This window comes from Selenomonas sp. oral taxon 920, from assembly GCF_001717585.1.
Lineage (GTDB): Bacteria > Bacillota > Negativicutes > Selenomonadales > Selenomonadaceae > Centipeda.
Genome location: NZ_CP017042.1, coordinates 1,700,040 through 1,815,382, shown reverse-complemented (window position 1 = coordinate 1,815,382; position 115,343 = coordinate 1,700,040). Strand labels below are relative to the sequence as shown.

115 protein-coding genes, 1 tRNA gene and 3 pseudogenes (2 of these 119 cut by a window edge) are annotated in these 115,343 nt (G+C 56.7%); 109 read left to right on the top strand and 10 right to left on the bottom strand.

The genetic code is table 11. The annotated features are described in order from the left end of the window. The 4 genes from BCS37_RS08730 to BCS37_RS08715 form a co-directional block, all read left to right on the top strand. Positions 1-14 carry the 3' end of a class I SAM-dependent methyltransferase gene (locus BCS37_RS08730; protein WP_069181086.1) on the top strand. Its footprint begins 796 nt before the window's first position, so the window shows 14 of its 810 coding nt (coding positions 797-810); its start codon lies beyond the left edge, outside the window; its stop codon occupies positions 12-14. Positions 15-104: 90 nt separating this feature from the next. After that, positions 105-482: a TIGR02530 family flagellar biosynthesis protein gene (locus tag BCS37_RS08725; RefSeq protein WP_069181085.1), complete on the top strand. Its 378-nt coding sequence runs from the start codon at positions 105-107 to the stop codon at positions 480-482. Between the two features lie 168 nt (positions 483-650). Next, complete coding sequence (locus BCS37_RS08720) at positions 651-2,693, top strand: flagellar hook-basal body complex protein (protein ID WP_069181084.1); 2,043 nt, start codon at positions 651-653, stop codon at positions 2,691-2,693. A 195-nt stretch (positions 2,694-2,888) separates the two neighbouring features. Beyond that, positions 2,889-4,232, top strand: coding sequence for an anaerobic C4-dicarboxylate transporter (locus tag BCS37_RS08715; RefSeq protein ID WP_069181083.1), 1,344 nt, complete (start codon positions 2,889-2,891; stop codon positions 4,230-4,232). 60 nt (positions 4,233-4,292) lie between these two features. On the opposite strand, the gene BCS37_RS08710 is transcribed toward BCS37_RS08715, so the two are convergent. Continuing rightward, positions 4,293-5,189, bottom strand: a complete 897-nt coding sequence (locus BCS37_RS08710; RefSeq protein WP_069181082.1) for a LysR family transcriptional regulator — start codon at positions 5,187-5,189, stop codon at positions 4,293-4,295. Positions 5,190-5,417: 228 nt separating this feature from the next. Here BCS37_RS08710 and motA point away from each other — a divergent pair, with 228 nt between their 5' ends. From motA to BCS37_RS08480, 46 genes and pseudogenes are all read left to right on the top strand, one after another. Next, entirely contained in the window at positions 5,418-6,209 is a 792-nt protein-coding gene (gene motA, locus BCS37_RS08705; protein ID WP_069181580.1) for a flagellar motor stator protein MotA, read from the top strand. 1 nt (position 6,210) lies between these two features. Further along, on the top strand, positions 6,211-7,131 hold the full coding sequence (locus tag BCS37_RS08700) for a flagellar motor protein MotB (protein WP_069181081.1): 921 nt from the start codon (positions 6,211-6,213) through the stop codon (positions 7,129-7,131). Positions 7,132-7,204: 73 nt separating this feature from the next. Continuing rightward, entirely contained in the window at positions 7,205-7,582 is a 378-nt protein-coding gene (gene acpS / locus BCS37_RS08695; protein WP_069181080.1) for a holo-ACP synthase, read from the top strand. Then, on the top strand, positions 7,579-9,123 hold the full coding sequence (locus tag BCS37_RS08690; RefSeq protein WP_069181079.1) for a bifunctional ADP-dependent NAD(P)H-hydrate dehydratase/NAD(P)H-hydrate epimerase: 1,545 nt from the start codon (positions 7,579-7,581) through the stop codon (positions 9,121-9,123). Before acpS ends, BCS37_RS08690 begins: the two co-directional genes overlap by 4 nt. Before the next feature lie 58 nt (positions 9,124-9,181). Beyond that, the gene (locus BCS37_RS08685; RefSeq protein WP_069181078.1) at positions 9,182-10,207 is read left to right on the top strand and encodes a branched-chain amino acid aminotransferase; all 1,026 of its coding nucleotides are present in this window, start codon (positions 9,182-9,184) and stop codon (positions 10,205-10,207) included. 213 nt (positions 10,208-10,420) lie between these two features. Continuing rightward, positions 10,421-11,260, top strand: coding sequence for a diadenylate cyclase CdaA (gene cdaA, locus BCS37_RS08680; protein ID WP_069181077.1), 840 nt, complete (start codon positions 10,421-10,423; stop codon positions 11,258-11,260). Then, a complete protein-coding gene (locus BCS37_RS08675; protein WP_069181076.1) occupies positions 11,257-12,189 on the top strand; it encodes a CdaR family protein in 933 nt (310 codons plus the stop codon). The genes cdaA and BCS37_RS08675 overlap by 4 nt, the downstream gene beginning before the upstream one ends. Continuing rightward, positions 12,186-13,781: an NAD(P)/FAD-dependent oxidoreductase gene (locus BCS37_RS08670; RefSeq protein WP_069181075.1), complete on the top strand. Its 1,596-nt coding sequence runs from the start codon at positions 12,186-12,188 to the stop codon at positions 13,779-13,781. Before BCS37_RS08675 ends, BCS37_RS08670 begins: the two co-directional genes overlap by 4 nt. A 41-nt stretch (positions 13,782-13,822) precedes the next feature. Next, complete coding sequence (glmM, locus tag BCS37_RS08665; protein WP_069181074.1) at positions 13,823-15,178, top strand: phosphoglucosamine mutase; 1,356 nt, start codon at positions 13,823-13,825, stop codon at positions 15,176-15,178. Continuing rightward, positions 15,178-16,083 carry a DMT family transporter gene (locus BCS37_RS08660; RefSeq protein ID WP_069181073.1) on the top strand — a complete coding sequence of 302 codons (906 nt, stop codon included), beginning with the start codon at positions 15,178-15,180 and terminating at the stop codon, positions 16,081-16,083. The genes glmM and BCS37_RS08660 overlap by 1 nt, the downstream gene beginning before the upstream one ends. Further along, on the top strand, positions 16,080-16,709 hold the full coding sequence (locus tag BCS37_RS08655) for a peptidase C39 (protein ID WP_069181072.1): 630 nt from the start codon (positions 16,080-16,082) through the stop codon (positions 16,707-16,709). Before BCS37_RS08660 ends, BCS37_RS08655 begins: the two co-directional genes overlap by 4 nt. Positions 16,710-16,723: 14 nt before the next feature. Continuing rightward, positions 16,724-17,704, top strand: a complete 981-nt coding sequence (locus tag BCS37_RS08650; protein ID WP_069181071.1) for a PhoH family protein — start codon at positions 16,724-16,726, stop codon at positions 17,702-17,704. Beyond that, positions 17,694-18,155 carry an rRNA maturation RNase YbeY gene (ybeY, locus tag BCS37_RS08645; protein ID WP_069181070.1) on the top strand — a complete coding sequence of 154 codons (462 nt, stop codon included), beginning with the start codon at positions 17,694-17,696 and terminating at the stop codon, positions 18,153-18,155. The genes BCS37_RS08650 and ybeY overlap by 11 nt, the downstream gene beginning before the upstream one ends. Beyond that, complete coding sequence (era, locus tag BCS37_RS08640; RefSeq protein WP_069181069.1) at positions 18,152-19,048, top strand: GTPase Era; 897 nt, start codon at positions 18,152-18,154, stop codon at positions 19,046-19,048. The genes ybeY and era overlap by 4 nt, the downstream gene beginning before the upstream one ends. 13 nt (positions 19,049-19,061) lie before the next feature. Beyond that, complete coding sequence (locus BCS37_RS08635; protein WP_069181579.1) at positions 19,062-19,739, top strand: DUF502 domain-containing protein; 678 nt, start codon at positions 19,062-19,064, stop codon at positions 19,737-19,739. Further along, complete coding sequence (gene recO, locus BCS37_RS08630) at positions 19,740-20,471, top strand: DNA repair protein RecO (RefSeq protein WP_069181068.1); 732 nt, start codon at positions 19,740-19,742, stop codon at positions 20,469-20,471. 150 nt (positions 20,472-20,621) lie between these two features. Further along, positions 20,622-20,822, top strand: coding sequence for a flagellar FlbD family protein (locus BCS37_RS08625; protein ID WP_069181067.1), 201 nt, complete (start codon positions 20,622-20,624; stop codon positions 20,820-20,822). A 119-nt stretch (positions 20,823-20,941) separates the two neighbouring features. After that, positions 20,942-21,463, top strand: coding sequence for a flagellar basal body-associated FliL family protein (locus BCS37_RS08620; protein ID WP_069181066.1), 522 nt, complete (start codon positions 20,942-20,944; stop codon positions 21,461-21,463). 39 nt (positions 21,464-21,502) lie between these two features. After that, positions 21,503-22,504, top strand: coding sequence for a flagellar motor switch protein FliM (gene fliM / locus BCS37_RS08615; protein WP_069181065.1), 1,002 nt, complete (start codon positions 21,503-21,505; stop codon positions 22,502-22,504). Further along, positions 22,497-23,720, top strand: coding sequence for a flagellar motor switch phosphatase FliY (gene fliY, locus BCS37_RS08610; protein ID WP_069181064.1), 1,224 nt, complete (start codon positions 22,497-22,499; stop codon positions 23,718-23,720). Before fliM ends, fliY begins: the two co-directional genes overlap by 8 nt. A gap of 152 nt (positions 23,721-23,872) precedes the next feature. Continuing rightward, on the top strand, positions 23,873-24,235 hold the full coding sequence (locus BCS37_RS08605; protein WP_069181063.1) for a response regulator: 363 nt from the start codon (positions 23,873-23,875) through the stop codon (positions 24,233-24,235). Beyond that, positions 24,235-24,747: a FliO/MopB family protein gene (locus tag BCS37_RS08600; protein WP_069181062.1), complete on the top strand. Its 513-nt coding sequence runs from the start codon at positions 24,235-24,237 to the stop codon at positions 24,745-24,747. The genes BCS37_RS08605 and BCS37_RS08600 overlap by 1 nt, the downstream gene beginning before the upstream one ends. Positions 24,748-24,788: 41 nt before the next feature. After that, entirely contained in the window at positions 24,789-25,529 is a 741-nt protein-coding gene (gene fliP / locus BCS37_RS08595) for a flagellar type III secretion system pore protein FliP (RefSeq protein ID WP_442983874.1), read from the top strand. 15 nt (positions 25,530-25,544) lie between these two features. Continuing rightward, a complete protein-coding gene (gene fliQ, locus BCS37_RS08590) occupies positions 25,545-25,814 on the top strand; it encodes a flagellar biosynthesis protein FliQ (protein WP_069181060.1) in 270 nt (89 codons plus the stop codon). 15 nt (positions 25,815-25,829) lie between these two features. Beyond that, positions 25,830-26,612, top strand: coding sequence for a flagellar biosynthetic protein FliR (gene fliR / locus BCS37_RS08585; RefSeq protein WP_069181059.1), 783 nt, complete (start codon positions 25,830-25,832; stop codon positions 26,610-26,612). After that, the gene (gene flhB / locus BCS37_RS08580; RefSeq protein WP_069181058.1) at positions 26,575-27,696 is read left to right on the top strand and encodes a flagellar biosynthesis protein FlhB; all 1,122 of its coding nucleotides are present in this window, start codon (positions 26,575-26,577) and stop codon (positions 27,694-27,696) included. Before fliR ends, flhB begins: the two co-directional genes overlap by 38 nt. Before the next feature lie 133 nt (positions 27,697-27,829). Continuing rightward, on the top strand, positions 27,830-29,914 hold the full coding sequence (gene flhA, locus BCS37_RS08575; RefSeq protein ID WP_069181057.1) for a flagellar biosynthesis protein FlhA: 2,085 nt from the start codon (positions 27,830-27,832) through the stop codon (positions 29,912-29,914). Continuing rightward, positions 29,915-31,273, top strand: a complete 1,359-nt coding sequence (gene flhF, locus BCS37_RS08570; RefSeq protein WP_069181056.1) for a flagellar biosynthesis protein FlhF — start codon at positions 29,915-29,917, stop codon at positions 31,271-31,273. It begins immediately after the preceding gene. Between the two features lies 1 nt (position 31,274). Further along, positions 31,275-32,162, top strand: a complete 888-nt coding sequence (locus tag BCS37_RS08565; protein WP_069181055.1) for a MinD/ParA family protein — start codon at positions 31,275-31,277, stop codon at positions 32,160-32,162. 18 nt (positions 32,163-32,180) lie between these two features. Next, positions 32,181-32,873, top strand: coding sequence for a flagellar brake protein (locus BCS37_RS08560; RefSeq protein ID WP_069181054.1), 693 nt, complete (start codon positions 32,181-32,183; stop codon positions 32,871-32,873). Beyond that, positions 32,866-33,486: a CheB methylesterase domain-containing protein gene (locus BCS37_RS08555; protein WP_083205785.1), complete on the top strand. Its 621-nt coding sequence runs from the start codon at positions 32,866-32,868 to the stop codon at positions 33,484-33,486. The genes BCS37_RS08560 and BCS37_RS08555 overlap by 8 nt, the downstream gene beginning before the upstream one ends. Before the next feature lie 18 nt (positions 33,487-33,504). Next, positions 33,505-35,553 carry a chemotaxis protein CheA gene (locus BCS37_RS08550; RefSeq protein WP_069181052.1) on the top strand — a complete coding sequence of 683 codons (2,049 nt, stop codon included), beginning with the start codon at positions 33,505-33,507 and terminating at the stop codon, positions 35,551-35,553. Between the two features lie 18 nt (positions 35,554-35,571). Further along, positions 35,572-36,039 carry a chemotaxis protein CheW gene (locus tag BCS37_RS08545; protein ID WP_069181051.1) on the top strand — a complete coding sequence of 156 codons (468 nt, stop codon included), beginning with the start codon at positions 35,572-35,574 and terminating at the stop codon, positions 36,037-36,039. Positions 36,040-36,071: 32 nt separating this feature from the next. Further along, the gene (locus tag BCS37_RS08540) at positions 36,072-36,695 is read left to right on the top strand and encodes a chemotaxis protein CheC (RefSeq protein ID WP_069181050.1); all 624 of its coding nucleotides are present in this window, start codon (positions 36,072-36,074) and stop codon (positions 36,693-36,695) included. Position 36,696: 1 nt separating this feature from the next. After that, entirely contained in the window at positions 36,697-37,182 is a 486-nt protein-coding gene (locus tag BCS37_RS08535) for a chemotaxis protein CheD (protein WP_069181049.1), read from the top strand. Positions 37,183-37,198: 16 nt separating this feature from the next. Further along, positions 37,199-37,594 carry a hypothetical protein gene (locus BCS37_RS08530; protein WP_069181048.1) on the top strand — a complete coding sequence of 132 codons (396 nt, stop codon included), beginning with the start codon at positions 37,199-37,201 and terminating at the stop codon, positions 37,592-37,594. Positions 37,595-37,618: 24 nt separating this feature from the next. Beyond that, positions 37,619-38,374, top strand: a complete 756-nt coding sequence (locus BCS37_RS08525) for a FliA/WhiG family RNA polymerase sigma factor (RefSeq protein ID WP_442983873.1) — start codon at positions 37,619-37,621, stop codon at positions 38,372-38,374. Between the two features lie 65 nt (positions 38,375-38,439). After that, positions 38,440-40,038 (top strand): DUF342 domain-containing protein, encoded by a 1,599-nt coding sequence (locus tag BCS37_RS08520; RefSeq protein ID WP_069181046.1) that lies wholly within the window; start codon positions 38,440-38,442, stop codon positions 40,036-40,038. A gap of 18 nt (positions 40,039-40,056) precedes the next feature. Next, a complete protein-coding gene (locus tag BCS37_RS08515) occupies positions 40,057-40,395 on the top strand; it encodes a hypothetical protein (protein ID WP_069181045.1) in 339 nt (112 codons plus the stop codon). Positions 40,396-40,483: 88 nt separating this feature from the next. Further along, a complete protein-coding gene (locus BCS37_RS08510) occupies positions 40,484-41,239 on the top strand; it encodes a hypothetical protein (protein ID WP_069181044.1) in 756 nt (251 codons plus the stop codon). Positions 41,240-41,274: 35 nt separating this feature from the next. Next, positions 41,275-41,351, top strand: a tRNA-Pro gene (locus BCS37_RS08505). Positions 41,352-41,750: 399 nt separating this feature from the next. Then, a complete protein-coding gene (locus tag BCS37_RS08500; RefSeq protein WP_006696607.1) occupies positions 41,751-42,119 on the top strand; it encodes a hypothetical protein in 369 nt (122 codons plus the stop codon). After that, positions 42,083-42,991 (top strand): annotated as a pseudogene (locus BCS37_RS08495) (IS3 family transposase); the annotation flags it as partial. The gene BCS37_RS08500 and the pseudogene BCS37_RS08495, both read left to right, overlap by 37 nt. 321 nt (positions 42,992-43,312) lie before the next feature. After that, entirely contained in the window at positions 43,313-43,945 is a 633-nt protein-coding gene (locus BCS37_RS08490) for an NfeD family protein (RefSeq protein ID WP_069181043.1), read from the top strand. A 33-nt stretch (positions 43,946-43,978) separates the two neighbouring features. Beyond that, on the top strand, positions 43,979-44,977 hold the full coding sequence (gene floA, locus BCS37_RS08485) for a flotillin-like protein FloA (RefSeq protein WP_069181042.1): 999 nt from the start codon (positions 43,979-43,981) through the stop codon (positions 44,975-44,977). A gap of 10 nt (positions 44,978-44,987) precedes the next feature. Then, positions 44,988-45,452: a hypothetical protein gene (locus BCS37_RS08480; protein WP_069181041.1), complete on the top strand. Its 465-nt coding sequence runs from the start codon at positions 44,988-44,990 to the stop codon at positions 45,450-45,452. Between the two features lie 65 nt (positions 45,453-45,517). On the opposite strand, the gene BCS37_RS08475 is transcribed toward BCS37_RS08480, so the two are convergent. Then, a complete protein-coding gene (locus BCS37_RS08475; protein WP_069181040.1) occupies positions 45,518-46,588 on the bottom strand; it encodes a M48 family metallopeptidase in 1,071 nt (356 codons plus the stop codon). 275 nt (positions 46,589-46,863) lie between these two features. Here BCS37_RS08475 and rny point away from each other — a divergent pair, with 275 nt between their 5' ends. The 38 genes and pseudogenes from rny (at position 46,864) to BCS37_RS12075 (ending at position 86,335) form a co-directional block, all read left to right on the top strand. Beyond that, positions 46,864-48,381, top strand: a complete 1,518-nt coding sequence (gene rny / locus BCS37_RS08470; protein ID WP_237142702.1) for a ribonuclease Y — start codon at positions 46,864-46,866, stop codon at positions 48,379-48,381. A gap of 90 nt (positions 48,382-48,471) precedes the next feature. After that, positions 48,472-50,241: a sensor domain-containing diguanylate cyclase gene (locus BCS37_RS08465; protein ID WP_069181038.1), complete on the top strand. Its 1,770-nt coding sequence runs from the start codon at positions 48,472-48,474 to the stop codon at positions 50,239-50,241. A 20-nt stretch (positions 50,242-50,261) separates the two neighbouring features. After that, complete coding sequence (locus BCS37_RS08460) at positions 50,262-50,816, top strand: hypothetical protein (RefSeq protein ID WP_069181037.1); 555 nt, start codon at positions 50,262-50,264, stop codon at positions 50,814-50,816. Positions 50,817-50,836: 20 nt separating this feature from the next. Continuing rightward, entirely contained in the window at positions 50,837-51,619 is a 783-nt protein-coding gene (locus tag BCS37_RS08455; protein WP_069181578.1) for a TIGR00282 family metallophosphoesterase, read from the top strand. Between the two features lie 53 nt (positions 51,620-51,672). Continuing rightward, positions 51,673-52,503 carry a PHP domain-containing protein gene (locus tag BCS37_RS08450; RefSeq protein WP_069181036.1) on the top strand — a complete coding sequence of 277 codons (831 nt, stop codon included), beginning with the start codon at positions 51,673-51,675 and terminating at the stop codon, positions 52,501-52,503. A gap of 34 nt (positions 52,504-52,537) precedes the next feature. Next, the gene (locus tag BCS37_RS08445) at positions 52,538-53,389 is read left to right on the top strand and encodes an Asp23/Gls24 family envelope stress response protein (RefSeq protein WP_069181035.1); all 852 of its coding nucleotides are present in this window, start codon (positions 52,538-52,540) and stop codon (positions 53,387-53,389) included. A 172-nt stretch (positions 53,390-53,561) separates the two neighbouring features. After that, positions 53,562-53,981 carry a flagellar basal body rod protein FlgB gene (gene flgB / locus BCS37_RS08440; protein WP_069181034.1) on the top strand — a complete coding sequence of 140 codons (420 nt, stop codon included), beginning with the start codon at positions 53,562-53,564 and terminating at the stop codon, positions 53,979-53,981. A 14-nt stretch (positions 53,982-53,995) separates the two neighbouring features. Beyond that, positions 53,996-54,451 (top strand): flagellar basal body rod protein FlgC, encoded by a 456-nt coding sequence (gene flgC, locus BCS37_RS08435; protein ID WP_069181033.1) that lies wholly within the window; start codon positions 53,996-53,998, stop codon positions 54,449-54,451. A 34-nt stretch (positions 54,452-54,485) separates the two neighbouring features. Beyond that, the gene (gene fliE / locus BCS37_RS08430; RefSeq protein WP_069181032.1) at positions 54,486-54,788 is read left to right on the top strand and encodes a flagellar hook-basal body complex protein FliE; all 303 of its coding nucleotides are present in this window, start codon (positions 54,486-54,488) and stop codon (positions 54,786-54,788) included. 72 nt (positions 54,789-54,860) lie between these two features. After that, complete coding sequence (gene fliF / locus BCS37_RS08425) at positions 54,861-56,441, top strand: flagellar basal-body MS-ring/collar protein FliF (RefSeq protein WP_069181031.1); 1,581 nt, start codon at positions 54,861-54,863, stop codon at positions 56,439-56,441. 2 nt (positions 56,442-56,443) lie between these two features. After that, entirely contained in the window at positions 56,444-57,463 is a 1,020-nt protein-coding gene (gene fliG, locus BCS37_RS08420) for a flagellar motor switch protein FliG (protein ID WP_069181030.1), read from the top strand. Beyond that, positions 57,456-58,247 carry a FliH/SctL family protein gene (locus tag BCS37_RS08415; protein ID WP_069181029.1) on the top strand — a complete coding sequence of 264 codons (792 nt, stop codon included), beginning with the start codon at positions 57,456-57,458 and terminating at the stop codon, positions 58,245-58,247. The genes fliG and BCS37_RS08415 overlap by 8 nt, the downstream gene beginning before the upstream one ends. Then, positions 58,244-59,641 carry a flagellar protein export ATPase FliI gene (gene fliI / locus BCS37_RS08410; protein WP_069181028.1) on the top strand — a complete coding sequence of 466 codons (1,398 nt, stop codon included), beginning with the start codon at positions 58,244-58,246 and terminating at the stop codon, positions 59,639-59,641. The genes BCS37_RS08415 and fliI overlap by 4 nt, the downstream gene beginning before the upstream one ends. Then, positions 59,638-60,105, top strand: coding sequence for a flagellar export protein FliJ (gene fliJ, locus BCS37_RS08405; protein ID WP_069181027.1), 468 nt, complete (start codon positions 59,638-59,640; stop codon positions 60,103-60,105). Before fliI ends, fliJ begins: the two co-directional genes overlap by 4 nt. After that, positions 60,102-60,710: a lytic transglycosylase domain-containing protein gene (locus BCS37_RS08400; RefSeq protein WP_069181026.1), complete on the top strand. Its 609-nt coding sequence runs from the start codon at positions 60,102-60,104 to the stop codon at positions 60,708-60,710. Before fliJ ends, BCS37_RS08400 begins: the two co-directional genes overlap by 4 nt. 47 nt (positions 60,711-60,757) lie before the next feature. After that, positions 60,758-61,365 (top strand): annotated as a pseudogene (locus tag BCS37_RS08395) (MotE family protein). Positions 61,366-61,461: 96 nt separating this feature from the next. Then, positions 61,462-62,595, top strand: coding sequence for an N-acetylmuramoyl-L-alanine amidase (locus BCS37_RS08390; RefSeq protein ID WP_069181025.1), 1,134 nt, complete (start codon positions 61,462-61,464; stop codon positions 62,593-62,595). A 24-nt stretch (positions 62,596-62,619) separates the two neighbouring features. After that, positions 62,620-63,984 carry an MATE family efflux transporter gene (locus BCS37_RS08385; RefSeq protein WP_069181024.1) on the top strand — a complete coding sequence of 455 codons (1,365 nt, stop codon included), beginning with the start codon at positions 62,620-62,622 and terminating at the stop codon, positions 63,982-63,984. A 154-nt stretch (positions 63,985-64,138) separates the two neighbouring features. After that, positions 64,139-65,425, top strand: coding sequence for an NAD(P)/FAD-dependent oxidoreductase (locus BCS37_RS08380; RefSeq protein ID WP_069181023.1), 1,287 nt, complete (start codon positions 64,139-64,141; stop codon positions 65,423-65,425). A gap of 152 nt (positions 65,426-65,577) precedes the next feature. Then, positions 65,578-65,778, top strand: a complete 201-nt coding sequence (rpmE, locus tag BCS37_RS08375) for a 50S ribosomal protein L31 (RefSeq protein ID WP_009657055.1) — start codon at positions 65,578-65,580, stop codon at positions 65,776-65,778. 111 nt (positions 65,779-65,889) lie between these two features. Next, entirely contained in the window at positions 65,890-66,804 is a 915-nt protein-coding gene (locus BCS37_RS08370; protein WP_069181022.1) for a DUF1385 domain-containing protein, read from the top strand. Beyond that, positions 66,798-67,862 carry a peptide chain release factor 1 gene (gene prfA, locus BCS37_RS08365; RefSeq protein WP_069181021.1) on the top strand — a complete coding sequence of 355 codons (1,065 nt, stop codon included), beginning with the start codon at positions 66,798-66,800 and terminating at the stop codon, positions 67,860-67,862. The genes BCS37_RS08370 and prfA overlap by 7 nt, the downstream gene beginning before the upstream one ends. After that, positions 67,862-68,740, top strand: a complete 879-nt coding sequence (gene prmC, locus BCS37_RS08360) for a peptide chain release factor N(5)-glutamine methyltransferase (protein ID WP_069181020.1) — start codon at positions 67,862-67,864, stop codon at positions 68,738-68,740. The genes prfA and prmC overlap by 1 nt, the downstream gene beginning before the upstream one ends. 56 nt (positions 68,741-68,796) lie before the next feature. After that, positions 68,797-69,843, top strand: coding sequence for an L-threonylcarbamoyladenylate synthase (locus BCS37_RS08355; protein WP_069181019.1), 1,047 nt, complete (start codon positions 68,797-68,799; stop codon positions 69,841-69,843). Between the two features lie 541 nt (positions 69,844-70,384). Further along, positions 70,385-71,035 carry a ComF family protein gene (locus BCS37_RS08350; protein ID WP_107528588.1) on the top strand — a complete coding sequence of 217 codons (651 nt, stop codon included), beginning with the start codon at positions 70,385-70,387 and terminating at the stop codon, positions 71,033-71,035. Positions 71,036-71,195: 160 nt separating this feature from the next. Continuing rightward, a complete protein-coding gene (gene ilvB / locus BCS37_RS08345; protein ID WP_069181577.1) occupies positions 71,196-72,881 on the top strand; it encodes a biosynthetic-type acetolactate synthase large subunit in 1,686 nt (561 codons plus the stop codon). Position 72,882: 1 nt separating this feature from the next. Continuing rightward, positions 72,883-73,383 (top strand): acetolactate synthase small subunit, encoded by a 501-nt coding sequence (gene ilvN / locus BCS37_RS08340; protein ID WP_069181017.1) that lies wholly within the window; start codon positions 72,883-72,885, stop codon positions 73,381-73,383. 28 nt (positions 73,384-73,411) lie between these two features. Beyond that, the gene (locus BCS37_RS08335) at positions 73,412-74,332 is read left to right on the top strand and encodes a sugar ABC transporter substrate-binding protein (RefSeq protein WP_069181016.1); all 921 of its coding nucleotides are present in this window, start codon (positions 73,412-73,414) and stop codon (positions 74,330-74,332) included. 13 nt (positions 74,333-74,345) lie between these two features. Next, positions 74,346-76,070, top strand: a complete 1,725-nt coding sequence (locus BCS37_RS08330; protein ID WP_069181015.1) for a methyl-accepting chemotaxis protein — start codon at positions 74,346-74,348, stop codon at positions 76,068-76,070. Between the two features lie 256 nt (positions 76,071-76,326). Further along, the gene (groES, locus tag BCS37_RS08325; protein WP_069181014.1) at positions 76,327-76,608 is read left to right on the top strand and encodes a co-chaperone GroES; all 282 of its coding nucleotides are present in this window, start codon (positions 76,327-76,329) and stop codon (positions 76,606-76,608) included. 22 nt (positions 76,609-76,630) lie between these two features. Further along, positions 76,631-78,259, top strand: a complete 1,629-nt coding sequence (groL, locus tag BCS37_RS08320; RefSeq protein WP_069181013.1) for a chaperonin GroEL — start codon at positions 76,631-76,633, stop codon at positions 78,257-78,259. 112 nt (positions 78,260-78,371) lie between these two features. Further along, on the top strand, positions 78,372-78,839 hold the full coding sequence (locus BCS37_RS08315; RefSeq protein ID WP_107528587.1) for a cupin domain-containing protein: 468 nt from the start codon (positions 78,372-78,374) through the stop codon (positions 78,837-78,839). Positions 78,840-79,010: 171 nt separating this feature from the next. Then, on the top strand, positions 79,011-80,333 hold the full coding sequence (locus tag BCS37_RS08310; RefSeq protein ID WP_069181012.1) for an NAD(P)H-dependent oxidoreductase: 1,323 nt from the start codon (positions 79,011-79,013) through the stop codon (positions 80,331-80,333). A 386-nt stretch (positions 80,334-80,719) separates the two neighbouring features. Beyond that, the gene (locus BCS37_RS08305; protein WP_069181011.1) at positions 80,720-82,105 is read left to right on the top strand and encodes an aspartate ammonia-lyase; all 1,386 of its coding nucleotides are present in this window, start codon (positions 80,720-80,722) and stop codon (positions 82,103-82,105) included. Positions 82,106-82,137: 32 nt separating this feature from the next. Then, positions 82,138-83,460: an anaerobic C4-dicarboxylate transporter family protein gene (locus BCS37_RS08300; protein ID WP_069181010.1), complete on the top strand. Its 1,323-nt coding sequence runs from the start codon at positions 82,138-82,140 to the stop codon at positions 83,458-83,460. Between the two features lie 33 nt (positions 83,461-83,493). Further along, positions 83,494-84,921, top strand: coding sequence for an aspartate ammonia-lyase (locus tag BCS37_RS08295; RefSeq protein ID WP_069181009.1), 1,428 nt, complete (start codon positions 83,494-83,496; stop codon positions 84,919-84,921). A gap of 26 nt (positions 84,922-84,947) precedes the next feature. Further along, positions 84,948-85,883 (top strand): agmatinase, encoded by a 936-nt coding sequence (locus tag BCS37_RS08290; protein ID WP_069181008.1) that lies wholly within the window; start codon positions 84,948-84,950, stop codon positions 85,881-85,883. 302 nt (positions 85,884-86,185) lie between these two features. Then, on the top strand, positions 86,186-86,335 hold the full coding sequence (locus BCS37_RS12075; protein ID WP_159057717.1) for an IS3 family transposase: 150 nt from the start codon (positions 86,186-86,188) through the stop codon (positions 86,333-86,335). A 19-nt stretch (positions 86,336-86,354) separates the two neighbouring features. Here BCS37_RS12075 and BCS37_RS08285 read toward each other — a convergent pair whose 3' ends face one another. Together BCS37_RS08285 and BCS37_RS08280 are read right to left on the bottom strand one after the other, a co-directional pair. Continuing rightward, on the bottom strand, positions 86,355-86,876 hold the full coding sequence (locus BCS37_RS08285) for a YjbQ family protein (protein ID WP_069181007.1): 522 nt from the start codon (positions 86,874-86,876) through the stop codon (positions 86,355-86,357). A 17-nt stretch (positions 86,877-86,893) separates the two neighbouring features. Next, a complete protein-coding gene (locus BCS37_RS08280) occupies positions 86,894-87,601 on the bottom strand; it encodes a triose-phosphate isomerase (RefSeq protein ID WP_069181006.1) in 708 nt (235 codons plus the stop codon). A 144-nt stretch (positions 87,602-87,745) separates the two neighbouring features. On the opposite strand from BCS37_RS08280, the gene BCS37_RS08275 reads away from it, so the two are divergent. From BCS37_RS08275 to BCS37_RS08190, 18 genes and pseudogenes are all read left to right on the top strand, one after another. Next, entirely contained in the window at positions 87,746-88,468 is a 723-nt protein-coding gene (locus BCS37_RS08275) for a GntR family transcriptional regulator (RefSeq protein WP_069181005.1), read from the top strand. Between the two features lie 92 nt (positions 88,469-88,560). After that, entirely contained in the window at positions 88,561-89,397 is an 837-nt protein-coding gene (locus BCS37_RS08270; RefSeq protein WP_069181004.1) for a class II fructose-bisphosphate aldolase, read from the top strand. A 181-nt stretch (positions 89,398-89,578) separates the two neighbouring features. Next, the gene (locus BCS37_RS08265) at positions 89,579-89,971 is read left to right on the top strand and encodes a transcriptional regulator GutM (RefSeq protein ID WP_069181003.1); all 393 of its coding nucleotides are present in this window, start codon (positions 89,579-89,581) and stop codon (positions 89,969-89,971) included. 40 nt (positions 89,972-90,011) lie between these two features. Then, positions 90,012-91,004 (top strand): PTS glucitol/sorbitol transporter subunit IIB, encoded by a 993-nt coding sequence (srlE, locus tag BCS37_RS08260; RefSeq protein WP_069181002.1) that lies wholly within the window; start codon positions 90,012-90,014, stop codon positions 91,002-91,004. Positions 91,005-91,023: 19 nt separating this feature from the next. Then, complete coding sequence (srlA, locus tag BCS37_RS08255) at positions 91,024-91,551, top strand: PTS glucitol/sorbitol transporter subunit IIC (RefSeq protein WP_069181001.1); 528 nt, start codon at positions 91,024-91,026, stop codon at positions 91,549-91,551. A 64-nt stretch (positions 91,552-91,615) separates the two neighbouring features. After that, the gene (locus BCS37_RS08250) at positions 91,616-91,987 is read left to right on the top strand and encodes a PTS glucitol/sorbitol transporter subunit IIA (RefSeq protein ID WP_069181000.1); all 372 of its coding nucleotides are present in this window, start codon (positions 91,616-91,618) and stop codon (positions 91,985-91,987) included. Positions 91,988-92,118: 131 nt separating this feature from the next. Beyond that, a pseudogene (locus tag BCS37_RS08245) lies at positions 92,119-93,074 on the top strand (sugar-binding transcriptional regulator). Between the two features lie 64 nt (positions 93,075-93,138). Next, positions 93,139-94,725 carry an ArnT family glycosyltransferase gene (locus BCS37_RS08240; protein WP_069180999.1) on the top strand — a complete coding sequence of 529 codons (1,587 nt, stop codon included), beginning with the start codon at positions 93,139-93,141 and terminating at the stop codon, positions 94,723-94,725. After that, entirely contained in the window at positions 94,722-95,690 is a 969-nt protein-coding gene (locus BCS37_RS08235; protein WP_069180998.1) for a glycosyltransferase family 2 protein, read from the top strand. Before BCS37_RS08240 ends, BCS37_RS08235 begins: the two co-directional genes overlap by 4 nt. A 172-nt stretch (positions 95,691-95,862) precedes the next feature. Then, positions 95,863-96,240 carry a desulfoferrodoxin family protein gene (locus BCS37_RS08230; protein WP_069180997.1) on the top strand — a complete coding sequence of 126 codons (378 nt, stop codon included), beginning with the start codon at positions 95,863-95,865 and terminating at the stop codon, positions 96,238-96,240. 153 nt (positions 96,241-96,393) lie between these two features. Continuing rightward, a complete protein-coding gene (gene prmA / locus BCS37_RS08225) occupies positions 96,394-97,344 on the top strand; it encodes a 50S ribosomal protein L11 methyltransferase (protein WP_069180996.1) in 951 nt (316 codons plus the stop codon). Next, the gene (locus tag BCS37_RS08220) at positions 97,344-98,090 is read left to right on the top strand and encodes a 16S rRNA (uracil(1498)-N(3))-methyltransferase (protein WP_069180995.1); all 747 of its coding nucleotides are present in this window, start codon (positions 97,344-97,346) and stop codon (positions 98,088-98,090) included. The genes prmA and BCS37_RS08220 overlap by 1 nt, the downstream gene beginning before the upstream one ends. 12 nt (positions 98,091-98,102) lie before the next feature. Then, the gene (locus BCS37_RS08215) at positions 98,103-98,645 is read left to right on the top strand and encodes a TlpA family protein disulfide reductase (RefSeq protein ID WP_069180994.1); all 543 of its coding nucleotides are present in this window, start codon (positions 98,103-98,105) and stop codon (positions 98,643-98,645) included. 27 nt (positions 98,646-98,672) lie between these two features. Next, complete coding sequence (locus tag BCS37_RS08210; protein WP_069180993.1) at positions 98,673-99,356, top strand: cytochrome c biogenesis CcdA family protein; 684 nt, start codon at positions 98,673-98,675, stop codon at positions 99,354-99,356. Positions 99,357-99,493: 137 nt separating this feature from the next. Next, positions 99,494-100,003 carry an ECF transporter S component gene (locus BCS37_RS08205; RefSeq protein ID WP_069180992.1) on the top strand — a complete coding sequence of 170 codons (510 nt, stop codon included), beginning with the start codon at positions 99,494-99,496 and terminating at the stop codon, positions 100,001-100,003. A 24-nt stretch (positions 100,004-100,027) separates the two neighbouring features. Continuing rightward, a complete protein-coding gene (locus BCS37_RS08200) occupies positions 100,028-100,966 on the top strand; it encodes a glycosyltransferase (protein WP_237142701.1) in 939 nt (312 codons plus the stop codon). A 271-nt stretch (positions 100,967-101,237) separates the two neighbouring features. Then, positions 101,238-102,899, top strand: a complete 1,662-nt coding sequence (gene hcp / locus BCS37_RS08195) for a hydroxylamine reductase (protein WP_069180990.1) — start codon at positions 101,238-101,240, stop codon at positions 102,897-102,899. A 237-nt stretch (positions 102,900-103,136) separates the two neighbouring features. Continuing rightward, positions 103,137-103,904, top strand: coding sequence for a hypothetical protein (locus tag BCS37_RS08190; protein WP_069180989.1), 768 nt, complete (start codon positions 103,137-103,139; stop codon positions 103,902-103,904). 147 nt (positions 103,905-104,051) lie between these two features. Here the strand turns inward: BCS37_RS08190 and BCS37_RS08185 are convergent, their stop codons facing one another. The 6 genes from BCS37_RS08185 to BCS37_RS08160 form a co-directional block, all read right to left on the bottom strand. After that, positions 104,052-104,768 (bottom strand): hypothetical protein, encoded by a 717-nt coding sequence (locus BCS37_RS08185; RefSeq protein ID WP_069180988.1) that lies wholly within the window; start codon positions 104,766-104,768, stop codon positions 104,052-104,054. Then, complete coding sequence (locus BCS37_RS08180; RefSeq protein WP_069180987.1) at positions 104,765-106,375, bottom strand: amino acid ABC transporter ATP-binding/permease protein; 1,611 nt, start codon at positions 106,373-106,375, stop codon at positions 104,765-104,767. Before BCS37_RS08180 ends, BCS37_RS08185 begins: the two co-directional genes overlap by 4 nt. Beyond that, on the bottom strand, positions 106,372-108,018 hold the full coding sequence (gene cydD / locus BCS37_RS08175) for a thiol reductant ABC exporter subunit CydD (RefSeq protein WP_069180986.1): 1,647 nt from the start codon (positions 108,016-108,018) through the stop codon (positions 106,372-106,374). The genes BCS37_RS08180 and cydD overlap by 4 nt, the downstream gene beginning before the upstream one ends. Before the next feature lie 5 nt (positions 108,019-108,023). Further along, positions 108,024-109,040: a cytochrome d ubiquinol oxidase subunit II gene (cydB, locus tag BCS37_RS08170; protein WP_069180985.1), complete on the bottom strand. Its 1,017-nt coding sequence runs from the start codon at positions 109,038-109,040 to the stop codon at positions 108,024-108,026. Positions 109,041-109,042: 2 nt separating this feature from the next. Then, positions 109,043-110,413, bottom strand: coding sequence for a cytochrome ubiquinol oxidase subunit I (locus BCS37_RS08165; protein WP_069180984.1), 1,371 nt, complete (start codon positions 110,411-110,413; stop codon positions 109,043-109,045). Positions 110,414-110,574: 161 nt separating this feature from the next. Continuing rightward, positions 110,575-111,933 (bottom strand): HAD-IC family P-type ATPase, encoded by a 1,359-nt coding sequence (locus tag BCS37_RS08160; RefSeq protein WP_069180983.1) that lies wholly within the window; start codon positions 111,931-111,933, stop codon positions 110,575-110,577. A 142-nt stretch (positions 111,934-112,075) separates the two neighbouring features. On the opposite strand from BCS37_RS08160, the gene BCS37_RS08155 reads away from it, so the two are divergent. The 3 genes from BCS37_RS08155 to BCS37_RS08145 all read left to right on the top strand — a co-directional run. Continuing rightward, entirely contained in the window at positions 112,076-113,035 is a 960-nt protein-coding gene (locus BCS37_RS08155; protein ID WP_069180982.1) for an alcohol dehydrogenase catalytic domain-containing protein, read from the top strand. Between the two features lie 98 nt (positions 113,036-113,133). Further along, the gene (locus BCS37_RS08150) at positions 113,134-114,675 is read left to right on the top strand and encodes an ABC transporter permease/substrate-binding protein (RefSeq protein ID WP_069180981.1); all 1,542 of its coding nucleotides are present in this window, start codon (positions 113,134-113,136) and stop codon (positions 114,673-114,675) included. 122 nt (positions 114,676-114,797) lie between these two features. Further along, positions 114,798-115,343 carry the start of a fructose-bisphosphatase class III gene (locus BCS37_RS08145; RefSeq protein ID WP_069180980.1) on the top strand. Its footprint extends 1,359 nt past the window's final position, so only the first 546 of its 1,905 coding nucleotides appear in the window; it begins with the start codon at positions 114,798-114,800; its stop codon lies off the right edge, out of view.

The following is a 115,343-nucleotide window of genomic DNA, read 5'->3' as shown; positions in this document are numbered from 1 at the left end:
TGATGAAACTCTAAAAATCTTTATTTCCATTTAAGTTTATCTCACATTCCACCGATATACACGGTGGAATGTTTTATTCTAAAATAAAATAAGGAGGTGATGCGATGAGGATTGCAGACGATTCGATCGCGCTGGTCGGGCAGGGACGCAGGGGGGCCGACCACGGACGAAAAGTAATGGACAGCAGCGGAGCGTCGTTTGCACAGGTACTGGAGGGAGCACGGGAGCGCGTTCGTTTCTCGCAGCACGCAGAGGAGCGGCTGCAGCGGCGCGGTGTCATGCTCACGAACACGGAGCTTGAAAAACTGGGCTCCACCATCGACCGTATGCGGGAGAAGGGTGCAAGGGAAGCCCTGATCTACATGAAGGACAGTACGGCGATGGTCGTCTCTGTGACGAACCGCACCGTGATCACGGCACTCGATGACGTGACCGCGGCAGACAGTATTTTTACGAACATTGACAGTGCAGCCATCATCTGACGAAGCCGGACCTACGGGAGGCTTTTGACCGCACGCGACTGGTGCGGTCAGCATGGAGACAGAGACTGTCTTCGTGCAGCGCGGCGGTGCAGACCCACGGCGGATTTGCGTGCCGCATAGAGATGGCTTTCCTTTGCACTGTCAGCAACGGCAAAGGAGAGATTCATTATGATGCGTTCCATGTTCTCGGGTGTCTCGGGCCTCAAAGGCCATCAGACCCGCATGGATGTTATCGGCAACAACATTGCGAACGTCAACACGACAGGCTTTAAATCGAGCCGCGTTACGTTTGCAGACATGATCTCGCAGAACCTCTCGGGTGCATCCTCGCCGACGGGCACGATCGGCGGCGTGAACCCGAAGCAGGTCGGTCTCGGCATGAGTGTCGCGAGCACCGATCTGATCTACACGAACGGCTCCGTGCAGCAGACGGGCAAGAATACGGACATCGCGATCTCGCGCGGCGACGGGCTCTTCGTTGTGAAACGCGGCGAGCAGCAGTTCTATACGCGCAACGGCGCGTTCGGATTTGACGCGGAGGGCAACCTCACGATTCCGAGCACAGGTCTCTACGTGCAGGGCTACATGGCAAACAACGGCGTTCTCAATGTCGCGGGCGACAACACGACGAAGATCCAGATCCCCGCAGGCAAGTCGATGGAGGCAACGACGACCGCAACGGCGTCCTATACGAAGAACCTCAATGCGACGACGCCGGGCTATGAGGTGGCGAACGTTCTCGTACGCTATGCGGACGGCACATCGGAGACAACCAACTCCTATACGGCGAACGAGGTCGGCAAGCTCGTCCTGACAATGGACAACGGCAGGAAGATCTACCTCAGCTCCACGGCCCCCGCACAGACGGTCGGCAGTGCTCCGACAGGAGCACTCTACAGCTCCACAATCTCCAATGTTACCGCAAGTGCAACGGGACATGTGGATGCAGAGCTTGAGATGGACAGCCACAATCCTTCCAGTCCGAAGGAGATCAACGGCTCGACGACGACGGTCATCAACCGTACGGGCGGTACGTCTCTGACGAGCGGAACCTATGCCTTCGGAGATGTGTTCAACATCAGCGGCAAGATTACGAACGTTGTCAGCTCGCCGCCATCCGACGTTACGCTTACACTGGATGCGAACAATACGATTACGCCGGGTACGCCCGTTACCATCAAGGTTCCGAATCCGACGAGCTTCACCTACGCAGTCGGCGATACCTACACGGGACAGCTCAAGATCAAGAGCCTTACGCCGCAGGCGGGTGCAACGGTGACAACGGCGGACGGCAACAGTGCCACGCTGTCAGCCGCGCTTTCCACCATCACAAGCACGTCCGCGACGTATACACATACGGGCAGTGCTGCCGATGGAACGATCAAGTCGATCACGCGAGAGTCCACCTATCAGTTCAGCGGCAAGAAGGTGTCCAGTGTTGTGCTGAACACAAAGAGCGGCAGCTCCATCGACGGATTGGTCGGCAAGAGCTATACACGGGGCGATACGTTCTACCCCTCGGTGACGACGACGATCACGGTCTACGACTCGCTCGGCGCGAAGCACTCCGTCCCCGTCGTCTATACAAAGACAGCGAACAATAAGTGGCAGCTCTCGCTCGGCAGCGGCGGCGATACGTTCAACATCACCGAGGCGGACGGCACGGTGACGACCGTTGCGCTCACGAAGACCGATCTCAACTTCGACAGCGCGGGCGCGTATGTCAGCGGCTCGGCATCGATCAACCTCACCTACACGAACGGTGCAGCGCCGCAGCAGGTGGCGATGAACCTCGCGGCGATCACGCAGTTCTCCGGCACGACAACGATCGCAGCGACCTCCGACGGCAACGCAGCGGGTACGCTTGCAAGCGTTGATATCGACAGCTCGGGTGTCATCACGGGCACGTACACGAACGGCGTCCGCCAGAAGGAAGCCCAGATCGCGATGGCGCAGTTCAACAACCCGTCGGGTCTCACGAAGATGGGCGGCAACCTCTATCAGGAGTCGAACAACTCCGGTACGCGTACGATCAGCGGTGCCGCTGATATCGGCACGGAGCTGACGACCTCGGCGCTCGAGATGTCGAACGTCGACATCGCCGATCAGTTCTCCGATATGATCATCACGCAGCGCGGCTTCCAGTCGAACTCGAAGATCATCACTGTCTCGGATGAGATGCTTGAGACGCTGATCAATATGAAGCGGTAAGCGCAGGCACCAAACGCATACGTCTCTCGAAAGAGCCGCCCCGCGTGGGCGGCTCTTTTGTTTTGGACAGCCATGATATAGCCTTTATTTATGTATTCTAGGCTTTACTAATGATGAAAACATGATGTATAATGGTTTATGTTGTATTATAGCTGTGCAGGGTGGGGCTCTGCGTAGAATGGGGGAATTTTATTTATGGAAATGCTTTTAGGCTTTATTGTCCTCCTGGTCTGTCTGATTGTCGGTGTGCGGCACGGCGGACTTGGACTGGCGGTGATCAGCGGCTTCGGCCTTGTGATCTACACATTTGTGTTCGGCTATCAGCCGGGCAAGCCGCCGATTGACGTCATGCTCATCATCCTCGCGGTGGTGACCTGTGCGGGCTTCCTGCAGACCTCGGGCGGACTTACGGTCATGCTCAAGTACGCAGAGAAGTTCCTGCGCAACAACCCGAAGCACGTCACGATCCTCGCACCGCTGACGACGTGGTTTCTCACGGTGCTCTGCGGCACGGGACATGTCGTCTACACGATGTTCCCGATCATCTACGATATCGCGATCAAGCAGGGCATTCGTCCCGAGCGTCCGATGGCGGTCTCGTCCGTTGCCTCACAGATGGGCATCTGTGCCTCGCCCGTGTCGGTCGCGGTCGTCTCGATGGTGGCGTTCCTCTCGGTCTCGGGACATGAGTTCTCGGTGTTCCAAGTTCTTTCCGTCTCGATTCCCGCAACGGGACTCGGCGTGCTCTTTGCGGCTCTCTGGAGCTATCGCCGCGGCAAGGATCTCGAGCAGGATGAGCGGTTCCAGGAGTTCATCCGCGATCCTGAGAACAAGCAGTATGTCTACGGCGATACTGAGAGTCTGATGGACAAGGAGCTCCCGACGGAGTACTACCGCGCAATGTTTATCTTCTTCGCGGGCATTATCGCGATTGCCGTGCTCGGCAACTTCCCGGAGCTGTTGCCGAAGTTCCCGCCGAAGCCGGACGCTGCGCCGAAGGCGATCTCGATGGTCATCGTGATCCAGATGGTTATGCTGCTTGTCGGTGCAACGATTCTCCTTGCCTGCAAGGTCAAGGCGAAGGATGTCGGCAACTCGCAGGTGTTCCGCTCAGGCGTGGTTGCACTCGTCTCGGTCTACGGCGTTGCATGGATGGCGGATACCTACTTCATGAACCACATGGGTTTCCTGAAGGAGTTCCTCGGCTCTGCCGTGCAGAACTATCCGTGGGCGTATGCTGTTCTCGCGTTCCTCACGTCGAAGCTCGTGAACTCGCAGGGGGCAGCGATCGCGATTGTCGTTCCGATGGCGCTGAACGTGGGCATGGATCCGATCCTTGTCCTCTCGTTCATCTCGGCGTGCTACGGTTACTTCTTCCTGCCGACCTATCCGTCCGATCTCGCGTGCATCGGTTTCGACCGCTCGGGCACGACGCGCATCGGCAAGTACATCCTGAACCACTCGTTCATGATTCCGGGACTGATCGGTGTCAGCTCCGGCTGCTGCGTCGGCTATGTGGTTGCACATTTGATTTTCTGAGAAGGCCATTCAAAAAGCCGTTTGCGGGCACTGTGCCCGCAAACGGCTTTGTCATCTTAATTATAGAATCGTGTGGTTCGTCTCATGGCTGAGGATGTCCTTGCTGAACTCAATGAAGGACTGCGCCGCACGTGAGATATAGCGGTCACGCTTCCACGCCAGACCCACATCGACAAATACGGGGGTCGCAAGCGGTACGGCTTTGATGCCGGGCGTGTCGTGGACGATCATATCGAGCAGGAATGCGTTGCCGACGCCGCTCGCAACAAGTCCCATGATGGTGACGACCTGATTGGACTCGAGCACAATGTTCGGCGTGACGCCCGCCGTCTTCATTTTTTCCAGCATGGTCTGCCGGAGGAACGAGCCCTCCTTCAGCATGATCAGATTGCGGTCCTCGATGTCCTGCAGGGTGACTGCCTTGCGTGCGGCGAGGTCGCTGCCGGCGGGCACGCAGCAGACAATCTGGCTGCGCGCCATCGGGAGAAGCTGCAGATTCGGCGAGCCCTCAGGGATGATGATGATGCCGAAGTCCAGCTCGTCGCGTTCCAGCTGCTCGCGGATGGCGACGGAGCCCTCCTCGTGGAGATAAACGTCAAGGTGCGAGTAACGGCGCTGAAAGCTCGAGAAGATCTTCGGAAAGAGATAGGCGCCCATCATCGGCGGGATGCCGATCTTGATCGTGCCCTTCTGCAGCTGCTTGTAGTCGTTGACCTCGAGCACAGCATCCTGTATGTTGCGCAGTGCTACCTCGACGCGGCCGAGGAATACGGCTCCCTCGGGGGTGAGCGAGAGCTGCTTTTGACTGCGGTCGAAGAGCTGTATGCCGAGTTCTCCTTCGAGCTTCTTGATCGCGACGGTGATGTTCGGCTGAGAGACACGGAGGCGTTCGGCGGCGCGCGTGATGTTTTTCAGGCGGCTCGCCATCTGGAAATATTCCAACTGCCGTAGTTCCATGAGACCATCCTCCTAATAAGCTTTTTTTATGCACGCTCTATTATATCATATTTTCGGTGAATGTATGATAGGATAATACAAATTTATTGAAAAAATTTCTTAAAGTTTTTTTGATTTTTTTTAAAAAGCAGGTAGGATTTTTCAGCGATTTATGGAATACTATAGGAAGATGTGGACGTGTATCTGATGGAGCAGATATCTGTGCGTCTGCCGGTCGAGAGAAATGGAATGGGGGCTTTTGCTTTGGAAAAATCAACGGTCATCGGGATTATCATGGGGCTCATCTCGGTCTTTGTTGGTATGATCTTGAAGGGGGCACCGCTGACGGCGCTCAATAACCCGGCGGCGTTCCTCATCATCATTGGCGGTACGTTCTCGTGCCTGTTCATTGGATTTCGCATGGAGCAGTTGGGAAACTTTTTCAACCTCATCAAGAAGACATGCCAAGTTCCTAAACTGCAGGAAAAGGGACAGCTCGTGCAGCAGTTCATCGAACTGTCGCAGATTGCACGCCGCGAGGGTATCCTTGCGCTTGAGAGCAAGGCGCAGGAGATTCAGGATCCGTTCTTCCGCACGGGTCTTGGCATGGTCATTGACGGTATGGATCCGGACTTCGTGGGGGATGTTCTGGATGCCGAGCTTGCGATCATGCAGGAGCGTCACGCCGAGGGGCGCTCGATGTTCACGCAGGCGGGTACCTACGCACCGACGCTGGGCGTTCTGGGCGCCGTTGTCGGTCTGATCGCGGCACTCGGCAACCTGAACGATATTGACAAGCTCGGCCACTCGATCGCGGCCGCATTCGTTGCGACAATTCTTGGTATCTTCACGGGATATGTCCTTTGGCATCCGTTTGCGAACAAACTCAAGATTATATCGGAGCACGAGGTCAGCCAGAAGCGCATGATCATTGAGGGGATTCTGTCCCTGCAGGCGGGTGATTCTCCGACGGCAATCGAAGCGAAGCTTATGGTCTTCATCCCGCAGACGGAGCGTGAGGCGCTGAAGGGAGAGGGCTGATATGGCGAGAAAGAAGCGCGGAAAGCCCCATGAAGAGGAACTCAACGAGGCTTGGCTCCTGCCCTATTCCGATCTGATGACGCTGCTCTTGGCGCTCTTTATCGCACTCTTCGCAATGTCACAGACGGACTCGTCGAAGATGCAGGCGCTCGCGCAGGCGTTTACCGCGGCGTTCAATATGGGAGGCCCGTCCTTCTTCTCGGGGATGGGACCCTCCACGGCAATGCCGAATACGCCGACGACGGCATCAGACAGTACGAATGCTGCCTATATGCAGGAAAATGAAAACCTGCGTGAGGCACAGGAAAAAATTGAGCAGTACATCAAGGAAAATAATCTGCAGGATCAGGTGAGCACGGAACTCTCCGAGGAGGGGCTCATGATCCGCCTGAAGGAAAAGGCGCTCTTTGCGTCCGGCTCTGCGGCTCTGCAGGGACAGGCGGAACAGATTGTGCCTGTGATAGCGGCACTGCTCTCCTCGCTGCCGGAGCGCGTGACGATCTCCGGACACACGGATAATGTACCGATCTCAACGGCACAGTTCCCGTCGAACTGGGAGCTCAGTTCTGCGCGTGCGGTGAGCCTCATGCGCGGTCTGATGGGGGCTCAGCCCGCACTGAATCCGGCACGGTTCAGTGGACTCGGCTACAGTGAGTATCGCCCGATTGCGTCGAATGACACGGAGGAGGGACGTGCGCAGAACCGCCGCGTCGAGGTGTTTATCGCGCGCAGTATGCGGTTCAGTCAGGGGGACTCGATCAGTGCCTCCGACGGGCAGGTGATGGCGAGCGAGGGCGCGCCGTCGAATGCGATGCCGAAGGCAGCAGCCACGGAGCCGCAGGGCGGCGGTGAGATCATGGGCGCAGCGACGCATCCGACACCGAACTCACCGGGGGTTGTGCCGGCACCGTTGCAGCGCTGAGTGTAAGAGAAAAGAAATTGAAAGGGGCTATTGCGGGTGCAATGGCTCTTTTTTCTGTCATTGCGGAGGTCGTATGATTCTGGGAATCGGCAGCGATATCATCCATATTCCGCGTGTGGCACGCGCGATCGAGCAGCCGCGCTTTCTGAACCGTGTTTACACAGCTGAAGAGCGCTCCTACGCAGAGACACAGGGCAAGGGGCGTGCGGCGAGTCTTGCCGCGCGCTTTGCGGGCAAGGAAGCCGTACTCAAAGCATTTGGCACGGGACTGCGCACAGGGACGCTCCACGATGTGGCGATCCTGCCGGATGCGCTCGGTGCGCCGCAGGTATATCTCAGCGGATATTTCGCACAGCGTGCGGCGGAGATGGGGGTACAGCATGTGTGGATCACGCTCAGTCATGAGCGCGACTACGCGATGGCATATTGTGTTTTGGAGGGTCAGCGATGAATGTATCGTTTGCAGAGGATATGCGCCGGATTGATGAGAGTGTGGTCAATGACTATGGTCTGCCCGCCGCTGTCCTGATGGAGAATGCGGGACGGCGGACGGCGGAGGAAGCTGCCGCGATGATCGGCGGTGCGGCGGACAAGGTGTTTGCTGTCTTTGCCGGCGGCGGCAACAATGGCGGGGATGCCTTTGCCGCCGCACGCCATCTCATGAATATGGGCGCACGTGTAAAGCTGTTCTTCAGCGGCGAGGAAGATCGGCTCGGCACGGCGGCGCGTGCAATGCACGATGCGGTGCGTGCGATGGGCGTGGAGATCCGCCCGCTCGTGAGCGATCGGGACTGGGATCGCCTGCGCGTGTCGCTGCGCTTTTCGGATGCCGTGGTGGATGGAATTCTCGGGACAGGAGTCAAGGGGGAGCTGCGTACGCCTGTCGTTCGTCTCATCGAGGAGATCAATACGGCGGGAAAGCCCGTGCTGGCGATTGATGTTCCGAGCGGGGTGGAGGCGAATACGGGGCGGATCTCCTCGATCGCCGTGCGTGCGAACCGCACGCTTGCACTTGGGCTGCCCAAGGTCGGACATCTCCTCGGAGCGGGGGCAAATGCAGCGGGGCAGCTGCTCGTCGATGATATTGGGATTCCGCATGCACTGCTCGCAGGCGAGACGCTGCGGCAGTCGCTTATCACGCGTGAGACGGCGGCAAAGCTGCTGCCCGTGCGCGCACGCGATGTGCACAAGGGGACGTGCGGACGGATTCTTGTGCTCGCAGGATCGCTCGGCATGACGGGCGCTGCGGCACTTGCGGCAGAGGCGGCGCTGCGCGTCGGCGCAGGTCTTGTGACGCTTGCAGTGCCCGAGCGGCTCTATCCTGTGCTTGCGGCAAAGCTGACAGAGGTGATGGTTGTTCCCATTCCGGATGAGGGGACGGGCTGTTTCGGGGGGGGCAAGGCGCTCGAGGCGGCGCTTGCCTGCGCGGCACATGCGGATGCCGTACTCATCGGGCCTGGGCTTGGGCGCAAGGCGGAGACGGGCGAGTTTGTGCGTCTCTTTGCCGCTGATGTAAAGGTTCCGCTTGTGATGGATGCCGATGCGATTGATGCGTTCCGCGGACATCTCGACGCGCTGCGCGAACTGCCGCAGGTGCCGATTCTCACGCCGCATCTCGGCGAGTTTTCGCTTCTTTTGGGAAAGGATACGGCGGAGGTGGAGAACGATCTCCTCGGTGTGGCACGCGAGGCGGCGCGTATGCATCAGGCGGTCTTCGTCATTAAGAGTGCGTGCACGATAGTGGTCTATCCGGACGGGGATGCGTTCTTTACAACGTGCGGCAATGCAGGCATGGCGACGGCTGGGATGGGAGACGTGCTCGCGGGGGCGATTGCGGGGCTGATGCAGCAGATGGAGAGTGGGATGACGCCGCTTGTAGGCGTGTATGTGCATGGGCGTGCAGGGGATATCGCGTATGAACACTGCGGAAACGGGCTCGTGGCGGGCGATGTTCTGGAACTCCTGCCTGTCGCGCTGAAGGAACTCGGTTGACAAGATCGGCTTGCGGTACTATGATAGGACTACATTTTGCAGGAAAGAGGGCTTAATTATGGCAAGAGCAGATATTGACTGGGGAAATTTGGGGTTTGCCTACCGCGAGCTGCCCAAACGCTACGTGGCAAACTATGCGGATGGTGCATGGAGCGCGGGCGGGCTCACGTCAGAGGCGACGGTGACGGTCAGCGAGTGCGCCGGCATTCTGCACTACTGCCAGGAGGTCTTTGAGGGGCTGAAGGCGTATGAGACGGTGCACGGCGATATCGTAACGTTCCGTCCGGATCTCAATGCAGAGCGCATGTATCATTCGGCAGCGTATCTCGAGATGCCCTCGTTCCCGCAGGAGCGCTTCCTCGAGGCGGTGGATGCGGTGGTTGCGGCGAACCGTGACTATGTGCCGCCGTACGGCTCGGATGCCTCGCTCTACCTGCGTCCGCTGATTTTTGCCACGGGCAGGGTCATCGGGGTAAAGCCTGCGGATGCCTACCAGTTCCGTCTCTTTGCTACGCCGGTCGGCCCCTACTTCAAGGGCGGCGCAAAGCCCGTGCGCCTCTGCGTGAGCGCGTTCGACCGTGCGGCACCGCACGGCACGGGGCACATCAAGGCGGGACTGAACTATGCGATGAGTCTGCACGCATACATGACAGCACATGAGGCGGGCTTCGATGAGAATATGTTCCTGGACGCAGCGACGCGCACTCATGTCGAGGAGACGGGCGGTGCGAATTTCCTGTTTGTGAAGAAGGACGGCACGATTGTCACACCGAAGTCGGATTCGATCCTGCCGTCGATCACGCGGCGCTCACTCGTCCACATCGCAGAGCACATACTCGGCATGAAGGTGGAGGAGCGCCCCGTACCCGCTGCGGAGCTTGCGGAATTCGCCGAGGGTGGTCTTTGCGGCACTGCGGCGGTGATCTCGCCGATCGGCTCGGTGACACACGGGGACAAGGTGATCGCGTTCCCGAGCGGCATGGAGCATATGGGACCGGTTCTGCAGAAACTGTACGATACCCTGCGCGGCATTCAGCTCGGGACGATCGATGCTCCCGAGGGATGGATCCGCAAGATTTGCTGATGCAATTTCGTTCTCGTTACGAAAGGATTCGAATGTATTCGGAATCCTTTCGTCGGAGAACGAAATTTTTTTTTGTGAAGCGGACAGGTCACAAGGATTTTCGCTGCTGAGAGAGAAATTGTAAAATAGTTGGCAGGTGATGCGTGTGCATTCCTGCTGTCGGGGATGTATTTGGGAAATACGACGAGAGGGATTTTGCCCTGGGGGTTCCTTATGCCGCTTGATTTTACGATGCCGACGCAGTTCCGCGGCATCTTGTCGACCATCACGCCGCTGGATGTTCTCGACATTCTGATTGTAGCATTCATTCTCTACCGCGTCTATGTCATGCTCGAGGACACGCGTGCGATTACGCTCGCAAAGGGCATCCTCGTGCTTCTCGGCGTGACGGTGGTGGCGAGCTACTTTGAACTGCATGTGATCTCGTGGCTCCTGCAGAAGTCTGTGACACTGCTCTTTGTTGCGCTGCCGATCGTGTTCCAGCCGGAACTGCGGCGTGCGCTCGAGCATCTCGGGCAGGGGCGGTTTTTTCGTGCGGGCAGTCTGATGGACGATGAGGAGGCACAGAGCACCATCCGCGAGATTCGCAGTGCGGTGAAGATCCTCTCGGCGAACAAGATTGGCGCGCTGCTCGTCATCGAGCGCAATATGGGGCTGAACGACATCAGTGCCACAGGCATACAGATTGACGGACTCATTACGTCGGACTTTCTCATGAATGTGTTCATTCCCAATACACCGCTGCACGACGGAGCGGCGGTGATTCGCGGCAAGCGCCTGATCGCGGCGGGGTGTCTCCTGCCGCTGACGGAGAACCGCAGCCTCTCCACGGAGCTCGGTACGCGTCATCGCGCGGCGATCGGCCTCTCGGAGCAGTGCGACGCACTCGTCGTGGTGGTGAGTGAGGAGACAGGGACGATCTCAATCGCGGAGAACGGGCGCATCCACCGTCATCTGGACGGGGATCAGCTGACACACATCCTGACACCCGCGTTTGCGTACAGTTCAGGTTCGCCCATTTGGGATCTCGTTCGGAGCTGGAGGAAGAAATGATGACAAGGCTTCGGAGTATTGTGCAGCACAATCTGCCCGCGAAGATTGCCGCCCTCATTGTGGCGGTTGTGCTCTGGCTCTACGTGATGAACGATCAAAATCCCGCGATTGACGGCAGCTATACAGTACCGGTGACGATCGAAAATGCGCCGAACGGCTATTTGATGAATGCCGCCGACGACACGGTGACGATTCGTGTGCGCGGGTCTCGGTCGCTCTTTGTCTCGGCAGATGCTTCCGATTTTCATGCGCGCGTGAACCTCAGCGACTTCATCGAGGGGGATAAGCTTTATGCAGTGGAGACTGTGATTCCATACGGCTTTGAGCTTGTGAGCGTGTCGCCGGATAAGATTGACGTAAACCTTGACCGCATGGTGCAAAAGACGTTTAAGGCGGCGCTGACGGTTGGCGGCTCGCCGGCATCAGGATTTACCGTGGATAAGGTCACACAGGAGAATGAGGCGGTGACGGTGGAGGGACCGCGCAGCCTCGTGAATCAGGTGGCGCACATCGCGGGACACATTAATCTGAGCGGGCAGTCGAGCGACTATACTGCGACGGTGCCCCTCTTTGCATTGAACAGTGACGGCCGTGAGGTGGCGGGGATCACGCTCACACCGTCTGCGACGGAGATCTCTGTCAAGCTTGTGCGCGGGCTCACGCGCAAGGTGGTTGAGGTGCAGGCACATCCGCAGAGCGATCTCGCACCCAATCTGAAACTGGAGGGGGTCACAGTGGAGCCAGCACGCATCGAGATCGCAGGGACGGAGGATGTTGTCAGCAAGATCACGAGCATCGGGACGGAGGAGTTCTCCCTTGCGCAGGTGCGGGAGACGGAGAAACGTCAGGTAAAGCTCGTGCTGCCCGCCGGTGTGACGGCGGCAGACTCGAATGTGACGGTGGAGATCAAGGTGGGAGCAATGCAATGATCCGCGTGAAAAATCTGCGCGTTCCCTACGAGTCTATGCACCCGCTCGCAGAGATCGCGGCGGAACGCCTGCGTATATCACCCTGTGCCGTGCACGGGGTGATTGTTGTTCATAAGGCATTGGATGCGCGGCGCAGACGCGGTGCGCCGATTGCATGGGTCTATGTACTCGATGTCGCGGTTGACGGCGAGCGCTCGGTGCTCGCACATCTGCGCAGGGACAAGGAGGTCGGCAGCACGCCGACCGAGGAACCCTTGTCGATTCCGTGCGCAGGCGTGGGCGTGCGGCGGCCTGTTGTCGTTGGATTCGGCCCTGCGGGGATCTTTGCCGCATGGGCACTTGCGCGTGCAGGATGCGCACCGTATGTCTTGGAGCGCGGGCAGGACGTGGATCGGCGCACAGCGGATGTGGCGCGCTTCTGGCAGACGGGTGTGCTCGATCCTGCATCGAATGTGCAGTTCGGCGAGGGCGGTGCGGGGACGTTCTCGGACGGAAAACTGACGGCGCGCAGCACAGACCCGCGCATGCGGGAGATTATCGAGGCGTTTATCGCGGCGGGTGCGCCCGAAGAAATCCGCTATTTGCAGAAGCCGCACATCGGAACGGATGTGCTGCGGCGCGTGGTGAAAAACCTGCGCGCGGAGATCCTCCGCATGGGCGGAGAGGTGCGCTTCGGTGCGCAGGTGACGGATGTAGAGGTGCGTGCGGGGCGGATCGAGGCGGTCGTGGTGGGGGATGCGGAGCGGGTTCCCGCCGATGCCGTCTTTTTCGGCATCGGGCATTCGGCGCGCGATACCTACGCCATGCTGCACGCAGCGGGCCTCCGCATGGAGACAAAGGCATTTGCCGTCGGCGTGCGCATCGAGCATGCACAGGAATTTGTTGACCGTATGCAGTACGGCGCAGCCGCAGGCAGCGCCCAGCTCCCCACAGCGGACTATGCCATGACATACCGCGATACGGCGGGCGGGCGCGGCGTGTATTCGTTCTGTATGTGCCCCGGCGGCATGGTGGTTGCGGCGGCCTCGGAGACGGGACGTCTCGTGACGAACGGGATGAGCAACTACCGCCGTGACTCGGACACCGCGAACAGTGCGCTGCTTGTGCAGGTGAATCCGCAGGACTGGGGCGGGGCGGTGCTGGGCGGCATCGCCTTTCAGAGAGAACTCGAGGAACGTGCCTATCGGTGCGGCGGCGGCGATTATTTTGCGCCCGTCCAGTCGGTCGGAGACTTTCGCGCGGGAAAAACGGGTACGCGGGATTTCGCTGTCACGCCGACCTATGCGCCGGGCGTACGGCCTGCTGACCTGCACGGCATACTCCCCGCAGAATGTGCGGCATCTCTTGCGCGTGCACTCGCGTTTTGGGAGGAGCGTGTGCCTGGATTCGGTGCGGCAGATGTCCCGATGACGGGAGTTGAGTCGCGTTCGTCTGCACCCTGCCGCATTGTGCGCGACGCAGCGACAATGGAATCGGTCTCGGCAGAGGGGCTCTATCCAATCGGCGAGGGAGCGGGCTATGCGGGCGGAATCATGAGCGCTGCGCTCGACGGACTGAAAGCCGCGCTTGCTTTTTTAGGCAAGATACAGTAGATTATGATGAGAAAAAGATACGAATTAACAGGGGGCTGTTCATGGTGAGACTTTTTGGTACGGATGGCGTGCGCGGCGAGGCCAATACAGAACTGACACCGGAGCTGGCATATCATCTTGGACGTGCGGCAACACTCTATTTCGGCGAGCAGTCAGAGGTGCGACCGCGCATTCTGATCGGACGCGACACGCGCATCTCGGGCGAGATGTTCGAGGCAGCTCTGACGGCGGGAATCTGCTCGGCGGGCGGCGTCGCACTCCTCGCAGGTGTTGTGCCGACGCCGGCGATCGCCTATCTCGCGCGTGAGCACAGGATGCAGGCGGGCATTGTGATCTCCGCCTCGCATAATCCGTTCCCCGACAACGGGATCAAGTTCTTCGGCGGCGACGGCTACAAGCTGCCGGATGCAGTGGAGGATGAACTCGAGGCGCTTGTACGCCGTCTCCAGACCAACGACGATGCGGCGCGTCCGACGGGGAAGAATGTAGGAGTTGTTGAATACCGCGACGATCTCCTGAATCAGTATATTGACTATGTTGCAGGCACCTGCAGTGTGCGGTTCGACGGCATGAAGATTGTGCTCGACTGTGCGAACGGTGCCGCCTACGAGGCGATGCCGAAAGTGCTGCGCCGCCTCGGCGCCGAGGTCAAGGTGATCCACGCACTGCCGAACGGGGTGAACATCAACGACGGCTGCGGGTCGACGCATCTGGAATCCCTGCGCCGTACGGTGCTCGAGTGCGGCGCGGACATCGGCATCGCGCACGACGGGGATGCGGATCGCTGTCTCTGTCTGGACGAAAAGGGAGAATTGATTGACGGCGATCACATTCTTGTGGCGTGTGTCGCCGAAATGATCCGCACGGGTCGTCTGCCCCACAAGACCGTTGTGACGACGGTGATGGCGAACATCGGCTTCCACAAGGCGATTGCAGAGCTTGGCGGGCGCGTTGAGGTGACGGCGGTCGGCGACCGCTACGTGCTCGAAGCGATGCGGCGCAGCGGCTATGCCATTGGCGGCGAGCAGTCGGGACATATCATCTTCGCCGAACACGCGACAACGGGCGACGGGCTCATCACGGCACTGCAGGTGCTCGCGGCGCTTGCGCGCAGCGGCAAGAAGGCATCGGAGCTGAACGCGATGATGACGACCTACCCGCAGCTGCTTGTCAATGTGCGCGTGAAGAGCAAAGAGGGCTGGGAGGAGAACGCGGCGATCCGCGACGCGATCGCGGAGGGCGAGCGGATCCTCGGCAGTGACGGCCGCGTGCTCGTGCGCCCCTCGGGGACGGAGCCGCTGATCCGCGTGATGGCGGAGGGCAGTGACCATGCGCAGCTGGAGGACGTTTGCGGCGCGATTGTCGCGGTCGTGAAGCGGGAACAGGGAGAGGCGTAATGCCGCACCTTTCGGCGATCCTGCTCGTCCTTGTCGCGGGCATTGCATGGGCGGCGAGCGGCATCGCGGCGCAGCATTTCTACACGCAGTCTGCGCATACGCCGCTCGAACTGACGCAGGTACGGCTCTTCCTCTCGAGCGGTCTCTTTTTCCTGCTTGCGTGGTGGAGCGGAGGGCTCAGGCGCGGTGTCCGCCTCGTGCGGCGTTCGCCGCGCCTCCTTGTACCGCTCGCCATCTTCGGCGTACTCGGCATCATGTTCGTTCAGTTCTCCTATTTCATGGGGATTGCGGCGGGGGATGCAGCGGCGACGACGGTTATCACCTATACGAGCCCCGTCCTCCTGATCCTCTATCTGGCGCTGCGCCATCGCCGCCTGCCGACGCTGGTGGAGGCAGGGACGGTGATTGCCGCTGTGGCGGGGATCTTCCTCCTCGTGACGGGCGGCAGCATTGAGCGGCTTTCCGTGCCGGTCGCGTGCATCGTGTGGAGTCTCATCTCGGCAATGACTTTTGCCTTTGCGATGGTCTATCCCGTGCATCTTCTGCGGCTCTTTGACCGTTTCTTTCTTCTCGCCGTCTGCATGCTGATCGGCGGGATTTCTCTCCTGCCCCTGACGCAGGGGATTTTTGCGGCTGGAACGTTCTTCACCGCGACGACGTGGTTCGACCTCTTCGTTATCATTGTGCTCGGGACGGTGCTTGCTTTTTTTGCATTTAATGCGGGACTGCGCTGGCTGAGTCCCGAGGAGACGGCGATCACGGCAACAATCGAGCCGGTGGCAAGCGTGCTCTTTGCATGGCTGATTTTTGATGCGCATTTTGTCATAATGCAGATTGTAGGAGTTGTGCTTGTCATTATGGCGATTCTGATACCAAATCTGCTGCGGAAATGGGGACGGACATGAAGATACCGCTGCGCTACCAGATGTCGGAGTACGACTGCGGACCGACGGCGCTGCTGAACGCGGTGAGCTATCTCTTCCCGCGCAGAGAGGTGCCGCCCGAGATCATCCGCAGCGTCATGCTCTACACACTTGACTGTTACGGTATGGACGGGACGGCGTGTAAGGCGGGAACCTCGCGGATGGCGATGATGTATCTTGCAAACTGGCTCGAGGGCTTTTCGCGCGCGACCAAGTTTCCGCTCGTCTGTCAGTATATCTCGGGGCACGCAGTGCACATCGGCGCGCACAGCTACATCAATGACGCACTCGTGCGCGGCGGTGTCGCAGTCGTGCGGCTCTTCTACGAGGTCGAGCACTATGCGCTCCTGACGGGGGCATCGAAAGACCGTATCTATCTTTTTGATCCCTACTATCTCGCAGAGGCAGAACCGGAATTCGTCCGCGCGGGGGTAGAGGTGACGTGTGCGCACCCGCACCGCTACAACCGCATTGTGCCGTTTGACTGCTTCAACCGCACTGCGCAGGAACTCTATGCGTTTGGTGCGGTGGACAGCCGCGAGGCGGTACTGCTCTTTGATGAGCGGACGCGAAAGACGGCGGACGATACGATTGAATATTTTATTTGACGGGAGGTTTGTTCTTGCAGGAGACGACGGACACAATTGAATTTCGCGATCAGCAGGAGGCGTATGCGATTCTTGGGGAGCGCGACACGCTGCTCCAATGTATGCAGGAGGTCTTTTCCTGCCGCATGGTGAGCCGCGGTACGACGCTTGCAGTCACAGGGGCGGCGGAGGAGATTGCCGCCGTGCGCGTGCTCGTGCAGGAACTTCTCTTCTATCAGCGGCAGGGCGCGAAGCTGACGACGCACGAGGTGCGCTACGGCGCACAGCTCGTGCGCGCAGGACGCGCCGAGGAACTGCACGCACTCTTTGCCGAGGTGCTGCTCGTGACGGCGAAGGGCAAGGAGGTGCGCGCAAAGACGCTTGGTCAGCGCGACTACCTCGCGAAGATCCGCAGGAATGCCGTGACGCTGGGCGTCGGCCCTGCAGGTACGGGCAAGACCTATCTCGCTGTTGTGATGGCGGTCGCAGCACTCCGCAACCGCGAGGTGAGCCGTATCATCCTCACGCGGCCCGCCGTGGAGGCAGGGGAGCATCTGGGCTTTCTCCCGGGCGACCTCACGGAGAAGATCAACCCCTATCTGCGTCCGCTCTATGATGCCCTGCAGGATATCCTCGGCGCTGAAGCCTATCAGAAGATGATGAGCCGACAGCTGATCGAGGTGGCCCCGCTCGCCTACATCCGCGGGCGTACGCTCGAAGATGCGTTCATCATTCTCGACGAGGCACAGAACACGACGGGCGCGCAGATGAAGATGTTTCTCACGCGCCTCGGATTCGGCTCCCGCATGGTCGTGACGGGCGACCTCGAGCAGGTCGATCTGCCGCACGGTACGGTGTCGGGGCTGAAGCAGGCGTGTCAGATCCTAAAAGGGGTGAGGGGCGTCGGCATCGTACGGCTCGAACCTGTGGACATCATCCGTCACGAAGTTGTGACGCGCATTGTCGAGGCATATGGAGCATGGGAGAAAAAGCGGGGGCACGCGCATGGAGATTGAGATACGGAGGGAGCCGGAGGTGCTTCCTGTGACGGCAGAACAGACGGAGGCCGTACGCCGTTCCGTTCTTACGGTCGGGCGGCTCTACGGGGCGGAGGATGCCGAGGTCAGCGTGACGCTGACGGACGATGCGCATATCCATGCGCTCAACCGTGAATACCGCGGCATTGACCGCCCGACAGACGTCCTTTCCTTTGCCCTCACAGAGAGTGAGGAACCGGAGATTGTCGGCGGGGAGGATCATGAGGTCTTGGGCGATCTTGTGATCTCGCTCGAGCGTGCACAGGCGCAGGCGGAGGAGTACGGACACACAGAACTGCGGGAACTCTCCTTTCTCACGGTGCACGGCATGCTGCACCTCCTCGGATATGACCACATGGAGGAGGAGGAGCGATTGGAGATGGAAGAGGAACAGCGGCGCGTGATGGAGGAGTTGGGGATCGCACGATGAGTACGCATAAATCCGGGTTTGCCGCCGTGATCGGGCGGCCGAATGTCGGCAAGTCCACCCTGATCAACGCGCTCATCGGCCAGAAGATCGCCATTATGAGCGACAAGCCGCAGACGACGCGCAGCCGCATTCTCTGCATTCTAACGGAGGAGGATGCACAGATCATCTTCCTCGATACGCCGGGCGTGCACAAACCGAAGCACAAGCTCGGCGACTACATGGCGAAGGCGACGGAGGGAGCACTCCACGGTGTCGATGTCGTCGTCTTTGTCGTGGACGCAACCGAGAAGATGGGGGCGGGCGAGCAGTACATTCTGAAACAGCTCGCAAATGTCCGCGTGCCCGTCCTGCTCGCGGTGAACAAGGTGGACTGTATCCCGCGTGCGCAGACACTGCCGATCATTGCAAACTACGCGAAGGCGTACAACTTTGCAGGCATTGTACCGATCTCCGCACGCGAGGGGGAGAATCTGGACGGGCTCCTTGCGGAGATCAAAGCACATCTGCCTGAGGGGCCGCAGTACTATCCCGCCGACATGGTGACGGATCAGCCGGAGCGCCTCATCGTCGCCGAGCTCGTGCGCGAGAAGGTGCTCACACTGACGCGGGACGAGATCCCGCACGCCGTCGCCGTCGACATCGAGGAGATGACGACACGACCGAAGGGCGATGTCTACATCCGTGCTGTGATCTATGTCGAACGTGAGTCGCAGAAGGGAATTGTCATCGGCACAAAAGGTGCGCTCCTGCGGACAATCGGCGCACAGGCGCGTACCGATGTGGAGACACTGCTCGGGTCAAAGGTCTACCTCGACCTCTGGGTCAAGACACGCAAGGATTGGCGTAATCGGGCAACTGCCCTGCGGGAGTTTGGGTTCTATGAAACCGATTGAAGAAACAGCGGTCATGACACCGACATTTGATCGGGCGTATCAGCGTGAGCTTAATCGTATGTCACGCCGCTTTGTCAATGGGCTGCTCGTCCTCGTGCCCGTCATCATCACGCTGCTCGTTATCGAGTGGACGCTGCGGTTTACCGAAGGGGTGCTCGGGCAGTATCTGCCCTTTTATTTCCCCGGCATGGGCATCATCACGCTCGTCCTCGTGATCTACGCTGTCGGCTGGGCATCGACAAACTGGGCACTCGCAAAGATCATCTCGCTCGGCGAGACGCTGATCGGGACGATTCCGTTCGTGAAGTTTATCTACACGAGCGTCAAGCGTCTCTCGGAGGCGGTGCTCGACTCGAGCAGCAACTTCAAGGGCGTCGTCCATATACCCTATCAGGGCGGGCGTGCGCTCGGCTTTGTGATGGCGGATCTGCCGCCGCGCTTTCAAGAGGCGATGGGCGGCGGCTATGTCTGTGTTTTTGTCCCGTGGAGTCTCAACATGACCTCGGGGACGACGCTGCTCGTTCGGGAAGAGGATGCTGTGACGATCGACATCCCGAAGGAGGAGGCGCTTCAGTATATGCTGACGGCGGGGGCGGTGATGCCTCTTGACGAGGTGAAAAAGAAGCCGCGGCAGAAAAAGGTTTCTGCCGATGTTCAGCCTGCCGAGAAGCGGCGGGGGATGGAGACGTAGATGGCACTCTATGCGGCGGAGGGCATCGTACTCGGCACGCGCAGTTGGGGTGAGGCGGACAAGGTCATGACGATCTTCACGCGTGAACGCGGGCTTCTGCGCGCCGCCGCGTTCGGCTGTCGCCGTCCGCGCAGCCCCCTCGCGGGCGCGATGCAGATGTTCGTGCACTCTGACCTGCAGCTCGCCGAGGGGACGCGTCTTGAGACGGTCAAGACAGCAAGCGTACGTGCGCACCATGCAAAGCTCTCGCTTGATCTCACGGCACTCGCATACGCGACGTTTGTTGCAGAGGTAATCCGTGCGCTGCTGCCCGAGGGCGTTGCGGATGAGGTTTTTTTTCACAAACTCGCGGCGATCCTCACGGCGTTCGAGACGCGCAACCCGCGCGTGACAGCACTCGCCGCCGTCCTTCAGACGCTCGCGGCGGCGGGGCTTCAGCAGAGCTATGAGCGCTGTCTGCACTGCGGCACAGAGATCACGGGTGATGCGTTTTTCCTCGCACGCGAGAGCGGTGTGCTCTGTGCGGACTGCCGCATGGGGGAGGCCACACCGTTTTCTGCAGAGCTGCGGCAGCTGCTCCGCGCTCTGGAACAGCTCGATTGGCAGCAGCCCCCCGCACTGCAGCTGCGCGGCGGAACGCTGATGGCAGCGGAGTCCGTCGTGCTCGCACACGTGCAGGAACTCGTCGGACACCCCCTGCGGTCGCTTGCTTTTTTAGCGCAGCTCGAATAATTTTTGTGAAAAATTTAAGCCATGATGAAAAAATAGCCGCAAAAAAAAAGGAAAAGTAAAGATGATGGCGAAAATATATCAGGTAATCATTTGTGTATAGTTTTTGCTGTGCGCAAAAAAATGAGAGAGGGAACGGAGGGAAAGCCTGTCATGATCATGCTGACGAAGTTCAACTCCAAGACGAACCAAAAGGGAGAGTTTGTCCTCAACGCAGAGATCATTGAGAGTATTGAGGAAACGCCGGATACCGTGGTAACACTTACCAACGGAAAAAAGCTGATCGTCGAGGAGTCGATGGAGGAAATTGTGCGGCGCACAATTAAGTATCGTCGTGCACTTCATCAAAATTAGTTGGCGAATTTCCATTCCTTTGGTATAATGAGGGGAACAGCGTTCCTCTACGTGGCAAGGGAGTGCCCGGGTGTGGAGCCCCTGCGGCTTCGTGGTCATTTTTAGGGAGGGAGTAACTCATGGCGGAGGAAAAGGAAGAACAGGCAGTAGAACAGCCAAAGCAGAAATCACCCATGCTCATGATGATCGTTGTGGTCATCGTGGCAGTACTTGTTGCAGTGGCGGCAGCCGGCGGCATCTCGTACTACATCTTCTCGCAGGCAGAGTCGACGTCGCATTCGGACGACGGAGGCGGGAGCAAGTCGAATCATGACCCAGGGGTGTTCTACAAGCTTGGTGACCCCAAGGAGGGCATTCTCGTCAATGTTGGCGGCGGACGTTCCGGGAAGTTCCTGAAGGCGGGCATTGTCCTCGAACTGAACCCCGGCAAGTCGGACAATGTCGTGGACGGCAAGGTCGGTTCGGTCGCAGAGACGAAGATCCTCGATACGACGATGCAGTTCCTGCGTGCGGCACCGCTCGAGGAGTTCGACGCGTCCAAGCAGGATGCACTCAAGAAGCAGCTGAAGGATGCGCTCAACGAGCGCCTGGGACAAGGCTCTGTTTATGATGTTTACATCACGAGCTTCCTGCTGCAGTAAGTAACATGAAGCACTGCACAATGGGAAGGGGGAAGAGTCTTGGCTGAGGACGTACTGTCTCAATCCGAAATAGATAAGCTGCTCTCAGCGCTTTCGGATGGCTCGGTTTCCGCCGAGGAAGTCAAGGCGGAAGAAGAGGAGCGCAAGGTCAAGAACTATGACTTCAAGCGGCCGGATAGATTCTCCAAGGATCAGATCCGCACGCTCTTCATGCTCCATGAGAGCTTTTCGCGTCTCGTAAATACGTATCTCTCGGCAAGTCTGCGCACTATGGTCGACATCGAGGTGGTGTCGGTCGAGCAGATGACCTATCAGGAATTCGTTCAGTCGATGGGGAATCCGTCGGTCATCGGCATCCTCGGATTGCCGCCGCTCAAGGGCAATATTGTCATGGAGATCGGTACAGATCTGGCATTTGCCTACATCGACCGCGTCTTTGGCGGGGAGGGAAAACCCGGCGTCAAGTCGCGGGCGCTGACGGATATCGAGACAGCGGTTATGCGTCGCTTCATTGATACGGTCACCAATTATTTCAGGGAAGCGTGGAGCAACGTGATCGAGTTCCGTCCGAACTTTGAGACGATGGAAACGAACCCGCAGTTTGCGCAGCTTGTTCCGCCCAGTGATATGGTTGTTCTCATCACGATCCATATGAAGATTGGCGATGTCGACGGGATGATGAACATCTGCATCCCCTATCTGGTGCTTGAGCCGGTTATGTCGAAACTCACCACGTCGTTCTGGGTGGCAGCTTCTGCTGAGAAGGAGAGCTCGCCGGAGCAGGTGGCGGAACTCCAGCGTAAAATTGAACGCACACGCGTATCGTTTGCGGTGGAACTGGGGTCGGTTAATATATCGATCCATGAGTTCCTCACGCTCGGTTTCGGCGATGTACTGCAGCTCGATACACTTGCGAAGGACGAGCTTGTCTGCTATGTTGGTTCGAATGCAAAGTTCCGCGCGCGTCCCGGTACCGCCGGAAAACGTATGGCTGTGCAAATATCCGGCATTATAGAAGGAGATGACGACGCGAATGAGTGATGAAATGATCTCGCAGGAGGAGATCGATGCCCTCCTGAACGGCGGAGCGAGCGGCGACGATACACCTGCCGATGATGCTGCGCCCACGGATGACGCTTCGTCTGCGGATGATGCCGCGCCTGCGGCTGACGCGTCTCCCAGCGATGACGGCGATGCCGACATTACAGATCTGGAGCGCGACGCGCTCGGGGAGATCGGCAACATTTCGATGGGCGGTGCTGCAACGACGCTCTCCGTCCTTCTCGGACGCAAGGTGTCGATCACAACGCCGACGGTTTCGGTATCCAACCTGCGGCAGCTGAAGGAAAAATATCCCGTCCCCTTCCTCGTCGTCGAGGTTGGGTACAGCATCGGAATCGAGGGCAACAACGTCCTCTGCATCCAGGCGAAGGATGCTGCGATCATTGCCGATTTGATGATGGGCAATGACGGTACAAATCCTGATCAGGAACTGAGCGAGCTCCACATGAGCGCGGTCAGTGAATGTATGAACCAGATGATGGGCAGTGTTGCAACCTCACTCTCATCGATGTTTAATAAGAAGGTGGACATTACTCCTCCCGTGGTCACACTTGTTGACCTTGCGACGGAGGAAGTGGTATCCAAGCTGCTGGACAAGGTTGACCCGATTATTCAGGCATCCTTCCGTATGGAGGTGGACGGTCTCATTGACAGTGAGATCATGCAGCTCCTGCCGGTCGATGTCGCGAAGGACATGGTCGATGCATTGATGAATCAGCAGCCGGATGTCGACAACGAGGAAGAAGCCGTTGCGGCAGCATCCGCACCGCCGCCTGCAGCTCCTGCTGCGGCCCCGGCACCTGCGGCACCAGCAGCTGCTGCACCTGCAAATTATGGATATGGAGCACCACCTATGCAGCCACATGTAGCATCCAATGTGCCGGTACAGTCGGCGCAGTTCACTCCGCTCAGTTCAACGCCGGTACAGGTGAACGACGCCAATATTGGCCTCATTCTCGATGTGCCGCTTCAGGTCAATGTCGAACTCGGGCGGACCAAAAAGTCCATCAAGGACATTCTTGACCTGACGAAGGGATCGATCGTCGAGCTGGATAAACTCGCCGGAGAGCCTGTTGACATCATGGTCAACGGCAAGTATTTGGCAAAGGGCGAGGTTGTTGTCATTGACGAGAACTTCGGCGTCCGCATTACGGAGATCGTCAGCCCGCTGGAGCGCGCTGCACGTCTCCAGTAACGGAAGGTTTGGGACTGGTGCAGAAAATCCTTGTCTTAGGCGGCACTTTTCGTTATAATGAGTAACGATAAAAAGCACATATGAAAATGTGCGTGTTTTTGTGCCCCCTTTTGGAATAGGGATGTTCTATCGGATTAAGGAGAGATGAAAAAATGGCAACTCGCGTTCTGATTGTTGACGATGCAGCTTTTATGCGAATGATGGTGAAGGACATCCTCTCGAAGAACGGCTACGAAATTGTCGGCGAGGCTGAGAACGGCATGAAGGCGTTGGAGAAGTTCCAGGAGCTCAAGCCGGATCTCGTAACGATGGATATCACGATGCCGGAGATGGACGGCATCACGGCGGTCAAGGAGATCAAAAAGGTCGATCCCAATGCGAAGGTCGTTATGTGCAGCGCAATGGGTCAGCAGGCAATGGTTATTGAGGCCATTCAGGCGGGTGCGCGCGACTTCATCGTGAAGCCGTTCCAGGCGGATCGCGTGCTGGAGGCCATTCGCAAAGCCGTCGGCTGATGAACGAACGGATATTTTCTCTGTCCTTGCTTCTCGGAGGCATCCTCTATCTCCTGTGTACGGGGGATGCATCTGCAGCAGGTGAAACGGGCGGCGGATATTTGGCTGGATATGAAGAGGCTGACCCGCGTCCGTCGGCCGTGTCATGGTGGTCGACGGTCGTCTATGTGGTTAGCCTTTTTGCTGTCTTTGCATTTGTCGTTGTGCTCGCGTATTTTGTGGCGCGTGCCTTTGGCAAGAGCTCGATGCAGTCGCTTGCCGCGCGTGGAGGACAGATCTATCTGCAACTGCCGCTCGGCCCGAATCGCTCGGTCTGCGTAGTGGAGCTCTTCGGACGCGTGTTTGTGCTTGGCGTAACGGATGCAAGCATTCATCTGATCACGGAGATTGACGATCCCGAGACGATAGAGGAAATCCGCAGCGCAGCACCGACAGGGGGAGGCGTCTTTCAGGAGCAGTTCGGTTCACTGTCGGATTTTGTTCAAAAGATACCGCCGCTCTTTCGTAAGTGATGGCGGCAGAGAGAAATGGGGGGACGGGGTTGGAGCGCAAAATGCTGATATTGGGGAGTGCAGCGCTCCTCCTGCTGCTCGGCATGGGGCACGTGGACGCTGCGCCCCTGATTCCTACGGTCAGCGTCGGTGTTGGAACATCGGAGAACCCACAGGAAGTTGCGACCAGTATGCAGCTTCTCGCAGTACTGACGATCGTTTCACTCGCGCCTGCAATTCTCGTTATGACAACGTCCTTTGTCCGCATCGTTGTGGTCATCGGATTCCTGCGCAATGCACTCTCGACGCAGAATGTGCCGCCGAATCAAGTCGTTATTGCGCTCTCGCTCTTTTTGTCATTCTACATCATGGCACCCTATTGGGGACAGGCCAATGAGAATGGAATACAGCCCTATCTTGGGGGACAGATCTCGCAGGAACAGGCGCTGGAGAATATTGTCGAACCGATGCGTGAGTTCATGTTCCGCCAGACGCGGGAATCCGATCTCGCGCTCTTTGTCAACCTCTCAGATGCACCGCGTCCGGAGGGACCTGAGGATGTATCGACATTTACCTTGATTCCAGCATTTATCATTAGCGAGCTCAAGACGGCGTTTCAGATCGGCTTCATGATCTACATCCCGTTCATTGTCATTGACATGATCGTCGCAAGTACGCTTATGTCGATGGGTATGATGATGCTGCCGCCGGTCATGATCTCTCTGCCGTTCAAGATACTCTTGTTTGTTATGGTCGATGGGTGGCATCTCTTGATTCAGTCGCTCATCATGAGTTTCCGTTAGTGGGGAGGCATGGCGATGTCCGGAGATTTGGTCATCCAGCTTGCCCAAGAGGCGCTCATGATCGTGCTTCTGGTCTCTGCCCCCATGCTGGGACTTGGGCTTATCGTTGGTCTCTTGGTGGCGGTCTTTCAGGCGACCACCTCGATTCAGGAGCAGACACTTGCATTCATCCCGAAGATCATCGCGGTCTTTGTCGCCATCCTGATCTTTGGTCCGTGGATGCTGCGCATCATGGTTGAATACGTGACCAATGTGTTTGTAAATCTGCCGATATATCTGCGCTGAAAGGGGCGGCAGTGCATGGATCTGTATGAACTGCTGCAGGGGCATATCGCGGTATTTCTGCTGACGCTGACACGGATCAGCGGTATTTTTATCGTCTCCCCGTTCTTCGGCAGTATGAATATCTCACCGTACTTTCGCGTGGGACTGGCACTTGCGATGACCGTTGTGCTCTTTCCCGTCATCGACGGATTGGGCACGCCTGCGGCACCCGAGACAATCATCATGTTTGCCGTGTCCGCAATCGGTGAACTCTTCATTGGATGGCTGATCGGCTTTGTGGCATACATCTCCTTTGCCGCCATTACCATGGCGGGCAAGGTCATGGATATGCAGGTAGGCTTCGCCATTGTCAATGTTGTGGATCCGACTTCCGGTCAGCAGATACCGCTCATCGGAAGTTTTCTTTATAATCTGGCGGTCATTATCCTGCTCGTAACAAACGGGCACCACATGATTCTCGCGGCGCTTATGGAGAGCTTTCGCGTCGTTCCTCTTGCGGCGATGGAGCCAAACATCTCGATGGCGCTTCTCATCGCGAATTTTACGAATGGCATCTTCCTCACGGGGATGAAGATCGCCATGCCGATCACCTTTGCAATCCTTCTCACAAATGTGGGGCTTGGGATCTTGGCACGCACAATGCCGCAGATGAACATTTTCGTCGTTGGCATTCCAATGCAGCTGATGATTGGCATTACCGTACTGTCGATGGTGATTCCGTTCTATGTCTTATTCCTGGATGTGCTGTTTAATGAAATGTATGGAAATATATCACTTGCGGTACGCGCCCTCCAATAGGTGCGGATTCGTCTTTGACCTCCAGCGTTTCGCGGGCGAAAAGACAGAAGAACCAACGGCGAAAAAGCGCGCCGACGCGCGCAAAAAGGGACAGGTCGCCCGCAGTCAGGAGCTCAACAGTGCGTTTGTCCTGCTCGTGGGATTCTTCGGCCTCAAACTGCTGTGGGATTCGATCTATGTTTCGATCTCGACCTATACAACGTATGTGTTCAGCAATCTGAACCAAACGGTCGATACGGAAAACATCGTCCGCATCTTCATCGGCATTGTCATCGTTCTTGCCAAGACGGCCTTTCCGATCATGCTCTTTATCATGATCATCGGGCTTGCGATCAACTTCTTCCAAGTGGGACTGAACTTCAACACAGAGTCCATCGAGTTCAAACTCGATAAGCTCAATCCCATCAACGGCTTTGGACGCATCTTCTCGAAACGCTCTCTCGTGGAGCTTGCGAAGTCCTTCTTCAAGATCGCTGTCATCGGCTTCTTTCTCTATCGTTTCATCCACGAGCAGATTCTTGCGATGCCGCAGTTTATGTTTTTTGACCTGACGACGAGCCTTGCGCTCGTTGCGGAGATCATCTTCCAGATGGCATTCATCGTCATCGGCGTTATCATGGTCATGGCGGTCATGGATTACGGCTACCAGAAATGGCAGACGACGCAGGATCTCAAGATGTCGAAGCAGGAAGTCAAGGACGAGATGAAGCAGACGGAGGGCGATCCCCAGATCAAGGGCAAGATTCGCCAGAAACAGCGGCAGATGGCGATGGCGCGCATGATGAAGGAAGTCCCAAAGGCGGATGTTATCATTACGAACCCGACCCACTACGCCGTCGCGCTCTCCTATGAACAAGGGATGTCCGCGCCCGTGGTGATTGCAAAGGGGCAGGATCTCGTCGCACAGCGCATCAAGGAAATTGGGCGTGAAGCACGCGTGCCGATCATCGAGAACAAGCCGCTCGCACGCACCTTGTTTGCCGTCGTTCAGGTAGGTGACAGTGTGCCGCAGGAGCTCTATCAGGCGGTCGCCGAGGTGCTCGCCTATGTCTACCGACTGAAGCACGCACGGCGCGGCGCCTGAGGGAATCGGGTGATTTCACTGAGGCCGTGACGAAAGTCTTATTTAGTATTTGACGTACTTGCGATATCTGGTATAATATTTAGGGGACAAATAATTTTTTGTCCTCGTAGGGAATGAGGGAGTGAGTGAGAGTATGGCAGCACCGCAGTCCGGCAGTGTAAATCCTCTTGCATCCGGCAATCTCATACAACGGTACAGTGATGTCCTAATCGCCGTCGCCATCGTAACAATCGTCATTATGATGATTATTCCGCTGCCGACGATGGTGTTGGATGTCCTTATCTGTCTGAATATTACGATTGCACTTCTCGTCGTGATGTCGGCAATCTACAATGTGGAGGCTTTGGATCTATCGGTCTTTCCTTCCTTGTTGCTGATTACGACACTGTTTCGGCTGGCTTTGAATATCTCTTCGACGCGTCTCATCCTCCTTGACGGTTTTGCCGGGGAGGTTATTACTGCGTTTGGCAACTTTGTTGTCGGCGGTAATGCAGTCGTCGGCTTCATTGTGTTCGTCATCCTCGTCATTGTCAACTTCATCGTTATCACGAAGGGCTCGGAGCGCGTGGCGGAGGTCTCGGCTCGCTTTACCCTCGATGCGATGCCAGGAAAACAGATGGCAATTGATGCCGACCTCAATCAGGGCGCGATCACGGACGCGGAGGCGAAGCGCCGCCGCGAGAAGGTGCAGCGTGAGTCCGATTTCTTCGGCGCAATGGACGGTGCTTCAAAGTTCGTCAAGGGCGACGCGATCGCGGCGATTGTCATCATGATCATTAACATCAGCGGCGGCTTTGTCATCGGCATGCTGCAGCGCGATATGGATGCGGCGCAGGCGCTGCAGACCTATACACTGCTGACGGTCGGTGAAGGTCTGGTCGCGCAGATACCGGCGCTTCTCATCTCGACGGCGACCGGTATCATTGTCACGCGGTCGGCAGCGGAGGGCAACCTCGGCGGCGATCTCGTGAAGCAGCTCTTCCGAAATGCGCGTATCTTCATGATCCTCACGGGCGTCCTCCTCTTCCTCGCGATTATGCCGGGGCTTCCGGGTGTTCCGTTCACGGTGCTCGCTGCGATCTGCGGTCTCATTGCGTGGAACCTCTATCGCGGACAGGCCGTGGAGCAGGAGGTACAGCAGGTCGAGCAGAAGGCAAAGGCGAAGAAGGAGGCGACGACACCCGAGAATATCGTGTCGCTGCTTCAGGTCGATCCAATGGAACTCGAGATCGGCTACAGTCTCATTCCGCTCGTCGATACGGGGCAGGGCGGCGATCTGCTCGACCGCATCGTAATGATTCGGCGGCAGTGTGCCCTTGAACTCGGACTTGTGGTGCCGACGATCCGCATACGCGACAATATACAGATCAAGCCGAATGCCTACATCATCAAACTCAAAGGGATTGAGATTGCGCGCGGTGAGCTGATGCTCGACCACTATCTCGCGATGAACTCGGGAACAGTGTTCGAGGAGGTGCCGGGCATTGAGACGACGGAGCCGGCATTTGGCCTGCCTGCACTCTGGATCTCGGAGCACGAGCGCGAACAGGCGGAGCTGAACGGCTACACTGTGGTGGATGCGGTCTCCGTGCTTGCAACACACCTCACGGAAATCATCAAGCAGCACGCCGCCGAGATCCTTGGGCGTCAGGAGACGCAGAATCTTCTCGACAATCTCCAAAAGACGAATGGTGCGCTCGTGGACGAGGTCGTTCCAAATCTGCTCAGCGTGGGCGAGGTGCAGAAGGTGCTTGCAAATCTGCTGCATGAGCGCATCTCCATCCGTGATATGAGCACAATCCTCGAAGTGCTTGCCGACTACGGCACGGCAACGAAGGACACAGACGTCCTGACGGAATACGTCCGCCATGCAATGGCGCGTCACATTACGCAGCAGAACGTCCAGAACGGTGTTCTCCCGTGCATCACACTCGATCCCGCGATTGAGAACAAGATTGCGGGCAGTGTGCAGCGTACGGAACATGGCTCCTACGTCAGCCTCGATCCCGATTCCATGCAGAAGCTCTTGATGGCACTGCAGGAGGAACTCAAGAAACTGACTGATCAGGGCTATCAGCCGATCGTACTGACGAGTCCGACCGTGCGTCCCTATTTCCGAAATTTGGTCGAGCGTTCCATTGCGGGCCTGATTGTACTCTCCCATGCGGAGATTGAACAGAATGTTGAAATCCAAATCCTTGGGGTGGTGAGAATCTAAGTGCAGGTCAGGACGGTGCGTGCCTCCTCCGTGAAGGAAGCCATGGAACAGATCAAGGACGAGCTCGGCAGTGATGCCGTGCTGCTCCATACAAAAAAATATCGTGAGGGCGGCGTCCTCGGCGGTGAGGAGATGATTGAGGTGACGGCTGCGGTCGATGAAACACAGGCGCGTGTGCCGCACACACCGTCAGTGTATGTACCTCCGGCTGCGCCGATTCTTCCCTCCAATGTACTCAATCAATATCGGTTGGCGGAACAGCCGCTGCAGGATGGAGCGGCGGCAATGCCCGCACGCGGTGTTCTGCCGACCTATGAGACGTACGGAACAGAGCCGTCGGCAGTGCCTTATCCCGTGCAGGAATCGACGGCCTATCAGCCAGGAGGATATGTCATGCCGGAAGCACCTGCGGCAGTTCCGCCGCAGACGGTCCCCCTCGTCCATGAAGCGCCGCCCGAACCCACGCCCATGGAACCGGAGCCGTTGGAGGAGGACGGCTCTGCGGAGCGCATCCGCATGCTGGAAGACGAGCTCGCGCAGATGAAGACCATGCTCGCCTCCATGATGGCTGCGAATCAGCCGAAGGAAACGGTTACGATACAGGATGCGCTGCGCCGTCAGGATGTACGCGATGAGCTCTGTGAGGATCTTTCTGCGAAGGTTCCCGTCGCCGACGTGAACCTTGACAGCCTTGACCCAAGAGCCGGCAGCGTTCTTTCCGGTTATCTCGCGCAGGTGATGCAGTTTACCGACGGCCTGCAGACAGGGGGGCGCAGCTCACGTGTGGTTGCCTTTATCGGGACGACAGGAGTCGGCAAGACGACCACTCTCGCAAAGGTGGCGGCCCACTTCGTTTTGGAGCAGAATCTCAAGGGCGCGCTCATCACAGCAGATACCTACCGCATCTCAGCCGTGGAGCAGCTGAAAAAATACGCGGAGATCTTGGGACTGCCCGTTGAGGTCGTCTACTCTGCGGCGGATCTCAAAAAGGCAATTGCCCGTCACCGCGGCAAGGACTTCGTTCTCGTCGATACGGCCGGGCGCAGTCAATACAACGCGTTCCAGATGGACGAGCTCAAGGAACTGCTCGCCGCGCACCCGCGCATGGAGAAGCATCTCGTCGTCAGTGCGACGACAAAGGAAGCAGATGCCGCAGAGATTATGGAGCGGTTCTCCGTGTGTAAACCAGATCGCATTATCTTTACGAAAACAGATGAAACGCGGACGATCGGCATGGTACTCAATTTACTTGCGGGCAAAGGGCTTCCCCTTTCGTTTCTGTCGAACGGACAGAGCGTGCCGGATGACATCATACCGGCGACGGCGGATCGGCTCGCGGAATTGCTCTTGAGGGAATAATATGACGGATCAGGCAACGCGGCTGCGCCAAATGGTCAGTTCGGAGACGGCAGTGCCCGCCTCGCTCGCACAGGCAGAGGCGTGGGCGAACGTGCGCGTGATTGCGGTCACGAGCGGCAAGGGGGGCGTTGGAAAGACCAACCTTGCCGTCAACCTTGCGATCGCCCTTCAGCAGAGGGGGCACCGCGTTCTTGTCATCGATGCCGATCTCGGCATGGCAAATGTGGATATTCTCCTCGGAACCACATCGCGCAGGCATCTGCTCGATCTCCTGCAGCCGGAGGTAAAACTCGACGATGTCATTGTCGAGACGGTACACGGCGTTCAGTATATCTCCGGCGGCTCCGGCATTGAAAAAGCACTCGAGTACGACCATGCGGAGAAGGTCATGCTGCAGCAAAAACTTGCCGATTGTGCTGTACGTGCGGATTTGATTCTGGTCGATACGGGCGCAGGACTTGGGCGCAATGTCATGGACTTCATCCTTGCAGCCGACGAGGTGCTGCTCGTAACGACGCCGGAACCGACATCGCTTACAGATGCCTACGCCGTCATGAAGGCGTACAGCATCTACGCAACGCAGAAAAATCTTCGACTTGTCATCAATCGCGTTTATGAGCAGAAGGAGAGCCGAGAGGTGGCTCTGAAACTGCAGCGTGCTGCCGAGAAATTTCTCCACATGTCTGTGGATTGTCTCGGCTATGTCTTTGAGGATACATCGGTCACGAAGGCAGTACGCAAACAGACACCCCTCCTGAAGGCGACACCGAATGCCGCGGCGGCACGCTGTATTGACGCACTCGCAGAGACTCTGCTTACGGGCAGTGAGATGCATGTGAAACGGGGATGGAAAGGTTTTTTACAGCAAATTTTTAAGTTTTCGACGTAGCCAAGGAGGAAAATTTCAATGGCGGGCGAATTGGTACAGGCAAGGAGTGTTTTAGCCATCGGACAAAGGCTGGAAATATTCTTTGAAAACAACGAGGAGGAAACCTCCGGCTACACGAGTCGTGTGGAGGATATTGTCGGAGATGACCTCGTTGTTGCTATGCCGCTGGACGAACGCCGTGTTCCCGTGATTCCCCAGGTCGGTGAGAACCTCTATGTGCTTGCCGCAGGGGACGGATGTCATTATCGGTTCTTTAGTGTGCATCGCAGCCACGGGCGGCATGAGGGGCGCATTCCCGTCCTGCATCTCTCCCTTCCCGAGGTCGCGGAGCGCTTTCAAAAGCGTGGTTTTTTCCGTATCAAGGTCAATCTCACGGCAACGGTTCGCGTGGTGGATCAGGAGGGGAAAATCGACGCGCCAAAGCGTGTTCCCATTGTCGATATGAGCGGCAGCGGGCTGGCGTTTGCATGGCCTAAATCCGTGCCCCTGCACCTGAATGCTGCACTTGCGATCAACGATATTCCGGGTATCGGAACGACGGAGGTCATGACGCGGGTGATGCGGTGTACGCGTGTCGAGCGCGAGGATGACGCGCCGATTTACCATATCGGCGTGCAGTTTCAAGGAATTTCGCGCGGCATGAGGGACAGGATCATTCGCTATCTGTTCCACGTGCAGCGTGCGCAGGTGGAGCGCGTAAAAGATGAGTGACAGTGAAAAAAAGGTGTTGACGCCGAGGGGGGCGCCCCGCGCGCAGATGCGGCTCGTTGTGATTGGTTCCTCAACTGGAGGACCACAGGCGCTGCAGACTGTGATTATGGGGCTGCCAAAGAATTTTCCCTGCCCCGTGGTCATTGTTCAGCATATGCCTGCAGGGTTTACAGGTGCCCTTGCGCAGCGCCTGCACGGCGTTGCACAGGTGAATGTCCGTGAGGCGCAGGACGGAGAGTTGCTCGAAGCCGGCTGTGTCTATATCGCTCCTGGCAACTACCATCTGCGCATTCGCCACGAATCCGGCGTGCGGCGGATTGCCCTCAGCGATGAGCCGCCTGTCGGCAACCACCGCCCTGCCGTCAATGTGATGTATGAGTCAGTTGCACATCTAGGGAAGGATGTCGTTGCCGTGATCCTTACGGGAATGGGCAGCGATGGGCGCGAAGGGATGCGCGAAATCAAGAAAAATGGCGGCTACTGCATTGCGCAGGATGAAAAGACTTGTGTCGTCTACGGAATGCCAAAATCCGTGATCGATGCGGGACTGGCCGATGAGATATGCCCATTGCCGCAGATCGCGCGTGCGATTGAGACGGCTGTGAGAAGATAGGAAATAGGGGGAATATCAATGGATAACCAGTATATGGATATGTTCCTGGATGAGTCGCATGAGCATCTGCAGTCACTCAATGAGGGACTCCTGCGTCTCGAAGAGAACATGGAGGAGATCAGCGCCGTCAACGACATCTTCCGCAATGCACATACACTCAAAGGGATGTCCGCAACGATGGGCTTTGCCAAGATTGCAGAGCTGACGCACGAGATGGAAGACGTGCTTGATCTCGTCCGCAAGGAGCAGCTCAAGCTCAATGAGGACATTATGGACACGCTGTTCAAATGTCTGGACTCGCTCGAGCAAATGGTCGACAGCGTGGGCAATGGCGAGGCGGAAGACGTTGTCGATGTCTCGGATCTCGTTGCAAAACTCAGTTCGATTTCCAAGGGCACTCCTGCGCCGGCTGCAGCAGCCCCCGCTGCAGCGGCTTCCGCACCTGCACAGGAGGCTGGTGCAGCAGGTACGGATCTGGATCTCGATGAGATCGATCTCGATGTCATGAAGAAGGCAAAAGAAGCCGGCATGAACATGTTCCATGTCAAGGTTGTCCTGATGGAGACCTGCGTTCTCAAGGCAGCGCGCTCCGTCATGGTTATGCATGCGCTGGACGAGGTCGGCGATGTCATCAAGAGCATTCCGCCGGCGGAGGATCTTGAGCAGGAGAAATTCGAGCGCAGCTTTGATGTGGTGATTGCCACGGGTGCCGATGCCCAGGCAGTACAGAATGCCGTGGATACGGTTTCGGAAATTGAAGATGTTCTCGTTGAGCCGCTCGATCCGGACAAGGTCGGAAAGTCGGAGGCTTCCGCGCCGGCTGCGGCTCCTGCCGCTGCGCCTGCGGCAAAGGCTGCAGCACCCGCTGCCAAGAAGGAGGCGGCAAAGCCAGCTGCAGCTCCCGCGAAGAAGCAGCATCAGAGCCAGAGTGTCCGCGTTGATATCGAGAAACTCGACACCCTGATGAACCTCATGGGCGAGCTCGTCATCAACAAGGTGCGCTTGGAGCAGATCGGTCAGACACACCGACTGAGCGACTTGATGGAGACGCTCGAGCAGATGGACCGCGTGACGGGTGATCTGCAGAACATTGTCATGAAGGTCCGCATGGTTCCGGTCAGCGCTGTGTTCAACCGGTTCCCGCGCATGGTCCGCGACGTGTCGAAGGAACTCGGCAAGGAGATCAACCTCACGATTGAAGGTGAGGAAACGGAGCTTGACCGCACCGTTATCGACGAGATCGGCGATCCGATCATGCACCTTCTGCGCAACTCACTCGATCACGGTGTCGAGAGCCCCGATGCGCGTGAAGCGAAGGGAAAGTCACGTACCGGTGAGGTCGGACTCATCGCACGTCACGAAGGCAACAACGTCGTCATCATGATTACCGATGACGGCGCGGGCATTGATGCGAACAAGATTCGCCGCAAGGCGGTCGAAAAGGGCATGATCTCGCAGAGTGAGGCGGACAGCCTTGACGATGCGGATGCCGTGCGCTTGATCTTCCTGCCGGGCTTCTCGACGGCAGAGCAGATTACGGACATCTCGGGGCGCGGCGTCGGCATGGACGTTGTGCGCAGCAAGATTGAAGCGCTGTCCGGTCACGTCGATGTCGAGACGCATATCGACGAGGGCTCCGTCTTTAAGATTAAGCTGCCGCTCACGCTCGCGATCATTCAGGCAATGCTCGTACGAGTGCAGGAGGAGATGTACGCCATTCCGCTCACCTCCATCGACAGTACAATCAACATTGAACCCACTGACATCCAGACGGTTCAGAACAAGGAAGTCATCGTCCTGCGCGGGGAGATCATTCCGATCATCCGCATGGAGGAGGCACTTCAGGTTCCGCACACGAAGGATTCTGACGAACATTTCGTCGTCGTTGTTCACGCAGGTGAGGCGAAGGCCGGCATCGTTGTGGACAATCTTATCGGTCAGCAGGAAATCGTTATCAAGACACTCGGAAATCTCTTCGCCGGGCTCAAGCTCTTCGGCGGGGCAACCGTCCTCGGAGACGGCAGGGTTGCGCTGATTCTCGATGTTGCAACGATGATTCAGCAGTAAAAGGGGAGGGAAAAGAAGATGGCAGAGGATATGAATCAGGGCAATGCGCCGCAGAATTCACAGTATGTGGCGTTCAATCTTCGCGATGAGGAATACGGCGTCAGCATTCTGAACGTGCAGGAGATCCGCAATCTGACGGACATTACGCGCGTTCCGTATGCGGCGGATTTTATCAAGGGCGTCATCAATCTGCGCGGCTCGGTTCTTCCCGTGATTGATCTCAAGCAGCGCCTCGGTCTCGCCGAGACGCCGTATACAGATCGTACGCGTATTGTCACCGTCTCCGTCGAGGATGTCCATGTCGGCATGCTTGTCGATGCTGTGACGGAGGTTCTCAGCCTTGAGAATGCGCCTGTCGATACGAAGAAGGCGACGAACGGACGTGAGAGCAGCCGCTTCCTCAGCGGCATCGGCAACATCAACGGCAGGCTCATTGTCCTCCTCAATCTGGAGGAGATCGTCGGACTTCCGAAAGAGGCAAAATAAGAGCTTACCGTCATGATTAAGAGGTATGACACATGAGCGGAGATGAGAATCTGACAGAACTGTCAGAGCTGCAGCTGGATGTGCTCAGGGAGATTGGAAATGTCGGCGCAGGGAATTCTGCGACGGCACTTTCTCGTCTGATTCAGCGCCGTATTGAGATGAATGTGCCGCATGTGGCACTCGTTCCAATTGAAGATGTACCAGAATTTGTCGGCGGGCCGGAATTGGTTGTCGTCGGTATTTTCTTGCGCGTCTACGGCAAGGCACCGAGCAATATTCTGTTCCTCATTCCGCGTGACAGTGCGTTTGCACTGGTAGATACACTCCTCGGACGCGAGCGGGGCAAGACCACCGAACTCGATGCGATGGATGAATCGGCGCTCATGGAGATCGGCAACATTCTCGCGGGTTCGTATCTCAACGCGTTCTATACATTCACGGGCATGAGCATGCTGCCCTCCATTCCTGCACTTGCTGTGGATATGGCAGGTGCCATTCTCAATGTCGTTTTGGTTCAGCTCGGCGAGATGGGGGATCATGCGCTCCTCATTGAGACGAATTTTGTTGCAGAGGATCAGAGCATCAGCGGGCACTTCTTCCTGGTACCGGATCCCGGATCGCTCAGCAGCATTATGAATGCGGTAGGAGTTGAATGATATGCCGGATTTGATAAAAGTCGGTATGGCCGACTACAAAGTCGGCGCAGCTCCATCCACACTCATCAGCTATGGATTGGGCTCCTGCATCGGACTTTCCCTCTACGATCCCACGGCAAAAGTGGGTGGGCTGCTCCACTACATGCTGCCGGACAGCAAACAGGCGCGGCCCTCGGACACGCCCGCCAAATTCATCGACACGGGATTTCCGCTCATGCTCGCGGATGTTCTGAAACTCGGTGCCGTCAAATCGCGTCTCGTGGCAAAGATTGCGGGCGGTGCGCAGATGTTTGCATTCTCCAACACGACGAGTGTCATGCGCGTCGGCGAACGCAATGCACAGGCAGCAAAGGAGCTTCTCGCGCAGCATGGGATCCGCCTCATTGCGGAGGATACCGGGCTCAACTACGGGCGTACAGTTTCGATTGACCTGAACGATGGTACCTATACGGTGAAAACCGTCAGCAAGGGAGATAAAACGATATAGGGAGTAAGGTGAAAATATGTTCAAACTCGGTATGGCTCTGATGTTCGCGGTGATCGCTGCGCTCGTTGTTTTTCTGACGGGAATGTTCGGCGATGCACGCGTGGCGACGGCGTTTCTTCGCAGCCTCATCGCATTCCTCTGCGCCGGTGCATTCACCTATCTCGTGACATACATCCTCGAAGCAAAGGGCTGGGCTTTTTTTGACAAGTATCCGGCAGAGCTCTTTGAGGATATGCAGCCGCCGCATTATGAAGAAGATGATATCGACTTCGATGCGGTAGAGAATGGGGGGACGAAAGCTGCAGAGGAATTTGCTGAGCCGACGAACTTTCAGCCGCTCTCTGAGGACTCTTTTATTCATATGAAAACACCGCCGGCAGAGGGGGATGAGGGAGCTCCGGCACCCGCCTGAGGGATTCAACGGAACTGAGAGGAGATGATGCAGATGGCGGAGCAGACGGCAGAGGATATTGAAGCGCTGTGGCGGGCATATGAAACGGAAAAGACCGTGGATATACGCAACCGTATCGCCGAGCATTATCTGCCGCTCGTTCGTCTCGTTGCCGGTCGGATTGCCATCAGTCTTCCGCAGCATGTCGATCGGGAGGATCTTCTGAGCAGCGGCTTCTTTGGACTCTTGGATGCCATTGAGCGCTATGAACTAGCGCGCGGCAACAAGTTTGAGACCTATGCCGGCGTGCGTGTCCGCGGTGCAATGCTCGATCATCTGCGTGCAAAGGACTGGATTCCGGTCAGCGTCCGTCAGAACATCAAAAAATATGAGAAGGCGGTTGCACGCCTTGAAGGAGAGCTTGGGCGCACGGCAAGCGACGAGGAACTGGCCGAGGAGCTCGATCTCACGCTCGAGGGTTTGCACCATCTCGAGGGACAGGTCAGCGCCGCGACCATCATTCCTCTCGAGGAGTATCTGCGCACGGATACTCCGGCCTCGATGGAGGACGGTCCCGTGGAGCACGCGGAGTGGACGGAGGTCAAGGAAACCCTCGCCGCAGCGATTGAGAAACTTCCCGAGAAGGAGCGTACGGTCGTTGCGCTGTACTACTACGATGAGATGACCCTCAAAGAAATTGCGGCGATCCTGCACCTCTCGGAGGCACGGATCTCGCAGCTTCATACGAAGGCAATCTTTCGTATGCGCGGCTCACTCGCGCGTATGAACGACGAAGCTTGATGTGTTGTAAACTGGGGGAAAGAGTTATAATAAAGGCGCAATTTTGAAGGATCGGAAGTGATGTTGTGGAGCGCACTATTGGAGGCATACACGAAGGGTTTCAGCTTGTGGTCAAGGCGGACGGCAATTATCTGACCGTCTACCCGGGAAGCAAGGATACCCCTGCGATTGATTTGACGACACTCAAGAGTCGTCTTGCAGAGGAGGGTGTCAAGGATTACGACAAACTTCAACTGGCACGTCTTGTCCGTGCTGCGGACGGATTTGAGGCAAAGCTCGACGCGGCACCGGAGGATGACGGCGAGAATGCAATCATTCCCTTTAGCATTGAAATCGCAAACGACGCAATGACAGCTGCCGTGCGGTTTGATGACAACCGCGGCAATGTGCCGCCCGATGTCTCCGATGTGCTCGATGCACTCGCTGCAAAGAAGGTCGTCTATGGCATTGACCGTGATGCCATCGGGCGCGGTGTCGCACGTCTGACACCGTTTATGGCGGCACGCGGAACCGCTCCCGAGGCGGGAACGGATGCACGTATCGAAAAGAAATTCGATATGGGGGCAAAGGGACGGCCTGCTGAACGCGCGTACGACCGCGTGGACTACAAGGACATGAACATCTTTATCCGCGCGAACATCGGCGACGTGCTTGCTGTACGCATCCCCGAGACCGCCGGTGTGCCGGGGAAAAATGTATTCGGTGAAGAGGTGCCTGCAAAGCCGGGAAAACCTGCTGCATTGCCGCAGGGGAAGAATACAAGAGTTGTCAATGAGCATGAACTCGTGTCACTCATTGACGGTCAGATCGTAGACGACGGAAAGAAGATCAGTGTGGATCCGCATCTCGTGATTGACTCGAGCGTCGATGTCGGGACGGGGAATGTTGACTTTGCCGGCAGCGTCGAGATCAGGGGCGATGTGGAGAGCGGCTTTACGGTCAAGGCTGACGGTGATGTCGAGATCAAGGGCATGATCGGCGGTGCCGAGGTGACGGGGCGTAATGTCATTGTGCACGGCGGCATTCGCGGCATGAACGTCGGCAAAATCAATGCGGAGGAGGACATCAGCATTTCCTTCGTAGAGAATGCAAACATTGTTGCGGGGCGCGATATCTATGTCAACGATGTCGTTCTGCACTCTGAGATGCGTGCGGGGCATCATATCCGCGTTGAGGGACGGCGGGGCTTTATCACCGGCGGGAAGGTCGGTGCGGGCGAGTCCATCCGTGCCAAGGTTCTGGGCAACAACTTCTATGTACAGACCAACCTCAGCGTCGGTGTCGACCCGAACCTTAAATATCGGTACGATACGCTGGGCAAAGAATATCAGGCAAATGTCAAACGCTTGACGGAGATCCGCCTCTCTCTGGAAACGCTCAAGAAGCAGCCGCTCATGAGCCTCTCCGAGCGTCGGCGCGAGCAGCTTGCCGAGCTGACGCATGCACAGTTCCCTCTCGCCGGTGAAATCAAGAAGATGAAGGAAAAACTCGAGGAGATGGAGTCTGAACTGGAAGAGATGAAGCGTGGTTCCATTGCTGCCTCGGATACGATCTTTCCCGGTGTCAACATCACGATCAACGGGGTGAAAAAGTCCGTGGAAGAGGAACTTAAACACGCACGACTCCAAATGCTCGACGGGCAGATTGTTACAGGAATCTTTTGAGGAGAGGCAGGTGCCGTCATGAATGTCACGCCAATCAGCATGCAGATGATGTTCCCGCAGTCCAATGAGGCAGGGAACGTCCAAAGCAATATGCAGAATCAGGTCAATATCCAGCAGAGTTTTGAGTCCGTTCGACAGAAGCAGGATGCAGAACTCGCACGCCAACAGGTGCGTGCGAAGGAGCAGGCCAGTGAGGATACACGCGTGAAGGATGATCCGGAGCGCGAGCGGCGGCAGGGCGGCGGTCGCGGCGGCGAGGGCCGCCGACGGGACGGTGCGGAGGATCGTGGTGCAGAACTTCTGCAGCGTCTCGCTGCGGATCCCAACCGCGGCGTTCATCTCGACATCAGTTTTTGATCAACGCAGTAGATGTGGATAAGGGAGGCGTCCTGTTATTATTTCTGTTACCGAAATTCTGGGTGCACTCATCATCCTCGGTGCTGTCCTGCTGCTTATCGTACGGTACGTTCTCCATCGGAGACAGCGCAGTGATGAGGCGGACGAAGATCTTGCGGAATCCATCGAGAAGCTGAAAAAGGAATTGCAGCAATCCGCCGATACCATCATTAAGCGGCTCGGCTCTCATGTGACCAAGCTCGAGGGGCTCCTGCGCGAGGCGGATGATCGGTGTGTGCGTCTCGAGACGCGCGTGGCGGATGGACAGCGTCTCGAGTGGGCGCTCCGGCAGCGTATCGAAGAACTTGAACGACGCCTGCGTGACCTTGGTCAAACACCGCCGGCTCCTCCTGTCATGCGTTCGCCGGAACCTGTGCCTCCTATGGTACCCGTACAGGAGGCACGTCGTACGGACGGCGATGAGTTTGCGGCTGTTCTTCATCAGTCCATTTTACGGGAGCATGCACGCGCCGCAGCAGAGCCTGCAGCGCAGTCCTTTGTACCGCCCCCGCCGACAGCGCGCGCAGCAGTGCAGTCGGAACATCCGCAGACTCCCGCACCTGTGCTTCAGCCTGTGCGCAGTCAGTCTGCAGCAGCAATGCCCGCACCTCCGCCGCGTGTGCCGTCGCCCCCGCAGCCGCCCATGATGACGGAAGCAGAAGCAGAACCCGCACAGGAGGATGAGGCGATCATCAAGGCACGTGCACTCCTGCGTGCAGGACGCACGATTGAGCAGGTGGCGCGTGAGACGGGCGTCGAGATTGGAGCGCTCCGTCTCATGAAGCAGATGACGCAAAGGGATTGACAAGATGTGGAAAAATCGCTATAATACCTTTTGTTCGGGACGTAGCTCAGCTTGGTAGAGCGCTTCCTTGGGGTGGAAGAGGTCGTGAGTTCAAATCTCGTCGTTCCGACCATTTACTTAGAAACACAACGAGTGCGTTCAGTATATCATACTAACGCACTCGTTTCTTGCATCTATGGGTATACATTTATCCTGCGGATATCGGCGTTTGTAAAAACTCGCAAAAACATACTGTATCTGCTATGATAAAGACACAAAGAGAAGAACCCCTATAAGGCGGAGTCTTCTTCACAGAAAGACAGGAATAACCGCTTACCGTGTCAAAGTAGGGCGGTTATTTCTTTTTTATGCTGATAATGTAGCCAGTGACGAGAACTAAAACAAAAACGTGAAGTGGTAAACTAAAACTGGACACAGAGGGGGTAGAAAATGGACACTGTTTGCAGTATCCTGTACACAGGATGACAGGCAGCGGACAGCCTATCTCCCGATGCAGACAGGAGGTTGCCACGTGAAGTACACCAAGGAGCAACGTTTGGACATAGGCCGTCGGATCTACGACGGCGAGCTTACGAGATATGAAGCAGCAGAAGAATATGGGATCAGCGAGCAGACCGCACGGGATTACATGCGCCACTACCGGGATGCCAACCAGCTCCCGCCGAAAAGGGGTGTGCGCAGCTGCTTGGGTCTTGCCAAGACCAAATCCATACCAGTTCCCACCGGCCTGGAAGATCTCCAGTCCATGACGAAAGAAGAACTCATCGACGCCCTCGTTATGGCAAGGATCACAGAGGCACGCTTAAAAAAAGGTTATCTGGTGGAAGGAGTTGGTGCGGAAAAGACGTTCATTCCTATCGGCAGGAAGAATACCAAGTAGTCATGGAGCTTTCCGGACAGTTCCCCATCCGGCTGCTCTGTACAAAGACCGGAATCCCACGCAGCAGCTTCTACAACTGGAAGAAGAGCGTGGAACATCCACCCGAACAGAAGAAACGGCTTGTGCAGAGCATCGGATTGTTTCAGGAATACCATGGGCGCTTTCCCTCCCATGGCTACCGCTGGCTGAATGCCAAGATCCGATTGGACAAAGGAATCGTATTTTCCGATCCCTATGCCCATAAATGCTGTAAGATCGCAGGGATCAAGAGCCTTTGCAAACATTACAGCTACAAGAAGGAGGGCGATCCGTCCAGAACCTATCCGAACTTGTTGCTTGCAGGAATCAACATCACCGGCCCCATGGAATGTGTGGTGAGTGATATGACCGCTTTTTATGTGGAGCGCACATACTACGAGCTCACACTATATATGGATTTGTGGAATGACGAGCTCATTGCCCACGCGCTCTCATCCAAGCGCGGCGATCGCATGACCTACCTCGACGGCTTGCAGGACGTGCTTGCGTTCAAGAAGCAGTATCCGAATCAGAAGCTCATCCTGCACAGCGATCAAGGCTCTGTTTACGCATCCAAGAGCTACAACGAACTCCTGCCCATGTACAACATTGTCAGGTCAATGTCCAGAGCCGGCACACCGACAGACAATGCCGCGATGGAGGCGATTAATGGTTGGATCAAGGCCGAACTCTTTACAGATTTCCATATTACTTCGCCGGAGAATGTCCCCGCTCAGGTATCCGACTACATTCGCTTCTTCAACGCGGAGCGCCCTGCATATGCCCTTGGATACCTTACGCCGAAGCAGTATCGGGAGCAGTTCGCGCCAAAGCACGAAGGTGCGGCTCCTTGATACGTGTCCTTTGAATGGAGGTCATGGATATTCTGTGTATCACATCTTCGATGAATATGTACAGTATCTCAATTCTAATGACTAATTTTTAGGTTTTTGTGTCCAGTTTTTGTTGACTAGTGCAAACGAACTCGTAATAACTCATATTGCACCACCTCCCGCTTATGGAGCCGGAGAGGTGAAGAAGCAAGCCGCCTTTGCCGATAGGGGGATTCTGATTATACAAGTGACAAATGAAAAGCGCAAGCAGATTATTAGAATTTACATTGCTACACAAACGGCAGGCAATATGATACAATAAAAACATAAAGGAGGGATCTTGTGAACCTAATTGTAGATAATGGTGTTCTGCAAGTGCTGCTGCTTGCCGTTATGTTTCTCTCCGTCATGGTGGAGATTAAGACGGGCGGACTCGGCGTGGGCGTCCTGCTCGGCATTGTCGCAGCGGCGGTGTTCTGGGGAAGCCAATACACGCGTGGACTTGTAGAGCTCTATCACATCGCGGTCTTTCTTGCCGGCGTTCTGATGATCATCGTGGAGATACTGCTGCCGACGGTGGGGCTGCTCGCGGGGCTCGGCGTTGCGGCGATGCTCTACAGCATTGTACTCGCGCTTGGCGGCGATATTGGCGCACTTGCGGCGCTCGGCATCGCCCTTGTGATCTCCGTCATTCTGTTTCTCCTCATCGTGTCGCGGCTGCCGTCCAGCAGGCTGTGGAACAAGATTGTCCTGCAGAAGAGCTCGCGTACAGAGGAGGGCTATGTCAGTGCACTGGAACATGCCGAACTCGTAGGGAAATCGGGCGAGGTGCTTACGGAACTGCGTCCCTCGGGAACGGCGCGCATCGACGGTCGTCCCGTGGATGTGATCTCGGAGGGTGCCTTTATTCAAAAGGGAAAGCAGATCGTTGTTCTGTCCGTGAACGGCAGCCGCGTCGTTGTACGTGAGGCATAGCCGGAGATTCACGGAGATTTGAAGGAGGTTCGTATGGGAACACTGTTTGGAGGAGCATTCCTCATTGTTATCGTCATTCTGGCAATATCTATTTTTTTACATTTTGTGCCGCTCGGACTCTGGGTGTCCGCAATCTCTGCAAATGTCTCGGTCAGCATCGTCTCGCTGATCGGCATGCGTCTGCGCCGTGTTCCGCCGAGCCGCATCGTACTGCCGCTCATCAAGGCGAACAAGGCAGGGTTGGACGTGAGTGTCAATCAGCTCGAGGCACATTATCTTGCCGGCGGCAACGTGGACAAGGTGGTCGATGCGCTGATCGCGTCACATCGCGCGCAGATTGCACTGCCGTTTGAGCGTGCGGCGGCAATTGATCTTGCCGGGCGTGATGTGCTTGACGCAGTGCAGATGAGCGTCAATCCAAAGGTCATCGAGACCCCGATTGTATCAGCGGTTGCAGCGAACGGCATCGAGCTCAAGATCAAGGCGCGCGTTACCGTGCGTGCAAACATCGACCGCCTCGTCGGCGGTGCAGGTGAGCCGACGATCATTGCGCGTGTCGGCGAGGGTATTGTCACAACGGTTGGCTCCTCGCAGAGTCACAATGACGTACTTGCGAATCCGGATGATATCTCCAAGACCGTGCTCGGCAAGGGACTTGATGCGGGGACGGCGTTTGAGATTCTCTCCATCGACATTGCGGATGTCGATGTCGGACGCAACATCGGTGCGGAGCTCCAGACCGATCAGGCGGAGGCGGACAAGCGCATTGCACAGGCAAAGGCAGAGGAACGCCGTGCGATGGCAGTGGCGCGTGAGCAGGAGATGAAGGCGTATACGCAGGAGATGGAGGCAAAGGTTGTCGAGGCGCAGGCAGAGGTGCCGCATGCAATGGCGCAGGCACTGCGCGAGGGCAAGCTCGGCGTAATGGACTACTATCAGCTCAGCAACATCCAGTCCGACACCGATATGCGCCAGGCGATCAGTGCGGCGGGAAAGGTGGACGAAAAGCATCCGGCACCACCCGTAAAGTGAGGGAAGTTATATGGAATACCTCATTGTCATTGCTGTTGCGGTAGCGATTGCTGTCTTTGACGATCGCGTGCGCGGCAAGAAGAAGGTGCCGCCGCCGACCGTGCCGCAGGACATCCCACGCCCGAAGAAGCGCACGGCTCAGAATGCGACATTTGAAATACCGCCGATGCGCGGGATTCCCTCCGATGTACAGGTTACGGTCGATGCAGAGGTGCTGCGTGAACAGGAGCTGCGCAGCAAGTGGGAGGAGGCACGCAAGGAGGCGCAGCGTGCAAAGCGTGCGCGCGAGCGCGACGAGCGTGCGGCACGTCTTGCTGCGGAGGAGGTCCAAACAGTCCCTGCACTTTTGCCGCACGCCGCGCGAATGCCGTCTGTCGTGCTTCCGCAGCTGACACCGAATACGATGAAGCAGGCGATTGTACTCGCAGAGATCCTTGGGAAGCCGCGCGCGCTGCGCAGATTTCCGAGGAGATAAGAAAACCCCGGGATTCACTGCCCTCTGCAATGAACCCCGGGATTTTTCATGCAATTATGGAAGTACTATTTTATTTGGTTCAGCAGGCTGACAATCTCGGAGGGGGCGGCATCGTTGCTCGTACAGCTGATGATGGGCTGTGCGCCGAGCATGACAGTCTGTCCGTCTGCATACGCCGCAGAAGCGGCGTGGCCGTTCTTGTAGGCTGCCGCAAGGTTGCCCATGACAAAGTAGGAGCGTTCGGCAGAGCTCATGCCGCCGGCTGCTGCGGGGGTTAGGAGTTTCTTCTTGTTCACGTAAACCACGCCGTCTTCAACCGTGACCTTACCGCCGCTCATCTCCGTGAGCTTCTTTGCATAGTTGTCGCGACGGGCGGCGTTCGACGGGTGATCGGCAGCGCCGGACATGATGTCAAATGCGCTCGCGGCGTTGTTGCCCGAGAGGTCGATGACGCGCTGCCATACGGCGGCGGTTGCGCCGGGGTTATAGGGAGAACGCGTAATATATTCGAACGCGAGGTTGTCCGCCTCCCACTCCATCGGCTTCGTGAGACCCTGCCCGTTCCAGATGTTTGCGGCGATGGCACCGAGTACCGTACCCGTCGCACTGGCGAGAACCGCAGGCCCGAGAGAGCGCTTCATGCCCTTGGCAGGGTGATCCTTCTGTCCATGCCCCATCTCGTGTGCGAGCACGACGGCAATTTCATCCTCGTTTGTCAGATAGCTGTAAAGCCCTACGTTGACGCTCATGTTGTGTCCGAGTGTGCAGAAGGCGTTAAAACTGTCCTCTCTGTTGATGAAATAGTTGTAGGGGCGGTCGTAGATACTCGCGTCCATCGATCCGATTGCCGCCGTGAGATTGGTAAAGATGCGGTCAAGCTGACTGTTCAAATCCCAGCGATAATACACGCCGTATTTTTCTTGGAGCTCCGCAAAGAGTGCCTGACGTCCCTCCTCGGTTGTGTTGTAGTACTTAATTTGTTTGTTCATTTCGTTTGCGGCGACGGCACCGCCGATGACTGCACCGATGATGCGCTCCGTGTTTGCCTCGGCGACAGGCGGCGCCATAATACCAGTCGTCACAGCTACGGAAAGTGCGAGTGCAATGCCCCGATGCATCCATTTTTGCTTGTTCATATTTCCTCCTCATCCCATAAAGACAGGGAATCGCCGAGCAAATACAGATCGTCGATGCCCCCCGGATACATTATAGCGGAGGGGCTGTGCTTCTGTCTATAGAAGAGAAGTTATAAAACGCACGCGAACAGGAGGAACGCTTGTGCGTGCTCTGTGACGATGCGCACAGAATTCTTGACACTATAGACAAAAAACATTAAAATGAATAAGAGCATTCTATAGGATATTTTGAACTATAACAATAGGAGGTGGCCGTTATTCTTACTGAAATATTGATGGTAATTATTGCCGTTGCTGTCGGTGCTGCTGCGGGCTATGTCGCGCGCAGGCGCACGGCGGAGGCTCAGATAGGATCAGCCGAGGAAGAAGCAAAGCGCATTGTCGAGGAGGCCGGAAAGAAAGCGGAGACAAAGCAGAAGGAGGCCCTGCTCGAGGCGAAGGAAGAGATCCAGCGCCAGCGGCAGGAGTTCGAACGCGATACGAAGGAACGCCGCAGCGAGATTCAGCGTCTCGAGCGACGCGCGATACAAAAGGAAGAGAACCTCGACCGCAAGCTCGAATCCATCGAAAAGAAGGAAGAGGGACTCCAGCGCAAGGAGGCGCGGATCGACAAGACACAGGCGGAGATCACGGCGCTCTGCGAGAGTCAGAAGCAGGAACTCGAGCGCGTGTCCGGCCTTTCATCAGAGGAGGCGCGCACGATTCTCATGGCAGAGGCAGAAGAGGAGCTGAAGCATGAGAAGGCGCGCAAGATCAAGGAGTATATCCAGCAGACGAAGGACGAGGCGGACAAGGCTGCACGCGAGATTCTGAGCGTTGCCATCCAGCGCTGTGCGGCCGATCACGTAGCGGAGACGACAGTCTCGGTCGTGGCCCTGCCGAACGACGAGATGAAGGGCCGCATCATTGGGCGCGAGGGGCGCAACATCCGCACACTGGAGACCTTGACGGGCATTGATCTCATCATCGACGATACGCCGGAGGCGGTCATCCTCTCCGGATTTGACCCTGTGCGGCGCGAGGTCGCGCGCATTGCACTCGAAAAGCTGATCCAGGACGGACGCATTCATCCCGCACGGATCGAGGAGATGATCGAGAAGGCGCGGCGTGAGGTCGATCAGCGCATCAAGGAGGCGGGGGAGCAGGCGACGTTTGAGACGGGGGTTCACGGTATTCATCCGGAGCTTGTGCGCCTCCTCGGACGCATGCGCTATCGGACGAGCTACGGTCAGAACGTGCTCGCACATTCCATCGAGGTTGCACATCTGGCGGGGCTCATGGCGGCCGAGCTCGACTGTGATGTCATGCTCGCCAAACGCGGCGGTCTTCTGCACGACATCGGCAAGGCGGTCAGCCATGAGGTCGAGGGACCTCACGTGACGGTCGGCGCCGATCTTGCACGCAAATATCGTGAGTCCAAGGAAGTTATCAACATCATTGGCTCTCATCACGGCGATGAGGAGGCGACGACGATCGAGGCGGTGCTCGTGGCTGCTGCGGATGCAGTTTCAGCCGCACGCCCGGGTGCGCGCCGTGAGAGCCTCGAGTCCTACATCAAGCGGCTGAAGGCACTCGAGGAGATTGCTGAGTCATTCGACGGCGTGGAGCGATGCTTTGCCATTCAGGCAGGGCGCGAGATCCGCGTCATGGTGAAGCCGGACAAGGTGGACGATGCAGGTGCTGCCGTTCTCGTTCACGACATTGTAAAGAAGATCGAGGGCGATCTCGAATATCCGGGGCAGATCAAGGCGACGGTCATTCGCGAGACGCGCGTCGTCGACTATGCAAAGTAAGCTGTTTTGAAGGATCGAAGAGGGGGCATGCTCCCTCATTTTTAGGAATCCCTGAAGGATGCAGGGATTTCGCAAGGAGGGCCAGGGCATATGCAGCAGCTGACGTACATTGTTTCCGGCACCGCAGATGCCCAGCACCAAGCGGAGCAGACGAAGGAAAAACTGGATCGGATTCCGCATATCGAGTCTCTGCTCATCACCATCACTGCACCCTGTGAGATGCCTCTGGACAAGGCACTTCGAATGCGGGATGCCGTGCGGGAATACTTTCCCGATGCACGAATTCTGGTGCATACCTGCGCCCTAAAGATGGCTGATCTGCGCCTTGATACGGACGGCATTATGCTGACCTTTACGGTGTTTGAGGCATCGCGGGCAGATTTTTTTGTTGTCAGCGAACACATGTCAGAGGCGAAGGAGCAGTTCGAGAACTTCGTCGCTGCGCATCCGCATACGAAGGCTGTCGAGTTCCTCGTCGTCGGCCTGATGGATCAGGTCGACGACTTGTTTGAGAGTTTCTCACCTTTGGATGAGCGTATTCAAGTATTCGGCTCGTTTGTCGATGCACCCTCTATGAATACCTGCGGCTATCTCGTTGCGGATGATGTGGTGCTCACGCGCGGCATGCTCGTTGTTGCCTTCTGCGGGAAGACGCTTGAGGTTCTCGTTACCCGTAATTTCGGCTGGAACACACTCGGCCGTGAGATCACTGCGACCCGCGTCGAAGGGCACACGGTCAAAGAACTCGATGGGGGTGTTCCGCTCAAGATCTACGAGCGCTATTTCGGCATCAAGGACGACGGCAACTTCGGCGTAGATGCCGCTCTTTTTCCGCTCTGTTTCGAGGAGGCGGATGGCTCCATATCGGCGCGTGTCCCGCTCAGAATTGAGGAAGGAACGGGGGAACTGACCTTTGGTCTGCCCCTGCAGGAGGGAACAAAGGTCCGCCTTGCCTACGGCGATCCTTACGGCATCCTCTCGAAGGCAGCGGAGAATGCACGTGATATGTCGGCGTTCTCACCGCAGGCAATTCTCGGGACAGCGTGTATCGGACATTACCTCCTGCTTGGCGATGACGTTGTGACGGAGATGTCACCCTGTGCAGGATGTCCCTCCGCGACCTCTTTTATGTTTGGCGAGGTTCGGCGTGTGAGCGGGCATATCATCACGGCAAACCTCAATGTTCTGCTTGTGGGCATGAAGGAAGACCCAGGCTACGTCAAAAATATCCAGCTTCAGACGAAGCGCGTGGCGCATCTCTCCTACAATCGGAAGATGCTTGCGTTCATGTCACACTTCATCCGTGTCTCGGAGGAAGAGCTGTCCTCGGCAAATCAGCGCCTCACGCAGCTCGCAAGCCGCGACGCGCTGACGAACCTCCTGAACCGCCGCGAGATGGAGCGCCTTCTGAAGGATGCCGTGGTGCAGTCACAGGAACATAAGACACCCCTTTCGGTCATCCTGATGGACATTGACCACTTCAAGGGAGTCAATGATACCTACGGACACGATATGGGGGACAAGGTCCTCTTGACGGTTGCAGGTGCGATCTCGCATACGATCCGCGGCTCGGATGCGGGCTGCCGTTGGGGCGGCGATGAGTTCTTCATCATACTGCAGGGAGCACCGCTCGCCGTTGCGGGCAGGGTTGGTGAGCGCATCCGCCGCTCGGTGGAGGCATCGGAGATGCCGTTTGAGAAGAATATCACGGTGAGTGTCGGCGTCGCAGCGTTTGATCCGGAGAAGGACAACGAGCTTCAGCTCTTCAAGAACGCGGATGAGGCACTCTATCAGGCAAAGAAGACGGGGCGCAACGCTGTTTACGCGCTCGGCCTCGGACGGGTCGACAGCGTTGAGTAGAAAGAATGAGGGATGCGGCTATGTTTGATTTTCTGCGCAGACTCGCGCCACACCGTCCGTCCCGTTCCAGGAGTGAGCAGACGCGTCCCGGCGTGCAGCTGCTCGCCTCGGTGCTTGTATGCTTTCCCGAAATTGAGACCGTTTCCTACGATCCCCATCAGGAGCTCCTGACGATGGATTTCGTCGTTCGTTCGCCGTTTGCCTCGGAAGAGATTACGGCGTTTGCAGCATTTCTTGCCGAGAGTATTGAGACCTATCATGTGATTGAGGGCAGTGCGGCGAGCACAATGGATTTTTCCTATGAGCAGCACGATGAACTTACCATCCTTCACCTCGCGCGTCGGATGGATGAGCTCTCGGAGCGTGAGCTGAGCCTTACGGTTCAGCTCCTGACGGAGCGCTTTGGCGAGGCACTGCTCGTCGATCCGCACGGTGCAGAGGCCTTGGATGCGGAGTTCCGCATGCTGCAGCATGAGACACTCGAGCGCATGCTTATGGCGGTACGTGAGATTCCGCTGCGTGACCGCTTGGTCGGCATTCGCGAGCGCGATCAGGTCATTGTCTACAATCGGTGAGGAAGATGGGAGGGCGTATCGTGCGCATCATGATGGTCGGTGACGTTGTCGGACGCGCAGGCCGACGGGCTTTTCGCACGATCACGCCGCGGCTTCGATCGGAGAAAAAGATCGATGTCGTCATTGTCAACGGAGAGAATGCTGCGGGCGGCAAGGGCTTCACGCGCAAGGCACTGGATGAACTATACGCCGGCGGTGCCGACATTGTGACGGCGGGCAACCACGTCTGGGACAAGAAGGATGTCTTTTCCTTCATCGACGATGAGCCCTTTCTCGTACGTCCTGCGAACTATCCGGAGGGGACGCCTGGGCAGGGATACTGTATCTTCCCGTTCAAGGCGGCAAACATTGCTGTGCTGAACCTCTCAGGGCGCTCTTTCATGCCCGCGTTGGACTGCCCCTTTCAAAAGGCGGATGAAATTCTCGCAGACATCGGCACGAGTGCCGATGTCGTCGTACTGGACTTTCACGCAGAGACGACCTCGGAGAAGCTCGCGATGGGGCACTATCTGGACGGACGCGCGGCGATTGTGGTCGGGACACACACGCATGTGCAGACGGCGGACGAGCAGATTCTGCCGGGCGGCACGGCATACATCACAGATCTCGGCATGGTCGGCGCGTCGGACTCAATTCTGGGCGTGCGCAAAGATCTCGTCATTCAAAAGTTTCGGACGGGGATGCCCGTGCGGTTTGAAATGGCAGAGGGCGCTGCGGAATACGCTGCCGTCATTGTAGACATCGAGAGGGACGGAGGCAGAATCGCAGCGATTGAGCGTGTGCTGCTCCGCGAAGAAGATTAAGGAATTACGGACAAAATTGATGGATTCGTGATTTCCTGAATAAGGAGAATTCTATGCCAAGCGATTTGCATATCCATTCGACCTTTTCCGATGGGAAGGATACCCCGGAGGAGATCGTGGAAGCCGCAAAGGCTGCAGGGCTGCGCTACATTGCCATCACAGATCACGACAGCGTAGAGGGGGTTACGGCACTCTATGAGAGCGGGTATGCCTCCGGCAGCCTGCGCATCATCCCTGGTGTCGGCTTCACGGCGGGCGATGCGCAGCACGAAGTGCATATTCTGGGCTACAATATTGATATCTACGATGCCGGCCTTCAGGAAAAACTCGAGGAGATCAGCGAAGCGCGCTGGGCTCGCTTTACGGAGATCGTCGAACTCCTGCAGAAGCTCGGCTATGAGATCGGCGAAACCGAGGTGCTGACGGACGAGGGGATGTGCAAGGCGGTGGGGCGATCCCATGTGGCACGCGTCCTCGTTAAGAAGGGGTACTTCGACTCCATACGTGCCTGCTTCGATCAGCTGCTCACGCGCGGAAAACCTGCCTATGTGCCGCATTTTCGGCTAGTTCCCGAGGATGTGATCGAGCTCATCAAAGGGGCAGGCGGGATTCCTGTGCTCGCAAATCCAAAGGAACTCGATGATGAGGCGACGGTGGCTCACCTCATCGCGCAGGGAATCGGGGGAATCGAAGCGTTTTACCCGACCTATGACCTTGCGGATACGCAGCACTATCTGGGCCTTGCGCAGCAGCACGGGCTTCTTGTCTCGGGCGGTTCGGATTACCGTGGCTTTGCGGGACGGCAGCCGGATGCAATCGGACAGTTCACCATCGAGGACATCTATGCGGAGAATTTTTACCGCCCGTCACAGGCTATGGCATAGCGCGGGAGAACGGTGAGATGAGAGGAGAAACACAATGGACGTTATCGCCCTTGTCGGTCCAAGCGGTACCGGCAAAAGCCACCGCGCCCTATGGGTTGCTCAAAAAAATGGTGCAGATGCCATCATCGACGACGGGATTTTGATTAAGGACGGAAAGGTGATCGGAGGGTATTCGGCAAAAAAAGAGAAGAATCGGATCATGGCGGTGCGCCGTGCAATCTTCGTTTTGCCGGGACATGCCTCCGATGTACGCAGGGCGATCGCCGAATCCCTCCCGCGCCGCATCCTCATCCTCGGCACCTCGGAGAATATGGTTCAGAAGATCGCCAAGGCACTCAAAATTGGCCCCGTGAGCAAGATCATCCGCATCGAAGACATTGCCTCGAAGAAGGATATGGAGCTGGCGCAGTACCATCGGCTCAAAAAAGGGGAACACATCATTCCTGTGCCGAGTATTGAGCTTAAACCGCATTTTTCCGGCTATCTGATCGATCCCATCAAAAGCTTCTTCAAAACGTCCTCGTCCAAGCGTCGGCGCCTTGGGGAGCGTTCCATTGTACGCCCCGTGTTCAGTTACTACGGCAAACTCATCATCGACGACTCGGTCATCAAGAGTATTGTGCATATTGTCGCGGAGAAACTGCAGGAAGTGTACCGCGTCGGTGCAACCCATGTGAGGCATATCGTGAACGGGGATGACGATCTGGGCATCGTGGTCTCGATAGAGATCGTCTTCGCCTATGGTCATGCGATTGCGGAGGCGATGGCAGCGCTGCGGCTTGAACTGCAAAAGGAGATTGAGCGAATCACGGGCATGGTTGTGCACGAAATTGACATTCTCGTCAAGAGTCTGCACGTCGATAAAGCTGTATCGGCACGCGCTTAATTAGCTTTCCTTTAAAAATTTGCACCGATTCCAAAATCTATACTTCATTTTTTTTATGAAAAATGTTAGAATGAAAAGGATTTTTTTGGGGGATGTAGAACTAATATATATCTGTTTTGTGTGCAGTTTTTTCCTGTGCGCATAAAATACGGGGAAAGGAATGTGACTTTTCATGCTTGAGCAGCTGGTAAACACCTCGACGATTGACATTGGCAGCCGTGCAATGGCAGCGGCTGCACTTCGGCATGAGGTGCTCAGCAACAACATTGCCAACGTGAACACACCGTACTTCAAGCGGAGCCACGTCCGCTTCGAGGACTTGCTGAAACAGGAATTGGGACTGGGAAACGACCCTTTGATGAAGGTTGTGCGTACGCATGACCGGCATTTCCCCATTCCCTTTCACGGAAAGGCACGTGCTGTGATTGAACAGGACGATCGGACGAATATGCGTCTGGATGGGAACAACGTCGACATTGACGTGGAGATGGCGGAGGTCTCGAAGAACCAACTGTATTACAGCGCAGTCGCCACGGCGCTCGGAGGGCACATCAGCAAGCTGAAGAGTGTCATCAATAGCGGTCAGAGCTGATAGGGGGGCACGATATGGGAATGTTTTTGGGAATTGACGCAGCGGCTTCCGGACTCACGGCAGAGCGCCTGCGCATGGACGTGATCTCCAATAATATCGCAAACGCAAATACCACACGCGCACAGGGCGGAGGAGCATATCACCGCCGCTATGTGGTCTTTCAGCCGCGTGAAAAGGGCGCCGGCATCGGCTTTGAGTCGTTCCTTGCGCGTGCCTCGAACCGCCTGCGTCCGGGCGATGGCGTACGCGCCCTCTCCATTCAGGAGGATCGCACGCAGGGGCCTCTCGTCTATGAGCCGGGACACCCGGATGCAAATGCAGAAGGCTATGTGGAGCGGCCGAATGTCAACATCGTCGCAGAGATGGTTGACATGATCTCGGCTTCCCGTGCCTACGAAGCGAATACGACGACGATCAGTGCGGCAAAATCCATGGTGACCGCAGCGCTTCGCATTGGCAGCGGCAGCTAATTTCTGTGCACGGCAGTAAGGGAGATCAATGTATATGGAAGTACAAGCACTGCAAATGACCCCCGTTACGATGCGCGCCACCAGTCATCTGGGCGAGACCATCGAGAAAGAGCCGCCGAAGAGCTTTGGCACCTACCTGAAGGATGCCCTCTCCGAGGTGAACAAGCTTCAGCTTGCATCGGATGAGCAGAACAAACTGCTTGCTGCAGGCGAAATCTCGGACGTCTCTCAAGTCATCGTAGCCGGGCAGAAGGCGGAGATCGCACTGCAGCTGACACTGCAGCTGCGCAATCGAGCCATGTCTGCCTATCAGGAAATCATGCGGATGCAGGTATAAGGATTGCCTGCCGTTTTCGCACGCCGCATGAGCGGCGTTGCATAACCGTGATGACTTGAAGGGAAAGAGATTATGGGAGAGTGGAAAGAGCGCGGTCTTGCCTTGTGGAAACGCTTTGACAAGCGCCAGCGCTACATCATGCTCGGTTCAGCACTCGCGATTCTCGTCCTCATTTTTGGTCTGAGTTTTTGGTATGGCAGCAAGCCTGATATGGTGCCGCTGTTTACCGATATGGAGACCAAGGACGCAGGCGAGGTCGCAAACCAGCTGCGCGAGTCGAAGATTGCCTATGAGGTACAGGAAAACAAGACGGGTACAACAATCCTCGTACCGACGGCGAATGTCCACGAGGCACGTCTCAACCTCGCGACACAGGGGCTGCCGCGCGGAAACAAGGGCTTTGAGATCTTCGATGACAGCAAGCTCGGTGTCACCGAATTCCAGAACCGCGTCAACTACCTGCAGGCCCTGCAGGGCGAACTGACGCGTACGATCGAACAGCTCGAGGCCGTCGAGAAGGCACGCGTTCACATTGTGCTGCCTGAGGACAGCCTCTATAAGAAAGAGGAGAAGCCGGCAACAGCATCCATCATGCTGCGGCTGAATCCGCATGCGGAGCTGACGAAGAAGGAGATCAAGGGCATTGTCAACCTTGCGGCGCACAGCGTCAAGGGGTTGACTCCCGAGAACATCACGATTGTCGACGATACGGGAAAGATCCTCAACGATCCCGACGATCAGGATGAGAACTCCCTCGGCGTCAAGACGCTTACGCAGCTCGATATGACGCGCAAGGTGCAGGACAACATCGAGAAGAAGGTACAATCCCTGCTCGATCAGACGCTCGGTGAGGGGCGCGCATTTGCACGCGTCAGCGTGGAGCTCGACTTTGATGACCGCCTGACCGACCGTCAGACATTTACACCGGTTGTCGATGATTCCGGCATCATTCGCAGCCAGCAGGACATCTCGGAGAGCTACGTCGGCAGCTCTACGAATCCGGGCGGCCCTGCAGGCGTACAGAGCAACGTGCCGGGCTACGTGGAGCAGGAAACAAACGCGAATGCCGAGTATGAGAAAAAGGAATCCACAAAGAACTACGAGATCAACGAGGAACGTCAGCACGTCATCGCCTCTCCGGGGTCGATCCGCCGCCTGACGGTCGCCGTTCTCGTCAATGACGATGTGACGCAGCCGCAGCAGGAGAGCATCCTGCGTACGGTGAGCAGCGCGGCGGGCATCAACCCGCAGCGCGGCGATACGATTTCCGTTGAACCCCTGCCGTTCAGCACGGAGGCTGCAGAGCGCCGTGCCGCAGAGGAGCAGGCGGAGAAGGATCGTCAGGATCGCATCTTCTATACGCAGGTCGGACTTGCCCTGCTCATCATCGCTCTCATTGTCGCAGGTATCCTTATGTACCGCCGCAAGAAACGCCTCGAGCGCGAAGCAGCCGAAGAGGCACGGCGTCTCGAAGAGGAGCGCATTGCAGAGGAGCGTGCCGCAGCAATCGCGGCAGGCGAGGTCGAGGAAGAAGATCTCTCCGAGGAGGAGCAGCAGCAGATGAACCAGAAACTTGCGCTGCTCGCGCTCATCGACAGCAAGCCCGAAGAGGTCGCACTCCTCGTTAAGACGTGGCTTTCGGAGGAGGAGTAACTATGCCGGATATGTATTCCAGCAGCGAGCTGACCAATCAGCAGAAAGCGGCCATCCTCTTCATCGCCATCGGTCCCGAGTACTCGGCAAAGCTGTTTCAGCATATGGATGACGATGAGATCGAGCATCTGACGCTCGAGATCGCGAATCAGAAGCAGGTCTCTGCGGCTCTAAAGGCGGAGGTTATTGCTGAGTTCTACTCCATGTGCATGGCCCAGGACTACATCTCCTCGGGCGGTCTGCAGTATGCGCAGAACGTACTGGAGAAGGCCCTCGGTCCCGACAAGGCACTCGAGATCATCAATCGTCTCACGACGAGCCTGCAGGTACGTCCTTTCGACTTCCTGCGCAAGACAGATCCCGCGCAGCTGCTCAACTTTATTCAGAACGAGCATCCGCAGACCATTGCGCTCATCATGGCATATCTCGAACCGGACCAGGCGGCCATCGTCCTCGGTTCGCTGCCTCCGGAGGCACAGGTCGAGGTCACGAAGCGCGTTGCCATGATGGATCGCACGTCGCCGGACTTCATTCGCGAGGTCGAGCGCGTGCTCGAGAGAAAACTGTCGTCGATGGTGACGCAGGACTTTACAACGGCGGGCGGCATCAAGGCGATTGTCGAGGTACTCAACCGCGTCGATCGTACGACGGAAAAGGCGATTGTGGAGACCCTCGAGGTCGACAATCCCGAGCTTGCCGAGGAAATCAAAAAGCTCATGTTCGTCTTCGAGGACATCGTCCAGATCGACGACCGTTCACTGCAGCTCGTTCTGCGGCAAGTCGAGACCAAGGACCTCTCGCTTGCGCTCAAAGCAACGCCGCAGGAGGTTGCGGAGAAGGTCTTCAAGAATATGTCGACGCGTGCAGCCGATATGCTGCGTGAGGAGATCGAGTTCATGGGACCGGTCAAGATCCGCGATGTGGAAGAAGCGCAGCAGAAGGTTGTCGGTGTCATCCGCGTGCTCGAGGACAAGGGCGAGATTGTGATTTCGCGTGGCAAGGGAGACGAGATGATTGTCTAGAGTTATCAAGGCAGCCGTCTGGGAAGAAAATCCCCATCTCATCGACGTGCCGCCTCCTCCGCTGCCGCCCCAGGCAGACGGCGAGGAGGAAGGCCTCAGTGAAGAGGCTGTCCAGAATCTGCTCGCGCGCATTGCAGAGCGTGAGCAGGCGATGGATGAGCGTGTCAGAGAGGCGGAGATCCACGTTGCAGTCCTTCGCGGGGAAGCCGAGGAGGAACGCGACCGGCTTCTCAGTGAGGCGCAGACACAGATTGAACAGGATCGCGAGGAGGCGCGCGCCAAAGGTCACGAGGAGGGCTTTGCCGCTGGCCGAGAGGCCGGAGAAGCCGCTGTGCGCGAGGAAATGGCGGAGCTCATCCGCCAGACGAACGAGCAGGCGGAGAAGACTCTGCGTGACGCGCATGACGCGATGCGCGACTACCTCATTCATGCGGAGCAGGATATTGTCTCGATCGCCATGACGGCGGTGGAGCGCGTTCTGCCGCAGCATTTCATTGACGTGCCGCAGATGGTTCTGCCCGTTGTGCGCGATGCTATCCTGCGTGTCAAAGATCAGAAGGAGATTGTCGTTCACATTCCGCCGGAGAGCTATGATTTTGTACTGATGGCACGTGATGAACTGCGCAGTATTCTGACGGCGGGGGATACGAACCTTACGATCACCTCCGATGAGGGGCTGAAGCCCGGTGACTGCCTCGTGGAGACACCAAACGGCAATGTGGATGCACGCCTTCAGACGCAGATCGAACAGCTCAAAAAGGCTGTGCGGGAAGTTATGCTATGAATATGAGTGAAACGGGGGGCAATCCCCCATTTTCCATAGATATCCATAAATTTCAGGATGCGCTGCGCACTGCTTCCCCGATGAAGCTGACGGGCAAGGTAACGCAGATCATCGGACTCGTCATTGAGTCGCAGGGACCAACGGTCACCGTTGGGGAGCTCTGCTATGTGAGTTCGCATTTTGCAGGGATGCCGCCGATTCCGGCGGAGGTCGTGGGCTTTCGTGAGGGAAGCGTGCTCCTCATGCCTGTCGGTGAGATGCAGGGCATCGGTCCCGGCTGTGAGGTGATAGCAACGGGGCGCCGTCTGCGCGTGAAGGTGGGGCCGGAGCTGCTCGGGCGTGTGCTCGACGGGCTCGGCAACCCGATTGACGGCAAGGGGCCAATCCTCGCCAAGGAGGAGTATCCCCTGCAGGCACCGCCGCCGCCGCCGCTTACACGTCCGCGCATTCACGACCACCTCTACGTCGGCGTGCGTGCCATCGACGGACTGATTACGCTCGGTGACGGGCAGAGAATCGGCATCATGGCGGGCTCGGGCGTCGGCAAATCTACACTCCTCTCCATGGTGGCACGCAACACCGAGGCGGACATCAGTGTCATTACGCTCGTCGGAGAGCGCGGCCGCGAGGTGCGCGACTTTATCGAGCGTGACCTCGGCGAGGAGGGGCTCAAGCGCTCCGTGGTTGTCGTCGCAACCTCCGATCAGCCTGCCCTCGTCCGCATCAAGGGGGCGATGACGGGCACGGCGATCGCCGAGTATTTCCGCGATCAGGGACACAAGGTTGTGCTCATGATGGACTCTGTGACACGCTTTGCGATGGCACAGCGCGAGGTCGGGCTCACAATCGGCGAGCCTCCTGCGACGCGCGGCTATACACCGTCCGTCTTTGCCATGCTGCCGCGCCTTCTCGAACGTGCGGGCACGAGCGAGAAGGGCTCGATCACGGGCATCTATACCGTCCTTGTCGACGGCGACGATATGAACGAGCCGATTGCGGATGCCGTGCGCTCTATCCTCGATGGACACATTGTGCTCTCACGCAGGATTGCGGCGCAGAACCATTTTCCCGCGATTGATGTGCTCGGCAGCGTCAGCCGCGTCATGTACGAGGTGGTTGACAAGAACCATCTCGAGGCGGCGCAGGAGATGCGCCAGCTCATGGCAGTCTATGCCGAGGCGGAGGATCTCATACACATCGGGGCATATGTCAAGGGCTCGAGTCCGAAGATTGATTCTGCAATCCAGAAGATCGACGGGATCAATGCCTTTCTTTGCCAGGATATCTATGAAGTAACCTCCTATGATGAGACGGAGCAGCGCCTGCTCTCAGCTGTGGGCAAGGCCGCCGCTCCTGCGGCACCTGCAGAGCCTGCGGCTGAGGAAGCAACATGAAAAAATTCAAATTTCAGCTTGAGACTCTGCTCAAAGTGACGCGCATGAAGAAGGAGGAGGCAGAGGTTGCCTTTGCCGAGGCCGTTCGACATCTGGAGGATGCACGTGCCTATCAGCGTCAGCTGCTCGAGGAGATGCACCGCGGACAGCTCGACTATGAGAATCTCTCGAAAGAGGGGACGCGGATCAAGATCGGTACGCTTATGAGTTTCAATCGCTTCTTTGGGTGGAAGCGTCAGCAGATCGAGGATCAGCAGCAGGTGATTCTTGCGGCGAATGCTGAGCGGCAGAAACGTCTCAAAGTCCTGATGGAACAGATGAGTGCACTCAAAAGTATCGAGAAACTGAAAGAAAAACGCCTTGCCGAGTACAAGGCGGAAGTCCTGCAGGAGGAGCAGAAAATGCTCGATGAAATCGGCCTGCAGCTGACCATGCGGAATAGGGAATTGGAGGAAGCAGTATGATGGATCTTTCGGCCGTCCGACAGATACAGGCACGTATTGCGGAGATTGAGGGAGAGTTCTCCCTGCAGAATCAGCAGCTGCCGGGCATGGATTTTGCCGCAAAGCTGCAGCAGGAGATCAACAAGAATGTCACGTCTGCGGCAGACAAGGCACATGCCGCCCAGGGAGTGCAGGCTGTGCAGGAGACCTCTGCCGCACATAAATCTGCCGGAACCGCACAGGGCAACATTGCAAATCCGGAGTTGACGCGTCTGATTCACGCTGCTGCACAGAAATATGCCGTTGATCCGAAGCTCGTCTCTGCGGTCGCAGAGGTGGAGTCCGGCGGCAACCAGGATGCCGTCTCGCCTGCGGGGGCGGTCGGCGTCATGCAGCTGATGCCGGATACGGCGGCAGGACTCGGTGTCAACCCCTACAATATGCAGGGGAATGTCGAGGGCGGTACGAAGTATCTGCGTGAGATGCTCGACACGTTCGGCGGAGATGTGAAGAAAGCGGTTGCCGCCTACAATGCGGGACCCAATGCAGTCAAGGCATACGGCGGGGTTCCGCCCTATGCGGAGACGCAGAACTATGTGACGAGTGTTCTGGACATCTACCGCTAAGCGGATGAGTCGCGTATATTAGGGGAAGAAAGAGGGCAGGGAATTCCATGCGGAAGAAATTGAAGATCCTAGTTGGACTGATCTTACTCCTCGTGCTGATCGCAGCAGGCTTTGCGCTCGGCGTTTATCTCCGGCTCTTTGATACACAGGCGCTCAATGAGGAGTATGGTCTGCACGAGCTCCCCATCATCGGTGAGTACTTCGTTCCGCCGACGGCGGCGGAGGGGCACATGACGTCCTCTACCGATGCCGCTGCGCCGGCAAGTGCGGCAGCATCTGCGACAGGAGCGCCGAAAAAGGCGCCTGAGACAGTGAAGATCACGAAAGAGGAGATCGAAAAACAGCAGAAGGAGCGCGAGGCAGCGGAGAAGAAACGCGTGACAAAGCTCGCACGTCTCTACAATGACATGAAGGCGGCGGATGCGGCGAAGGTCATGGAGAGCCTCGATGTCGATCTCTGCATTGCGATCCTTCAGCGCATGGATGAGGGGAATGCGGCGAAGGTGATGTCGGCGTTCGAACCGGAGCGCGCGGCGGAGATTACGCAGATCATCTATGAGGGCGTACCGCGCAAGACGATGAACGCACGCAATGCCGCCAAGAATGCCCCGTACCGGGCACAGAGCCTGCGGAGAACACCGCAGAGGCACAGTAACAGGGAATCGGCATATCGGATGGAGAGAGCCTGCGAAGTTGATGAAAACATCACTTCGCAGGTTTTTATCCGTTCATTGTTTGGGAGGGTAGATTTTTGCGCCGTATATGTTTACTGCTCATTGCACTCCTTATTGGCGTGCTTGGAACTGTTTCCCCTGCGGCTTCCGCGGAGGCCGCATTCAGCGACCGTGCGAAGGATCTGACGAGGATTACGGGGGTTCGCATCGGGCGCACGGATGGGAATGTACGCATCGTCGTGGATTCGGATCGCGCTGTCTCCTATAAGCAGAGCGTCCTTGCAAGTCCTACGCGCATTGTTCTGGATGTGCAGAACGCGTGGATTGCCCCCGAGGCAAAGAAGGATATCGCCGTGGATTCCCCTCTCGTCTCGCGTGTGCGTGTGGCGCAGTTCGATGCCTCCACGGTTCGCATCGTTGTGGAGAGCTCGGTGCAGAAGGGCGGTTGGAAGGTTTTTTCGATTGACGGGGAAAAGCCGCGCGTCGTGATGGACTTTGGTGCTGCACCCACGGCAAAGCCCGCTAGGCCTGTGCCAAAGAAGCAGCCCCCTGTGCAGCCTTCAGAGCCAGAGGGGGATGCGGACGAACCCCGTGATACGGATCGGATCCATCGTGATATCGACGCGATCACGGGGATGAAGGGACGGATCATTGCCGTCGACCCAGGGCATGGCGGCAGTGACTCGGGTGCGATTGGACCGACGGGCATCATGGAGAAGTCCGTAACCCTGCGCGTCAGCCGTGAGCTGAAGCGTCTCCTCGAAGCGGAGGGAGCACGGGTGATTCTCACGCGCACGGGCGACACGGAGGTCTCTTCGAAGGGTGCAAACGCTACCTCGGTTGAGGAGCTCGAGGCGCGCTGTGAGGTCGCGAACCGTGCGAATGCGGACATCTTCCTCTCGATTCATGCGGATGCATTTACGAACCGCGAGGTGAAGGGCACGACGGCGTATTACTATACGAAGGGGACACCGCAGTCCAAACGTCTTGCAGACAGTGTGCGGACAGCGCTGATTGACTCCATCGGGACCCTTGACCGCGGCACACAGACATGCAATTTCTATGTGGTGAAGCATACGGATATGCCTGCGATTCTCGTGGAGATTTCCTTCATCTCGAATCCGGATGAAGAAAAGATGATGAACAGTGAGTCCGGCATCCGGAAGATCGCACAGGGAATTGCGGACGGAATTGCGGATTACTTTGGCTGATCTTTATTATGGGGAGGTGGGAGATTGCAGGAGGTTCATGGCTATCCGGCGCGTGCGCGGCAGTTCTTTATCGTGCTTCTCCCGATCCTCGTCACACAGGTATCTCTCATGGCGCCGGGCTTTTTCAATACGGTCATGGCAGGGCATATCAGCAAGGAGGATCTTGCAGGGATTGCAGTTGGTGCAAGCATCTTCTTCCCCATATTTGGCGCTTTTATGGGGCTTATCTCGGGGCTGACCCCTGTGATTGCACAGCATTACGGTGCGCGGCAGATGCGCGCGATTCGGAGCGTCGTTCAGCAGAGCTTCTACTGGGTGACGCTTCTTGCTGTGCTCATTCTCGGGCTTGGTGTTCTAATCGTTCCGTCGTTTGTTTATGCACTCGCGCTTGAACCCGTGGTCGAGGACATTACGATGGAGTACCTCTCCTATATCTCATGCGGTCTCATTCCGGTCGCACCTGCTGTTGTCCTGCGCAACCTCATTGACGCGCACGGGCGGACGCATCTCACCATGTATATTACGATTGCGACCATTCCGATCAACATCGTGCTCAACTACATCTTTATGTACGGAGCGCTCGGCATGCCCGCGTTCGGCGGCGCGGGTGCGGGGCTCGGTGCGGCGCTGAGCTACGGTGTCTTTCTCGTGCTGAATGTCATTGTCGTGCTCTCGATCAAGCAGTTTGCGCGCTATCATGTGCTCAGGCGTCTGCCGAAACCCATTCTGCGTGACTGGTGGGAACTGCTGAAAATCTGCATTCCGATCGGACTGACCATCTTCTGCGAGCAGAGTATCTTCGGTGCGGTCGGACTCCTGATGGCGGCGTATGGGACAACTGTACTTGCGGCACATCAGGCGGCGATGAATTTTACGACGATTGTCTATATGCTGCCGCTCTCTGTCTCGATGGCGATCACAATTCTTGTCGGATTCGAGGTCGGCGGCGGGCGCGAGAACGGAGCGCGCGCCTACATCCGCCTCAGCCGCGTGCTGACCCTCGTCTTTGTCGGCGCCATTGCACTCGTCCTTGCGGCCATGCGCGACACTGTTGCGGCGCTCTATACGACGAATGCCGAGGTACAGGAACTCCTGCGCGTATTCCTTCTCTATGCACTCATCATGCAGTTCTGTGACTGTGTCAACGCGCCTCTGCAGGGAGCACTGCGCGGATATAAGGATGTTACCGTTACGTTCTGGCTTGCCGTGCTCTCATTCTGGGGGATTGGACTGCCGAGCGGCTATGTGCTCGCGGGTTGGACTGCCCTTGGTCCTTATGGATACTGGGTGGGGCTGAACGGCGGCATTATCGTGGGTGCCGTACTCCTCATGATTCGTCTGCGCATCATTGAGCAGCGCATGCGCCGTACTGCTTATAGTATTTCCTGAGAAGCTCATAGGAAATATCCTATTGAAATTCCTGCAAAACGTGCTATGATGTAACCATGCTGTTCAAAAAGGACAGAAAAATAAACTTCTCCTATACTGGATATTTCTCAACTATGTGATTTTTTTCACTATAACGATAAGGAGTGGGGTTATTATGGCAGATCAAAAGCATATTGTTATCGTTGGTGCCGGATTTGGAGGCGTGCGTCTCGCCAAGGAACTCGCCAAGGAAAATGTGCAGGTCACGCTTGTGGATCGGCACAACTATCACCTGTTCCAGCCACTGCTCTATCAGGTGAGTACAGCGGTGCTCTCCGCATCAGAGATTGCGTACCCCACACGCCAGTTTTTCAAGAACAATAACAATGTGAATTTTTTCATGTCCAAGGCATTGGGCGTTGATCAGGCGCGCCGCGTGCTCATCACGAAGCACGGTGAGATATCCTATGACTACCTCGTCCTTGCGGCAGGCGCGACGACAAATTTCTTCGGGAACGAGAGCGTTGCACGCAACTCCTATGCGATGAAGACGCTGCAGGAGGCGATTGCCCTGCGCGGACATCTCATCCATGAGTTCGAGCGCGCTGCACGCAAGAGTGGACCAGATCAGCGCGAGGCACGACAGCGCCATCTGAACTTCGTCATTGTCGGCGGCGGTGCGACGGGCATTGAGATGGCGGGCGCATTGATGGAGCTCATCGACATCTTCAAAAAGGAATTCCATACGATCGATTTCAAGGAGGTCAACGTTACACTCCTCGAGGCGATGGGCAGTGTGCTGCCAATGGTGCCGCCCGATCTGCAGCAGCATACGATTGACGTGCTGCGCAAGAAGGGTGTGGACGTGCGCCTCAATACGGCGGTCACAGAGTATGACGGCAATGATTTGAAGCTCAACAATGGAGAGGTCATTCCAACCAAGACAGTCATCTGGGCGGCAGGCGTGCGCGCACAGGACTTCATCAAAGACTGCGGCTCCGAGGTCGACCGTGCAGGGCGCGTCATCGTCGAGGAGAACCTGCTCGTGAAGGGTAGCGACCGCGTCTTTGCAATCGGTGACTGCGCGAACTTCCAGCACGGCGATCTGCAGCGTCCGCTCCCGACAGTGGCACCTGTGGCGACGCAGGAGGCACTTCAAGTCAAGGAGAACATCATGGCGCTGATCGCGGGCAAGACACCCGATCAGCTTGGCAAATTCGTCTACAAAGATCTCGGGGCGATGGCGACCATCGGCAAGGGCGAGGCGGTCATGAACGGTCCCATGCCCGTGCTTGGGTTCAACCTCAAGATGAGCGGCTTCTTTGCATGGTTCGCGTGGATGCTCGTCCATCTCATCCGCCTTGCGGGAAAATACGCAGACTTTACGGTTTCCGTCAAGTGGATCTGGAATTTCTTCTTTGGCACGCGTCTCGCGCGCATCATCCACAGCAAATTGGAGTGAGACTTGCACACATCCATATTTTATGCTATACTTGCGCGGTAATGAACGCAGGGCGTTTGTTTCCATGACTCGTTCTCAGCGCAGACACGCTGAGTTCAACCAAGCGTGCACAAGTGCGCTTGTATCCGGCAAAAGAAACGAGGTGTATTGAAATGAAAGAGGGTATTCATCCCGAGTTCTTCGAGGCGACGGTGACGTGCGGCTGCGGCAATACGTTCACGACCGGCTCGACGAAGCAGGATCTGCGTATCGATGTCTGCTCGAAGTGCCATCCGTTCTTCACGGGGCGTCAGCGTGACGTTCAGGCGGGCGGACGCATCGAGAAGTTCCAGAAGCGTTACGCGCGAAAATAGTGACCATGGTGAGGTGTGTTGCACCTTGCCTGTTCGCTGCACGACAACAGGGAGGGGCTATTGCACGAGAGATCGTGTGATAGTCTCTTTTTTATATAGCAAAGGAAAACTATGCCAAAGAAAATTACCGACCTCGCGGTCGGCGGACAGGCGGTCATCGAGGGTGTCATGATGCGCGATGCGAATAAGACTGCGACCGCCGTACGTCTCCCAAACGGGGAGATCGAAGTGGAGACACACCCTGTCACGTCGATTCGCGAGCGTTATCCCGTGCTGAATCTGCCGCTGATTCGCGGCTCCGTCATCATGGTCGAGTCCCTTGTCATCGGGATGCGTGCCCTCTCGTTCTCTGCACAGGCGGCGGGTGAGGAGGATGAGCAGATGACGAAGAAGGAGATCGCGATGACGATCCTCTTTGCACTCGTGCTTGCGAGTGTGCTCTTCATCGTCATCCCGACAGGGGCGGCGCATCTCGCGGCGGTGTATACGGATGACCCCGTCGTGTTCAATCTGATTGAGGGCGGCATCCGACTCTTTGTATTCCTCCTCTACATCTGGGGCATCTCGTTTATGGGCGGGATTCGCCGCGTGTTCCAGTACCACGGTGCGGAGCACAAGACCATCCACTGCTATGAGGCGGGGGAGGCTCTGACGGTGGAGAACGTACAGAAGTTTCCGCGCCTGCATCCGCGCTGCGGGACGAACTTCCTGCTGATCGTCATGGTCGTCGCCATCGTCTTTCACGTCTTTTTCGGTTGGCCCGATCTCTGGCTGCGGATTCTGAGCCGCCTCGCCGTCCTGCCTGTGGTTGCGGGGGTCTCCTACGAGATCATCCGCTTTGCGGGGCGCAGTGAGAACCGCATCGTGCGTATCATGATTACGCCGGGGCTGTGGCTGCAATATCTGACGACGCGCCCGCCCGCCGATGAGATGGTGGAGGTTGCCATTGAAAGTCTCAAGGCGGTGCTCCCGCCCGAGGATATCCCCGCAGGAAGCGGGAACTATCGAAAGGAAGTAACGTGTTAAGCAAACTGAATGCCGTTGCGGACAAGTACCGCGAACTGGAGGCACTCCTCAGCGATCCCGACGTGATGGCGGATATGGAAAAATGGCAGCGGTACACGCGCGAGCATGCGGCACTCACACCGATCATCGAGGCGTATACCGCCTATCAGCGGGCACTTGCGACCATCGACGAGGACAAGGAAATGCTCGCCGAGGCAGATGCCGAGATGAAGGAGATGCTCACCGAGGAGATTGCAGAGACGGAGGCAGCGCGCGATGCCCTCGCAGAGCAGCTGCCGATTCTCCTTCTGCCGCGCGATCCGAACGATGACAAGAACGTCATTGTCGAGATTCGCGGCGGTGTCGGAGGAGAGGAAGCGGCACTCTTCGCGGCGAGTCTTTTCCGTATGTATGCGCGCTATGCCGAGCGGCAGGGCTGGCGGACGGAGATCCTGAGCAGCAACCCGACGGAGATTGGCGGCTTTAAGGAGATATCCTTTCTCGTCAACGGTGCGGGGGCGTACAGTCGTCTGAAATACGAGAGCGGCACGCACCGCGTGCAGCGCATCCCCGTCACAGAGTCGGGCGGGCGCATCCATACCTCGGCGGTTACGGTCGCCGTCCTGCCCGAGGCGGAGGAGGTAGAGGTCACAGTCGACCCGAACGATCTGCGCATTGATACCTACTGCGCATCGGGTGCAGGCGGGCAGTACGTCAACCGTACGGAGACGGCGATCCGCATCACGCATATCCCGACGGGCATCGTCGTGCAGTGTCAGGATGAGAAGTCGCAACTCAAGAACCGTGAGAAGGCGATGAAGGTGCTTCGCGCGCGTCTCTATGACCGCGCGCAGCAGGAGCAGGCGGATGCCGTCGCCACCGATCGCCGCAGTCAGGTCGGCTCGGGCGACCGCAGTGAGCGCATCCGCACGTATAATTTTCCGCAGGGACGTGTGACCGATCACCGCATCGGCCTGACCCTATACAAAATCGACGCGGTGCTCGACGGTGAACTGGACGAGATTCTCGCAGGGCTCATCACGGCGGATCAGGCGGAACGTCTGAAACAGGTGAACTGATGACGGATGCGGTTTGGACGATTCAGCGGCTTCTTGCGTGGACGACGGATTTCTTTCGGGAACGCGGGATCGAGAACCCGCGCCTTGATGCGGAGGTTCTGCTCAGTGCGCTCCTCGGCAGGGATCGGATGTATCTCTATGTGCATTTCGATGAACCGCTGGAACAGGAGGAACTCGCACAGTTTCGCTCCTATGTAAAGGAGCGGGCGGCGCATATGCCGCTTGCGTATGTGCTTGGGCGGCGCGAGTTCATGGGACTGGACTTTCGTGTGACGCGCGATACGCTCATCCCGCGCTCCGACACGGAGATCCTTGTGCAGTGCGCCGTGGATTTTCTGTGTGCACGGATGGAAGCGGGGATGGATGAACTCTGTGTTGCCGATATCGGGACAGGCACGGGAGCGATTGCGCTCTCGACACTCCACTATACGGAGAGAACGCATGCCGATGCGGTAGATATCTCACCTGCCGCCGCCGCAGTTGCGTGTGACAATGCAGAGACGCTGGGACTGACGGAGCGCATCGACATCCATGTGGGGGATTTGCTCGCGCCGCTTGCAGGGCGTGCGTATGATATGATCTTATCAAATCCGCCGTATATCCCATCTGCCGATATCGCAGACCTCATGCCGGAGGTGCGCAGCTATGAGCCGCATCTTGCGCTCGACGGCGGTGCGGACGGGCTGGACATATACCGCCGTCTGACGGCGGATGCGCCCGCTCTTTTGAAAGAAGGCGGTGCAATCGCGGTTGAGGTCGGAATCAATGAGGCGGCGGCAGTTGCGGCGCTGATGGAGGAACACACGCGCATTGTGCGAACAGAGACGATGAAGGACCTCGGCGGGATCGACAGGGTTGTTGTCGGGTATACGGTGTAACCTAGGATTCATCCCTGCATTGCAGAACATAAATTTTTCATCAAAGGAGGGACAGCATGAACACGGAGATCCTTCGCCCGACATCGCCCGCAGATTTCGAGCGCGCCGCGCAGCTCATTCGAAGTGGTGAGCTCGTCGCGTTTCCAACGGAGACGGTCTACGGACTCGGCGCGAACGGCCTCGATGCCGCGTCATGCAGACATATCTATGAGGCGAAGGGGCGTCCCTCCGACAATCCTCTCATCCTCCATATTGCAGATCTCGCGATGGCACAGGAAGCTGTGTGTGCAGTTCCGCCCACTGCGGCACACCTCCTTACAGTATTTGCACCCGGCCCGCTTACCGTCATCCTGCCGAAAGCCGCGCACATCCCCGACATTGTGACGGGCGGTCTTTCGACCGTCGGCGTGCGCTGTCCCGACCATGATATTGCGCGCAGGTTCATCCGTACGGCAGGTGTGCCGATTGCCGCACCGTCCGCGAACACCTCGGGGCGCCCAAGCCCAACGACGGCGGCAACAGTCTATGCGGATATGGCAGGGCGTATTCCGCTCATTCTCGACGGCGGCAGCTGCCGCCTAGGCGTGGAGTCTACCATCGTCGACTGCACAGAGGAGGGCATCGTTACCATCCTTCGCCCCGGTGCAGTCACACGCGAGATGATTGCGGCGGAACTGCCGCACATCGAGGTGCGGATGGACGCTGTGCTCACGGCAGCGGACGAAGCACCGCGCGCGCCCGGCATGAAGTACACGCACTATGCGCCGCGCGTGCCGCTCACCGTCTATGTAGGGACAGATGTCGCTGCGGCACTGCGGGAAGAGATCCTGCGCCGCACGGCGGCAGGGGAGCGGACTGCCGTTATTGCGAGCAATGAGACCCTTACGGTGCTGTGCGGCATCGTTTCCGCAGCGCATACCTACAACTGCGGAGCGCGCGGCAATCACAGTGCCCTTGCATCCTGTCTCTACGATGCGCTCCGCCGCTTTGACAATATGGATGTCACCTCCCTTCTCGCCGAGGGAACGGGTGAGACCGGACTCGGACTTGCAATCATGAACCGCCTGCGCAAGGCAAGCGGCGGAGATGTGCGTTTTGTGTGAAATACAGCGCGGCGTGCTCGGCAGCAAATCAAAAAATCAAAAACCGGCAACCGCTCTCTTTCGAGCAGGCTGCCGGTTCACATAGCGATTGCCATAAAAGTTAAACACGTCCTTATTCAGTTGTTGGATGCCGCACGAATCACCGCGTGTGTCCGCACGACCTTGTATTGTACGTTCAGCTGAAACCGTTTTGGAGATCTCAATATCATCCAATTTGCGCGCTAGGTTTTCGAAAAACGAATCGTACAGAGAATTGTCACGCACCCGACCGTTCGGGGATGACGACGCCAGAGCCATTCCTTGCTGATGCAATGCCATATGAGATCAGCAGTCTGCGCTGTCTCCGCTCTTCTTCAAAGATGCATTCCCATCAGGGGGCATGGTCACTGCGCTGTGCGAAATGTGTCAATAGACATTCTCCTTTCCACTGCGATACATGTTACTCGGAGAGATATCTCTTTCTTGCATTTATCATATCATAAACAAAGCATTCGTGCAATACCTTTTTTACAATATGGTTGGAATGATAGGAGAAATAGCGGTGTTCAGAACATTTCTAAACTTCCTGTTCCCCCCGCGCTGTCCGAACTGCTCCGCCTATGTCGAGCACAGGGGGACATTCTGTGCGTATTGCACATCGCGTCTCATCGGTCTGCATGCGATTGCATTTCCGCGGGACGCGCGGGAATGTCTCGCGGGAATCTGGGCGTTTGCACGTTATCGTGAGGGCGTACGTGATCTCCTGCGCGCGCTGAAATACCAGAAGAAGAAATCCGCGCTGCCTGCCCTGCATGCAATCTTGGCGGTGGGCGAAGAGGCGCTTGCACGTCTGCCGCGCCCCCTGACCGCGGTTCCCGTTCCTCTTGCGGCGGAGCGTGCGCGGACGCGCGGCTTCAATCAGGCGGATGAAATCTTTGCGCCGTGGCTTCGTGCGCATGACATTGTGCTCGCCGCGCTCCTCGTCCGCACGCGTGAGACGGCACCGCTCTATGAGCATACACGCGAAGAGCGGCGCCGCGAGCTGCGGGGTGCCTTTGCCGTGGCGGCGGGCGCGGATGTCAGAGGCCGCGATATCCTGCTCGTCGACGACATTATGACAACGGGGACAACGCTCATGGAGTGCGCCCGCGTCTTGAAGCGTGCAGGGGCACGGCAGGTCTATGCGTTTGTTCTGGCGAGCGAGCATCTGTGACGACTGTCATAGAGCATGAGGCAATGTGCTTGTAAAAAATACAGGAAAGCCCTATAATGGAATTGTATTATTGGGGATTCCATCGAAAGTGCCGACATGAGACCCCATATGCGGGCTGCATGGTCGGTACTTTTGCTGTTTAGGAGGGGTTCTATTGCTGATGAATGGTGCACGCGCTCTCTTGGAGAGCCTGAAGACCGAGGGGGTTGAGGTCGTGTTCGGCTATCCGGGGGGAGCCGTCCTCACACTCTACGATGAAGTATACAAGATGAAGTTTCCGCACATCCTGACGCGCCATGAGCAGGGCGCGGCGCATGCGGCAGACGGCTATGCCAGAGCCTCGGGCAAGGTCGGCGTTGCATTTGCGACCTCGGGGCCCGGAGCAACCAATCTCGTGACGGGCATTGCGACAGCGCATATGGACTCTGTACCGATGGTCTGCATTACGGGACAGGTCGCGAATCCGTACATCGGAAAGGACTCGTTTCAGGAGGCGGATATCGTCGGCATCACCACGCCGATTACGAAACACAACTATCTCGTGAAAGATGTCAACGACATCCCGCGCGTCGTGAAGGAAGCATTCTATATCGCGCGGACGGGACGTCCCGGTGTCGTGGTCATCGACGTAGCAAAGGACGTATTTGATGCGCCGATCAAGTACCATTATCCAGAGACAGTCGAGCTGCACGGATACACAGGCGATGTCTCCTACGAGGTGCCTGCCGTGTGGGAGGCGGCGGAGGCGCTCTTTGCCGCACATCGCCCCCTGCTCTTTGTCGGCGGCGGCGTTGTACTCTCGGATACGGCGGCATATGTGCGCGAGCTGCTCGAACGCACGGGCATACCCTCCGTGGCGACACTCATGGGGATCGGCGGCATTCCCGCAGGAACCGATGGCTATACGGGCATGGCGGGCATGCACGGAGCATACGCCTCGAATATGGCGATACAGGAGTGTGATCTCCTGCTCGCCGTCGGCACGCGGTTCAGTGACCGTGTGACGGGCACTGCGGCCTCCTTTGCGCCGAAGGCACGCATCGTTCATTTTGACATCGACCCTGCGGAGCTCAACAAGAATGTGCGCGCGGACATCCCCGTCATCGGCGATCTGCGTCAGACTCTGCCTGCCTTCCTCGATGTGGTGAAGAACAGCAGCGCGGAGGATCTTACCGCGCGGTTCCGTCCGTGGCGCGGCGAGGTGCTTTCGATGGAGCGTGCGCATCCGCTTGGCTGGAAAACGTCGGAGGAGATCCGCCCCGAGGAGCTCATCAGTCGTGTGCGTGAGCTCGTCCCTGCGGATGCGATCTGCGTTACGGATGTGGGGCAGCATCAGATGTGGGCAGCGCAGTTCTTCGGCTGCGCAGAGCCGCGCCACTTCCTCACCTCGGGCGGGCTCGGCACGATGGGCTACGGTCTGCCCGCCGCGATCGGGGCGAAACTCGCGAACCCCGACAAGGAGGTTGTCCTCATCACGGGCGACGGCAGCATCATGATGAACTGCCAGGAACTTGCGACGATGGCGGACAACGACATCGATGTGAAGATTGTCATTGTGCACAACTCCATCCTCGGCATGGTCGGGCAGTGGCAGCGGCTCTTCTACAGTCACCACTACTCCGCCTCGGAGCTCAAGGGCAAGACCGATTTTGTAAAGCTCGCCGAGGCAATGGGGGTTGCGGGCTGCCGTATCGAAACGCGGGAAGAGTTCGCGGAGGTGCTGCCGCAGGTTCTCCGCGCGAAGGGTGCGCGTCTCATCGATGTCATTGTGCCGCAGGAGGCGGATGTCGTACCGATGGTGCCGGGCGGCAAGCGGCTCGATCAGATGGTGCTCGGAGGGAGATAAGATGGATAAGTATTTGCTCGCCGTGCTCGTCGATAACAAGCCCGGCGTCCTCACGCATATCGCGGGGCTCATCAGCCGCCGCGCGTTCAACATCGAGAGCATCTCCGCCGGGTACACGGAGGAGCCGGATGTCACACGCATCAACATCGTCGTCTCGGTCGCCTCGGAGAACGAGCTGCGGCAGGTCGTGACGCAGCTGTCGAAGCTGATCGATGTGGTGAAGATCGTCAACCTCACGCAGTTCGAGTCGATCACGCGTGAGCTCGTGCTCATCAAGGTGCACGCGACCAAGGAGAACCGTGCGGAGATCATCGACGTGGTGAACATCTTCCGCGCGCGCATCGTGGATGTCGGCGTGGAGAATGTCGTCATCGAACTGACGGGCGACGCGAAGAAGATTGATGCCCTCTCGGAGCTCCTGTCCGACTACGGCATTATCGAGATCGCACGGACAGGGGCGATTGCGCTTTCGCGCGGCCCTGTGCCCGTCAAGCAGATGTAGTTTTTCGGTAGAGAAGGAGCGTTTTGACATGAATCTCAGGAAATGGGGGCTTCTGCTCCTGCCTGCAGCGTGCCTTTCGCTGGCGAGCTGTGGGCTGCCGGGGGCGAGTTCGGATCGCGTCATCTACGCGAATTACGATGACAGTGACGGCTTCTGCACGCAGATCAAGGATGCGTTTGCAGCAAAGGCAAAGGCAGACGGCATTGAGGTCGAATTCCTCGACGCGAAGAGCGACGGAAATATGCAGATTGACCAGCTGAACGAGGCGATCAGCAGAGGCGCGGGGGCTATCATCCTGCTCGCCGCCGACGGTTCCAGCATCGTTAAGACCATCGAAAAGGCAAATGATGCAGGCATCCCCATCATTACGGTCAACCGCAGTGTTGCGGGCGGCAAGGTCCTGCGTGCCTACTCCGACGACGTGGAGGCGGGGCGCATGCAGGGCGAGTACATGGCATCGCATCTGCCTCCGAACGCGAAGATCGTGTATTTGCAGGGCGATGAGACGCAGAGCAGTGCCGTCGGCCGTTGGGAGGGGTTCAAGGCAGCGTGCCTGGACAAACGCCCCGATATCCAGTTGCTCTCGCTCGTAGACGCAGGATGGAGCAAGGCTGAGGCCTTGAAGACCATGATGCTCTGGATGAATATGTTTCCCGAGATCAACGGGGTCGTCGCAGGAAACGATGAGATGGCACTCGGTGCTGTTGCCGCACTAAAGGGGGCAAATCGCCTCGAAGGATGCCTTGTGTCCGCTGTCGATGCGACCCCGGCGGGGCTTGCCGCTGTCGAGGCAGGCGAGATGGCGCAGACTGTCAAGCAGGATGCAAAGGCGCAGGGTGAGGCTGCGCTCACACTCGCAGAGGGCTTCCTCAAGGGGAATCCGCCCTCCGGCGATCTTGCGATTCCGTTTACATCCATAACAGCGGACAATCTCGCGCAGGCGAAGTGAGGAGGGGAGTGCCATGAATCTGCCGTTCATCTCTGCGGGGGCAATGAAGGACTATGCCGTGCGGACAAAGGTGTTCATTCTGTCCGTATTCCTCTTGGCAGCAATTCTTGTTGTCGCCGTCGTCGGCATCTACTCGAACTATCAGGCGCAGCAGTCGCTTGACGATATGTATCATCATAACCTCATGTCGACGCAATATCTGAACGATGCAAATACACGTCTGCGGAAAATCAGCGTCAACGTGCCGTACATCCTGCAGGAGAATATCACAGCGGACAACCGCAAGATTCTCGTGGATGATGTGCTCGGCAATCTGAACGCTCTCCGTCACGATATGGAGGAACTGAAGAAGATCGACACGAGCGAGCGGGCACAGGCAACGATCGGCGAATTGGAAAAGAATCTGAGTGTTGCGGCGGACAAGGTCGGCGCGGTCAACAATATGGGGACGACACCAGAGGATCGCGCAGCGATCTTTGACAATCTCGCTGCGCTTACCGTTATCTCAAGCAATATGGCGGTGCTTACGCCCGACAACGTGTTCCAGGGAAAGCAGCTCTTTGAGGCGAACAATGTGCGCTATGAGCGTACGGTTTACAGCTTTGTCATCATTATCGTCATTGCAGTAGGCTTTGGCATGCTCGTGTCGCGCCGCATTGCAGACAATATCTCCGATCCGCTCGCTGCCTCCATCGGACATCTGAGCGCCGTCGCGGCGGGAGACCTCTCGCGCGAGATCCCTGCAGAGCTCTCGGAACGTCAGGATGAGATCGGTACAGTTGTCAAGGCGCTGGGCAAGATGCAGGGCTTTATGAAGCAGGTGCACGAGGAGGCGGAGCAGACCGATGCGATGGTTGCAGAACTCGAGCAGATGCTGCATGGGCTCAACAATGACACGCAGGACATGTCTGCCGTGACCGAGGAGATGTCCGCAGGCATGGAGGAAACGGCAGCGTCCACATCGAGCGTGCAGCATCTCAGCGGTGAGCTGAATGACGGGATCAAGGGGGCGTCAGACGCAGCGCATGAGAGCGAGGAATATACGCGCGAGGTCGCACAGCGTGCCGCCGATCTCCAGACGACGATGGAGCAGTCACGTCTCAATACGCGGCAAATCTACGGCTCGACGAAGTCAGCGGTCGCAGAAGCCATCGAATCCGCGAAGGTGGTCGATCAGATCGGACAGCTCACGCTTGAGATCTCTGAGATTGCCGAGCAGACGAACCTCCTCGCTCTGAACGCAAGCATTGAGGCTGCACGTGCGGGCGAACAGGGACGCGGCTTTGCTGTGGTCGCGGGTGAGGTCGGAAAACTTGCTGAGCAGTCGCACGGAACGGCAGAGAAGATCAAGGGCCTCACGGGGCAGGTTACCAGTTCCGTGCAGGCACTTTCCGATGGTACGCATAGGCTGCTCACCTTCATTGATGAAAACATTCGCGGCGACTATGACCTGATGGATCGAACGGCGGTGCAGTACAAAGAGGATGCAGAGTTCTTCCGCAAAACCGCAGAGGCAACAACGACGCGGTCACAGGAATTGCTTGGCTCCGTCAGTGAGATGAATGCGGCGATGGAGGGCATCCGCAACGCGACCCACGAGGGAGCGGAGGGCAACACGCGCATCGCGGAGAAGGTCGTCGGCATGGCTGCACAGTATGAGGATATCCTTGCGAAGATCCAAACCTTCAAGGAAGGGACGGCACGTCTCAAAAATCTGGTGGCGGCGTTCAAAGAGTGAGATTGCCGGACGTACCCCATGCGAACACTTCCGTTGCTTCCCTAGAGTTCACTTAGGGGCATCGCCCATGCGCACGAAAATTTATATGTTATGCAGAGAGCCTTTTATGGCTCTTTGTTGTTTTTTTGACTTTTTTACAAAATACCTATTGACTTTTTGACTTAAAACGATTACTATATACATCGTAAGTTAGCACTCAGCAAATGAGAGTGCTAATACAATAAAAAGATTTGTATGAAACTAGGAGGCAGATACCATGATTAAGCCACTGGGCGAACGTGTTGTCATTGAAGTCGCGGAGAGCGATGTCACGACGGCGAGCGGCATTGTGCTCCCCGATACGGCGAAAGAAAAGCCGCAGAAGGGCAAGGTCGTTGCCGTTGGCGCAGGAAAACTGCTCGATAACGGCGAGCGTGCCGCGCTTGAGGTCAAGGTCGGCGACGGCGTCGTCTTCTCGAAGTACTCGGGTTCTGAGATCAAGGTCGATGACAAGGACTACCTCATCGTTCGTGAGAGCGACATTCTGGCAATCCTGTAATATATAAGTGGAGGCAGTATAAATGGCAAAGCAGATTCTGTTTGACGAAGAAGCACGCCGCGCACTCGGCCGCGGTGTGGATGCACTGGCAAACGCGGTCAAGGTTACGCTTGGCCCTAAGGGACGCAACGTTGTTCTGGACAAGAAGTACGGTGCTCCGACGATCACGAACGACGGCGTGACGATTGCGCGCGACATCGAGCTCGAGGATCCGTTTGAGAACATGGGCGCACAGCTCGTGAAGGAAGTCGCGACGAAGACGAATGACATCGCGGGTGACGGCACGACGACGGCAACGCTCCTTGCGCAGGCGATGATTCAGGAGGGAATGCGCAACGTCGTTGCGGGCGCAAACCCCATGATCGTCAAGAAGGGCATCGAGACGGCAGTCAAGACGCTCGTCGAGGAGATCAAGAGCAAGGCACAGAAGGTTGAGACGAAGGCGAAGATCGCGCAGGTCGCAGCAATCTCCTCCGGCGACGCCGAGGTCGGCGACCTCATCGCAGAGGCGATGGAGAAGGTCGGTAAGGACGGTGTCATTACGGTCGAGGAGTCCAAGTCCATGGACACGAATCTCTCGGTCGTCGAGGGCATGCAGTTCGACCGCGGCTACATCTCCCCGTACATGGTGACGGATACGGAGAAGATGGAAGCCGTTATGGACGATCCGTATGTGCTCATCACGGACCGCAAGATCTCGTCCGTCGCGGACATCCTGCCCGTCCTGGAGCAGGTTGTAAAGCAGGGCAAGCAGATTGTCATCATCGCCGAGGATCTCGACGGTGAGGCACTCGCAACGATTGTTGTGAACAAGCTGCGCGGCACGTTCAAGGCCCTTGCCGTGAAGGCTCCGGGCTTCGGCGACCGCCGCAAGGCAATGCTCGAGGACATCGCAATCCTCACGGGCGGCACGGTCATCAGTGAGGAGATCGGACGCAAGCTCGACAGCGTGACGATCGAGGATCTCGGACGCGCACGTCAGGTGCGTTCCACGAAGGAAGAGACGACGATTGTCGACGGTGCAGGAAACAAGGCACAGATTACGGCGCGTGTCGAGCAGCTCAAGAAGCAGATTGCAGACACCACGTCCGACTTCGACCGCGAGAAGCTCCAGGAGCGCCTCGCAAAGCTCTCCGGCGGTGTGGCTGTTGTTGAGATCGGTGCAGCGACGGAAGTCGAGATGAAGGACAAGAAGTACCGCGTCGAGGATGCGCTCAACGCAACGCGTGCAGCGGTCGAAGAGGGCATCGTTGCCGGCGGCGGCACGACGTTCATCGACATTCTCCCGGCGCTTGACAAGATCAAGGCGGAAGGCGATGTGAAGGTCGGCGTTGAGATCGTGAAGCGTGCGATCGAGGCTCCTGTCCGCCAGATCGCGGAGAACGCAGGTCTTGAGGGCTCTGTCGTCGTCGACAGCGTGAAGAAGGCGGGCGACGGCGTTGGTTTCAACGCGCTCGAGAATACCTACGTCGACATGATTGGCGCGGGCATCGTTGACCCTGCGAAGGTCACGCGCTCTGCCCTGCAGAATGCGGCATCGATCGCAGCGATGGTGCTCACCACCGAAACGCTTGTCACCGACAAGCCGGAGCCCGAGGCTCCGATGCCGGCAGGTGCGCCGGGCATGGGCGGTATGGGCGGCATGATGTAAGGCATCAGCCCGACTGAACCAATAAAAAGTGAACTCCCTTGTGAATCCTCATAAGGGAGTTTATCCTTTTCGCTTTCCGCATAGTTCTTTTCTGTTTAAGGGTGGGATTGTGATGAAAATGAAGAAAATCGCATCGGCAATGGCACTTGGCTGTCTGATGCTCAGTGCAACGGCATTTGCTGAGGAAGCGCAGGACCGCACTGTGCAGCAGTGCTTCCAGAAGGATGAACTCATCGTCCTCGACAAGCAGGATGTTGCAGGCGGCAAGGGAACACTTCATGGATTGTTCTCATTCACGCGCGACATGGCAAAGCCGGAACAGGCGATCAAGGAGATCGGTTGGATGCGCCTTGAAAAGGGATCGTCGATCGGTCTGCACAAGCACGGCGTGAATGAGGATGCGTACATCATTATTTCGGGCGAGGGGATCTTCACGGATGGCGACGGCAACGAGACCGTTGTCCATGCGGGCGATATTACCATTGCGCGTGCCGGACAATCCCATGCACTCCGCAACGAGAAGGATGAGCCGCTCATCTTCCTCGATGTGATTGCGCAGAATGACGGATTGCAGAAGTAAGTCAACTGCGAAGAGGTATGTTTCTTTACAGATGGAAACATACCTCTTTTTTGCTGTAATGTTTACGCAAATTCAGCCAAGATGATATTGTATGAATGGAAATGCGGTGCTATACTAAGTTCAGAGCAGAGATGTATTGTTCCACCGACAGGTGGGCGAAAGGAGTTTCGCATGCTGAATATGGACAAGAAACTCGCGAAGCGCGAGGAAGAGGGCAAGATCATCCGTGCGGGCATCGTCGGTGCAGGGCAGATGGGGCGCGGCATGGTCACGCAGATGGCGCTCATGAAGGGGATCATGCCCGCAATTGTCTCGGATATCAAATTTGAAAACGTCATCAACGCCTTCCACTATGCGGGTATCAGCGACGAGGACATCGCTGTCGCAAAGACCCTCGAAGAGGCGAACCGCTATATGGAGCAGGGAAAATACGTCGCGACGGAGAACTCGGATTTTATTTCACAGGCGAACCTCGTCGAGGTCGCGATCGACGTGACAGGCGTGCCGGAGGTCGGCGTTAAGATCGCGATCGACGCGATGAACAATAAGAAGCACGTTGTTATGATGGATGTGGAGACAGATGTTGTCATCGGCAGCTATCTGAAGAAGCTCGGCGACAAGAACGGCGTCATCTACACGGGCTCGGCTGGTGATGAGCCGGGCGCCGTCATGGAGCTCTACTCCTTTGCGCGCGCGATGGGCATGGAGGTCAAGGTCATGGGCAAGGGCAAGAACAACAAGCTCGACTATGACTGCAATCCCGACACCGTACTCGAGGAGGCAACGCGCCGCAAGATGAGCCCGCGCATGCTCACCTCGTTCAAGGACGGTACCAAGACCATGGTCGAGATGACCGCGATGTCGAATGCAACGGGACTTGTCCCTGACGTGATCGGCGGACATGGTCCCTCTGCCTCACCGAAGGATCGCTGCGCTGATCTCAACGAGATCTTTAAGCTGAAAAAGGACGGCGGCATTCTCAGTAAACACGGCGTTGTCGAGTATGTCAACGGCATTGCGCCCGGCGTCTTTGTCACCGTCACCACACAAAATGAGGAAATTGCCTATCAGATGGGCTATCACAGCATGGGTCCCGGCCCACTCTGGACGCTCTATCGCCCGTATCACCTCTGCAACCTAGAGACACCGCTCACCGTTGCGAAGATCGTCATCGACGGCGAGCCGACCATCATTCCCCTCGACGGCCCCGTCAGTGAGTGCATCACCGTTGCCAAACGCGACCTGAAGGCGGGCGAGACCATCGACGGCATTGGCGGCTACACTACCTACGGCTCGATTGCAACTGCACAGGAGACGTACGAGAAGGGCTACGTTGTCTACGCCCTCGTCAACAAGAATGCACGCATGAAGTGTGATGTCAAGAAGGGCACTCTCCTCACCCTCGACATGGTCGACCTCGACACCTCGACGCAGCTCTATCAGGTACGCAAAGAGCAGGACAAGATGTATAACAATGGATATGCATTGAAGTAAGTAAAGCGAAAATACAGGCATCGCTGATAAAATGCTGCCCGTCAGACCGGTGCAGATTTTGCCTGTCCAGGAGATAAAACGGACGCATAGCCAAAGGCTATGCGGAAGATTTGTCGATACAGAGAGGGCAAAAAGATGCACTAAGATGGGGTGCTGAATTTACCAGTGATTCCGATAGATCCAGAAGACCTCCGTTCATGAAAGACGGAGGTCTTCTTTTTTCATATGTGAAATGCACATGGTTTATGATGTTTTATCAGTGACTATCTATCATTTTTTTCGATAAGCGAATTCATTTCTTTCAATTTTACCGTATTCATTATTTATGATATCATAAATGTCATAGAGTATAAATCGTTCTATTTTTTAAAGAAGGAGAGATCGTTATGAGAACCGAACACGATTTCCTCGGCAACATGGAAGTCCCCGATGATGTCTACTATGGCGTGCAGACGATGCGTGCCATCGAGAACTTCTACATCACGGGACAGAAGCTCGACCCCGATTTCATCAAGGCACTCGCTGTGGTGAAAAAGGCGGCTGCACTCGCGAACATGGATACGGGACGTCTCCCGCGTGAGATCGGTGACGTGCTCGTACAGGCGGCAGATGAGATCATTGCGGGCGGTCTCATCGACCAGTTCCCCGTCGACCCGATTCAGGGCGGCGCGGGCACATCCGTCAACATGAACATGAACGAGGTGCTCTGCAACCGTGCGCTCGAACTGCGCGGCGAAGCAAAGGGACGCTATGACATCATCTCGCCGAACAACCACGCCAACATGGCACAGTCGACGAACGACTCGTTCCCCACGGGCATCAAGGTCTGCCTCTCCACGAAGGGTGCGGTCTTCCTCGCCGCGCTTGACCGCCTCGCTGCGGAACTCGAGAAAAAGGCGACGGCATACCGTGCAATTCTAAAGATGGGGCGCACACATCTGCAGGATGCTGTCCCCATCACGCTCGGACAGGAGATGGGTTCCTACGCCTCTGCCGTGCGCCGCTCCATGCGCCGCATCCGCTACGTCCTGCGCCACATCCACACGATCAACATGGGCGGCACCGCCGTCGGTACGGGACTGAACGCCGAGCCGGCATACATCAAGGCGGTTGCCAAACGACTCTCCGAGATCACGGGTGAACAGTACCGCACTTCACAGAACATCATTGATGCGACGAACAACACGGATGCATTCGCCGACTTCTCCTCCGCGCTCAAGAATGCGGCGCTCGTCCTCATCAAGCTTGCGAATGATTTCCGCCTGATGGCATCGGGACCGCGCTGCGGCCTGAACGAACTGCATCTTCCGATGCGGCAGCCGGGTTCCTCCATCATGCCGGGCAAGGTCAACCCCGTCATCGCGGAGGTGCTCGACCAGGCGTGCTATCAGGTTATCGCAGGCGATCTCGCCGTGACGCTCGGTGTAGAGAACGGACAGTTCGAACTGAACGTTATGGAGCCGGTCATGGCGTTCAACATGTTCAACTCGCTCAACTACATCACACGCGCGGTCAATACCTTCGTCGACAAACTCCTCGTCGACCTGAAGCCGAACGTCGAGCAGTGCCAGAAGTGGCTGGACAACAGCGTTGGTATCGTGACTGCACTGCTGCCGCATATTGGGTATGAAAAGTCTGCCGAACTTGCACGTGAGGCATACACGACTGGCAGGCCCATCCGCGAGATCATCCTCGATCAGGGGATTCTCTCGAAGAAGGAACTCGATCACATTCTCTCGCCGCGCCAGATGACACGGCCGGGCATCGCTTAGTAAACTGTATAGTATAGCAAGGGGTGGTAAGTATGTTTTGGATTGAGCTTATCGTTGTTCTCGGAATGCTCCTGATCGGTGCACGCGTCGGCGGCATCTTCCTCGGTATGTCGAGCGGTGTTGCCCTCGCTGTTTTGGTCTTTGGCTTCGGTTGTACCCCCGGCTCGCCGGCCATCGACGTCATCATGATCATCATGACCGTCGTTGTTGCGGCATCCGTACTCCAAGCATCTGGCGGCATGGACTATCTGATCCAAGTGGCGATCAACCTGCTGCGCCGCAACCCGAAGCGGATCAGCTTCTACGCACCGCTTATCAGCTGGCTGTTCACGTTCATGTGCGGCACGGGCAACATCGTTTACGGCATCCTGCCGGTCATTGCTGAGGTGTCGCGTGAGGCGGGCGTTCGTCCCGAGCGTCCAATCTCCGTCTCTGTTGTCGCATCGCAGCAGGCGATCACGGCATGCCCAATCTCTGCGGCGACGGTTGCTCTCCTGGCTCTCTTGGCTCCCGCCAACATCACACTGGTCGACATTCTTGTCGTCTGCGTGCCCGCAACGCTCATCGGAACACTCGCAGCCTCTCTCTATGCATCTCGTGTTGGCAAGGAACTTGCTGAGGATCCTGAGTATCTGGCGCGCGTCGAGGCTGGTGAGGCTGCTCCGATCAACGAAAAGACGGATTTTGAGGAAAAAACATTCGGCGGCAAGGAAAAGAAGGCTGTGTGGCTTTACCTCCTCGCAACGGTCATCGTTATCGCCTTCGGCATCTTCCCCGATCTCCGTCCGACTTACCTCGTCGGTGATAAGATGACGACGTTCTCGATGACGGCAACGATCGAGATGGTCATGATGATCATGGCAGGCGTGATCCTGCTTGCGACAAAGACAGACGTACGCTCCGTCATCGAGCAGTCCGTATTCAAACAGGGGCTCATGGGCGTCTACTGCATATTTGGTCTGACATGGGCGGGCGATACGCTTGTTAAAAACAATCTGCCCTTCTTGAAAGCCGGTGCACAGGACATGGTAATCGCATATCCGTGGGTGTTCGCACTGGTGCTGTTTTTCATGTCCACACTGATCCTCAGTCAGGCGGGAACGCTCGGTGCACTTGCGCCGCTCGGCATCTCCCTCGGCATCTCCGCCCCGGCAATGATCGGTATGTTCCCTGCCGTCAGCGGACTCTTCTTTGTACCAAGCTATGCTACTGTCCTTGCGGGCATTGCGTTCGATCGGACCGGTACAACCAGAATCGGAAAGTTTGTATTCAACCACAGCTTTATGGTACCGGGTCTGATTACCTGCTTCGTCAGCGTCGCCGTTGGCCTTGGGCTTGCAAACGCATGGCTGTAATGATATATTCGACGCTTTTGCGGAGGGTATTGTATGCTGAAAGAAAGCGACTGCATCGGAGAAATGGAGATCCCGGAAGACGTATACTACGGGATCCAGTCGGAACGCGCGCGCAATAATTTTGACATCTCGGGGACAACGATCAATGATCTGCCCGATTTTGTCCAAGCTATTGCAGAGATCAAAAAGGCAGCTGCTCTCGCAAATGCGCGGATTGGGAAGCTTGATTCGCATGTTGCAGATGCCGTTTGCAAGGCGGCGGATGAGATCATCGCGGGAAAGCACGCAGGGATGTTTCCTATCGACGTCTTTCAAGGCGGCGGCTCGACCTCGACGAACATGAACGTCAACGAGGTTATTGCAAAACGGGCGAATGAACTGTTGACCGGACACAAGGGATATGATGCGGTGCATCCGAATACGCATGTCAACTGCGGACAATCGACAAACGATGTCATCCCAACGGCGATCGGCATTACCTGCCATCGTTACGCAAAAAAACTCCGTCCGTCTCTCGCTCTCCTGACCGAAACGCTGCAGAAGAAATCCGAGGAGTTCAAGAACGTCGTTAAGGCCTCGCGGACGTGCCTGCAGGATGCTGTTCCGATTACGCTCGGACAGGAATTTGGCGGATACCACGCATTTGCTGCGCGCCATCTGGCGCTTCTCGACGAGATGCTCGCACAGCCGCTTGAGCTGCCGCTCGGGGCGACGGCCTCCGGCACCGGATTTGGAACATTCGAGGGCTATATGGAGAAGGTGTTCGTCTCGCTGGAGGAGATCACGGAAATCCAAGTCCGACAGAAAGCAAATCTCTTCGACGGTTTGCAGCAGGGCGACGAGTACATCCGTATGTCAGCCTACCTCAAGAGCCTGGCAACCGGACTCGGGAAGATTGCAACAGACCTGCGCATCATGTCGTCCGGTCCGCGCTGCGGTTTTGCCGAGATACGCCTCCCCGCAGTCCAGCCCGGCTCCTCCATCATGCCCGGCAAGGTGAACCCGGTGATGCCGGAGCTCATCAATCAGATCTGCTATCAGATCTGCGGCAATGATATGGCGATCACGATGGCGGTCGAGGGCGGTGAACTGGATCTCAACGTGTGGGAGCCGGTCATCATCAAGAACCTCACAGAGGAATTCCGACTGCTGACAGGCGGCATGCAAAAGTTCGCCGAACTCTGCATCGCGGGGATCGAGGCAGATGAGGAACGCTGCCGTACCTACGCCGAGCAGACGATGGCAAATGCGACAGCTGCGTCCGCGCTGCTTGACTATCCAAAGGGGACAGAGATTGCACAGCGTGCCGTTGCGGAGGGCAAGACGGTCAAAGAGATCGTTCGTGAGATGCAGGTGTTTTCTGAAAGCGAGATTGAAGAACTCTTTGATCCGCTGATGATGGCGGATTGGCGGCGCAGCAGCAAGGTTATGTCCAATAAAAATATGAAGGCAAAGCAGTAGTCCAAACGGAAGAAAGGGGGACTGCTATGCAGGATAAAGTCAATCTGCCAATCACTGGAATTGCGTCTTTTGCAAAGTATCCGATTCATACCGACCTGACAACACTGGATGCAGATATTGCGGTGATTGGCGTGCCATATGATTTGGGGACGGCGTATATGAATGGCTCCAAATTCGGCCCGCGCAGAATTCGTGAGGTCTCCTGTCACTATGGCCGCGGAGATGCCGGATTCTATGATCCTGACTATGATGAACAGCTGCTCGCAGCACCGATTCGCGTAGTCGATTGTGGTGATGTGGATATGGTTCCGACGAATGTGGAAGAATCATTTGCCAATATTGAAGCCGCAATCCGTATGATTTTGGATCGCGGAGCTCTGCCCGCCATCATGGGCGGCGATCATTCGATTACGATTCCGGTGGCGCGTGCGCTCGATCGTTTCAAAGATCTCGTTGTGATTCAGTTCGACGCACACCTCGATTGGACATATGCGGCGGGCGGTCAAAAGTATACGAACGGCAGTCCCATGCGGCGCATGTCGGAGATGGAGCACGTTGGGAAGATGTTCCAGATCGGGATACGAGGGCTTGGCAGCAGCCGAAGATCCGATTTTGAGGATGCCAAAAAGTATGGAAGCACCATCATCACGGCGCGTCAGGCCAATAAGATGTCGCCGGATGAAGTCTTGGCACTCATTCCCGATGGGGCGCAGTACTATGTGACCATTGATATAGACGGATACGACCTATCGATTGCCTCTGGTGTAGGCTCGCCCTCTCCGGGCGGACTGACCTATAATTGGGAAACGGAGGTGCTCGAGGGGATCGCCCGCAAAGGCGAGGTGGTCGCATTCGATATGGTTGAAGTGGCACCGCAGTACGATCCGACGGGTGTCACGCCGCGTGTGGCTGCCATGACGATGCTCGACTTCATGGGGCATATTATGTTGAATCGAAGGTGATTTAATATGCGGGGCAGAAATCGGTTAAAGGCAGAGATGTCCCCTTATTTCCGCTCGCTTTCTTGCAGCGGCTTGTCCACATAAAACAAAAAAGCACCGCTGATGCAGTGCCCCCAAAAGTTAGACTTAACAAGATCTGACTTTTGGGGGTATTGTTATGACAAAATGCAGTACGGGATGTAACCTTAGGATCGTAAGGGAATCCCTTTCAGGACAAGGAGGATACAGAGCCTTATCCAAACGGTGCGAGATTCCGGATGGTTAAATCATACGTTGGATAAAGGCATGGTAAAGGGCACTATTTGGACAATATTAAGGAGTATATTGCCTGCTGCAACGAGCGCCGCATCAAGAAGCTCCTCGGCTGGCTCAGTTCCGCGCAGTATCGCCGCAAATTTCAAGCCGCACAACAAAAAGCGCAGGAAATTGCTTTCCTGCGCTTTCAGGTCTAATGCGAGGATTTATATTCTCTTACTCACCCATGACCACAATCGAGCACTTGCGTGTGCGGGCGCGTGTGCGGTCGAAGTCGACGAAGTAGCAGTAACCCGTGGTGCCGACGGCGAGCTGGCCGTCGGCAACCTCGAAGGTCTCAGATGAGCCAATGAGGGTCGCCTTGAGATGGGCATCACAGTTCCAGAGCGCGGTGCGGTCGCCGCCAGGCAGGTATGCCTCGGCATCCGGCCAGCTCTCGACGGCACGGTAGTGCTCCTCACCCGGGTACTGGTATTGGTTCCAGCCCGTCTGGTTCGGGATCAGATTCTCGAGGACGGCATTCAGATCGTTCTGTAGGAACTCTGTGCCCGTCTCGTCCACATCGTGTACGAACTCCTCAAAGAATACGCCGCAGGTTGTGTGCGGTGAGATGACGGTCACAATGCCCTCTTGGATACCGCTCTCAGCAATGGCGGCACGCAGTTCGGCAGTAATGTTGATAAAGGTGGGGGTACCGCCGTGCGAGGTGAGGGTCATCTTTTTCTTAAATACAGCCATCTGTGTCTCCTCTGCGCCTATGCCGCGCTTTCCTGTGTATTACGAACGGCGGCGGCACGCACGATTGCCTCTGCCATCTCCATAATGCGTGCTGCCGGATCGGGGGCACTGAGAATGCCGCTCGTTGCACCGCTGCCATCCGCTCCAAGGCGCACGACGCGGTAAACATCGTCTGCCGTCGTGATGCCAGAGGCAATCATGATGCCGATTGTGGGATCAATACTGCGGATCTTTGCAACGATCGAGGTTGTGTAGTTGTCGTCTGCGGTCTTGCCCGTACCGATAAGATCGGTCGGCTCGCAGAGCAAAATATCGGGGCGGAACGCGGCAATCGCCGTGCCCTCGGCGAGCGAATCCGCACAGGCAATTGTCTCGATGCCGAGTTCGCGCGCGCGGGCGATTGTCTTGGAGAGCTCCGTCATCGTCATGGGATTTTCTGCATGGTTGAGGAAGGTAGCACGTGCGCCCGCCTCGTAGAGTGCCTCGGGCAGGAGATGCCCCATGCCGCGCCCCGGTTTCAGGCTTTCCATCGCCTGTGCCGTGACAATGATCGCCTCCGTGTTTTCGCGAATGTAGCGGATGTCGGAGAAGGGGCAGGTGAAGTAGATCTTCAGCCCCGTCTCTTTGGCGGCACGGTCAGCAGACTGCGCGAGGGCAAGCGATGCCTTGCCGTAGAGATAGGACTTTGGGTTGACGACAAGAAATGGTGCGAGACTGCTCTTCATAACGGCGACCTCCTATAAAAATATTTACCATTGGTTAAATAAATATTACCACAGGTAAAATGCTCTTGCAAGGTTCTTTTTTGTTGACAAAAGGATAAGTAATCCCCTACTATAACAAAGGTAAAAGAGGAGGAAGACACATTTATGACGAGCAAGAAACAGCCGCTGCACGAGAAGATCCGCGACGCGATGGAGAAACAATTTGCCGATCTTGCGTATTTCTCTCCGATTCCAGGCGAGCGTGAGCTGTGTCAGATGCTCGCTGTGAGCCGGCCGACCGTGCGCAAGGCACTGGAACTCCTCGAGAAGGAAAACAAAATCGTGCGGATGCAGGGGCGCGGCTCGTTCTATACGGGGGAGAAGATCCCCGTGGACTACTCCGAGGCGCCGCAGCGCGGATTCGGGCTTGCGCAGATGTTCTCGGCGGAGGGGCGCGTCACGCGCAGCACCGTTCTGCAGCAGGTGGTGGAGCCTGCGCGCGGAAATCTCGCGGCGATGCTCGGCATCTCTGAGGGGACGCTCGTCTTTCACCTCAAGCGTCTGCGCTATGTGGATGAGCGGATCTATGCTGTCACGGACGACTACATCCCTCTCTCGCTTTGCCCTGAGCTCGTCCACATCGACTTCACGCAGCATGGGCTTTTGCGCACACTGGAGGCACATGATATTCAGCCATACGCAGAGGACAAGACCATTGAGGTAATTCATGCCTCGCCAGAGATCGCACTCTACCTCGAGGTGGCGGAACAGGCACCGATCTTTGTCACGCGTATTCTGACGACGGATTGTGAGGGACGGATCATTCAATATGCCACGTCGAAGGCGGATGCGTTCCGCAGTCGTTTCCGCGTGCGTTCGACAAAATAATAACCATTGGTAAACAAAATAATTGACAAAAGGATTCCTCTGAAATATGATAGGCACAAAATGAACGTGTTTTCAGAAACGGAGGAATCCTTATGTTGGTTGATGGAAAACCCGTACTCGCGGCGGCGAAGGCGGGACGTTACGGCATCGTTGCCCCGGACTTTCTCACGCTGAATGCTGCGCGTGTCTTTGTGCAGACGGCAGACGCGCTGCGGACACCGATTCTCCTCTCGTTTGCACAGGGGCATGCGGGACTGATTTCGCTCGAGGAGGCGGCGCTTGTCGGAAAGTACTGGGCGGAGAAGGTCGCGACGCCGATCGTGCTGCACCTTGACCACGGGCAGGACTTCGACTTCCTGCACCGCGCGATCGAGCTTGGCTTTACCTCCGTCATGTTAGACGCGTCGATGAAGGACATGGACGAGAATATCCGCCTGACGAAGGAGGTCGTCGCCTATGCGCATACGAAGGGTGTCAGTGTCGAGGCGGAGATCGGCCATGTGGGCGGTGCGTCCGAGGGGATTGAGGGCGTAACTTCGGAGAGTGTCTATACGACTGTGGAGGAGGCGGTGACCTTTGCAGAGGCTACCGGGGTGGACTCGCTCGCTGTTTCCATCGGTACCTCGCACGGTGTTTACGCGAGCAATCGGACGCCGGAGCTGAACTTTGAGCGGCTGCGCGAGCTCGCTGCAGCTGTCCCTGTTCCGCTCGTTCTGCACGGCGGCTCCGGCACGGGAGACGAGAATCTGCGGCGTGCCGTGCACGAGGGAATCACGAAGCTGAATGTCTATACAGATTTCCTCGTCGGGGCAATCGAGGAGATCAAGGCGGCGGGGACGGACTCCCTGATCGAGGTGCAGAGGGCCTCAGATGAGGGGATGCGCAGGGTACTCACGCATTACATCAATCTCATTTCAAAAACGGCATAAAAACGGGTCGAAGAAGCTGCCGCACTGCGGCGGCTTCTTTGTATTTCTGAACAAATGATAAGTACGGAAGAAGCGGCGCGGCACATTTACAAAAATTCAAAAAACGATATATTGTAAAAAACATACTTTATATGCTATAATTCAAATCGTTACAAGTTCGCAGTAAATAGGAGGTGATTCCTTGCAGACAGAGGCACTCGTCGGCGCACTCTTCCTGCTCTTTGTGATCCAAGTCATCGGAACGCATCTGCAGGTCAAGGAGTACAAACGCGCCGTACGCGAGCTGCACAAGCGCGGCAACGTCGGCATTGGGTCGCGCAGGAGGAAGATTGGCCCGTCGAATATCGTTGTGATCGCGTGTAATTCGGATGGGGAGATTCTGGAGGGACGCATGATGCAGGGGATGACCATTCTCAGCCGCTTTCGTCCAATCGAGGGCATCGCAGGACGAACGATCTACGAGCTTCGTGACGAGTACACAGCACTGCCCGAGAAGCGGCGTGTGCACTATAAGGGACACATACAGGCTCTCGATGCACTGATCACGCGTCTGGGAGACAAACAGTCGCTGTAAATCTACAAAGAGGACAGCTTGCTGCATAGGAGGAAAACGAATGTATCAATCAGTGAAGATTGTCGCAGGAACAGGCGGCTGGGGCGGCCCTCTCGTGCTTGTTCCAACGGAGATACGAAATAAGATCGTCAGCGTTACGGGCGGCGGCGTTCATCCGCTCGCGGCAAAAATTGCAGAGATGACGGGCTGCACAGCGGTCGATGGGTTCTCGACGGGAGTGCCGGATGAGGAGATCCTGCTCGCTGTCGTGGATTGCGGCGGCACGGCGCGCTGCGGCGTCTATCCCAAGAAGGGGATCCTGACGGCGAATGTCCTGCCCGTCGGCAAGACGGGACCGCTCGCGCAATTCATCACGAAGGAACTCTACGTCTCGGCGGTTGATCTCTCCTGTCTTTCCCTTGCGGACGCGGGCGAGAGCGCAGCTGCAGCAGAGACGGCATCTGCCCATACGCCCAAGACGAAGGCGCAGGCAAAGGCGGAGATCGCCGAAATGGAGAAGGGGCGCGAGAAGAATTTCGTTACGCGCCTCGGCATTGCCATCGGCGGTGTGGTCAACAAGTTCTATGCGGCAGGGCGCGAGACCATTGACATTACGGTCAAGAGCATCCTGCCGTTTATGGCATTTGTGTCTATGATTCTGGGTATCATTTCTGTCTCGGGGCTCGGCAATGTGATTGCGAATACGATCTCGCCGCTTGCGAGCACGCTGCCCGGCATGCTCATCATCTCGCTCATCTGCGCGATTCCATTTATCTCGCCCGTCCTCGGTCCCGGCGCGGTCATTGCGCAGGTCGTCGGTACGCTGCTCGGCGCACAGATCGGGATGGGCAACATCCCGCCGCAGTATGCACTGCCTGCGCTCTTTGCAATCAACGCACAGGTTGGTGCGGACTTCGTTCCCGTCGGGCTCAGTCTCGGCGAGGCAGATCCGGAGACCATCGAGCTCGGCGTACCCGCTGTTCTCTACTCGCGCGTCATCACCGGGCCGCTTGCCGTCTTGATTGCCTACGCAGCAAGCATTGGGCTTTACTAATTGGGAGGGATATAGTATTATGGAACTGATAGCAACAGCGGCAAACGGCTTCATGGATCTCTTCCGTGCGGGCGCGGCAATCTTTACCTCATGGGTCACGGGGATTGTTCCCCTGCTTGTCATCATGATGACGGCGGTCAACTCGCTCATCAAGCTCATCGGAGAGGAGCGCGTCAACGGTGTGGCACAGCGTGCAACGCAGAACATCATTACGCGTTATACCGTCCTCCCCGTTCTTGCCGTGCTCTTTCTCGGCAATCCGATGTGCTACACATTCGGCAACTTTGTCGAACAGAAGTACAAGCCCGCCTACTATGATGCGGCGGTCAGCTTCGTCCATCCTGTGACGGGACTCTTCCCGCACGCGAACGGCGGCGAACTCTTCGTCTATATGGGCATTGCAGCGGGGATTACGACGCTTGGTCTTCCGCTCGGCGATCTTGCCGTACGTTACTTTTTCGTCGGCATTGTCGTCATTCTCTTGCGCGGGATTGTTACGGAGAAGATCTATCTTTATATGAAACGTCGCGAGGCAAAGCAGGCATGAGGGAATCGCCCTCGCTGTTCCGCATCTGGGAGCAGGGCATTTCCATGAGACAGGAGGATGCAGCATGAAATTTTATTGCGAAGTCACGAGCTGGGGCGAGGAGTCGCTTCTCTTCCTCGACGATCCGAACGCCAACTTTATCATCATCTTTAACAACAACGCGCCCGAGGAACTCGTATCGTTCTCCGTGCTGCATACGCCGGCGAACTACAACGAGGATCCTGCCGTCGGCGATACGATGATCATTTGCGACAAGGCGTTCACGATCACAGCGATTGGAGACGAGGCGCTGCATACGCTCCGTGAACTCGGGCACTGCACGCTCTCTTTCCGCGGCGGTACGACACCGGAGCGGCCGGGCTGCATCATGCTGCAGGGCGATGTGCCGTTTACCAAGGACGATATCAAGATGGGGGCGACCATCGAGATCCACTAGGCGAAATCTACGTGAACTGCATAGGGGCTGCCGCAGCAGCGGCAGTCCCTTTTTCAGCGAAGTTATAGAAAATATGTCAAAACCGACGGCAAAAGTTAGAATGTGTTCTGTTAAGCAGAAGAGGTTTTCCAATGAAGAAAATTGTTGACGACGTGCGCCTCATCTTCAAGTGCTGCAGCCTCTACTATCAGGACGGGCTGGGGCAGAAGGAGATCTGCGAGGTGCTCGGCATCTCGCGCCCGACGGTCTCGCGGATGCTCACCATCGGCAAGGAGCGCGGCATCGTCCGCATCGAAATCCAGAATCCGGACAACATCGCCTATGGGAAGATGGAGCGCGAACTGGAGAAGAAGTACCATCTCCAGGAGGTTATCATCGTTCCGTCAAGCCCTATCTCGGACGGACAGTATCCCGTCAGCTCGGAGATCGGCAGTGCGACGCTCGAATATCTCTCCCGCGTCCTGATGGACGGCTATCTCGTCGGCATCACGATGGGGCTTGCGATCCAGAACGTCGTGCGCTCGGATTATTTCATCCGCAGCCCGATTAAGGCGACCTTTGTTCCGCTCGTGGGGGGGTAGCAGAGAGCCGCCTCGACATTCATTCCAACTACCTCGCACAGGAGTTCGCCGACCGCTTTGTCGGCGACTGCATCCAGTTCTTCTCTCCGGCAGTGTTCTCGCGGCGAGAAGTGCTCGAGGGATTCCTTGAGGAAAAGACGATCCGCAATGTGATTCGCCTTTATTCACGCCTCGATCTCGTCCTCATGGGGATCGGGATCCCGTCGACGGAACATTCGACGATCCTTCAGACAGGCTACGTTGATCGTGCCATTCTGGAGGAGTTCACGGCGCGCGGCGCTGTGGGGGACATTGCACTGCGCTATTTCGATGCCAACGGCGATACGACACCGTTCCAAGACTTCAACGAACGCGTGGCGGGCATTCCGCTTGCTGCGCTGAGGAAGATTCCGCGCCGCGTCGGTGTGGCAGGCGGGCGTGCAAAGAAGGATGCCGTGCTGGGAGCGATCCGCGGCGGTTTCATCAATGTGCTGATTACGGATATTGACTGTGCAGAGAACCTTTAGTACAGTTGTATAACATATAATGTAATGCAGATGATTTTTTTGGATTGGTGAGGTGCATATCTGCATGAACGATGAGAAAAATCTTGCGTGGCCGGTCTATCTCGTCCTGCTCAGCTTGATTTCCTTCCAGATTCTCTTTGGGATCAACGGGACTGCGCTGCTCGACCCCGATGAGCCGGTCTATGCGGAGACGGCAAAGGAGATGATCCGCTTTGGTGACTATCTCTCACCGCGTATCTACAACGAGTTCTGGTATGACAAGCCGCCGATCTTCTACTGGCTGGTTGCAGCCTCACTCAAGATCTTCGGGGGCTTCAGCGAACTTGCGGCACGGCTTCCCGCCGCGCTCATGGCGATTGGCTCCGTCCTCATGACCGCGCTTTCGGTCGCGCGGCTCTTTGGCGCACGCACGGGGTTCTGGTCGGGCATGATCATGGGGACAAGCATTATCCTCATGTATATGGGGAAGGCATCCGTCACGGACTCTACGCTGCTCTTCTTTATGACTGCGGCACTCTTTTCCTTTATCCATCGCCAGTACTGGCTGATGTACCTTGCGTGCGGGCTTGCGGTGATGACCAAGGGGCCGATCGGCGTGGTCTTTCCTGCGGGGATTGTGTTCCTCTACCTGCTTGCGACACGTCAGCTCGAGCAGATCTTTCGCATGCACGTCCTGCGCGGTCTCCTGCTCGTCGTTGTCGTCGGCCTGCCGTGGTATCTCTATATGTACGAGATGCACGGCATGGCGTTCATCTACGAGTTCATCGGCTTCCACAACGTCAGCCGCTTCACCGCGCCTCTCCATCCCGTGCGTGCGCATTGGTGGTTCTACCTGCCCGTCGTGATCCTCGGCTTCTTCCCGTGGACGGGGCTGCTCATCCAGTCTGTAAAAAATGCGTTTCGCCGAAGTTTCGGTGAGGAGGCGCGCCTGCTTGCTTTCTTTCAAGTCTGGTGGATCTTCGTTCTCGTCTTTTTCTCTATTGCGCAGACAAAGCAGGTGTCCTATATGCTGCTGCTGACCCCTGCACTCGCAACCATCATCGGGTGGAACCTCGCGCGCATGCTCGAGGACTGGAGGCAGACGCATTTCGCATGGGCGGGCGGCAGTGCGCTCATGTTCCTCGTCCTCGGACTCGGCTGGCTGATGAGTGGGGACAGTCTTGCTCCGCTCGCGGAGGGCGGGCTCTGGCTCGGCGCGCTTACCCTCATCCTCGGAGCGGCAATTGTTTACTGTGTCACGGCATCGCACAATCTGATCCTCGCGGCGTGGCTGCACGTCACTGCGGGCGTGGTGACCATGGTGATCGCCTTCGGCTTTATGGTGCCCGCGATCGAGGGACATTTCAGCGTAAAGCAGATCGCACTCCACTATGCGGCAAATTACCACACGGCGGCCGAGGCGGAGGGGCGTGCGCTCTACATTGACAAGCAGCTGCGTCCCGGGGTCATGCTCTACACGGATATCCCCGGCATCGAGGCGGATACGAACCGTGCGGACTCGCTCAGTACCCTGCGTGCGGATGCACGTCCGAAGTATATCATTATGCGTGACTTCATGTATCAGAAGATGAAGAAGGAGCTCGGCGCCGAGAACTGGCAGCTCGTAGAGGAGCGCGATGGGCTTTGTATCTTTAAGGATGATAAAGAATGAGTGCACCGGTTCTCTATCTTGTTGTTCCATGCTATAACGAGCATGAAGTGCTCCTTGATACTGCGGAGAAATTGGAGCAAAAACTGACGCAGCTGATTGCGGCGGAGAAGGTGTGTGCACGCAGCCGCATCGCCTTTGTCAACGACGGCAGCCGTGACTGCACATGGGAGCTCATCGTACAGTGCACGGAGCGCAGTCCGCTCTTTTCCGGAATCAACCTCGCGCACAACGAGGGGCATCAGAATGCCCTCCTTGCAGGTCTTATGACCGTCCTTCCCCATGTGGATGTGACGATCAGCATGGATGCCGATCTGCAGGACGATATTGACGCAATTGACGCGATGCTTGAAAAGCACGCGGCAAGGGCGAACATTGTCTACGGCGTGCGCGAGAACCGTGCCTCGGATACCTTCCTCAAACGCTTTACGGCGGAGAGCTTCTACCGCGCCATGCGTGCGCTTGGGGCGGACATTGTGTTCAACCATGCGGATTTTCGCCTTATGGATCGGCGTGCACTCACAGCGCTTGCAGAGTACTCGGAGGTCAACCTGTTCCTGCGCGGGATTGTGCCCATGATCGGGCTCACGCACGATATCGTTTACTACACGCGCAAACAGCGTCTTGCGGGCGACTCGAAATATCCGTGGCGGCGCATGGCATCCTTTGCATGGGAGGGGGTGACCTCCCTCTCAGCACGCCCCATCCGTCTTATCTCACAGATGGGGATGTTCATTTCTATGGTAAGCGGACTTATGCTCATCTGGTCGATCATTCGCCACTTTACGGGAGATACCATTGTTGGATGGACAAGTCTCGTTGTCTCGCTCTGGTTCCTCGGCGGACTGATCCTGCTCTCGATCGGTGTGATTGGGGAATATGTCGCAAAGATCTACCTTGAGGTCAAGCGCCGACCACGCTACCTCGTGCAGGATTTTATCGACGGGAACGCGTCAAAGGAAAAATAATTCGGTTCTCAAAAAATTTTTTTGGAGAAAAGAAGGAGAATACTATTTTGTGGAGAATTATTATTTGTGAAAGAGCAGATATGTGATATCTGTCGTATCTTTCATACTCCACATTTTTATTTTTGCTGTGTATTTACAGGAAGCTGAGGCTTCCCCATTAGGAGGGTTATTTATGTCAGTATTTTATCTTGCAGACAAGCATATGGTTGAGGTCTATGGTGATCAGTCTTTGGAACTTGCGTGCTGCGGCAGTGCGCTGAAGGAGATCCGGCCCAATACAGTCGATGCGGCGCAGGAGAAGCATGTTCCCGTAGCAACGTACGATGCGGCGAAGAATGAAGTACATGTAAAGGTCGGCTCTGTCGCACATCCGATGACGGAGGAACACCTCATCGAGTACATTATCCTCGTGACGAAGAAGGGCACCCAGCGTGTCAATCTCACGGCGACGGATGCACCTGAGGTCACGTTCCGCCTCGCGGACGGCGACACCCCGGTGAAGGTACTTGAGTACTGCAATCTGCATGGACTCTGGCAGACAGAGCTCTGAGGCTCGTCTGCATTGCAGGAAGCTGCTGCACATCCGTGCGGCAGCTTTTTTGCACTCGAACCGTCAAAAAAACTATCGCATTTCCAATCTTCTTCCTGTATAATAACTCTCAGTAAGAGAGAAGAAACTTGGGAAACAGGCGGGGGCGATGGTATGCGCTGGGCGCAGGTGAGCGTTGTGACGACGCATGAGGGTGCGGATCTCATCGGGAATATCCTGATGGAGCTCGGTGCTGCGGGAACGGAGATTGACGATCCGTCCCTCGTCAACGAGTACATTGATGCGGGACTCTGGGACTATACCGACCTTCCGCGTGCAGAGGATACGGATACGGTGACTGTGCGCGCCTATCTGCCCGAGGACGAGCGCCTGGAGGGAAGCCTCCTGACGCTCACCGCGCGTGTCGAGGGACTGCGCCGCGCCGATGCACGGATCGGGGCGGGGACGATCTCTCATACATTCGTTGCCGACGAGGACTGGGCAGAAACATGGAAGGCGTATATCCACACGGAGAAGATCGGGCAGCGCATCGTTGTCCGTCCGACGTGGGAGGAGTATACACCTGCAGAGGATGAGATCGTCATCGACCTCGACCCGGGTGCTGCCTTCGGTACGGGCGCGCATGCAACGACGGCGATGTGCCTGCGCTGGCTTGAGCGCCTCGTATCTCCGCAGATGCGCGTTTACGATGTGGGCTGCGGGTCCGGGATTCTCGCGATTGCCGCGTCTAAACTCGGAGCGGGTGAAATCATCGCGATGGACTATGATCCCGTCGCGGTCACGGTGGCGGATGAAAATATCCGGGCGAACAACGTCGGAAATGTCACTGCCATCCAGAGCGACCTGCTTGCTGTATGTGAGGGAGCAGAGCCTGCCGAACTAATCACCGCAAACATCATTGCGGATATCATCATCCGTCTCTTTGATCAGCTGGATGCGCACCTCGCACCGGGGGGCGTGCTGCTTGCCTCTGGCATCATCGACGACCGCATCGCCGACGTCGAACGTGCTGCAGCGGAGCATGGCTATACGGTGCTCGACATGACCTGTGAAAAGGAGTGGGCGGCGATGATCATCCGCCGCAGCGCAGATCTGGAGCACTGATGAGAAGGCTGTTCTATGCGGGGAAACTCGCGGAGGAAATCCGGATCACGGGCGGCGATGCGCGCCATCTTGCACGCGTTATGCGGGCAGAGATCGGGGACGAGATCATCGTTGCCGATACGGATGCGCAGGCGGCGCGGATGAAAATTGCGGCCATTACGCGCGATGATGTACATCTCCGTCTTGTGGAATATCTTGCACAGGAGGAAGGGACCTCCATTGAGGTCATTCTCGTTCAAGCCATTCTCAAGGGGGAGAAGATGGACTTCGTCGCGCAGAAGGCGGTGGAACTCGGCGCGGCAGCGCTTTATCCGGTCATGACGGAGCACGTCGTCGTGCGTTATGATGCAAAGAAGGCGGCGGCGAAGGCCGCGCGCTGGCAGAAGATCGCAGATGAGGCGGCAAAGCAATGCGGGCGGCAGGCACTCATGCACGTTGCGGATATTGCATCGCTCTCCGTACTTCTGCAGAGTGCAGAGATCTTTAGCGCATCCAATACAGCAATCGTATTCTGCTACGAAGGAGAACGGGAGCAGTCCCTGCGTACTCACCTGCGTGGGCTCGACGTGCGGCGTGTGGTCCTGATCGTTGGTGCAGAGGGCGGCTTCTCACCGACAGAGGCAGAGGCCGTCACGGCGGCGGGTGCACAGCCCGTCTCGCTTGGACGATTGATTCTGCGTGCAGAGACGGCGGCGCTTGCGGCGCTTGCCGTAACACAATATGAATTGGGCAACTTTGATCTTTAGAAAGGAAAATATATGAGGAATAGATATACAGCACTTTTCGCGGCGGTTTTTGCACTCAGCATGATTACGGGCTGCGGCGGAAGTGAGAGCGCTGATAAGGGCACAACAGCAAGTGCACAGCCCTCTGCAGAACAGAGCAAGGGAAGCGGCCTGCGCGGTGAGGCAGCACCGACGTTCAAGCTCAAGGATCTTGCGGGCGCGGATGTCGCTGTCGAGGCGAAGGGAAAGCCCTATATTATCAATTTCTGGGCGACGTGGTGCCCGCCATGTCAGGCGGAGATCCCCGATCTTGCCGCATTCCACGCTGCACATAAGGATACGGTGGACTTCTATGCGGTCAACCTGCAGGAGGATGCCCAGCCGGTGCAGAAGTTCATGGCGGAGCGCAAGGTGGAGCTCCCCGTCGTGCTCGACACGCAGGGAGCGGCGGCAAATCTCTACGGCGTGCGTGCGATTCCGACGACTGTTGTCGTTGATAGGGACGGGAAGATCGCCTATCGCAAGACCGGCGGTGTTACCAAAGAGGAACTCGAAGATGTTATCAGTAAGCTCTAAGCCCGCGATGCAGGGAGGGCGATTCCGATGGAACTGACCCTTCTCGGCGGAGCCTTCCTTGCAGGATTTCTCTCCTTCATTTCCCCCTGTGTTCTGCCGCTTCTGCCCACGTTCTCGCTGATTCTCGCGAAGAACAGTCAGCAGGACGGCGGGGAAGCGCGGCGGCTTTACGCGAATACCAGCGCATTTCTCGCGGGCTTTACTCTCGTTTTTGTCCTGCTTGGCGCAACGGCATCGCTGATCGGCTCGTGGCTCTTTGCCTATCAGGATATCCTGCGGCAGGGGGCAGCTGTCCTCATCATTGTTATGGGGCTCTTCATGACAGGGTGGATCAAGATTCCGCTGCTTCTGCGTGAGTATCGCCCGTTTCAGCGGCGCGGCTTCGGCGGAATCGGGGGCGCGTTCCTCCTCGGCTGCGGCTTTACGCTCGGCTGGACGCCGTGCACAGGTCCCATGCTTGCGACCATTCTCCTCTATGCAGGGGATACGGCGACCGTTGGGGCAGGGGCGTTTCTACTCCTCGTCTACAGCCTCGGCTTTGCCGTGCCGTTCTTTTTGCTCGCCGTCATCTGGCGGCGGCACATCATGAAGCTGCGCGCATTCTATCAATATCTGCCGCGCATCCAACAGGGCGCAGGGGTTGTGCTCGTCCTCCTCGGCATTCTGCTCTGGTCGGACTCACTGACCTATCTCGTGCGTATCCTGTCATGAATATTTTCGCATAACAAAACCCGTGACATCTGTGTCGTTTGGCACTGTGTCATGGGTTTTTGCATGTCGTTTTGACGCTTGTCATTGAATTATAATGGAGTGAATGATATGATAGGGGACAAAGGAGATCTGATATCATGCAGCAAAAAAATTACTTCACCGTACAGGAGCTTGTCTTCACCGCGCTCATGACGGCGCTTGTCTTTGTTGCGACCTATCTGCCGCATATCCCGATTCCCCTCGGTTACGCGCATCTCGGAGATGCAGTGATCTTCCTGCTTGCGCTCCTCACACCGCGCCGCAGTGCGCTCTTCGCCGCCTGCATCGGCTCGGCGCTCGCTGACCTCCTCGGAGGTTTCGCGCTCTGGATCGTGCCGACACTCATCATCAAATTTGTGATGGCGGAGATCGTCTGCCGCATCGGACGGCGGGGGGCTGTGCTTGCACCCCGGATAAGCATCATCGCAGCGCTTTTCCTCTCGAGCCTCTGGATGGCGGCGGCGTATACCCTTGCGGGAGCCGTGCTCTATGCGAGCCTGCCCGCCGCACTCACCTCTTCTCCCGGACTTTTGATGGAGGGGTTGGTCAACAGTGTTGTCGCATTTTTGCTTTTGCCCGTACTGTGGGAGCGGTTTCCGAGATTTTAGGGCATATTCATAAAGGAGAATGACGTGGATTCGTATGATATCAGCGTTTGCGTTCTGATCTATCGGTCGGATTATGAAAAGTTATTTATAACGTTGACATCTATCATCCGACAAAAAGGTTGCCGTTATGAAATTGTGCTTGCGGATGACGGTTCTGAGGATTTTCATCAGCAGGAAATCGAGCAATGGATGCACGAGCACCATTTTTCGGATTATACGATTGTGCGCAGTTCCGTAAATCGGGGAATCGTTCATAACGAGATGAATGCTCTGCGTGCCGCACAGGGGAAGTACATCAAGTGTATATCTCCCGGAGACTATTTATACAATGAGCAGGTCTTAGCAGAGATGATTCGTTTCATGGAGCGGGAAGATTATCGAATTGCCTTTGGGAGAGCCTGCTATTATAAACAGGGGAAGAGTGGATATGAGATATTGAATACAACAAATCCACTTGATTTTCGGCCCTATTATAACAACGATATTTGTGCTATCAAAGAAGCCTATCTTCTCTATGGAGATTTTGCCTGCGGTGCTGCCTTTATTGCTGAGCGGGAACTTCTTACATTATACATCGAAGCTGTTTTGGATATCATCGTCTATGGAGAGGACGCCGTATATTCCATGATGATTGCCGATGACATTCAGCTTGGTTTTTGGGATAAGAATCTTATATGGTACGAATATGGCACCGGAGTGTCAACGGGGACAAAGGAATGGCGAGCACGTATTGGGCAGGATAATGCTATATGTTTGGCTATTGTTGAGGAAAAATATCCGGAACTCCGTGTTGAGAAAGATCGGCTATGCCATGTATATGGAGTTAATAATTTCAATGAAGTACGAAACGAATATGCAAGAAATGTTGTTGCAATACAGATGCAGCAAGAAGGTGGCTATCTTAAAGATGTTGATCCCCATACGTTAGAAAAGTTGGGAGGAAAGAAGGCTGTGTTTGTTTAAGTCTGCACATAACAGAAGTAAGTGATCTTTCAGCAGTAGGGGAATACGAATTTTGTAAGTTGATTCCTAATACCATACCAGGAGAAGGCTTCGCGGATGTATTGAAGAATCTCGATAGCTGACTTTATTAAAATGGAGGTGCTGGACAGCACCTCCATTTTAATGAGAATTTCTATTGATTATTGACTGGTAACATATGTTACGTCTATGGAGAGGGCTCTTTGCTATAATCAACGCAACAAATGTGTGTTATTGCAAAGGAGAGTTTCTCATGGATGCTAAAATGTTTTGTTATCAGTGTCAGGAGACAGCCGGCGGGAAGGGCTGCACGGTGCAGGGAGTCTGCGGAAAGAAGCCGGATGTCGCGGAGATGCAGGATCTGCTTGTCTACGTGACGAAGGGACTCGGCGCGGTGACGACGGCACTGCGCGCAGCGGGCAAGAAGGTTGCCATTGAGGTGAACCATCGCGTGACGATGAACCTCTTCATTACGATCACGAATGCGAACTTCGATCGCGAGGCAATCATGGACGTGATCGAGGAGACGCTTGCGCTGAAGGCGGATCTGCTCGCGCAGGCTGCAGATGCGTCGAAGCTGCCCGAGGCGGCGCACTGGACGGCTCCGCGTGCAGAGTTCGAGGCGAAGGCCAAGACGGTCGGCGTGCTCGCAACGGAGAACGAGGATGTCCGCAGTCTGCGCGAGCTGACGACGTACGGCCTGAAGGGGCTGTCCGCCTACGTCGAGCACGCGAATGCGCTTGGATACGAGAACGAGGAGATCGACGCGTTCATGCAGCACGCACTGGCACAGCTGCTCGACGACTCTCTCGACGGCAATGCGCTGACGGCGCTGGTGCTCGAGACGGGCAAGTGGGGCGTTGCGGGCATGGCTCTGCTCGACGGTGCGAACACGGGCACCTACGGTCATCCCGAGATCTCAAAGGTGAAGCTCGGTGTCCGCAATCGTCCCGGCATCCTCATTTCGGGGCATGATCTCAAGGATCTTGAGCGTCTCTTGGAGCAGACGAAGGGCACGGGCGTCGATGTTTATACGCACGGCGAGATGATCCCCGCGCACTACTACCCCGCATTCAAGAAGTACGATAACCTCGTGGGCAACTACGGCAATGCGTGGTGGCTGCAGAAAGAGGAGTTTGAGAAGTTCAACGGCGCGATCCTCATGACGACGAACTGCGTTGTTCCGCCGAAGGACAGCTATAAGGATCGTCTCTTTACGACGGCTGCGGTTGGCGTGCCGGGCTGCACGCACATCCCGCTCGTGAACGGTGAGAAGGACTTTACGCCTGTAATCGAGTGTGCGAAGAAGTGCGCGCCCCCGACGGAGCTGGAGACGGGCGAGATCGTCGGCGGCTTCGCGCATGAGCAGGTCTTTGCTGTCGCGGACAAGGTCGTCGAGGCGGTGAAGAGCGGTGCGATCAAGAAGTTCGTCGTCATGGCAGGCTGCGACGGCCGTATGAAGTCGCGTGAGTACTACAGTGAGTTCGCCGAGGCTCTGCCGCATGACACGGTCATCCTCACGGCGGGCTGCGCAAAGTACAAGTATATCAAGAAGGATCTCGGCGACATCGGCGGCATCCCGCGTGTGCTCGATGCGGGCCAGTGCAACGATTCTTACTCGCTCGCGCTGATCGCGCTGAAGCTGAAGGAAGTGTTCGGCCTGGATGATGTGAACAAGCTCCCGATTGCGTACAACATTGCGTGGTACGAGCAGAAGGCGGTCATCGTTCTCCTCGCACTGCTCCATCTCGGCGTGAAGAACATCCACCTCGGACCCACGCTCCCCGCGTTCCTCTCCCCGAACGTCGCAAAGGTGCTCGTTGAGACCTTCGGCATCGGCGGCATTACGAATGTTGAGGACGATATGGCAATGTTCGGCATTGAGGTGAATGTGCCCGAAGCCACTGCTGTGTAAAAGAAGATACATTCATAGATAAGCAAACGGGACTTCCGTACGAAATAAAATGATATTTCGTACGGAAGTCCCGTTGTTTCTATGTCGATTTATTGACGAAGGTGCTGTAGATAGTGTGTGCCTGCTGCATGAAAATTACTGTAATGATGTGCGATCGCTGCGTCAGACAACATATTGGGGCGGCGTTGCATCTTGCTCGTACGGATGGTATGATTTATGAAATAAAGGGGGAATATCATGCGGATGGAGAGAATCGACCGAGAAATTGTTCGCGGGCTTCATATTCTTTGGAAGGATCTGCATACCTTTCACCAAGCGGCACAATTTTTAATTATTGGGGCAGCGGGAACCTTGTTTCTATGTATATGGAACTTTTATATTGCTGCTGTGATGGGGATTAGCACGATTATCGTATATTTTCTCGCAAAGAAATGGCGTGGATGGCAGAATACACTCTTATGGATGGGATTCCCAGTGTTCGTATTTGTTATATGCACATATGTTCTTGTTGTAGGTTTTTCTCTTTATCTTGATTTTCCACCTAATGGTGCAGAAAATTATGGGCGGATTCGCCACAGTTTTTTTCCGAAGGAGATTCCTGCAACTGCTTATGATGTGCAGGTTTGGAGCAGTGTTGGATTTGGGCAGGGGACAGGGGAAGCATATCTTTCCTTTCGCGATACAAAGGAAAATATTCTCAAGTATGCGGAGTTCGCACAGCACCAAAAGGATGCGTACGCAAAATATGATCGTGACATTGGTATGCCTGATATTCCGCAGATTATTGTTGATGAGACGTCTGAGAATCCAAGGTTTGCTGTACTCCCCTTTTGGGAGCGTCTGATTCTTGACTATACACCGCATCCTGTGGAGCGAAAGGCTTTGGGTGGGGAATTTACATTTTATATTTGGGATGTTGAAGATCGTTGGAATCATCCGAAGGCGAAGGTAATTGCCGTCTCTGATGATGGTACACATATCATTTTCTATGCTCTGGGCGAATAAAAGACTGGGGGCATTACAGACGCACAAGACGCCTGTAATGCCCCTTTTTCAGCTGATCTGAGAGATTTTTCCTCTGTTTTTGAAGATTATATCCTATGAAAAGTTGGCTGTTGTACGAAGACTATTTTATCCTCGTGCAGCTGTTCCTTATATATCCCAATGCAGCTGCTCGGGATTCGGCGTGGCGCGGTCGATCTCACGCAGGATCCAAGGCGCATTCTCATGCATTGCAGCAAAGGCATCCGCAAGTGGCTGCTCATATGCGGGCGAAATCTCCATTGCGTGAATCGCCATGTGCATATAGTCCTTTGCGATGAGAACGACACCGCGCTCTGCGGCGAGATGCGCCTTGAAGCGGTACCCGTAATAGAGATAGGAGTTATGCGGGACAGCGTCTTCGAGCCCCTCGAAGGCGGCAATGCGCTCATCTGCCTCCGCCTCCGCTTCCTCGGTCATGCGCAGCTTGTGCATGAGATTCCAGCGATCTGCCCAGAGCTCGCCGCGCAGGATGTACTTGTAGAGGAAGTCTGTGGACTCGGCGCATTCGATTGCGAGATTGATATGCTCAAGCGCGGCTTCCTGCGATTCCTTTTCCGCAGCTTCGAGCGCACTCAGCCCCTGCATGGCATAGACCTTTTCCTCCACATCCTGTGAAAGCTCCTCGTTCGGCTCTGCATCGATGACACTCTGAAAAAGTGTGAGAGCATCGCTGCGATATTCCTCCTCCTGAGCGAGGAAGTGGGCGAGGCGTGCGCGTGCGTGCCAGTCCTGCACGCCTCCTGCAAAGAGATCGTGAGGCGGAGCTGCCGCGCCGAGGCGATCCAAAACAACGTGAATGAGTTCGTGAAAGCGTTCTTCTGTCATAATTCTATCACCTGTTTCATACGGTCTAGGAGGGGGAGATCGTGCGTGATGACAATGAGGGTGCCGCCGCGTGCATCAAGCTCCTCCAGAACGGCGGCAATCAATCGCTCCCCGCGTACGGCATCCAGCCCTGCCGTCGGCTCATCAAGCAGGAGGATTGGCGCGTCTGAAGCAAGAGCAAGGGCAGTGAGCAGACGGCTGCGCTGTCCGCCCGAGAGACGTGCGGCATTTGCACCGAGCGGCTCGTCAAGCCCTGCGGGGAGCGCCCGCACAACATCGGCGAGCTGTGCCGTCTCAAGTGCCTGCCACATCCTCTGCTCGTCCATATGCGCATGCAGACGCAGAAAGTTGTCGCGCGTCGATGTGCTGAAGAGATAACTCCCCTGCAGCGAGGCACCGAATAGGGTGCGGGCTTCTTCAGGAGAAAGTTCCGTATGTGGAACGCCGCAATAGCGAATGTCGCCGCCATCGGGTTCCCAAAGGCGCAGCAGGAGGCTTGCAAGTGTAGTCTTGCCCGCACCGCTCTCACCAATGAGTGCCGTATGCTCGCCGCGTCGAATCGTGAACGACAGCTTGTTCACAATGGGAACGGAGGCATGGTAGCCAAAGCTGAGACTATTTGCTGCGATCAGAGGGGCGTTCTCCCTGTATGCGGGAGCGGATGGCAGTGCGCCTGTTGCGGCACTTTCCGTTCTTGCCGGCAGGATCGTCTCTGCCGCGCGCACGGCTTCCACCGTGCCGAGGCTCGCGGCAGGCAGGGGACGGTACTCGCTGAGTACGGCTTCGAGGACGAGCACCCAGACGGCGTACTGCACGCCCGTCAGAGCACCGTCTGCAACGTGCGGCAGCAGGAGGATAATCATAGTGACCCAGACCGTGACCCGCAGGACATCGAGCAGGGTGAAGAGACGCTCGCGTTTCGTGCGTTTGTCATTCTGGCTGCGCTGAAAATCCTCCGCTGCCCGATCGAGCTGTCTCTGTGCCCGTGAGAGCGTACCTGCTGCCGCGAGCTCAGCACGTCCGTCGAGGCGGTCGAGTAAAATTTCCCGATAGGCGGTGCTCTCTGTGCGCAGATCTGTTTCGCGCAGAAGGTGGGGGAGTGCAAGATGCAGGAGATAGAGAAATGTGATGAGGAGTGCACCCCACGGACTGAGCGGCAGGAGTGCCGCGCAGGTCACAGCAGTTAGCATCCCCGCAATCAGGGGCTGCGGAACGGTGCGCAGGTAGAAGTCGCGCAGGATATCGCAGCCTGTGAGGAGATCGTGCAGAAACGCGCCTTCGCGGACATTTCCCTCCCGCAAGGGGATTGCTGCAGCAGAGCGGCGATAGGTCGCCTGCTGCAAGTCCTCGTAACAGGCGAATGCAAGGCGATGGGAGAGCAGACGGTCGAGGTAGCGAAAGACAGCACGACCAATGCCGCATGCGCGCACCAATGTGATTGCGAGCGCGAGTGCAGACAGTGGCGGCTGCAGCGCCGCGCTTGCAATGATCCACGCAGCTGTACCGATGAGCGCGATGCCCGAGGCGGCCGCGAGAACACCCGCAAGGAGTGCGGGCAATGCCTTTGACGGTGCTGCGATTGCGAGCAGACGAACAAGTGCGGTCATGCGTGCTCACCTCCTAATGTGATGACATGATCTGCCCATGTGATAAGGGCGGGACGGTGCGATGTCAGAATCAGCGTGCGGTGATGGGCAAAGCGCGTCAGTGCATGAATGATTACGGCTTCTGTCTCTTCGTCCAGTCCCGCTGTCACCTCGTCGAGGAGGACAATGGGGCGGTTCTGGAAAAACGCGCGTGCAAGCCCGAGACGGTGGCGCTGTCCGGCAGAAAGGGGATGTCCGCCCTGTCCAAGAGGTGTCCGAAGTCCCTCGGGCAGGGCGCACACGAAGTCTCCGAGTGCAGCCGCTTCGAGTGCCTCGATGACGGCTTCGTCCGAAGCGTTGCCGAGCCAAAGACTGACGTTCTCGGAAAGGCTTGCCGTAAAGATATGCGGCTCCTGCGGCACATATGTGATGAGATTTGTGCGTGTATTTTCCGAAAGATGCGTGAGGTCAAATACGTTCGCAGTCCCCGCTCCGTCCGCGAGCAGAATCTTTCCCTCAGTCGGCGCAATTTGCCCAGTGAGGAGGAGCAGCAGCGTGGATTTGCCGATGCCGCTCGCGCCCGCGAGTACGGTGGCTTTGCCCGCAGGGAAGGAGAGGGTCAGATCGGTGAGCACCTCTTCTGCAGTCAGCGGATAGCGGTAGGAAAGTTGTTCCGTACGTACGGCGGGCGGTGACAGGATCTGACTGCGCGGCCCGTCCATGGGGGAGGAGAGATTCAGATAGGGGGTGAGTGCCGTCTCTGCCGTCTTTGCATCCATCGCCGCGTGAAAAGCGATTCCGCCCTCGCGCAGAGGCTGATAGAAGAGCGGAGCGAGAATGAGCACGAAGAACGCCGTTTGAAACTCCATCATGCCGTCCAAGAGACGCAGACCGATGGAAACGGCAATCAGTGCAATCGAGAGTGTTGTAATCAGCTCGAGGGCGAACGCGGAGACGAAGGCAAGGCGCAGGACGGAGAGGGACGCCTCAGCAAAGGCATGGCTCATTTGCGCGAGATGTGCACCCTCGGCATCCGTGCGGCGAAAGATCTTGAGTGTCATTGCCGCGCGCACGAGTTCGCCGAATCCGTCCGTGAGTGCCTGCATCTTGTCCCACTGCCGCTCGCTCGCGCGGCGCGTCGCCCTGCCGATGAGAAAGAGAAGGAACGGCGCAATCGGCAGCGTTACGAGGAAGAGCAGGGCGGATAGGGGATCAGCAAACACCGTTACGATGAGAATCAGCGGGATCAGCACAGCACCCGAGATCATCGTCGGCACTACCGTGTGGAAGAAGGGATCGAGCGCATCCGTGCGTTCGAGTGTGAGCGTCAGTGCGCCCGCGGAGCTGCGCCCGGAGAGGAGCATTGCCTTGTGCAGAGCGGTGCGTGCGGAGAGCCGCAGCAGATGGGAGAGCTGCGACTCGATGCGACCTTTCGGCAGACGCAGGAACGCCATCGAGAGAACGCACAAAAACAGCATCAGAAGATCTGATGCTGTTTTTGCAAGTCCGCCGTGCTCCATGAATACCACATTCACAATAACGGCAGTCTCCCATGCCGCTGTGATGACGAGTCCTCCGTGGAGGAGTTCGATCGCCGTGCGCATGAGAAGCGTATTCCGTTCAGTATGCAGTGCAGAGAGTAGAAAGGACTTCTTTTTTTTCATTGTGATTAGTATGCCTGATGTCCTGCATCATGCGGAGAGATTCGCTTGCGGAAGATATAGTATGTCCAGATCTGATAGCCGAGGACAATCGGAACGAGAACGACCGCTGCAATTGTCATGATGGAGAGCGTGTACTCTGTCGAGGACGCATTGTAGATCGTGAGACTCCATCCCGTGTTCAGACTCGAGACCATGAGACGCGGAAAGAGTCCCGCGAAGAAGCCGACCGTCGTGCCTGCAATAGCGAGCCCGCCGAGGATGAACGCAGGCTTATGTGCCTTCGCGTAGAGTGCGCCGATGGCGGCGACAAATGCCGCAGCGGAGAGGACAAGTGCGCCGGCTGCGAGCGGGCTGCTGTAAAGGTCGGTCTCCGTATATGTGAGCACCATGCAGAGTACGTAGAGAAGTGCTGCGGCAATGCCGAATTTCAGCCCATAGCTGCGTGCACGCTCAAGCAGATAGCGATCTGTGAGGCGCAGATTCAGGAATGTCGCTCCGTGGAATGCAAAGACCGCGAAGAACGTCACGCCGCCGACGACCGTGTACGGAGTCAGAAGATCGAGGAAGGTGCCCTGATAGACCATGTTGCCGCCGATGGGCAGACCTGCGATGAGGTTTGTGACAACCACGCCCCAGAGGAACGCGGGGAGGATGCTGCCGAATGCAATCGCATACGACCACATGCGCTGCCATTTCTCATCGGTGCGCTGATGGCGGAACTCGAACGCGACCGCACGCAGGATGAGCGCGACGAGCATGAGGAAGAGCGCGATGTAGAACGTGCTGAAGAGTGTGGCGTAGACGTGCGGGAACGCCGCGAACATCGCGCCGCCCGCTGTAATCATCCAGACCTCGTTGCCGTCCCAGACCGGACCGATGGAGCGAACGATCTGAGAGCGATCGCTCTCCTTGTCCGAGAGGAGTGTGAGCAGTGTGCCGACACCGTAGTCGAATCCCTCGAGGAAGAAGAATCCTGTGAAGAGAACTACGATGAGCACAAACCAGAGAATATTGTAGTCCATGCTTACTTTCCTCCTTCGATGGCAGGTGTGATCTGCGTGCGGCGGATGAAGCGGAAGGCTATGTAGAGTGCCGTGATGATGAGCAGCAGATAGAGCACGGTGAAGCCGATCATTGTAAACATGATCTCTCCTGCGCTGAGGTTCGGCGACACGCCGTCAATGGTTTTCTGCAGCCCCATGACAAGCCACGGCTGACGACCCATCTCCGCAACGATCCAGCCGCAGGAATTCGCAATAAAAGGAACGATGACAAGCCACGGGAGCGCATAGAGCAGCTTCTTTGCCGAGAACAGCTTGTCCTTTTTTGCCAGGTAGAATACGACAAGCGAGACAAGTACCATGAAGAATCCGGCGCCGACCATCGCACGGAAGGAGTAGAAGAGCATCGTTACGTGCGGACGGTAGTCGCCCGGGCCGAACTTCTCGACCGCTTCCTTCTGGAGGTCGTTGATGCCGCGCACCTCGCCCTTGATGTTGTCATGCACCATGATGGTGAACATATAGGGAATCGTGATCTCAAAGTCGTTATGCCCCTTCTCCATGTTTGGATAGGCGAGCACGGCGAACGGGGCGGGATCCTCCGTCTCCCAGAGCGCCTCCATTGCCGCAAGCTTCATCGGACTTGCCTGTGCAAGGTACTGCGTGTGGAAATGTCCGCTCATGATGACGCCGATGACGCCGACGATGGTGTAGATTGCACCCGCCTTGATCGCCTGTGTAAAGGCGTAGCGCGACTCCTCGTCGTGGAGCAGCTTCCATGCCGAGACCGCCATGATGACGAAGCCTGCCGTTGTGATGCCCGCGAAGAGCGTGTGCGACTGCTCACCGAGGATATAGTGGTTCGTGATGAGTTCAAAGAAGTTTGCCATCTCTGCGCGTCCGTTGGCGATCGTGTAGCCGACGGGGTGCTGCATGAAGGAGTTGGCAACGAGAATCCAGAATGCCGACAGGTTGCTGCCGATCGCGACGAGCCAGATACACGCGCAGTGTGCCTTTTCGGACAGCTTGTCCCAGCCGAACATCCAGATGCCGAGGAACGTCGACTCGAGGAAGAACGCCGTAAGTGCTTCGAGTGCGAGCGGTGCACCGAAGATATCACCCATGAAGCGAGCGTACTCCGACCAGTTCATGCCGAACTGGAATTCCTGCACCAGACCGGTAGCGACACCCATCGCAAAGTTGATGAGAAAGAGCGTGCCGAAGAAATGCAGCAGCTTTCGGCAGGTCTTCTTCCATTCCGGTCTCTTCGTCTTCACGTAGCACGTCTCGAGCAGGGCGACGAAGATCGCCATGCCGAGGGTGACGGGGACGAAGAGAAAGTGATAGATGGTGGTGATTGCAAACTGCCATCGTGACAGCAGCACTTCTTCCATTTCCAAACCCCTCCTAAAAATAAAACCTGTGATAATATCACCGCCCTTTGTCACACGGATTGCGACAAAAGCCCTTGATTCGGTGAATTATATCATAGGTTAAAATGAAATACAAGTTAGATGAATATTTTTACTTATATAGGAATAGATATTTGTTGCTTTCATTCCCGAAGCGCGTTCACAACAAGCAGAACAAGGAAGAAAATAAGGGCACCTCCCACAAATTGATAGGGGAGCGCTGCAACGCCGAGGAAACTGAATACTCCTGCTGCAGTGGGCGAGAAGAGGAGGAGAAAGAGAATGCCGAGCCAGAGGTTCTGCTTTGCACGTGCGCGTGCAGCGTTGCTCGTATCCCAGAGGTCGACGAGACTCGGAAGCCCCTCAGCGGCAAGCGTGATGTCGGGAGTGAAATTCGTAGAGCGTCCCTGATTGCGCAGCGCTTGTGCTTCGAAGTAGGCGGCATCCTCGGGCGACATCAGCGGTTCGGTTTCCTGCGGCACTTCTTCTGCGTCCGGTCCGCGCAGAAGCTCCTCGTGCAGCGGATCGTGCGGTGTCTCGTCCGACTCGACTGCGGGCTGCTTCTCGTAGGAGGATGGGCAGCCGATGCTGATGTCTGCTGCACGCATAGCGGCTTGATCTGCCATCGGGTCGCCGACCATCGCGACAACGGAGCCGTGTGATTGGAGCAGTCGGATCTCACGCGCCTTATCTGCGCTTGTGAGATCGGAGCGCACCTCGGCGATGCGGAGCTCCTTGCCCGTCGCGTTCGCGAGACGCTTTGTCTCGCCTGTGAGGAGGATGAGGGATAGCCCGCGCTCCTTGAGGGCCTGCAGTGCACGTCTGACCTCAGCATGTATATCGTCGCGGACGGCGATAATGCCGCGTGCGTACTTGCTCGAGCTGACAAAGAGCGGCGTCTGTCCGCTCGTGGCGAGCTGGTCGGCACGCGTGAGGAGCGCAGCACTGATCTCAATGTTTTCCTCCTGCAGCCATTCCTTCTTTCCAACACGTACGGGCGTACGCGCGATCAGTGCTTCGACTCCGAAGCTCTCCGTCTCATGTGCGGCAGAGTGACGCTGCAGATGCAGACCGCGCTGAACGGCGGTATCGTAGAGCGCGTGCGCATAGGGATGCGTCGCTTCGCGTTCGGCACTGGCGGCGAGTGCGAGCAGCGAGCCCTGCGTCATGCCTTCGGGCACAAGTGCGGAGATGAATACACTGCCCTCTGTGAGCGTGCCGTTGCGGTTGAATGCAATCGTGTCAACGTGCAGCAGTTCGGTCAGTGCGCTCGTGCGGCTGCATGTTACCCCGCAGCCATGCAGACGGCGTTTGATGCGCAGCGCAATGAACCTGCGTGAGACGAAAAATGGCAGCGGTGACGCGGCGAGGAAGACACCGAGAAAGATTTCGGATGCCGTTTCGATTGAAACATCGCCCGCCGCATACCAATACCCAGCTGCACCCGCTGCGAGAATGACGCTGGCAATGAAATGTGAAAATGTGGAGAAAAATTTCTTCACGGACGTTCATCTCCTGATACTTTTTACAGGGGCATTATAGCACAGGCGGGGGAATGTGACAAATCTATTCGTGCGTACTTGCCCTTTGCGATGGGAAGATGATAATATGGAAGAAAATGATTCGTGGTCTGGAGGAAACGGGATGAAAGCAGTTGTCGTGTATGAACCCGGCGGAGCGGAGCAGCTTGTCTATACGGATGTTCCTCGCCCTGTGCTCCGAGAAGGTTGGTCGCTCGTCCGCGTGCGTGCATTCGGAGTCAATCACTCGGAGATCTTCACGCGGCAGGGGCTTTCTCTGACCGTCACCTTTCCGCGCATTCTCGGCATCGAATGTGTGGGGACGGTCGAGGAAACGACGGATGCAGATCGTTTGCCTGTGGGGCAGCGTGTCGTCTCGCTCATGGGGGAGATGGGACGCGCCTTTGACGGCGGCTATGCAGAGTATGCGCTCTTGCCGAATGAGCAGATTTATCCCGTGGACAGTGAACTCCCGTGGGAAATCTTTGCGGCAATTCCGGAGACGTATTATACGGCGTTCGGCTCTCTGAAGAATTTGCGTGTATCCGATAGCAATGTCGTGCTTGTGCGCGGCGGAGCAAGTGGTGTCGGCATCGCATTTCTGCGTCTCCTGCGTACACAGTTTCCTCAGATGCGTATCGTTGGGACGACACGGCGCGCGGAGATGGGAGAGCAGCTGCACGTGGCAGGATACAGCGATATTGTGACCGAAACAAACGGGACACTCGATACCGAGGAGCAATATGACCGTATCCTTGATCTGGTCGGACCTTCAGCCATCAAAGACAGCATGCAGCATCTCAGGTGCGGCGGTGTCCTGTGCAGTACGGGGCAGCTCGGCGGGAAGTGGTTCCTTGAGGAATTCGACCCCATCGTCGATCTTGCGGAGGACGCATACCTTACGTCCTTTTATTCGGGCAATGTGAGCGCGGAGCGTCTGCGTGAGATGTTTGACTACATCGAACAGTACGCTGTTCCCGTGCAGCCGGAGCGCGTCTTTTCCCTCTCGGAGACGGCGGATGCGCATCGCTGGCTCGAGGGCCAGAACGGATTTGGCAAAGCGGTTGTACTTGTGCAGAAGTGAATCCCTCCCTCTGCGGGAGGGATTTTCTTGTATGAAGATACTTTCTGTGGTATAATACCATTATTGTGATACTGTAAATTACATTTTGGAGATAAGATATGGAGCTAATACAGGACGTTCTTTCGATTTTTGCGGAGCGCAGCGCATTCTTTGTGCAGCTGACGGTGGAACATCTCTGGATTTCTGGAGCGGCGATCGGCATTGCGATCGTGCTTGGCGGGGCAGCGGGTATCATGATCCACAAATACGAACGTGCGGCAGCGCCGACGCTCGGGACGGTCAATTTTCTCTATACGATCCCATCGATCTCGATGCTCGGCTTTTTGATTCCGTTCTTTGGCATCGGCAACCGTTCGGCAATCATCGCACTCACAATCTACGCCCTGCTGCCGATGGTGCGTGCAACGCATACGGGACTCTCGCAGATCCCGCCCGCACTTGTTGAGGCGGGGGGCAGCTTGGGTGGTACGGCGCTGCATGTACTGACGCGCGTTCAGATTCCGCTCGCCATGCCCGTCATCATGTCCGGCATCCGCAATATGGCGACGATGACGATTGCGCTCACGGGCATTGCCTCCTTCATCGGTGCGGGCGGGCTCGGCGTTGCGATCTATCGCGGCATCACAACGAACAATCCAGCGCTCACGATTGCAGGCAGTCTGCTGATTGCAATCCTCGCGCTCGTGATGGACGGTGCTTTGGGGCAGGTGGAGGCGTGGCTGAAACGTCCTGCACGCATCAGCGGAACACCGCGTGCGGCGTATGCAGGAGCGGCGGCTGCTCTGATTGTTGCTGTGAGTGGAGTCACCTATGGATTCTTCGGCAGGGCGGACATTGTCCATATCGCGACTAAGCCGATGACGGAGCAGCTCATTATGGGCGAAATGCTGAAACTTGTGATCGAGCATGATACGGGTCTTGAGGCGCGCATTACCGCCGGTGTGGGCGGCGGCACCTCGAACATACACCCTGGGATGGAGAACGGCGTGTTCGACATCTACCCTGAGTATACGGGGACGGGGTGGAATATGGTATTGAAGGAAGAATCGAAGTACAACGAGGACTTGTTCCCGAGGCTGACCGAGGGATATGAGCAGCGATTTGCCATGAGTTGGGTCGGGATGTACGGATTCAACGATACCTTCGGCATCGCCGTTCGGCGGGAAATTGCTGAGAAGTACGATCTGCACACTTACTCTGATCTGCGCCGCGCTGCCCCGCAGCTGACGTTTGGTGCGGAGTATGATTTCTTCGAGCGTGCGGATGGATTTCCCGCGCTCTGCAAGGCATACGGACTTGATTTTGCACGTACGGTTGATCTCGATATCGGGCTGAAATATCAGGCGCTTGCGAACAAGCAAATTGATGTGATGATTGTGTTCACGACGGATGGGCAGCTTGCGGCGGCAGATGCACGCGTCTTGACGGACGATCAGGGATTCTTTCCGTCCTATCGCTGCGGCAACGTCGTGCGCGCGGAGGTCTTGGATCGGCATCCAGAGCTTGATGCTGCGCTCGAAAAGCTGACGGATAAGATCACAGATGAGGAGATGGCGGCAATGAACTACGCCGTCGAGAGTGAGGGCAAAGAGCCACGCGCCGTTGCGGAAGAGTTTCTGCACGGGAAAGGAATTGTTTGAGCGTGAATATGCGCCCCCATCACTGCAGGCGGTGGTGGGGGCACTTTATGCTATTCCTTGAAAATCTCTCTGCATAATGTTAGAATACAGAAGAGTAAAAATATTGCGCAGGAGGAAGCGATATGAGCATAAACACGACAAAGGCGGAGCAGGACAAGGTGCTTCGGCTGATGGCGGAGAAGTACCCGACGAAGGAGATCGTCTACGAGAAGATCGTCTATCTGAAATCGCAGCTCATGCTGCCGAAGGGCACGGAGCACTTCATGAGCGATCTGCACGGTGCGTATGATTCGTTCTTTCACATCCTCAACAACTGCTCGGGTGTCATCAAGGAGAAGGTGGACTACTGCTTCGGCGAGCGCATGACGGAGGAGGAGAAGGAGGAGTTCTGCACGCTGATCTACTATCCGCGCGAGAAGGTGGAGCAGCTGACAGCAGAGGGCAAGGCGGACGCAATCTGGTATCAGCAGAACATTGCAAATCTGCTCGAACTGACCAAACTCATGAGCTGGAAATTCCCTGCAAGCAAGATGCGCAGCTACATTCCAAAACGCTACGAATCCGTCATCGTGGAGCTGTTGAGTACGCGCCCCGAACTGGATGAGGCGCAGCTCTACTACTATAAACAACTGATCGAGACCATCGTGGAGATCGGCGGCGGTACGGAC

Bases quoted from the DNA above. Each gene is read 5' to 3' on its own strand.
- BCS37_RS08335 (WP_069181016.1), top strand. From the start codon at position 73,412: ATGAATCTCAGGAAATGGGGGCTTCTGCTCCTGCCTGCAGCGTGCCTT.
- rny (WP_237142702.1), top strand. From the start codon at position 46,864: ATGGTAATTATTGCCGTTGCTGTCGGTGCTGCTGCGGGCTATGTCGCG.
- prmA (WP_069180996.1), top strand. From the start codon at position 96,394: ATGCGCTGGGCGCAGGTGAGCGTTGTGACGACGCATGAGGGTGCGGAT.
- glmM (WP_069181074.1), top strand. From the start codon at position 13,823: ATGGTGAGACTTTTTGGTACGGATGGCGTGCGCGGCGAGGCCAATACA.
- BCS37_RS08445 (WP_069181035.1), top strand. From the start codon at position 52,538: ATGGACGTTATCGCCCTTGTCGGTCCAAGCGGTACCGGCAAAAGCCAC.
- BCS37_RS08530 (WP_069181048.1), top strand. From the start codon at position 37,199: ATGTTCAAACTCGGTATGGCTCTGATGTTCGCGGTGATCGCTGCGCTC.
- rpmE (WP_009657055.1), top strand. From the start codon at position 65,578: ATGAAAGAGGGTATTCATCCCGAGTTCTTCGAGGCGACGGTGACGTGC.
- BCS37_RS08655 (WP_069181072.1), top strand. From the start codon at position 16,080: ATGAAGATACCGCTGCGCTACCAGATGTCGGAGTACGACTGCGGACCG.
- BCS37_RS08315 (WP_107528587.1), top strand. From the start codon at position 78,372: ATGAAAATGAAGAAAATCGCATCGGCAATGGCACTTGGCTGTCTGATG.
- groES (WP_069181014.1), top strand. From the start codon at position 76,327: ATGATTAAGCCACTGGGCGAACGTGTTGTCATTGAAGTCGCGGAGAGC.
- flhA (WP_069181057.1), top strand. From the start codon at position 27,830: ATGGCAGCACCGCAGTCCGGCAGTGTAAATCCTCTTGCATCCGGCAAT.
- ilvN (WP_069181017.1), top strand. From the start codon at position 72,883: ATGGATAAGTATTTGCTCGCCGTGCTCGTCGATAACAAGCCCGGCGTC.
- BCS37_RS08210 (WP_069180993.1), top strand. From the start codon at position 98,673: ATGGAACTGACCCTTCTCGGCGGAGCCTTCCTTGCAGGATTTCTCTCC.
- fliE (WP_069181032.1), top strand. From the start codon at position 54,486: ATGGAAGTACAAGCACTGCAAATGACCCCCGTTACGATGCGCGCCACC.
- BCS37_RS08540 (WP_069181050.1), top strand. From the start codon at position 36,072: ATGAGCGGAGATGAGAATCTGACAGAACTGTCAGAGCTGCAGCTGGAT.
- fliF (WP_069181031.1), top strand. From the start codon at position 54,861: ATGGGAGAGTGGAAAGAGCGCGGTCTTGCCTTGTGGAAACGCTTTGAC.
- BCS37_RS08165 (WP_069180984.1), bottom strand. From the start codon at position 110,413: ATGGAAGAAGTGCTGCTGTCACGATGGCAGTTTGCAATCACCACCATC.
- BCS37_RS08600 (WP_069181062.1), top strand. From the start codon at position 24,235: ATGAACGAACGGATATTTTCTCTGTCCTTGCTTCTCGGAGGCATCCTC.
- BCS37_RS08515 (WP_069181045.1), top strand. From the start codon at position 40,057: ATGAATGTCACGCCAATCAGCATGCAGATGATGTTCCCGCAGTCCAAT.
- BCS37_RS08690 (WP_069181079.1), top strand. From the start codon at position 7,579: ATGAATGTATCGTTTGCAGAGGATATGCGCCGGATTGATGAGAGTGTG.
- recO (WP_069181068.1), top strand. From the start codon at position 19,740: ATGGCACTCTATGCGGCGGAGGGCATCGTACTCGGCACGCGCAGTTGG.
- BCS37_RS08235 (WP_069180998.1), top strand. From the start codon at position 94,722: ATGAGTGCACCGGTTCTCTATCTTGTTGTTCCATGCTATAACGAGCAT.
- BCS37_RS08355 (WP_069181019.1), top strand. From the start codon at position 68,797: ATGAACACGGAGATCCTTCGCCCGACATCGCCCGCAGATTTCGAGCGC.
- BCS37_RS08670 (WP_069181075.1), top strand. From the start codon at position 12,186: ATGATCCGCGTGAAAAATCTGCGCGTTCCCTACGAGTCTATGCACCCG.
- BCS37_RS08190 (WP_069180989.1), top strand. From the start codon at position 103,137: ATGCGGATGGAGAGAATCGACCGAGAAATTGTTCGCGGGCTTCATATT.
- BCS37_RS08370 (WP_069181022.1), top strand. From the start codon at position 65,890: ATGCCAAAGAAAATTACCGACCTCGCGGTCGGCGGACAGGCGGTCATC.
- fliJ (WP_069181027.1), top strand. From the start codon at position 59,638: ATGAAAAAATTCAAATTTCAGCTTGAGACTCTGCTCAAAGTGACGCGC.
- fliG (WP_069181030.1), top strand. From the start codon at position 56,444: ATGCCGGATATGTATTCCAGCAGCGAGCTGACCAATCAGCAGAAAGCG.
- BCS37_RS08710 (WP_069181082.1), bottom strand. From the start codon at position 5,189: ATGGAACTACGGCAGTTGGAATATTTCCAGATGGCGAGCCGCCTGAAA.
- flgB (WP_069181034.1), top strand. From the start codon at position 53,562: ATGCTTGAGCAGCTGGTAAACACCTCGACGATTGACATTGGCAGCCGT.
- cydD (WP_069180986.1), bottom strand. From the start codon at position 108,018: ATGAAAAAAAAGAAGTCCTTTCTACTCTCTGCACTGCATACTGAACGG.
- BCS37_RS08180 (WP_069180987.1), bottom strand. From the start codon at position 106,375: ATGACCGCACTTGTTCGTCTGCTCGCAATCGCAGCACCGTCAAAGGCA.
- BCS37_RS08295 (WP_069181009.1), top strand. From the start codon at position 83,494: ATGCTGAAAGAAAGCGACTGCATCGGAGAAATGGAGATCCCGGAAGAC.
- fliY (WP_069181064.1), top strand. From the start codon at position 22,497: ATGAGTGATGAAATGATCTCGCAGGAGGAGATCGATGCCCTCCTGAAC.
- BCS37_RS08150 (WP_069180981.1), top strand. From the start codon at position 113,134: ATGGAGCTAATACAGGACGTTCTTTCGATTTTTGCGGAGCGCAGCGCA.
- BCS37_RS08465 (WP_069181038.1), top strand. From the start codon at position 48,472: ATGCAGCAGCTGACGTACATTGTTTCCGGCACCGCAGATGCCCAGCAC.
- BCS37_RS08275 (WP_069181005.1), top strand. From the start codon at position 87,746: ATGACGAGCAAGAAACAGCCGCTGCACGAGAAGATCCGCGACGCGATG.
- BCS37_RS08155 (WP_069180982.1), top strand. From the start codon at position 112,076: ATGAAAGCAGTTGTCGTGTATGAACCCGGCGGAGCGGAGCAGCTTGTC.
- BCS37_RS08300 (WP_069181010.1), top strand. From the start codon at position 82,138: ATGTTTTGGATTGAGCTTATCGTTGTTCTCGGAATGCTCCTGATCGGT.
- BCS37_RS08310 (WP_069181012.1), top strand. From the start codon at position 79,011: ATGCTGAATATGGACAAGAAACTCGCGAAGCGCGAGGAAGAGGGCAAG.
- BCS37_RS08525 (WP_442983873.1), top strand. From the start codon at position 37,619: ATGATGCAGATGGCGGAGCAGACGGCAGAGGATATTGAAGCGCTGTGG.
- BCS37_RS08555 (WP_083205785.1), top strand. From the start codon at position 32,866: ATGAGTGACAGTGAAAAAAAGGTGTTGACGCCGAGGGGGGCGCCCCGC.
- BCS37_RS08475 (WP_069181040.1), bottom strand. From the start codon at position 46,588: ATGAACAAGCAAAAATGGATGCATCGGGGCATTGCACTCGCACTTTCC.
- BCS37_RS08270 (WP_069181004.1), top strand. From the start codon at position 88,561: ATGTTGGTTGATGGAAAACCCGTACTCGCGGCGGCGAAGGCGGGACGT.
- BCS37_RS08675 (WP_069181076.1), top strand. From the start codon at position 11,257: ATGATGACAAGGCTTCGGAGTATTGTGCAGCACAATCTGCCCGCGAAG.
- BCS37_RS08205 (WP_069180992.1), top strand. From the start codon at position 99,494: ATGCAGCAAAAAAATTACTTCACCGTACAGGAGCTTGTCTTCACCGCG.
- BCS37_RS08215 (WP_069180994.1), top strand. From the start codon at position 98,103: ATGAGGAATAGATATACAGCACTTTTCGCGGCGGTTTTTGCACTCAGC.
- era (WP_069181069.1), top strand. From the start codon at position 18,152: ATGAGTACGCATAAATCCGGGTTTGCCGCCGTGATCGGGCGGCCGAAT.
- BCS37_RS08460 (WP_069181037.1), top strand. From the start codon at position 50,262: ATGTTTGATTTTCTGCGCAGACTCGCGCCACACCGTCCGTCCCGTTCC.
- BCS37_RS08550 (WP_069181052.1), top strand. From the start codon at position 33,505: ATGGATAACCAGTATATGGATATGTTCCTGGATGAGTCGCATGAGCAT.
- fliI (WP_069181028.1), top strand. From the start codon at position 58,244: ATGAATATGAGTGAAACGGGGGGCAATCCCCCATTTTCCATAGATATC.
- motA (WP_069181580.1), top strand. From the start codon at position 5,418: ATGGGGGCTTTTGCTTTGGAAAAATCAACGGTCATCGGGATTATCATG.
- BCS37_RS08380 (WP_069181023.1), top strand. From the start codon at position 64,139: ATGGCAGATCAAAAGCATATTGTTATCGTTGGTGCCGGATTTGGAGGC.
- acpS (WP_069181080.1), top strand. From the start codon at position 7,205: ATGATTCTGGGAATCGGCAGCGATATCATCCATATTCCGCGTGTGGCA.
- BCS37_RS08305 (WP_069181011.1), top strand. From the start codon at position 80,720: ATGAGAACCGAACACGATTTCCTCGGCAACATGGAAGTCCCCGATGAT.
- ybeY (WP_069181070.1), top strand. From the start codon at position 17,694: ATGGAGATTGAGATACGGAGGGAGCCGGAGGTGCTTCCTGTGACGGCA.
- BCS37_RS08685 (WP_069181078.1), top strand. From the start codon at position 9,182: ATGGCAAGAGCAGATATTGACTGGGGAAATTTGGGGTTTGCCTACCGC.
- BCS37_RS08720 (WP_069181084.1), top strand. From the start codon at position 651: ATGATGCGTTCCATGTTCTCGGGTGTCTCGGGCCTCAAAGGCCATCAG.
- BCS37_RS08290 (WP_069181008.1), top strand. From the start codon at position 84,948: ATGCAGGATAAAGTCAATCTGCCAATCACTGGAATTGCGTCTTTTGCA.
- prmC (WP_069181020.1), top strand. From the start codon at position 67,862: ATGACGGATGCGGTTTGGACGATTCAGCGGCTTCTTGCGTGGACGACG.
- flhB (WP_069181058.1), top strand. From the start codon at position 26,575: ATGGAAATATATCACTTGCGGTACGCGCCCTCCAATAGGTGCGGATTC.
- BCS37_RS08625 (WP_069181067.1), top strand. From the start codon at position 20,622: ATGATCATGCTGACGAAGTTCAACTCCAAGACGAACCAAAAGGGAGAG.
- BCS37_RS08635 (WP_069181579.1), top strand. From the start codon at position 19,062: ATGACACCGACATTTGATCGGGCGTATCAGCGTGAGCTTAATCGTATG.
- BCS37_RS08230 (WP_069180997.1), top strand. From the start codon at position 95,863: ATGTCAGTATTTTATCTTGCAGACAAGCATATGGTTGAGGTCTATGGT.
- BCS37_RS08285 (WP_069181007.1), bottom strand. From the start codon at position 86,876: ATGGCTGTATTTAAGAAAAAGATGACCCTCACCTCGCACGGCGGTACC.
- cdaA (WP_069181077.1), top strand. From the start codon at position 10,421: ATGCCGCTTGATTTTACGATGCCGACGCAGTTCCGCGGCATCTTGTCG.
- BCS37_RS08605 (WP_069181063.1), top strand. From the start codon at position 23,873: ATGGCAACTCGCGTTCTGATTGTTGACGATGCAGCTTTTATGCGAATG.
- BCS37_RS08565 (WP_069181055.1), top strand. From the start codon at position 31,275: ATGACGGATCAGGCAACGCGGCTGCGCCAAATGGTCAGTTCGGAGACG.
- BCS37_RS08250 (WP_069181000.1), top strand. From the start codon at position 91,616: ATGAAATTTTATTGCGAAGTCACGAGCTGGGGCGAGGAGTCGCTTCTC.
- groL (WP_069181013.1), top strand. From the start codon at position 76,631: ATGGCAAAGCAGATTCTGTTTGACGAAGAAGCACGCCGCGCACTCGGC.
- floA (WP_069181042.1), top strand. From the start codon at position 43,979: ATGGGAACACTGTTTGGAGGAGCATTCCTCATTGTTATCGTCATTCTG.
- BCS37_RS08185 (WP_069180988.1), bottom strand. From the start codon at position 104,768: ATGACAGAAGAACGCTTTCACGAACTCATTCACGTTGTTTTGGATCGC.
- BCS37_RS08330 (WP_069181015.1), top strand. From the start codon at position 74,346: ATGAATCTGCCGTTCATCTCTGCGGGGGCAATGAAGGACTATGCCGTG.
- BCS37_RS08535 (WP_069181049.1), top strand. From the start codon at position 36,697: ATGCCGGATTTGATAAAAGTCGGTATGGCCGACTACAAAGTCGGCGCA.
- BCS37_RS08725 (WP_069181085.1), top strand. From the start codon at position 105: ATGAGGATTGCAGACGATTCGATCGCGCTGGTCGGGCAGGGACGCAGG.
- BCS37_RS08620 (WP_069181066.1), top strand. From the start codon at position 20,942: ATGGCGGAGGAAAAGGAAGAACAGGCAGTAGAACAGCCAAAGCAGAAA.
- fliQ (WP_069181060.1), top strand. From the start codon at position 25,545: ATGTCCGGAGATTTGGTCATCCAGCTTGCCCAAGAGGCGCTCATGATC.
- ilvB (WP_069181577.1), top strand. From the start codon at position 71,196: ATGAATGGTGCACGCGCTCTCTTGGAGAGCCTGAAGACCGAGGGGGTT.
- BCS37_RS08400 (WP_069181026.1), top strand. From the start codon at position 60,102: ATGATGGATCTTTCGGCCGTCCGACAGATACAGGCACGTATTGCGGAG.
- BCS37_RS08480 (WP_069181041.1), top strand. From the start codon at position 44,988: ATGGAATACCTCATTGTCATTGCTGTTGCGGTAGCGATTGCTGTCTTT.
- BCS37_RS08450 (WP_069181036.1), top strand. From the start codon at position 51,673: ATGCCAAGCGATTTGCATATCCATTCGACCTTTTCCGATGGGAAGGAT.
- BCS37_RS08560 (WP_069181054.1), top strand. From the start codon at position 32,181: ATGGCGGGCGAATTGGTACAGGCAAGGAGTGTTTTAGCCATCGGACAA.
- BCS37_RS08280 (WP_069181006.1), bottom strand. From the start codon at position 87,601: ATGAAGAGCAGTCTCGCACCATTTCTTGTCGTCAACCCAAAGTCCTAT.
- BCS37_RS08220 (WP_069180995.1), top strand. From the start codon at position 97,344: ATGAGAAGGCTGTTCTATGCGGGGAAACTCGCGGAGGAAATCCGGATC.
- srlE (WP_069181002.1), top strand. From the start codon at position 90,012: ATGTATCAATCAGTGAAGATTGTCGCAGGAACAGGCGGCTGGGGCGGC.
- hcp (WP_069180990.1), top strand. From the start codon at position 101,238: ATGGATGCTAAAATGTTTTGTTATCAGTGTCAGGAGACAGCCGGCGGG.
- BCS37_RS08545 (WP_069181051.1), top strand. From the start codon at position 35,572: ATGGCAGAGGATATGAATCAGGGCAATGCGCCGCAGAATTCACAGTAT.
- BCS37_RS08700 (WP_069181081.1), top strand. From the start codon at position 6,211: ATGGCGAGAAAGAAGCGCGGAAAGCCCCATGAAGAGGAACTCAACGAG.
- fliR (WP_069181059.1), top strand. From the start codon at position 25,830: ATGGATCTGTATGAACTGCTGCAGGGGCATATCGCGGTATTTCTGCTG.
- BCS37_RS08715 (WP_069181083.1), top strand. From the start codon at position 2,889: ATGGAAATGCTTTTAGGCTTTATTGTCCTCCTGGTCTGTCTGATTGTC.
- fliP (WP_442983874.1), top strand. From the start codon at position 24,789: ATGCTGATATTGGGGAGTGCAGCGCTCCTCCTGCTGCTCGGCATGGGG.
- BCS37_RS08240 (WP_069180999.1), top strand. From the start codon at position 93,139: ATGAACGATGAGAAAAATCTTGCGTGGCCGGTCTATCTCGTCCTGCTC.
- flgC (WP_069181033.1), top strand. From the start codon at position 53,996: ATGGGAATGTTTTTGGGAATTGACGCAGCGGCTTCCGGACTCACGGCA.
- srlA (WP_069181001.1), top strand. From the start codon at position 91,024: ATGGAACTGATAGCAACAGCGGCAAACGGCTTCATGGATCTCTTCCGT.
- BCS37_RS08660 (WP_069181073.1), top strand. From the start codon at position 15,178: ATGCCGCACCTTTCGGCGATCCTGCTCGTCCTTGTCGCGGGCATTGCA.
- cydB (WP_069180985.1), bottom strand. From the start codon at position 109,040: ATGGACTACAATATTCTCTGGTTTGTGCTCATCGTAGTTCTCTTCACA.